The organism is Pseudomonas sp. MWU12-3103b, from assembly GCF_023100615.1.
Lineage (GTDB): Bacteria > Pseudomonadota > Gammaproteobacteria > Pseudomonadales > Pseudomonadaceae > Aquipseudomonas > Aquipseudomonas putida_A.
The window spans coordinates 168497-281996 of sequence record NZ_JALMEY010000005.1; the positions used below are offsets into that span (position 1 = coordinate 168497).

The window sequence follows — 113500 nt, forward strand, 5'->3', positions numbered from 1 at the left end:
GCCACGGGTGCGAGCATCGAGGAACAGAATCAGCGCGGCGGTGTACAGCGGATACACCAGCAGACCGACGACCACGCTGGCGGCGGAGAAACTGTCCGGGTCGGTGACGTGATCCACCACTTGTTGCAGCGCCGCCTCGAAGATCACCAGCGGCAGGCACAGCTGCACGATGCTGGCCAGATGGCGTTTGAAAAAATACAGAGAGTCGCGCAGTACATCGAAGGCATTCATCAGTCGGTATCGCAGGTCGAAAACAGTGGCTCACTTTAACCGATGATGGGCGGGCGGACACAAACGTAAACATTCGGTAAAGGTCGTTGAAACATCCTGTCACTGCCTCCATTACAGAGGTGCGCCATGTCCACCGTGGACACGGGCAACGTTATCCCCGGCAATCTACGAGGTCGCCATGAACAGCGAAGAGCAAACCCTGATCGATGGACTGTTTTCCCGGCTGCAACAGGCCGAAACGGAGGCAGCCCCGCGCGACGCCCAGGCCGAGGCGCGGATCAAGGAACACCTGACCCGCCAGCCGGCGGCAGGTTATTTCATGACCCAGGCGATTCTGGTGCAAGAGGCGGCCATCAAGAGCCTCGACGAACAGAACAAGCAGCTGACCCAGCAAGTCCAGCAATTGCAGGCTGAACTGCAAGCGGCCAAGTCCCAGAGCGCGGCCCCGGCGCCAAGCGGCGGCGGTGGTTTCCTGTCGAGCATCTTCGGCGGCAGCTCGCGTCCAGCGCCGACCCAGAGCGCTCCGGCTTCTACCGGCGGCTGGCGTGAGCCGGCACCGCAGCAGAACTACGCTGCGCCAGCGCCACAACAGAACTATGCCGCACCACCGCCCAACTACGCGCAGCAAGCAGCTCCGGCTGCGGGCAGCAGCTTCCTCGGCGGCGCCCTGAAAACCGCCGCTGGCGTGGCCGGTGGCGTGATGCTGGCGCAGGGCATCAGCAGCCTGTTCCATCACAACCAGCAGCCTGAAGAAATTGTTGAAGTGATCAAGGAAGAGCCGGCGCAAGTGGCTGACCAGAGCGGCAACGATTGGGGCAATGACCAGCGTGTGGCCGATAACGGTTTCTCTGGCAATGACCAGGGCGGATTCACTGATACTGATTACAGCGATGACAACTCGTCGTTCTTCGATGACGACGATTCGTTCGTCTGACGGATCAGTCGCCAGTATCAAATCTGTGGTGAGGGGATTTATCCCCGATGGAGTGCGCAGCAGTCCCATTTTCGGGGCCTCTGCGCTGCCCATCGGGGATAAATCCCCTCACCACAGTCCACCATCCGTCTGGAGTGGTGGGTTGATTATTCGCGCCACCTTCCTGTGGACTGGCATACTGAGCGCCTTTTTCGGGCCCGGCGCCTGATCCCGCTTCGTGCGCTATGCGCTCACAGGAATCCCGGTGAAAAAAATCGCAGTGTTCGCCGATGTGCAGAACCTCTACTACACCGTGCGTCAGGCCTATGGTTGCCATTTCAACTACGCCGCATTGTGGGCTGACATCAGCAAGGATGGGCAGATCGTCGAGGCCTATGCCTACGCAATCGACCGTGGCGACAGCAAGCAGCAGCAGTTCCAGCAGATACTGCGCAACCTCGGTTTCACCGTGAAGCTCAAACCCTATATCCAGCGCAGCGACGGCTCGGCCAAGGGCGACTGGGACGTGGGCATCACCCTCGACATCATGGACGCCGCCGACCACGTCGACGAAATCGTCCTGGCCTCCGGTGACGGTGACTTCGACATGCTGCTCGAACGCATCATCAGCAAGCACGGCGTACAGGCAGTGGCCTACGGCGTGCCGGGTTTGACCGCCAACTCGCTGATCCGCGCCGCCAGCCGTTATGTGCCGATCGAAGGCGCACTGCTGTTGAAAAACTGAGCGTTGCTCAAGAATTGATTTGAACGGAGTTGAACCCGGTTTGGAACGCATTGCAGTCATCGACTTTGAAACTACCGGCCTGTCGCCGAACAGCAGCTGTCGCGCCACGGAAATCGCCGTGGTCATGCTGGAAAACGGCCGTATCGTCGAGCGTTACCAGAGCCTGATGAACGCCGGCGTGCGCGTTCCCGCGTTCATCGAACAACTGACCGGCATCAGCAACGCCATGCTGCGCAGTGCACCGTCGGCCGAGCGGGTCATGGAAGAGGTCAACGAATTCGTCGGCTGCACGCCGCTGGTGGCGCACAACGCCTCGTTCGACCAGAAGTTCTGGGACTTCGAACTGGGGCGGATCAAACGCACCCGTCTGCAGAATTTCGCCTGCTCGCTGCTGCTGGCCCGGCGCCTGATGCCGGCGGCGCCGAATCACAAGCTCGGTACGCTCACCACCTTCGCCCGCCTGCCACACACCGGCCAGGCGCACAGGGCGATGGCGGATGCCGAGATGGCGGCCAACCTGATGGCGCATCTGGCTGAAGAACTGCGGCACAAGCATGGGGTGCGTGAGCTGAACCACGACCTGCTGTGCAAACTGCAGAAAGTCCCCGCCGCGAAAGTCAGCGAACACCTGCAGCGCTACCGCTGATCTTGAAGTCACCCAAAATCCCCTGTGGGAGCGGGCTTGCTCGCGAAAGCGGTGTGTCATTCGGCAACTATGTTGTCTGACACTCCCTCTTCGCGAGCAAGCCCGCTCCCACATTTGGATCTTCTGAGTTCCTGATTACTTACCGTTGCCTTCGATGTGGCTGAGCGGCACGCGCTTCTCGATCGCGCTCGACAACACAATCGAAGTCTTGCTGAAGCCGAACTTCGCCACGCGATTGATCAACTCTTCCAGCTCCGTCATCGAGCCCACCGCGCCTTTCATCATCACGCACGGATCGCCCGTCACCCGAAAGCATTCGGTCAGCTGCGGGATTTTCACCAGTTCGTCGTAGACCTTCTGGCTGCCGTTCTGGTGCAGGCGCAATTCGATCATGCACTGAATCGGCAAGCCGATTTTCGACAGGTCGATGTTCGCCTGATACCCGGTGATCACGCCGGCGGCTTCAAGCTTGGCCACGCGCTCGGCCACTGCCGGGGCGGACAGGTTCACTTTGCGCGCCAGATCGGCGTAGGACGCACGCCCGTTTTCCAACAGGGCGCTGAGCAGCATGCGGTCGTATTTGTCCAAGGCCGGACTCCTGAAATTGCCAGACTTTCGAAATCGTGGTTTATCCCGTCGATCTCCGTTGTTTCAAAAGTGTACCGGCGCGATAAACAGGTTTTGTAGCTTATTTTTGCTCGCGGGCCTTTCTAGAATAATTCACACCCTGCCTCTGACTGTCGAGCTGCCCATGCCTGCCTTGCGCCGTTTTTCTCTGCCGCTGATCGCCGCGTTTTTTGCGCTGTACGTGATTTGGGGATCGACCTATCTGGTGATCCGCCTCGGCGTCGAATACTGGCCGCCACTGATGCTCGGCGGGGTGCGCTTCGTGATTGCCGGCAGCCTGATGTACGCCTTCCTGCGCTGGCGCGGGGCACCGGCGCCGACCTGGGCGCAATGGAAAGCGGCGGGGATCATCGGGATTCTGCTGCTCAGTTTCGGTAACGGCGCGGTCAGTGTCGCCGAGCATACTGGCGTGGCTTCCGGTGTGGCGGCACTGGCGGTGGCGACGGTGCCGTTGTTCACCTTGCTCTTCGGCTATTTCTGGGGCGCGCGCAATACGCGCCTCGAATGGGCCGGGGTGGCGTTGGGAATTGTCGGCATCGCCATGCTCAACATGGGTTCCAACCTGCAATCGAGCCCGCTGGGCGCGGCGCTGCTGATTTTTGCGGCGGCGACCTGGGCGTTCGGCTCGGTGTGGAGCAAACACCTGCCGCTGCCGCAAGGGGCAATGGCCAGTGCCGTGGAGATGCTGGTGGGTGGCGTGGTGCTGTTGATCGGCAGCGCAGTGAGCGGCGAACACCTGCAAGCCTTGCCGCCGATGGAAGGCTGGCTGGCCTTGGGTTATCTGATCTTCTTCGGGTCGATCATCGCCTTCAATTCCTACATGTACCTGCTCAAACACGTACGTCCGGCGGCGGCCACCAGTTATGCCTACGTCAACCCGGCGGTGGCGGTGTTGCTGGGGATCGTGTTTGTCGGCGAGACCATCGGTATGGAAGAAGCGCTGGCGATGCTGGTGATCATCAGTGCCGTGGTGCTGATCGGTCTGCCGCAGTGGCGGCGGCCGGCGCAGCCGCTCGTCGCGGAGCCACCGAAGACCGCCGTTCCAGCAGAACAGCGTGTGAATTAGGGTAAACTGCGCGCCATTGCACACTCGTGTCGCACAATTGCGCTGAATTTTCCTACGGTATTCCCATGACTTTCGCCACCCTTGGCCTGATCGAACCCTTGCTGCGCTCCCTCGAGACGCTCGGCTACCAGACTCCAACGCCGGTCCAGGCGCAAGCCATTCCGGCCGTTCTGGCCGGTCGCGACCTGATGGCTGCGGCCCAGACCGGCACCGGCAAGACCGCCGGTTTCGCCTTGCCGCTGCTGCAGTTGCTGGCCATGGAAGGGCCGAAAGTGGCCGCCAATTCGGCGCGTGCACTGATTCTGGTGCCGACCCGCGAGCTGGCGGAGCAGGTTCATGAGTCGGTGCGCCAATACGCTGAAAACCTGCCATTGCGCACGTATGCGGTGTACGGCGGCGTCAGCATCAACCCGCAGATGATGAAGCTGCGCGGCGGCGTTGATGTGCTGGTCGCCACGCCTGGTCGCCTGATCGACCTGTTCCGCCAGAACGCGTTGAAACTCGATCAGTTGCAAACCCTGGTGCTCGACGAAGCCGACCGCATGCTCGACCTGGGCTTCTCCGAAGAACTGGCGAACATTTACCGCATGTTGCCGAAGAAGCGCCAGACGCTACTGTTCTCCGCGACCTTCTCCGATGACATCCGCCTGCTGGCCGGGCAGATGCTCAACGATCCGCTGAGCATCGAAGTCAGTCCGCGCAACGTGGCGGCCAACACCGTCAAACAGTGGGTGGTGACGGTGGACAAGAAGCGCAAGCCGGAACTTTTCGTGCACCTGATGCGCAAGAACAAGTGGAAGCAGGTGCTGGTGTTCGCCAAGACCCGCAATGGCGTCGATGCGCTGGTGGAAAAACTCCAGGGCCTAGGCATCAACGCCGACGGCATCCATGGCGACAAACCGCAGGCGACCCGTCAGCGTGCGCTGGATCGTTTCAAACTCAGCGAAGTGCAGATTCTGGTGGCGACTGACGTCGCCGCCCGTGGTCTGGATATCGAAGATTTGCCGCTGGTGGTCAACTTCGACCTGCCGATCGTCGCCGAGGATTACATCCACCGCATCGGTCGTACTGGCCGTGCGGGCGCGACGGGCGAGGCGATCTCGCTGGTGTGCGCGGATGAAGTGAACATGCTCTCGGCAATCGAGATGCTCACCCGCCAGACCTTGAAGCGTCAGAACGAGCCGGATTTCGAACCTGAGCACCGGGTGCCGGATACCGACGCCAGCGGTCAGGTGATCAAGAAGCCGAAGAAACCGAAAAAGCCGAAAGCATCCGGCGGCGGTGGCAAGCGCAATCTGGGCAAGTGGGTCGACAGTGGCGACACCCAGGCGCCGGAGCCGTCGATCAAGCCTGTGCGTAAAGTGCCGGTGTTCAATACCGGGCCGCGTAAGCGCAAGCCTTAAAGCCAAAAGCCCCTCACCCTAACCCTCTCCCGGAGGGAGAGGGGACTGATTGGAGGATGCTTGAATTCTACGCCGACCTGATTCTGCTGCTGTGAATCCACAATCGACTCGGTCTTTCAGGTCGATGTGTTACGCCAGACACCTCGGTCGGCTCCCTCTCCCTCGGGGAGAGGGTTGGGGTGAGGGTTCAGGCAGGCACCTCGGACTTGAGCCACTGCAACATTCCAATCCCCGCCGCCCGCCCGCTGGCAAAACACCCGGTCAGTAGATAGCCGCCCGTCGGCGCTTCCCAATCCAGCATCTCGCCCGCACAGAACACCCCCGGCAACGCCTTGAGCATCAAACGCTGATCCAGCGCTTCGAACATCACGCCACCGGCACTGCTGATCGCTTCATCCAGCGGCCGCGTTTTTACCAAAGTCAGCGGTAACGCCTTGATCGCCCGCGCCAACAGCGCCGGATCAGCAAACGTTGCTGCATCGCTCAGCTCTCGCAACAACGCCGCTTTCACCCCATCAATTCCGACCTGACTGTGCAGATGCTTGGCCATCGAACGCGAGCCGCGGGGTTTGCTCAACGCGGCCTGTAATTTATCCACAGGACGGCCGGGCAGCAGATCGATGTGCACCGTGGCTGAACCCTGCGTATTGATCGCCTCGCGAATCGGTGCCGACAGCGCATAGATCAGGCTGCCTTCAACCCCGGTTGCGGTAATCACGCATTCGCCCAAGCGCGGGATATCGTCGTTCAAACCGATGGCGACATTTTTCAGCGGTGCGCCGGCGAATTTGCTGACAAGGAACTCGCTCCAGGCCTGCACTTCGAAGCCACAATTGCTTGGTTGTAACGGCGCCAGCCCTACGCCTTTTTGTTCCAGAGGCAGCATCCACGCGCCATCCGAACCCAGGCGCGACCAACTGCCGCCGCCGAGGGCGAGCAGGGTGGCGTCGGGTTTGACGGTGATTTCGCCGTCGGGGCTGGCGATGCGCAGCGCATCGTGTTCATCCCAGCCGAGCCAGCGATGGCGGGTGTGGATAACCACGCCGCTGTCGCGCAGGCGTTTGAGCCAGGCGCGCAGCAGCGGCGCGGCTTTCATGTCGGTGGGGAACACCCGGCCGGAGCTGCCGATAAAGGTTTCGATGCCCAGTTCATGAATCCAGCGGCACAACGCGTCGGCGTCGAAACCGCGCAGTAACGGCGCGATCTGCGGCGCGCGTTCGGCGTAGCGCGCGAGGAACGCCGGGTAAGGCTCGGAGTGGGTGATGTTCATGCCGCCGACCCCGGCCAGCAGAAACTTGCGACCGACCGAGGGCATGCCGTCATACAGATCGACGCGCACGCCGGCCTGGCTCAGCACTTCGGCGGCCATCAGGCCGGCGGGGCCACCGCCGATGATGGCGACGTGAGCGGGGAGGGGGGCGGAGGTCTGGGTCATGGCGTGCGCTGCGGTATGGCGGAATAAGGCGCGCATTCTAACAGCGCAGACCAATGTGGGAGATCCCTGTGGGAGCGAGCTTGTTCGCGAAGACGTCGGTAGATTCAACATCTATTGACTGACCCACCGCTTTCGCGAGCAAGCTCGCTCCCACAGTGGATTTTTAGTGAATTCAATACCTGGTTAAAAATTAGTCAGTGTGCTGCAGGCCATGAGCGGTATGGGCTGTAGTCCCTTTCGCTCAGGTTATCCACAGGCCGTTCCACAGCGATTGTGGGTAACGCAGCACAGCTTAGTGACATCCGTGTGACGTCCAGACCCGTTGCGCGCTGTGATGCAGGATGCCGTGGCGGCGGGCGAGGGCGTGGCGATCCTTGCTGTAGCCACCGCCGATCACGCCAACCACCGGAATGTCGCGGCCCAGGCAATGGCGCATCACGCTTTCATCGCGGGCGGCCACGCCTTCGTCTGTCAGCTGCAGATAACCGAGGGCGTCGTCCTTGTGCACATCGACCCCGGCGTCGTACAGCACCAGATCCGGTTGATAAAGCGGCAGCAGGTAGTTGAGCGTGTCATCCACCACCTGCAGATAGTCGGCATCGCCCATGCCTTTGGGCAGTGGGATGTCCCAGTCGCTTTCGGCCTTGCGTGCAGGAAAATTCTTCTCGCAGTGCAGGGAAACGGTAATGGCCTCTGGGGTGTCATGCAGGATCCGCGCGGTGCCGTCGCCCTGATGCACGTCGCAATCGAAGATCAGCACACGGTTCACCCGACCGCTTTGCAGCAGGTAATGGCTGATGATTGCCAGGTCGTTGAAGATGCAGAAGCCGGCCGGGTAATCGTAGTGGGCGTGATGGGTGCCGCCGGCCAGGTGACAGGCCATGCCATGCTCCAGAGCTTTTTCTGCCGCGAGAATCGAGCCGCCGACCGCCCGCACCGTGCGCCGCGCCAAGGCTTCGTTCCACGGCAGGCCAAGGCGCCGCTGGTCTTCGCGAGACAACTCGCCGCTCATGTAGCGTTCGATATAGCGGCGGTCATGCGCCAGGGCGAGGATGTCGTTGGGGCAGATCTCGGGACGCAGCAGGTCGGCGTCGCGGGTCAGGCCGCTGTCGACCAGGTGGTCGCGCAGCAAGCGGAATTTGTCCATCGGAAAGCGGTGATCCGCCGGAAACTCGGGGCTGTAGTCTTCGTGGTAGATCAGCGGCAGTGGCATGGCAACTTCATGTCGGAACGATGGAAAGAGTGAACGATCCTACCAGCGATGTAGACTTGCGGCATGGAAATGGAGGGGCATGATGGAGCCGATTCAGCAACTCGAAAGCGCACGCCTGCTGATGCGTCAGTGGCGCGACGAGGATTTGCCGGAATTTGCGGCGATGTGCGCCGATCCTCAGGTGATGCGCTACTTTCCGGCCCCGCTCAGCCGTCTGGAAAGTGCGTCGATGATTGGCCGGGTGCGCGGGCATTTTGCCGAGCACGGTTTCGGACTGTGGGCGCTGGAGCGCAAGGACAGCGGTGAGTTCATCGGTTTCACTGGCCTGGGTGTGGTCGGTTTTGATGCGCCGTTCACCCCGGCGGTGGAAATCGGCTGGCGTCTGGCCCGCGAGCATTGGGGGCTGGGCTATGCCAGTGAGGCGGCGTGGACGGCATTGCGCGCAGGTTTTGATCGGCTGGGGCTGAAGGAAATCGTGTCTTTCACCGCCCAGAGCAATCTGCCGTCGGAGAAAGTCATGCAGGCGATTGGCATGCAGCACGATCCGGCCGATGATTTCGATCACCCCAAACTTGCCGTCGATCACCCGTTGCGCCGGCATTTGTTGTACCGAATTACCAGGGAGCAATGGCTGCAAACCCTGCATGGCTAAGCCGACACGGACGTTTACAATGGCGCGACAGTGGCTCGCGCCAGAACCTGAATGGGCCGCCGCAGCCAAGACTGCGCGGCATAGCGTTGTGTGAGGAGAGTCTGAATGAGCCAAGTGTTGGAAGATCTGGTCGACCTGCTGACCCTGGAACCGATCGAGGAAAACCTGTTCCGTGGCCGCAGCCAGGACTTGGGTTTCCGTCAGTTGTTCGGTGGCCAGGTACTCGGTCAGTCGCTGTCGGCGGCCAGTCAGACGGTTGAAGAGGCGCGTCACGTGCATTCGATGCACGGCTATTTTTTGCGCCCGGGCGACGCCAAGTTGCCGGTGGTGTATTCGGTGGATCGCGTGCGTGATGGCGGCAGCTTCAGCACCCGGCGGGTCACGGCCATCCAGAAGGGTCACCCGATTTTTACCTGCAGCGCGTCGTTCCAGTACGACGAGGCTGGCTTCGAGCATCAGAGCCAGATGCCAGTGGTGGTCGGCCCGGAAAACCTGCCGTCGGAGCTGGAACTGACCCAGCAACGCGCGCACCTGATCCCCGAGCACATGCGCGAAAAACTGCTGTGCCCGAAACCGATCGAAGTGCGCCCGGTCACTGAAAAAGATCCGTACAACCCGCAACCGGCCGATCCGGTGAAGTATGTGTGGTTCCGTGCCGACGGTGCACTGGCCGACATTCCGGCGCTGCACAAATACCTGCTGGCCTACGCCTCGGACTTCGGCCTGCTGACCACCTCGATGCTGCCGCACGGCAAGTCGGTCTGGCAGAAAGACATGCAGGTCGCCAGCCTCGATCACGCGCTGTGGTTCCACAACGATCTGCGCGCCGATGACTGGTTGCTCTACGCGATGGACAGCCCGTGGGCCGGCAATTCCCGTGGATTCTCCCGTGGCAGCGTGTACAACCGCGCCGGGCAACTGGTGGCGTCGGTGACCCAGGAAGGCCTGATTCGTCACCGCAAGGATTGGGCATGAGCCTGAGCGATGTGAAGCACTGGGTGTTCGACATGGACGGCACCCTGACGGTCGCCGTGCATGACTTTGCGGCGATTCGCGTGGCGCTGGCGATTCCGCCCGAGGACGACATTCTTACGCATCTCGCGGCACTTCCCGCCGAGGAAGCTGCGGCGAAACATGCCTGGTTGCTGGAGCATGAGCGCGATCTGGCGCTGGGTTCGAAACCGGCTGCCGGTGCGGTGGAGCTGGTGCGTGACCTGCACGGGCGCGGTTATCGCCTGGGCATTCTGACCCGTAATGCGCGGGAACTCGCGCATGTGACGCTCGACGCCATCGGTCTGGCTGACTGCTTTGCTGTGGAAGATGTGCTGGGCCGCGATGAAGCGCCACCGAAGCCGCATCCCGGCGGGTTGCTGAAACTGGCCGAGGCCTGGAGCGTGCCGGCCAGCGAAATGGTGATGGTCGGGGATTACCGCTTTGATCTGGATTGCGGGCGGGCGGCCGGGGCACGGACGGTGCTGGTGAATCTGCCGGACAACCCGTGGCCGGAGCTGACGGATTGGCATGCGCAGGATTGTGTCGAGTTGCGGCGGATGCTTTTGGCCTGAGATCTTCGGTGCCTGTCAGATTGCCTTCGCGAGCAAGCTCGCTCCCACAGGGGAATGCATTCCAACTGTGGGAGCGAGCTTGCTCGCGAAGAGGCCAGATCATCCACCGCACAACTTACTGCTCAAACAGCGCTTTCAGCCCCTCCGGCGACGTCAACATCCCATCGCCGTTATGCCCGACCCCGGGCACTTCAACCAGCCGCTGATTGACCCCTTCCGGATGCCGGCGCAGCAGGTAGCCGAAAAACAGCTTGCCGCGTTCCAGCCGATACGCGCCTTGTGCCTCGGCGGCGCAACTCTTGTCCAGCGCCGGATGTTGCGGGTCTATGTCCTGCTGCCCCAGCAGATAAATCACTTCGCGTTTGATGTAGCTGCTTTCAAGCTGCAACGGCGTTTGCCCACCGGCGTACACCGGCATGTCTGCCAGACCGTACTTCCAGCGATTGAAACCCGGGCACTGTGCGTGATCGAACGCTACCGGCCGCTGTTCGTTGAAATACGCGTACGACGACGGATTGGCCACCACATAGCGCAGGCGAATGCCATTGGCCTTCAGCGCCGGTTGATCCTTGGCCAGCAAGGCATAGCGCTGCACCACTTGACCGCCACCGGAATGGCCGAAAATCACGATCTGCTTCACGTCCGGAAACTGCTTGCGGTCGCTGACCCGGGCGACGATGGCGTCGAGTGCGGCGTAGGAACTCAGCGGCTTCGGCCCTGTGGATAACCCGCCGCCCATCCACTCGTTGCCTTTCCAGCGCAGCAATGTGTTGGGCAGGGAGTACAGCGCGACGTCGCTTTCGTTGAGAAACTGCGGCGCGATCACCAGTGTGTGCGCCGTTTGCCCGGCCAGTTCGGTGGCGCGCTCGGCACTCTTGCGATAGGTCTCGGCATTGCGCAGCCGTCCGTGAATGACGATCAGCACCCGTTCGATTTTCTCAGGTGCCGGGCTGATGCCGACGGCCATTTCGCCGGCCTCGAATTGCAGGCGTCCGGGGCTGATGGCATCGACGCCCGCCGCGTGGGCGTTGCCGCCGATGATCAGTAAAGCCAGAAGCCATTTGCGCATTTACAGGTTTTTCGCTGCGAAGGTATCGCACTGGCCGACCTGGCCTTGGGCGAAACCGGTTTTGAACCAGCGCACCCTTTGCGCCGACGTGCCATGGGTAAACGAGTCCGGCACCACACGGCCCTGACCCTGTTGTTGCAGGCGATCATCACCGATGGCGTTGGCCGCATTCAAGGCCTCTTCGACGTCACCCGGTTCCAGCCAGTTCAGGCGCTTCTGCGCATGGTAGGCCCAGACGCCGGCCAGGCAGTCGGCCTGCAATTCCTGACGCACCAGCAAACCGCCGTCGCCCTGCATCTGCCGGCCCTGCTGACGGGCCGTCTGAATTTTTGCCGAGACGCCGAGCAGCGTCTGCACATGGTGGCCGACTTCGTGCGCGATCACGTAGGCCTGGGCGAAGTCACCGGCGGCCTTGAAGCGCTGGGCCATTTCCTGGAAGAAGGCCATGTCCAGATAGACTTTCTGATCCGCCGGGCAGTAGAACGGGCCGGTCGCCGAAGTCGCCAGCCCGCAAGCGGAATTCACCCGGTTGCTGAACAGCACCAGGGTCGGGTCCTTATATTGGCGCCCGGCCTGCTGGAAGATGGCGCCCCAGGTGTCTTCGGTATCACCAAGGATCGAACGCACGAATTCGGCTTGCTGGTCGTTGGCCGGTGGCGCCTGGCGGGTTTGCGTCGAGGCCGGTGCCGATTGCTCGGTCATTTGCCCAGTGAGCTGGCCGAGGATCTGCAACGGATCCTGTCCGGTGATCCAGCCGATGCCGACGATCAGCAGGATCGCCCCCAGGCTCAGGCCTTTGCCGCCACCGAACCGCATGCCACCACCGCCGCCGCTATCATCGCCACGGGCATCGACGACGTTGTCACTGCGTCGGCCTTTTTTCCATAGCATGTGGGAATCCTCTTTCTGTACGTGGTGATGAGTGTTGCTGGTGTGAGAGTGTGGCGCCAGTCCGGTCGTCCGTCTATTGGCGTACACGCAAACAGGCCCGGCCTCGGGTGACGAGGGCGGGCCTGTTATTGACGAGCGTGTGGGCGACTAATTCAATCCGTTGGCGGATTTCTCCTTTCGCACTGTGCGTCAGCGATCGAAGGCGTCCCACACCGGGGCGAAATCCGGGCTGACCTGACGCTGATTCTTCGGCAGGGCGGCGATCAGTGCGCGGTCTCCAGCGTCCAGTTCAACCTGCAGCGAAGCCAGGTTCGCCAGTTGATTGGCGCGGCTGCTGGCTTTGGGAATCGCCGCGACGTTGGGCTGATCCAGCAGCCATTTCAACGCCACCTGAGTCGGCAGCACGCCGTGTTTTTCGGCAATCTGCTGAATCTGTGGAATCTCCGAGACCTTGTTACGCGCCAATGGCGTGTAGGCCGTCAGTGCCAGATCGTGTTGGCGGGCATAGTCGAGCAGGGCGTTTTGTCCGAGCAGGACGTGGTACTCGACCTGGATCACTGACAGAGGGATGCCGTATTCCTCGACGACAGTGCGCAGCAGCGGCAGCGGAAAATTCGCCACACCGATGTTGCGCGCCAGACCCTGTTCCTTGAACGAGGCCAGGGTGTCGAGAGTACGCGGCAGATCCCAATCGGTACTCGGCCAGTGGATCATGAACAGGTCGACGTACTCGCTGCGCAAAGCCTTGAGGCTTCGTTCCATCGAGTGGCGCATGGCGTCGGGTTGCAACTGATCCCACCAGACCTTGGTGGTGACATGAATCTGCTCGCGGGGTGTCGGTGTATTCGCCAATGCTTGTCCGACCGCGTCTTCGTTGTTGTAGGCCGCTGCCGTGTCGATGTGCCGGTAGCCGAGTTCCAGGGCCTGCTCGACGGCACGGGTGCATTCGGCGCCGAGCATCGGCCAGGTGCCGAGGCCGAGTTTCGGCATGTTCAAACCCTGGGCGTTAACGATGTGCTGCATGGTCGATCTCCTGTTCGAAAGCAGTGATGCCGGCGATATGCCGAGCGGCGATGTAACCGAAAGTCAGCGCCGGGCCGAGGTTGATCCCGCCTGCCGGATAGTGCCCGCCCATGATGCTGGCCATGTCGCCACCGGCGGCGTAGAGCCCGGCGATGGGGCGGGCATGGGCGTCGAGCACTTGCGCCTGCGGGTTGACCTTGAGCCCGGCAAAGGTGCCGAAGCAGCCCGGTTGGACTTTCACGGCATAGAAGGGGCCTGTCTCTATTGGGGCAACGCAAGGGTTGGGAAGGTTCGCCGGATCGCCCTGTTTGCGGTTATAGGGCGTTGCGCCGCGACCGAACGACGGGTCCTCGCCGTGGCGTGCATGGCGGTTGTAGTCCTCCACCGTGTGGCGCAACCCGATGGGGTCGATACCGCAGACGCTGGCCAATTCTTCAAGGGTGTTGCCGGTTTTCAGATAGCCGCTGCGGATAAATCCTGACACCGGTACGGGAAATGGCCGCGACATGCCCAAGCCATAACGCCGTTGAAAGGCGCGGGTGCAGATCAGCCAGGAGGCGACTTCTTCGCCTTCAGGCGTGGCGGCAACCATGGCGCTGACGTAGTCGTAGTAACCGTTGGCCTCGTTGACGAAGCGCTGGCCGTTGCGCAGTACGCCGATGATTCCCGGTTTGCCGCGTTCGATGATGTGTGGGAAATGGCCGATGCTGCCGTCAGCATGCGGCACTTGCGAGACCGGCGCCCAGGCCACGGGCGACGCCAGCTCGGTATTGACCGTGGCACCGACGCTTTCGCCCAGACGCAGGCCATCGCCATTCACCGCCAGCGGCGGCAGTGCCCAGTGTTCATGACCCGTGGGCGTGCGCGGAAACAAGGCCTTGCGCCGTTCGACGTCGTTGGCGAATCCGCCGGCGGCGAGCACCACGGCTTTGCGTGCATGAATGCGGATCGGGCCTTTGGCGCTGCTGACCACTGCGCCGCAAACCCCTGCTTCATCACGCAGCAGCTCGGTCACGGGTGCCGACTCCCATAACAAAACGCCAAGGTCCTCGGCGGACTTCGCCAGCCTTGCGACCAACGCCACCCCGTTGACCAATTGCATGGCCCGGCCGTGTACCGCGAGGTCAAGCAAGTGCCGGGTAAAACGCCGGGTTACGTGCCACGCGGCTTTCAGCGAACGGGTGAGATTGAGGAACGCCGAAAGGTCGGCGCCGGCCATGATCGGCATGCCCATGAAGGACGTTTCGCGCATTGTTGTACGCAGGCGCCTGAGCAGGCGTCCGACTGTTCGTCCGTCGTAAGGCGCCGCGATGACCGAGCGACCACCCGTGCCCGCGCCGGGCGTATCGCCATGAATGTCGGCAATGGCGTTGCCGTCGGCAAATTGCAGAGCAGTGTGCTGTTCGAAAAACGCGACCATGTGCGGCCCGGCGGTGAGGAAAGCGTCGACCATTGCCGGGTTGTAATGCTCGCCGAGTTCATGGCGCAGGTACGTGCGCGGCTGCTCGACGTCTTCGATAATGCCGGCGCGTCGGGCCAGCGGATTGCACGGCACCCATGCCCAGCCGCCGGACCACGCGGTGGCACCGCCGAACACCGGATCTTTTTCAACCACGATGACCTTCAGGCCGTGCCATGCGGCAGTGACCGCTGTGGATAAACCGGCGGCACCGGAGCCGACGACCAGAACGTCACAGTCGATTTCGGGAAGTTCGGCAGGCATCAGGCAAAGCTCCGCAGCTGGGTTTTATTGGAATCAGGTTCCGGAAATTAACCAATGATGTGCAGCTGCAACAAGGCATGGTTTAGTAAAGTGGGCGGTTATCGCACGCCAGTTCCGGATTTCGCTTTGTCTCGGATGTCTTCTAGAATCGGCAAAATTTCACTTGGACCTTCCCATGGCCGGCAGTCAGATCGAACGGGTTTTCAGCGTACTGGAAAGCCTCACCAGTGAGTCGCGCGGGCTGCCGATGCAGACGCTGGCCGAGCAACTGGACATCCCGAAAAGTGCCACGCACCGGATGCTCACGGAGCTGATTCGGCTGGGCTACGTGCGGCAGAATGCCGACACTCTGCGCTATCACCTGTCGACCAAACTGGTGGCGATGGGGTTTCAGTACCTGTCGAGCAGCGGTGCCGACATCGTGCAGCCGGTGCTGGATCGACTGGCGCAGGAAACCGGTGAACTGGTGCGTCTGGGGGTGATCGATGGCGAGCGCCAGACCTGGATCGCCAAGGCACAGGGCGCACGCACGGGCTTGCGTTATGACCCGGACATGGGTCGCGATGCGCCGCTGTTCTACACCGCTTCCGGGCACGCGTGGCTGGCCTGCATGAGCGATGCCGAAGCGTTATCGATGGTTGAGCGCCAAGGCGCGGAAGTTCCGGTGGGCGTCGGGCCGAATGCGCCGCGCTCCAATATCGAACTGCTGGAGCGCCTGCGCCTGGCGCGGGAACAGGGTTATGCCTGTGTCGAGGAAAGTTCGGCGGTGGGCACCTCGGCGATTGCCGCGGTGGTCAAGCATCCGGTTGACGGGCGAGTGATCGGCGTACTGAGCATTGCCGGGCCGAGCGCACGGATGCCCGGCGCGCGACTGCACGAATTGGCGCCGCTGCTGATGAAGTTCACGGAGGAATTGTCGGCGGCGAGCCTGGCGTCCGAATTGTTCGTCTGACTCGCACCGATCCCTGTAGGAGCTGCCGCAGGCTGCGATCTTTTGGTCTTGAAAATCAAAGTCAAAAGATCGCAGCCTTCGGCAGCTCTACAGGTTGAGCATCAAGTACGAAGTTGTGCGGTGTCCGCACGGTTTTCCCATCACTGGGTGTTTGATTGTGGAACGCGGTTCTAAATTGTTGCTGGAGTGACATTTCCAACAACAATCACAAGAGGATCGCCCCTTGACTTCGCCCCTTCGTATCGCCCTGATTGGCGCTGGCAACATGGGCCAGCAGCATTACCAGCACCTGCAAACCCTAGAAGAAGCCCGGTTGTGCGCAGTGGCCGATCCCGGTCCGCAGGCTCCCGCGCTGGCGGCGCAGTGGGGCGTGGCGTATTTCGCCGATCACCGGCAGATGCTGGAGCAGGTACGGCCCGATGCGGTGATCGTGGCCAATCCGAATAATCAGCACGCCAGCACGGCGCTGGATTGCCTCGCCGCCGGGGTTCCGGTGTTGCTGGAGAAACCGGTCGGCGTGCACCTGGATGAGGTGCGTGAGCTGGTGGCGGCGGTCAAACGCTGTGGCGTGCCGGTGCTGGTCGGCCATCATCGGCGGCACAATCCGTTGATCGTGCGTGCCCACCAATTGCTGCGCAGCGGCGCGCTCGGGCGGCTGACCACGGTTACTGCACTGTTCCAGTTACGCAAACCCGACCGATATTTCGAGGTTCCGTGGCGCCGTGAACCGGGGGCGGGCCTGTTGCTGACCAATCTGATTCACGACCTCGATCTGCTGCGTCACCTTTGCGGTGAAGTGCAGGCGGTGCAGGCCGTCACCGACAACGCGGTGCGGGGTTTTGCCAACGAAGACAGTGTCGCGGTGTTATTGCAATTTGCCGGCGGTGCACTGGGCACGCTGAGCGGTTCCGATGCGGTCGCCGCGCCGTGGAGCTGGGAGCTGAATTCCGGAGAGAACCCGGTCTATCCGCGTCAGGTCGATCAGCCGTGTTATCTGCTGGCGGGCACCGCCGGGGCGCTGAGCATTCCGCAACTCAAGCGTTGGCACTACGCTGCCGATCAAGTCGATGCCGGTTGGCACGAGCCTTTGCTCGCGGTGCAGGAACATTGCGCGGCCGGGGATGCTTTGCGTTTGCAGCTGCAGCATTTTGTGCAGGTCGCGCGGCGTGAAGTCGAACCCTTGGCCAGTGCCGCCGATGCCGCGCGAACATTGGCGCTGGTCGAGGCGATACGTGAGGCGGCGGCCAGCGGTCGTGCCTGTTCCCCGGCAGCGGTCGAGGCTTGAGCATGAACGAACGAATCCTGTCTCTGGCCAGTCTCACCGTGCTCGAGTTGTCACCGCCGCAAATGGTCGAAGTAGCGGCGCGTGCCGGTTACAGCCATGTCGGTCTGCGCCTGGAGCCGGCGACGCCGGAGGAATATCACTTTCCATTGGTGGCCGATGGCGGATTACGGCGTCAGACGTTGGCGCGTTTGCGCGACACTGGCATCGCTGTGCTCGATGTGGAAATTCTGCGTCTGAAACAGCTAACCGTGGTCGCCGATTTCGACAAGCTGCTGGCCGTCGGCGCGGAGTTCGGCGCCAGTGAATTACTGGTCGCCGGCAATGATCCTGACGAGCATCGGCTCACCGACAACTTTGCCGCCCTATGTGATCTGGCGGCGCCTTACGGTTTGCATCCGCATCTGGAGTTCATGCCCTGGACCGATGCGTGCAACCTCGAACAGGCGTTGCGCATCGTTGCCAATGCCGACCGGGAAAACGCCGCGGTGCTGGTCGATGCCTTTCATTTCGATCGCTCCGGCTCACGGCTGGAGGATCTGGTCAGCGTTGCGCCCGCGCGCCTGCGTTATGCGCAATTGTGTGATGTGGCGGGACCGAGACCGGCGGACATGGCCGAGATCTTGCGTCAGGCGCGCAATGAGCGGCGGTTTCCCGGCGAGGGCGATTGTGATTTGCACGGTTTGTTGCGCAGTCTGCCAGCTAATATTCCACTGAGCCTGGAGATCCCCACGGTAAAACTGCTGGAGCAGGGTGTAAGCGGATTGCAACGAGCACAGATGGCGCTCGACAGGACGCGGGAATTGTTGGCGCAGTTGTAAGTCAGTTTTGGTGGCGGGGCGCCAGCGTCCTCGCCACTGTTTATTTTTCCTTCAGAGATATCCAATGACCGTCAGCACCCCGCTCTCCGGTGTCAACCAACCCTTCAAGGGGATCTTGCTGATTGTCGTGGCGACTTTCCTGTTCTCCAGCCACGATGCGCTGTCGAAATACCTCTCGGGTTTCTACCCGATCGTCATGGTGGTCTGGGCGCGGTATCTGGTGCACACCTTGCTGATGGCGGGAATTTTCCTGCCGCAATCAGGGTTGCGTGTGCTGCGCACCAAACGGCCGTTATGGCAGTTGGCGCGGGCGCTGTGCCTGCTCGGCACCAGTCTGTTTTTCACCACTGCGCTGCTGTACATCCCGTTGGCCGAGGCCACGGCGGTCAACTTTCTCGCGCCGGTGCTGGTGACGGCGCTGTCGGTGCCGTTGCTCAAGGAACGGGTAACGCGCGGGCAGTGGATCGCGGTGATCTGCGGTTTTATCGGGGTGCTGATCATCGTCCATCCGGGAGGCGAGTTGTTCACCCCGGCGGTGCTGCTGCCGTTCTGCTCGGCGTTGTTTTTCTGCTTCTATCAACTACTGACGCGCAAGCTCAGTGAGGTCGACAGCCCGACCACCAGCAACTTCTTCGCTGGTCTGTGCAACACGCTGGTGATGAGTGCGTTGGTGCCGTTCTTCTGGCAGGTGCCGACCTTGTCGCACGCCGTGTTGATGCTGGCGCTGGGCAGTTGCGGGATGACCGCGCACCTGTTTCTGACCCAGGCGTTCCGCCATGCCGCGCCGGCATTGCTGGCGCCGTTCGGCTACTGCCAGATCGTGTTTGCCGGGCTGTTGGGGTGGGTGGTGTTCAACCACACGCCGAGTCTGTTGACGGTGATCGGCATTGCGGTGATCTGCTGCAGCGGCCTGGCGGCGGCTTGGCAGCAGAGCCGCAGATGAGAGAGATAAATAACCCTGTGGGAGCGGGCTTGCTCGCGAAGGCGGTGTTTCAGTCGACATCTTCAGTGACTGACTGGACGCTTTCGCGAGCAAGCCCGCTCCCACAGGGGGGAGGGGTGCAGGCCGGTTACTCGGTGACGTCTGGAATCTTGCGCGGGGCCATGAAGTACATCCAGGTCAGGGCAATGAAGTACATCGCCGGAATCAGCGTGAACAACACGGTGTAGTTGTTATGGGTGACGGTCAGGATGTGGCCGACGATCTGGGTCATGAACATCCCGCCGATCGCGGCGCACATGCCGCCGAAACCGAACACCGTGCTCATCATGTGCTTGGGCGTGTAGTCCATCACCAGGCTCCAGATGTTCGCAGTCCAGGCCTGATGCGCGCCGATGGCCAGGGAGATTGCCGCGACGGCGACCCACAGATTGCTTGAGCCGGCGGCCATGATCACGCCGATGATGCAGCAGGCGAACAGGAACATCGACAGCAGCCGCGCCTTGATCGAGTTCATGCCGCGACCGATCAGGAACGAAGACAGAATGCCGCCGCCGACACTGCCGAAGTCGGCCGTCACGTAGATGATGATCAGCGGAATACCCATCTGGGTGACGTTGATGCCCAGGTTGTATTGCTGATTGAGAAACGGCGGCAGCCAGTACAGGTAGAACCAGAACACCGGCGCAGTCAGCGAGTAGGCGAGGGCGAAGGCCCAGGTGCCGCGCATGCGCAGGATTCGCGAGAACGGTACGCGGGCCTGTTCCGGTTCGACTTCTTTCTGGATGTAGTCCAGCTCGGACTGTTTCACGCTCGGGTGATCTTCCGGGTTGAAGTATTTCAGGCCCCAGAACAGCAACCAGATCCCGCCCAGTGCGGACATGCACAGGAACGCCGCCTGCCAGCCCCATACGTGGAGAATCAGCGGCAGCAGCATCGGCGTGAACATGGCGCCGACGTTGGTCCCGGCGTTGAAGATGCCGGTGGCCACGGCGCGTTCACCGGCGGGGAACCACAGGCGCGTGGTTTTCACGCAGGCCGGGTAGTTGGCCGCTTCGGTCAGGCCTAGGATGAATCGGCAGACCATGAAGCCGACGGCCGAAGTCGCCAGACCGTGGGCGCCGGTGGCCAGGCTCCAGAGCAGCACTGCGCAGAAGAACACGCGTTTCACGCCGACCCGGTCGATCAGGCGTCCCTGCAGGACGAAGCCGATCGCGTAGCCGACCTGAAACCAGAAGTTGATGTTGGCGTAATCCATCGCCGTCCAGCTCATTTCCTTGGCGAGGATCGGCTGCATGACGCCGAGGGCGGCGCGGTCGATGTAGTTCAGGGTCGTGGCGAAAAACACCAGCGCCAGCATGCCCCAACGGGTCTTGCCGACAGCCATGGCGCCGCGGATCTTGTCGCCGATGCCACCCGTGGCAGTGCTCATGGCCGGGGCCATGCGGGAAGTCTGTGAAGGAATCATTGTTCCACCCGTTTTTGAATTTGTTATGTGGTGTTGTTTGCACGCACTGCGACCGAAGGTTCATTTCCGGACTCAATGTGAAGTCGATGGTGGGCAGTGGACGAAAAATCGTCAATTCGCCGAAACGCCATAGTGTTCGATAATCGCACGCAAAACTAACCGGCTGGTACACTTTAAATTGCTGCTGAAGACGATGCAGCCAATAATTTCCTCACGATAAAAAATGATCCCCTGTAAAAAAACTGCAGCGCAGTCCGGGAGTAGCAACATGCAGCGTTCCATTGCCACCGTTTCCCTGAGCGGCACCCTGCCGGAAAAGCTCGAAGCCATTGCCGCCGCCGGGTTCGACGGCGTCGAGATCTTCGAGAACGATCTTCTGTATTACGACGGCAGCCCGCGGGAAATCCGGCAGATGTGCGCTGACCTGGGGATCGCCATCACCCTGTTCCAGCCGTTCCGCGATTTTGAAGGCTGCCGCCGTGATCGGCTGGCGCGCAATCTGGAGCGGGCCGAGCGCAAATTCGACCTGATGCAGGAACTGGGTACCGATCTGGTGCTGGTCTGCAGCAACGCTTCGGCGGACAGCGTCGGCGACCGGCAGATTCTGGTCGATGACCTGCGGCTGCTGGCCGAACGTGCCGGCGCTCGCGGGTTGCGTATCGGCTATGAAGCGCTGGCCTGGGGCCGGCACGTCAATACTTATCAACAGGTCTGGGACATCGTCCGCCAGGCCGACCACCCGGCACTCGGCGTGCTGCTCGACAGTTTTCACACCTTGTCGTTAAAAGGTGATCCAAGCGCGATTGCCGACATTCCTGGCGACAAGATCTTCTTTGTGCAAATGGCCGACGCGCCGATCCTCGCCATGGACGTCCTGGAGTGGAGCCGGCATTTCCGTTGCTTCCCGGGGCAGGGCGAATTCGATCTGCCGGGGTTCCTCGCGCCAATCATCCAGAGCGGTTACACCGGGCCGTTGTCGCTGGAGATCTTCAACGATGGCTTCCGCGCCGCGCCACCACGGGCCAACGCCGCCGATGGTCTGCGTTCGCTGCTGTATCTGGAAGAGAAAACCCGTCAGCGCCTGGAACAGCAAGCAACGCCGGTGGTCAACCGCGACATCCTCTTCGAAACGCCGCAAGCCAGCGAGTACAACGGCATCGAGTTTCTTGAGTTCGCCGTCGACGAAAGCCTCGGCGCCAAACTGAGCAACTGGCTGGAGCGCCTGGGCTTCGTCAAGGCCGGGCAGCACCGCTCCAAGAGTGTGAGCCTGTTGCGCCAAGGCGATATCAACCTGATCCTCAACGCCGAGCCGTATTCGTTCGGCCACAGTTTTTTCGAGGCCCACGGCCCGTCGCTGTGTGCCACCGCTGTGCGGGTCAAGGACAGCGCCAGCGCCCTGGCCCGCGCCGTCGCCTACAAGGGCCAGCCCTATCGCGGCCTGGTCGGCCCCAACGAACTGGAACTGGCCGCGGTGCGTGCGCCGGACGGCAGCCTGATTTATCTGGTGGATGAGGCGGCGGACGTTTATGGCACCGACTTCAATCTGCTGCCGAACGCTCAGGCCCGTGGCGGCCTCAAGCGCATCGATCACATGGCCATGGCGCTGCCGGCCGACAGCCTCGACAGCTGGGTGCTGTTCTACAAGAGCCTGCTGGATTTCGAGGCCGACGATGAAGTGGTGCTGCCCGATCCGTACGGTCTGGTGAAAAGCCGGGCGTTGCGCAGCCGCGACAGCTCGATCCGTCTACCGCTGAACATCTCCGAGAATCGCAACACCGCGATCTCCCACGCGCTGTCGAGTTATCGCGGCTCCGGTGTGCATCACATCGCCTTCGATTGTGATGACATCTTCGCCGAAGTCAGCCGCGCCAAAGAAGCCGGTGTGCCGTTGCTGGATATCCCGCTCAACTATTACGACGACCTCGCCGCGCGCTTCGATTTCGACGACGAGTTCCTCAGCGAGCTGGCGTACTACAACGTGCTCTACGACCGCGACGCGCAGGGCGGCGAGTTGTTCCACGTGTACACCGAGCCGTTCGAGGGGCGCTTCTTCTTCGAGATCATCCAGCGTAAAAACGGCTATGCCGGTTATGGTGCGGCGAACGTCGCGGTACGTCTGGCGGCGATGGCCAAATCACGCAGCGGTGCGGTGCGTCAGGCGAAGTTGTAGGAATTTCGTAAACGCGGGATTAAACACGAGCCGCGTGGCTTCCTTCACTGTGCAGCGCGGCCCATAATCGCCAACCTGTGCAGTGATGGCCGTGAGCCCGCAATGACAATGACTTCAGAACTCCCCGCCGCTCCCGTCGAATCCGGTATCGAGCCGCGCAAGAGTCGCAAGAACAACCCGGAAAAAACCCGCGAGAACATCCTGCAGGAGGCGATCGTAGAGTTCGTCCAGCAGGGCTTGTCCGGCGCCCGCGTCGACGCGATCGCCGAGCGTATCCACACCTCCAAACGCATGATCTATTACTACTTCGGCAGTAAGGAGCAGTTGTACGTCGAGGTACTGGAGAAACTTTACGGCGACATCCGCAGCACCGAAAACCGCCTGCACCTGGCCGAGTTGCCGCCGGTGGTGGCGATCCGCCGACTGGTGGAGTTCACCTTTGATCACCACGACCGCAACGTCGATTTCGTGCGCATCGTCTGTATCGAAAATATCCACAACGCCGAGTTCGTGAAGCGTTCGGACACGATCAAGGCGATGAACAATACGATCCTCGATTCACTGGGCGAGATTTTGCGTCGCGGTGCCGAGGAGGGTGTCTTCCGCGCCGGGCTGGACGCGCTGGATGTGCACTTGCTGATCAGTTCGTTCTGTTTCTACCGCGTCTCGAACCGCCATACGTTCGGGGAGATTTTTCAGATCGATTTGCCGGACGAAAGCATCAAGCAGCGTCATCGCGAGATGATCTGCGAGTCGGTGTTGCGCTACTTGCAGCCGTGACACCTATCCAATGTGGGAGCGGGCTTGCTCGCGAAAGCGGCGTGTCAGCCTATACATCTGCTGCCTGACACACAGCCTTCGCGAGCAAGCCCGCTCCCACAGGATCGATGTTTATCTTCAGCCATTCATGCTTTGAAAATGCGCCAGCATCCGCTGTGCGTCCGGCACCACGCCGCTGAACAGTTCAAACGCCTTCACCGCTTGAAACACCGCCATGTTGCCGCCGTCCAGCGTGCGGCAACCCAGCCCGCGGGCGTTGCGCAGCAGTTCGGTTTCCAGCGGGAAGTAAACAATCTCCGCGACCCACAGTTCCTTGCGCAGCAACTCCACCGGCACCGGCATCCCCGGCAGTTTGGCCATGCCCATCGGCGTGGTATTCACCAGACCATCGGCCTGATTCAGCGTGCCCGGCAGATCTCGCCCGGCGACGGCGCGACCGACGCCGAAATGCTGGTTGAGGTTGTTCGCCAGACTCTCGGCGCGCTCGCGGTCGACGTCGAAAATGCTCAGTTGCTGTACGCCTTCGCTCAGCAGCGCGTGGGCCACCGCCGCCCCGGCACCACCGGCGCCCATCTGGACGACACGCTCACGCGCAGCGTCTTTCAGGCCCCGACGAAAACCTTCGGCAAAACCCAGGCAATCGGTGTTGTGGCCGATGCGCTTGCCATCCTTGAGCACCACGGTGTTGACCGCGCCGATGCCTCGGGCTTCCGGCGACAGTTCGTCGAGCAGCGGGATGATCGCCTGCTTGCACGGGAAAGTAATGTTCAGGCCGGTGTAGTTCATCCGCTCGGCCGCCTGCAGCAAGTCGGGCAGGGCGTTGCTGTCCAGATGCAACTGATCGAGATCAATCAGCCGATACAGGTAGCGCAAGCCTTGGGCGTCGCCCTCATGTTCATGCAGTGCTGGCGTGCGCGAGGCTTGAATACCCGCACCGATCAGGCCAGCCAGTATTACCGGTTTACGGGTCATGCTGCGCGCCCCTTCAGTCGCTGACTGAAATGCTCCAGGGCCAGGCGATAGCCATGGCTGCCGAAGCCGCACATCACCGCCGTGGCGATGGCCGAGACGAACGAGTGATGGCGGAACGGCTCACGCGCATGCACGTTGGACAGGTGCACTTCGATCACCGGCAACTCACTGGCCACCAGCGCGTCGCGGATCGCCACCGAGGTGTGCGTCCACGCCGCCGGGTTGATCACGATACCGGCGCAACGGCCGCGTGCCGCATGAATCCAGTCGAGCAATTCGCCTTCGTGATTGGTCTGGCGAAACTCCACGGCCAGGCCAAATTCTTCGGCAGCGCGGCCGCACAGAGCAGAAATATCAGCCAGGGTTTCGTGACCGTAGGTTGCCGGTTCACGAGTGCCGAGCAGGTTCAGGTTCGGGCCGTTGAGCACCAGAACGATAGGGGGCATGGGGGCAAACTCCACTTATTGTTTTTGGCTTGGGCCGAAGGTTTCAGCCTGTGGAGGTAAAATGTACCAGATGGTTACCATGGTCAATTGAACCGCGTTGCCTCCGACGTTTTATGTTCGGTGATCGCACAGATCAAGAAACTGCACCCACAAAAAAGCCGTCAATCAAGACGGCTTTCTCGTATCCGGCATTCGCCATCAACGCCGGGTCAGCAACACCCCGGACTCCATGTGATGTGTCCACGGGAACTGGTCGAACATCGCGCAGCGGGTGATGCGGTGCGTGTCGTGCAGTTGGGCGATGTTGGCCGCGAGGGTTTCCGGGTTGCAGGAGATGTACAGGATATTGTCGAAGCGCCGCGTCAGCTCGCAGGTGTCCGGGTCCATGCCGGCGCGCGGCGGGTCGACGAATACGCTGCCGAACTCGTAGCTTTTCAGGTCGATGCCTTGCAGGCGACGGAACGGGCGCACTTCGTTCAGCGCTTCGGTCAGCTCTTCGGCGGACAGGCGCACCAGCGTGACGTTATCCACAGCGTTTTCGCTGAGGTTGCTCAGTGCGGCGTTGACCGAGGTCTTGCTGATCTCGGTGGCCAGTACGTTGCGCACACGGGTGGCGAGCGGCAGGGTGAAGTTGCCGTTGCCGCAGTACAGCTCCAGCAGATCATCGCTGCGATCGCCCAGCGCTTCGAATGCCCAGTTCAGCATCTTCTGGTTCACCGTGCCGTTGGGCTGGGTGAACGCGCCTTCTGGCTGGCGGTAGCTGAAGGTGCGACCACCGACGTCGAGTTTCTCCACCACGTAATCGTGGCCGATGACTTCGCGTTTGCCCTTGGAACGGCCGATGACGCTGACGTTGAGATCAGCCGCCAACTTCGACGCGGCCGCATGCCAGTGCTCGTCCAGCGGACGGTGATAGCAAAGGGTAATCATCGCATCGCCGGCCAGGGTGGTCAGGAACTCCACCTGGAACAGCTTGTGGCTCAGCGCCGAACTGGCCTGCCATGCCGCCTTGAGCTGCGGCATCAACTGGTTGATGCGCAGGCTGGCAATCGGGAACTCTTCGATCAGGATCGGCGTGCGCTTGTCGTCCTGGGAGAACATCGCGTAGTGCCGCTCACCGGCCTCGCGCCACAGGCGAAATTCCGCGCGCAGGCGGAAGTTCTGCAGCGGCGAGTCGAACACGGTCGGCTCTGGTGCATCGAACGGGGCCAGCAGGTCACGCAAACGCGTGACCTTGTCTTCGAGCTGAGTGGCGTAGGCCTGGGAATCGAAAGTCATGCGTTGAACCAACCCAACTTGATCACAAACAGAATCGACAGAATCACCAGCGCCGGGTTCAGCTCACGGGCGCGGCCCGACAGCAACTTGATCACGGTCCAGGAGATGAAGCCGAAGGCGATGCCGTTGGCGATCGAGTAAGTGAACGGCATCGCCAGCGCGGTAACCACCACCGGTGCGGCCACGGTGATGTCTTCCCAGTCTATTTCCGCCAGACCCGACGTCATCAGCACGGCGACGAACAGCAGCGCCGGTGCGGTGGCGAAGGCTGGAACGCTGGCCGCCAGTGGCGAGAAGAACAGCGCCAGCAGGAACAGGATCGCCACGACGACCGCCGTCAGGCCGGTACGCCCGCCAGCGCTTACGCCAGCCGCGGATTCGATGTAGCTGGTGGTGGTCGAAGTACCCAGCAGCGAGCCGGCCATCGCCGCGGTGCTGTCGGCGATCAGTGCACGACCCATTTTCGGCATGTGGCCGTCCTTGCCCATCAGTCCGGCGCGTTTGGCGACGCCGATCAGGGTGCCGGAGTTGTCGAACAGGTCGACGAACAGGAAGGCGAAGATCACGCTGACCAGACCAATGTCCAGCGCGCCCTTGATGTCCAGTTGCATGAAGGTCGGGGCCAGCGAAGGTGGCATCGAGGTCACTCCGCCGAACGGGGTGAAGCCCATGGCGATGGAGATGATGGTCACTGCCAGAATGCCGATCAGCACTGCGCCGCGCACTTTCAGCGCTTCGAGGGCGACGATCAGGGCGAAGCCGAGGGTGGCGAGGATCGGCGCCGGGGCTTTCAGGTCACCGAGGCCGACCATGGTCGCCGGGTTGCTGACCACGATGCCCGCGTTGTGCAGGGCGATCAGCGCCAGGAACAGGCCGATACCGGCGGCAATCGCCGAGCGCAGCGGCAGCGGGATGCTGTTGATGATCCATTCGCGGATGCGGAAGATCGACAGCAGGAAGAAGCACACTGCCGAGATGAACACCGCGCCCAGCGCCACTTGCCAGGTGTGGCCCATGTGCAGGACCACGGTGTAAGTGAAGAAGGCGTTCAGGCCCATGCCCGGGGCGAGGGCGATCGGGTAGTTGGCGATCAGGCCCATGATGGTCGAGCCGATGGCGGCTGCGAGACAGGTGGCAACGAACACTGCGCCCTTGTCCATGCCGGTCTCGCCGAGGATGCTCGGGTTGACGAACAGAATGTAGGCCATGGCCAGGAAGGTCGTGACGCCCGCCAGAATCTCGGTACGCACGTTGGTGTTGTGTGCCTTGAGTTGAAACAGCCTTTCCAGCATGTCTGCTCCCCGTGGCGCGCGCGGCGCCGTGAATGTATCGACCTCAACAGCAAAGCACAGACCGTCGCAAGCGCCTGGGAATTTGTGGTGGGCCGGAAAAAGCCGCGCATCATACCAGCAGCGTGAGGAATATGGCGGTTGTTGGTGCCGAACGTCGTCGAAGTTTTGCCACAGGACTAACTGCGCCATACTGCGCGCTGAATTTTTCGGGGAAACGTGATCACATGGGCAAGCGCTGGATAAAGGCTTTCTGGGTAATGGCCGGGCTGATGACCGGGTCGACGGCGGCGCTGGCAGCCTCGGCGCCACCATTGACTGAAGTGAAGGTGATCAAGGTTCAGTCGCCGGCCTGTGGTCTGGAAGACATCGGCGATAACCAGCCGCAAACCCAATGCAATCACAGCGGCCCGAGTATCAAGGTGTATGTGCTGGAAGTCGGCTATGGCCAGAACCAGCCGCATGCCACGCTGGACGGTTTTGAAGTCAACGGCACCCGGGCGCCGGTGTGCGCCTTTGATAACGGCAACCTGACCGAGTGCAAGCCCGGCAGCAACACCGTCGGCTCACTGTATACCTTTGATCTGGCGGGCAAGCAGGAAGGCACCTTCATCTTCAGTAACACCTCGATCAACGCGCCACGCAACACCCTGTCGACCCAGCTTTACATCAAGTAACGGCTGTCATCGAACAGGCAGGGCAAAGCTGACTACGCTTTAAAGATCACCCAGCGGATAGCGCCCATGACCTTTAGAGCCCTGATTACCCTCGCCGAGGGCATCGATGATCTGCAAAGCGTGACCCTGGTCGACGTGCTGCGCCGCGCCGGCGTCGAAGTCGTGGCGGCCAGCATCGAAGGCCGGCGCATGCTGACCTGCGCGCGCGGTACGCGCCTGACGGCGGATGGCATGCTGGTCGATGTGCTGGCACAGACTTTTGACCTGATCGTCCTGCCCGGCGGGGTGGTCGGTTCACAACATCTGGCGGCACATCAGCCGCTGCAGCAATTGCTCAAGGATCAGGCCAGCGCCGGACGCCTGTTCGCCGCCATAGGCGAAGCCCCGGCCATCGCCCTGCAAGCCGCTGGTGTATTACGCCAACGGCGCATGACCTGCCTGCCGACTACCAGTCATCAACTGTCGGGTTGTACGTTTGTTGATCAACCGGTGGTGATCGACGGCAATTGCATCACCGCCCAAGGCTCTGGTGGCGCACTGGCGTTTGCCCTGACGCTGGTGGAGCAGCTTGGTGGCAAGGCGTTGCGGGCGAAAGTGGCGGGGGAGATGTTGGTTTGACGAGAGTCAGACCTTCGCCTCTTCCACCGGCACATGCATCCGGTCGCGTTTGGCCAGGGTCGGGAACAGTTTGATCCAGGTCCCGGTGACCACCAGCGTGCCGATCCCGCCCATCACCACCGCCGGGACGGTGCCGAACCAGTGCGCGGTGAGGCCGGATTCGAATTCGCCCAACTGGTTCGAGGCGCCGATGAACAGGCCGTTCACTGCGCTGACCCGGCCGCGCATTTCGTCCGGGGTTTCCAGTTGCACGAAGGAGGCGCGGATCACCATGCTGATCATGTCCGCCGCGCCGAGCACCACCAGCACCGCCAGCGAGAACCAGAACGAGGTCGACAGACCGAAGGCGATGGTTGCGACGCCGAACACGCCAACGGCGGTGAACATCACCCGGCCAACATTGCGCTCGACGGCAAATCGCGCCAGAAACAGTGACATCCCCAACGCACCAACCGCCGGCGCCGAGCGCAGCAGGCCCAGGCCCCACGGCCCGGTGAGCAAGATGTCCTTGGCGAACACCGGCAGCAACGCCGTAGCGCCACCGAGCAACACCGCGAACAGATCCAGCGAGATCGCCCCGAGAATGTCCGGGCGGCTGCGAATGAAGCGGATACCCGCCAGCAACGAGTCCAGCGTGGCTTTGCCTTTGTTCAGTGGCGTCTGTCGCGCGGGCAGGTTGAGCATCAAGGTGCAGGCGATGACATAGAGCAATACCGTCGGGCCGTAGACCCAGACACTGCCAAACGCGTAAAGCAAGCCACCGAGGGCCGGAGCGACAATGGTGGCTGACTGTTGAGCCGACTGCGCTGCGGCGACCGCCCGTGGAAACAGGGCGCTGGGCACGATGCTCGGCAGCAGCGCCTGGGTCGTCGGCATTTCGAAGGAGCGCGCCGCACCGAGCAGGAAGGCGAGGATAAAGATCATTTCCCGGGTGACGTGGTCGGTCGCACTGCCGATGGCCAGTGCCAGGGCAATCAACGCCTGCAACGACTGACAGATCGCCGCAACACGGCGCCGGTCATAGCGGTCGGCGACATGCCCGGTGTGCAGCATGAACAGCACCCGAGGCGCGAACTCGACCAGCCCGACCAGACCCAGGTCGAGCACGTTGCCGGTCAACTGATACAGATTCCAGCCGATCGCCACCGTGAGCATCTGAAAGCCACTGGCGGTGAAGATTCGGGCGAACCAGAACGCAAGAAAAGGACGATGGTGACGTAACAGCAGGGGCTCTTGGCTGGGCATCTGAAGGCAGGTCTGGCTCTTGGGGGAACCGCGAGGTTATCACCAGTCTGTAACAGGAAGTTGCTATGACAAAAAATTTAGTTAGCCAGACATCTATCGTTCCCTGGCACCTCTCACCCCAATGTGGTGAGGGGATTTATCCCCGATCGGCTGCGCAGCAGTCGTAAAAAATTGACGACGCAACGAAACATCTGGGGCTGCTTCGCCGCCCATCGGGGATGAATCCCCTCACTACAGGTCGTGCAGCTCTGAGGAGTGTCTTTCAGAACGTTGCCCAGGCAATGAGGCAACTTGTCACGCGGCAAACGACCACGCCGTTCTTCGTCGGAAATGGGACTACTCTTTTAACGTTGCTTGATCCAGATCAAGACCCTCCCGGGCCATGTTCTGGTGGCCCGTTGGCCAGACTCCCTGCGTTGCGATGGCTGTTAAAAAAGAACGAATCAGAATTCGCCGCACTCCATATCCGTGGGGGCAGTAGGCAGGGGCCACAAGCCCCAATGCCGGTATTACCTGACAGAGGAAGACTTATGTTCGGTTTAGAGGCACTCGATCTCGCCCGAATTCAGTTCGCGTTCACCATCTCGTTCCACATCCTGTTCCCGGCCATCACCATTGGTCTGGCGAGCTACCTGGCGGTGCTTGAAGGGTTGTGGTTGAAAACCCATAACGACACTTACCGGGATCTCTACCACTTCTGGTCGAAAATCTTTGCCGTCAACTTCGGCATGGGTGTGGTCTCCGGTCTGGTCATGGCTTACCAGTTCGGCACCAACTGGAGCCGTTTCTCGGACTTCGCCGGTTCCGTCACCGGACCGTTGCTGACCTACGAGGTGCTCACGGCGTTCTTCCTTGAGGCCGGTTTCCTCGGGGTGATGCTGTTTGGCTGGAACAAGGTCGGACGCAAACTGCACTTCTTCTCCACAGTGATGGTGGCGATCGGCACGCTGATCTCGACATTCTGGATTCTCGCTTCCAACAGCTGGATGCAGACGCCGCAAGGCTTCGAGATCGTCAACGGTCAGGTGATCCCGACCGACTGGCTGGCCATCGTGTTCAACCCATCGTTCCCGTATCGCCTGATGCACATGGCGACCGCTGCGTTCGTCGCCACGGCATTTTTCGTTGGCTCGTCGGCGGCCTGGCACCTGCTTCGCGGCAAGGACAACCCGGCGATCCGCACCATGCTGTCGATGGCGATGTGGATGGCGCTGATCGTCGCGCCGATCCAGGCGGTTATCGGTGACTTCCACGGCCTGAACACCCTTGAGCACCAGCCGGCGAAAATCGCTGCGATCGAAGGTCACTGGGAAAACAAAGGCAACGAAGCGACCCCGTTGATCCTGTTCGGCTGGCCGGACATGAAAGAAGAGAAAACCAAATTCGCCGTAGAGATCCCGTACCTCGGCAGCCTGATCCTGACCCACTCGCTGGACAAGCAGGTGCCGGCACTCAAGGAGTTCCCGCCTGAAGACCGGCCGAACTCGACCATTGTGTTCTGGTCGTTCCGGGTCATGGTCGGCCTCGGCTTCCTGATGATCTTCACCGGTCTGTGGAGCCTGTGGCTGCGCAAGCGCGACTCGCTCTACACCTCGCGCCCGTTCCTGTATCTGGCGTTGTGGATGGGGCCGTCCGGCCTGATCGCGATCCTCGCTGGCTGGTTCACCACTGAAATCGGTCGGCAGCCGTGGGTGGTCTACGGGCTGATGCGCACGGCGGATGCCTCGTCCAATCACAGTTTCATGCAGATGAGCATCACCCTGATCATGTTCGTCGTGGTGTATTTCGCGCTGTTCGGTGCGGGGCTTGGCTACATGATGCGCCTGGTGCGCAAAGGGCCGAAAACCGACGAAGGCAAGGAAACCAACGAAGGTGGTCCTGGCCAAAAACGCACTCCGGCTCGGCCGTTGTCCGCAGCCGATGATGAAGGTACCGACGCCGACTCGCAGCGTAGCCTGGAAAAGGAGATTTGACTCATGGGTATTGATCTTCCGCTGATCTGGGCCGTGATCATCATCTTCGGCATCATGATGTACGTGGTCATGGACGGCTTCGACCTGGGGATCGGGATTCTCTTCCCGTTCATCCCGGGCAAGACCGACCGTGATGTAATGATGAACACCGTCGCCCCGGTTTGGGACGGCAATGAAACCTGGTTGGTACTGGGCGGCGCGGCGTTGTTCGGCGCGTTCCCGCTGGCCTATTCGGTGGTGCTGTCGGCGCTGTACCTGCCGTTGATCTTCATGCTGATCGGCCTGATTTTTCGCGGTGTTGCGTTCGAGTTCCGCTTCAAGGCCAAGGACGACAAGCGCCACCTGTGGGACAAGGCGTTCATCGGCGGTTCGGTGGCGGCGACGTTCTTCCAGGGCGTGGCACTCGGGGCTTTCATCGACGGTTTGCCGGTGGTCAATCGGCAATACGCCGGCGGTTCACTGGACTGGCTGACACCATTCACCCTGTTCTGCGGCGCCGCGCTGGTGGTGGCCTATGCCTTGCTCGGTTGCACCTGGTTGATCATGAAGACCGAAGGCAAGTTGCAGGAGCAGATGCACAACCTCGCGCGGCCGCTGGCATTCGTGCTGTTGGCGGTGATCGGCATCGTCAGTCTGTGGACGCCGCTGGCTCACCCCGAGATCGCGACACGCTGGTTCAGCATGCCAAACCTGTTCTGGTTCATGCCGGTGCCGATTCTGGTGCTGGTGACGCTGTACGGGCTGATCCGCGCGGTGGCGCGCAATGCCAACTACATGCCGTTCCTGCTGACCCTGGTGCTGATATTCCTCGGCTACAGCGGTCTGGGCATCAGCCTGTGGCCGAACATCGTGCCGCCGTCGATCTCGATCTGGGACGCCGCCGCACCGCCGCAAAGCCAGGGCTTCATGCTGGTCGGTACGCTGTTCATCATCCCGTTCATCCTGGGTTACACCTTCTGGAGCTACTACGTGTTCCGCGGCAAGGTCACCCATGAAGACGGTTACCACTGATCTCTCGCTCTGCTCACCTTGTGAGAGCAAGCCGTCTCGCGGTGGCGTCCTCAGCGACGCCATCGCCCAAGAGGAACGATGCAATGAACAGCAAACATTCCCTGCACGAGATTGAAGAAGCCGAAAAAAAGCCGCTGTGGCAGCGGCTCGGCTGGTTGGCCCTGATCTGGATCGGTAGCGTCGGCGCGCTGTTCATTGCCGCCAGCCTGATGCGCCTGTTCATGAGCGCGGCCGGCCTGACCACACACTGAAACATCCCGTCCCGCTGCCCTTGGGCACGGTTTTATGACCCTCCGCATTGCGGAGGGTTTTTTTTGCCTGACGCTTTACTTGCGGGCTTTGAGAATCACGAATTTCGGTGTGGCAGCCACTTGCTCGACGCCACGGAACAGCCGCGCCAGTTTGCTGTGATAACCCAGGTGCCGGTTGCCGACGATGTACAACGCACCGCCCACCACCAGCGCCTCGCGGGCCTGCTGGAACATGCGCCAGGCGAGGAAGTCACCCACCACCTGTTGTTGATGGAACGGCGGATTGCACAGCACTACGTCCAGCGATTGCGGCTCCTGTCCGGCCAGACCATCGCCAGCGCGCACGAGCACTTCGCGCTCGCCCAGCGCGGCGCGCCAGTTCTCGGCGGCCGATTGCACGGCCATGAACGATTCGTCGACCAGCGTGTAGTGCGCGTCAGGGTTGTGCAGGGCGCTGGCGATGGCCAGGACGCCGTTACCGCAACCGAGGTCGGCGACGCGGGCGCTGCCGAGGTTCTTGGGCAGGTGCGGGAGAAAAGCTCGGGTGCCGATATCCAGGCCTTCACGGCAAAACACATTGGCGTGGTTGAGCAATTCGATGGCCGGCTCGTCGAGCTGATAGCGCGAAGGGTAGGGCGAGGTCGCCGGGGCTTTGGCTTCAGGCGTTGCGATCAACAGGCGAGCTTTCTTCACCGCCAGTGAAGCCTGTACCGGGCCAATGTAACGCTCCAGCAGATCACCGGCTGCGCGCGGCAAATGCTTGACCATGGCCGCTGCCACCACTTCAGCGCCGGGTGCCAGTTGCCCTTGCAGGCGGATCAGTTGCTCTTCCAGCAATGCCAGCGTCTTGGGCACGCGGATCAGCACTCGGTCGAACGGCCCGACCAACGGCTCACTGGCCGCAATTCCGCGCACGGCATCAAATGCCAGGCCGTTGCGTACCAGGTTCTTTTCCAGGCCCTGGAATGCGAGAAACGAGTCGCCACTGCTGCTGACCTGAACCTTGCCCGCCAGACTCGCCGCCAGCGCTCCGAAGCTGTCATTGAGTACCAATACCCGAGTGTCTGCCGTCGGTTGTTGCGCGGCCAGATGATTGAGCAGGTATTCGTCAGCCGCATCGAACGCTTGCAGCGGTTCATTCTGCTGCTCGGGCTGGCGTATCAGGTCGAGTTGGGCAAAGGGCGTTTCGAGCAAGGGCATGGTACGGGAACTCTGGTTATTCAACAGGTGGCCCGCAGCCCAGGGCATCGCGCAGCGGAACCGTCCGAGTGAAATACAACGTCAAGGTTCACGTCATCACTCAGGAAGGTCGCAGATGGTACGTTTTTTTCCGTTGAAATACTCGCAGCTTTTAGTGGGCAGGCATGTCGAGAAGGCCGCAACTCTTGGCAGCAATGACCGCAGAAATCTTGTTGCAGACGTTCAGTTTGAGAATCACGTTTTGCACGTGGTAATTCACCGTCCGCTCGCTCAGGCAGAGGATCCTGGCAATCTCATAGGCCGTCTTGCCGAGCGCCGATAGCTTGAGCACTTCCAGTTCTCGCGGTGAAAGGCGTGGGGGGGCGGGCTTTTTGACCGGTTTGGGCAAGGTTTTGGCGAACAGGTCACTCAGGTGGCTGGTCGCGTAAAACATATAGCCAAAATGCTCGTACAACTCGAGCGGACTTAATGGACCGTTTTTCCTGGCGAGGCTCAGGGTGCTGCACAGCCCGCTGTCTTCGTGGTGGAACGACTGGGACCAACCGTGTCGCAATCCATGTTTCTGTTGGGCGTCCCACAGCGACAAGGTTTGCGAAAACACGTCCTCGGTCCAGACAATCGGCAGCATTGAACGACTGCAGTGTGCTATTACCGGATCGATTTTCCGGTAGTTTTGTCTTTCATAAAGTTGGTTCCACTCTTTCGGATAGTTATTGATTTGCAAGGTCTTTAAGTCAGCGTTCCGATTGTTTGATGTCAATGAGATGGCACAAAAATTGAAGCCAATATTTTGAGCGAATCGCAGCAAGATCGGATAAGCGGTCTCTATTTCTCTTGCGAAAGTCAGTTGCTTTAATTGCGACTCCTTCCACATTTCCATCACTCACTCTCCATGAGTCGTTCGTAGGGTGCTTTTTATGGATCCAATCGGATCCCGCACGCAACCGAGTGTAGGACAGGTCTTACAAATGGCGTTGAATTTTTTTGCTCTTGGAGGGGGCGGTTAGTTGCTGGAAAGGTTATTAGTCATCAATAACGCGTTGGATTTAACCTGTCATTCAATCGGACTTTGAATACCGCTGTATTAACGGCATTTGGGTTTAATTCTCATTTTTTCGGGCGGTCTGAACGGTAAACCACTACAAAAGCAGTGGTGTTTATGCTCTGAGTTTGCGCGAGACTGTCAGGGTCTTTTCCGTGGAGTGCCCCCATGACTGTCAGCGCAGATAAATTTACTGCCCAGACCTTGCTCGACGTGCAGCCTTTGACCCCCAGTCTGTTTACCCTGCGCACCACGCGCGATACGGGCTTCAGGTTTCGCGCGGGACAATTCGCTCGCCTGGGGGTGACAAAGGCTGATGGCAGCACGGTCTGGCGTGCTTACTCGATGGTCTCTTCACCCTTCGACGAGTTTCTCGAGTTCTTCTCCATCGTGGTGCCAGGTGGCGAATTCACCAGTGAACTTAGTCGCTTGCAGGTCGGCGATACCCTGCTGGTGGAACGCCAGGCCTTTGGTTACCTGACGCTGGATCGGTTTGTCGACGGTCGGGATTTGTGGCTGTTATCCACCGGGACCGGGGTTGCGCCGTTTCTGTCGATTCTGCAGGACTTCGAAGTGTGGGAGCGATTCGAGCGGATCATTCTGGTGTACAGCGTGCGCGAAGCGCGGGAACTGGCCTATCAGTCGTTGATTGCAGAACTGTCCGAGCGTGATTACCTGGCAGAACACGCCCATAAACTGCAGTTCATTCCCACCGTTACCCGAGAAAAGGTTCCTGGTGCCTTGCATGGCCGTATTACCAGCCTGATTGAAAGCGGCGAGCTGGAGCGTGAAGCCGGCGTTGAACTGGCCCCCGAGCACTCGCGCGTCATGCTGTGCGGCAATCCGCAGATGATCGACGACACCCGGGCACTGCTGAAGAAACGCCACATGAGCCTGAGCCTGACGCGGCGGCCGGGACAGGTGGCGGTGGAAAACTACTGGTAAAAAAACGGCGCCATCAGGCGCCGTTCTTTATTCATCAAGCAGTCAAGGCCGGTTGTTCTGGGCCTTGAGCAGATCGCGGATCTCCCCGAGCAACTCTTCTTCCTTGGTCGGAACCGGTGGCAGGGAAGGGGCTACGGCTTCTTCGCGTTTAAGGCGGTTGATGGCTTTGACACCCATGAAGATCGCGAAGGCGACGATCACGAAGTCCAGAATGCTCTGGATGAATTTACCGTAAGCCATGACCACGGCAGGGGCGTTGCCCTCGGCGGCTTTAAGCGTGATGGCCAGATCACTGAAGTCCACCCCTCCGATCAACAGGCCGATTGGCGGCATGATCACGTCGCCGACAAACGACGAAACAATTTTGCCAAAGGCGGCACCGATGATGATACCGACGGCCATGTCGACCACATTGCCTTTGACCGCGAAGGCCTTGAACTCACTAAGCACGCCCATAGGTTATTTCCTTGTTACAGATGAGGTTGGTGTACGCAGTGTAAATCAGCAAACGCGTCCTGCGCGAAACACCTTCTTACAATGCCCGTTTTTATCGACCGATAAATCTGCAATTAGTTTGCAAAGTGCCACTAATCGCGCGCGAAATACGCCGTAACACGCTGATCGGGAAGCCAAAATTTTCAATCGTCGGGTTACGAACTTTCTATTTATGTTCGCGGACTTAGCCCTCTAGCCTCTGGTTGGCGCACCTGGATGCGCCCAAAAGAACCAGAGGAACCTGATATGAATTCCACCCTTGGACTGGGGGCTTTTCCCCATCGCCGTACGCTCGGCGTACTCACCGCCAGCCTGTTGACCTTCTCCGTGCACGCCGCGCCCCTGACCCGGGATAGTGGTGCAGCGGTGGGCGACAATCAGAACTCGCAAACCGCCGGCGCCAACGGCCCGGTGCTGCTGCAAGACGTGCAACTGATCCAGAAACTTCAGCGTTTCGACCGTGAGCGCATTCCCGAGCGTGTGGTGCATGCCCGCGGTACCGGTGCCCATGGCACGTTCACCGTGACCAACGACCTCAGCGACCTGAGCAAGGCCAAGGTATTTGCTGCCGGGCAGGTGACGCCAGTGTTCGTGCGCTTCTCCGCAGTGGTTCACGGTAACCACTCCCCGGAAACCCTGCGCGATCCACGGGGCTTTGCCACCAAGTTCTACACCGCTGATGGCAACTGGGACCTGGTCGGCAACAACTTCCCGACCTTCTTCATTCGCGACGCGATCAAGTTTCCGGACATGGTCCATGCGTTCAAACCCGATCCACGCACCAACCTTGACGATGACTCGCGTCGTTTCGACTTCTTCTCCCACGTGCCGGAAGCCACTCGCACGCTGACCGAGCTGTATTCCAATTCGGGTACTCCAGCCAGTTATCGGGAAATGGACGGTAATGGCGTGCATGCCTACAAGTTGGTTAACGCCAAAGGCGAAGTGCACTATGTGAAGTTCCACTGGAAAAGTTTGCAGGGCATCAAAAACCTGACACCTGAACAAGTCGAGAAAGTTCAGGGCAAAGATTACAGTCATATGACTAATGATCTGGTCAGTCATATCAACAAGGGTGATTTCCCGAAATGGGACTTGTACATCCAAGTGCTGAATCCACAAGATTTGTCCAAGTTTGATTTCGATCCATTGGACGCTACCAAGATCTGGCCGAATGTTCCTGAACGAAAAGTTGGACAAATGGTGTTGAACCGTAATCCGGCCAATGTATTCCAGGAAACCGAACAAGTTGCCATGGCCCCGGCCAATGTTGTGCCGGGTATCGAACCTTCAGAAGATCGTCTGTTGCAAGGTCGAGTGTTTTCTTATGCCGATACGCAGATGTATCGCCTGGGTGCAAACGGCCTGCAACTTCCGATCAATGCGCCAAAAGTTGCGGTCAACAATGGCAATCAGGACGGTGCGATGAACTTCGGTGCCACGGCGTCTGGCGTGAACTATCAGCCAAGCCGCCTGCAACCGCGTGAAGAGCCGCAGAGCGCGCGTTACAGCCAGCTGGCACTGTCGGGCAGCACCCAGCAGGCGAAGATTCAGCGTGAGCAGAACTTCAAACAGGCCGGGGATCTGTATCGCTCGTTCAGCCAGCAGGAGCGTCAGGACCTGATCGCCAGCTTCGGCGGTTCGCTGGCGACCACCGATGACGAGAGCAAGCACATCATCCTGTCCTTTCTTTATAAGGCAGATCCGGAATACGGCACCGGTGTGACCAAAGTGGCCAAGGGTGACCTGAGCCGGGTCAAGGCGCTGGCAGCGAAACTGGTCGACTGATCTCGACGCCATGCAACGCGGGGCCTGATTCAGGCCCCGTTCTGCTCAAGGAGAAGGCTGATGCGATTTTGTCTGTTATTGCTGCTCGGTTGCCTGTCATTTACAGCGCTGGCCGAACAGAACCCCGAGGCGATCAAGGCGCAGTTGCAGGATTACTATTTCGATGCCGCCCGGCGTGGTGATGTGCCGATGCTCGAGACCTTTATCGAGTCCGGTTATTCCCTCGATACCCGCGACAGCAAGGGCTACACCGCACTAATTCTGGCGGCGTATCACGGCCAGGGCGCGGCAGTTGACCGGTTACTGGCGGCAGGCGCTGATGCCTGCGCGCAGGACCAACGCGGCAATACGGCGCTGATGGGGGCGATTTTCAAAGGCGAGATGCAGATTGCTCGAAGGCTGATGGCCACCGATTGCAGCCCCGATCAGCGCAACGGCGCAGGCCAGACTGCGGCGATGTACGCCGGGTTGTTCAAGCGTGTCGAACTGCTCGATGCGCTCAAGGCCAAAGGCGCCGATCTCAATGCCGAAGACCCGCTGGGCAATAGCGCCGCGCGTCTGGCCAACGGCGAAATCCGTACCGCCGCGCCGCGCTGAGCGGTGGCTGCGTTATCATCGCGTTTTTTGCCGAGGGATCCAGATGGCCAAGGCCAAGCGCATGTACGGCTGCACCGAGTGCGGCGCAACCTTTCCCAAGTGGGCGGGCCAGTGCGGCGAGTGCGGCGCCTGGAACACCCTGACCGAAACCATGATCGAAAGCGGCGGGGCCACGGCGCCTACCGGGCGTACCGGCTGGGCCGGGCAGCAAGCACAGATCAAGACCCTGGCCGAAGTCAGCATCGAGGAGATTCCGCGCTTCTCCACCGCGTCCGGTGAGCTGGATCGAGTCTTGGGCGGCGGTCTGGTCGACGGTTCGGTGGTGTTGATCGGTGGTGACCCAGGCATCGGCAAGTCGACGATTCTGTTACAGACCCTGTGCAACCTCGCCAAGAGCATGCCGGCGCTGTACGTCACCGGCGAAGAATCCCAGCAGCAGGTGGCGATGCGCGCCCGGCGTCTGGGGCTGCCCCAGGATCAACTGCGGGTGATGACCGAAACCTGCATCGAAACCATCATTGCCACCGCCCGTCAGGAAAAACCCAAGGTGATGGTGATCGACTCGATCCAGACCATTTTCACCGAACAGCTGCAATCAGCGCCGGGTGGCGTCTCGCAGGTACGTGAGAGCGCGGCGCTGCTGGTGCGTTATGCCAAGCAGAGCGGCACGGCGATCTTCCTCGTCGGTCACGTCACCAAGGAAGGCGCGCTCGCCGGCCCGCGGGTGCTGGAGCACATGGTCGATACCGTGCTGTATTTCGAAGGCGAATCCGATGGCCGTCTGCGTTTGCTGCGGGCGGTGAAAAACCGTTTCGGTGCGGTCAATGAACTGGGCGTGTTCGGCATGACCGACAAGGGCCTGAAAGAAGTCTCCAACCCGTCGGCGATTTTTCTCACCCGTGCCCAGGAAGAAGTCCCGGGCAGTGTGGTGATGGCCACCTGGGAAGGCACCCGGCCGATGCTGGTGGAAGTGCAGGCGCTGGTCGATGACAGCCATCTGGCCAATCCACGGCGCGTGACGTTGGGCCTTGATCAGAACCGATTGGCGATGTTGTTGGCGGTATTGCACCGTCACGGTGGTATTCCGACTCACGACCAGGACGTGTTCCTCAACGTGGTCGGCGGGGTGAAGGTGTTGGAGACCGCATCGGATCTGGCGTTGATGGCGGCGGTGATGTCGAGCCTGCGCAACCGGCCCTTGCCGCATGATCTGCTGGTGTTTGGCGAAGTCGGTTTGTCTGGCGAGGTGCGTCCGGTGCCGAGTGGGCAGGAGCGTTTGAAGGAAGCGGCCAAGCATGGCTTCAAACGGGCGATCGTGCCCAAGGGCAATGCGCCGAAGGAGGCGCCGCCGGGCCTGCAGATCATTGCCGTGACCCGTTTGGAGCAGGCGCTCGACGCACTGTTCGAATAATCTTTCAGATACGCCGCATACCCTGTGGGAGCGGGCTTGCCCGCGAAAGCGGTGTATCAGTCGAAATGAATGTCGACTGACATGGCCTCTTCGCGGGCAAGCCCGCTCCCACAGGGATTTGTAGTGGTTTCTAGATTTCGATCAGGGCGCCCAGTTCGCGCTCCAACTTCTGCGGATCGCCCAGGTTGAACTCGATCAACCGTCGCAGGCGCTGGATCGACTCCAGGCTGATATGCCGGCAGACGAAGCCTAGTTGTCCGTGATCTTCGTGAGCCAGGTGTACATCCATCTCGATATCGACATCTTCGCTCAGATGAATGTCGACGAAAAAATCCTTTTCCCGATCGCCCAGCCAAGGCTCCGGCCGTTCGATCAACAGCCCCTTCAGCGACAGGTCGATCAGTTTCACCGGCCAGATATATTCACCTTGGCGCAACTCGGTTCTGGCATCGAACGCAATACGTTTGAAGCGACGACGGTTGGCTGGGTGCTCGCTCATGGCGCAATCCTCGGGAGAGTTCGCTGACTATAGACCCGACCATTGGGTGGCTGCCAATCAACAAGCTGTCTAGACCTATGTCGGGGTATGGTCTTTACCGCCAGTAGCGCTAAACTCGGGGTGGCTGTCTTTCTTGTCCACCCTGGCTGGAATAATAAAATGAAAAATAATAATAGCCTGCTACGCCACTTACCCTGGCTAGTGCTGGCAATCGTAGGAGCGTGCGCCCTGGGCGTAGTGGCATTGCGCCGAGGAGAGGCGATCAACGCCTTGTGGATCGTGGTCGCGGCAGTGGCCATCTATCTGGTTGCGTACCGTTACTACAGTCTGTTCATCGCCAACAATGTGATGCAACTGGATCCGCGTCGGGCCACCCCCGCCGTGCTCAACAACGACGGTCTGGACTACGTTCCAACCAACAAACACATTCTTTTCGGTCACCACTTCGCCGCGATCGCGGGCGCCGGACCTCTGGTCGGCCCGGTATTGGCGGCGCAGATGGGTTATCTGCCCGGCACGCTGTGGCTGATTGCCGGGGTGGTGCTGGCGGGCGCGGTGCAGGACTTCATGGTTCTGTTCATGTCGACCCGGCGCAACGGCCGTTCCCTGGGCGACATGGTGCGTGAAGAGATGGGCCGCATCCCCGGCACCATCGCCCTGTTCGGCTGCTTCCTGATCATGATCATCATCCTCGCGGTGCTGGCGCTGATCGTGGTCAAGGCACTGGCTGAGAGCCCGTGGGGCATCTTCACCGTGATGGCGACCATCCCGATCGCGATGTTCATGGGCATCTACATGCGCTACATCCGCCCGGGCCGCATCGGCGAGATCTCGGTCATCGGTGTGTTGCTGCTGCTCGGTTCGATCTGGCTCGGCGGGCAGATTGCCGCTGATCCGGTGTGGGCCAAGGCCTTCAGCTTCACCGGCGTGCAAATCACCTGGATGCTGATCGGTTATGGCTTCGTCGCCGCCGTGTTGCCGGTGTGGCTGATCCTCGCGCCACGCGACTACCTGTCGACGTTCCTCAAGATCGGCACCATCATCGCCCTGGCGATCGGCATTCTGGTAACCATGCCCGAGCTGAAAATGCCGGCGCTGACCCAGTTCGTCGACGGCACCGGCCCGGTGTGGAAGGGCGGTCTGTTCCCGTTCCTGTTCATCACCATCGCTTGCGGTGCGGTGTCCGGGTTCCACGCACTGATCTCTTCGGGCACCACGCCGAAGCTGCTGGATAACGAAACCAACGCGCGTTACATCGGTTACGGCGGCATGCTGATGGAATCGTTCGTGGCGATCATGGCCATGGTCGCCGCTTCGGTGATCGAGCCGGGCGTGTACTTCGCCATGAACAGCCCGGCCGCCGTGGTCGGCGGTGACGTCGCATCGGTGGCGCAGATGGTCAGCAGTTGGGGCTTCGCGATCACGCCGGAGGCGCTGCAAGCCGTGGCTCACGACATCGGCGAAACCACCATCCTCGCCCGTGCCGGCGGTGCGCCGACCCTGGCGGTCGGTATCGCGCAGATCCTGCACAGTGTCCTGCCGGGTGAAAACACCATGGCGTTCTGGTACCACTTCGCGATCCTGTTCGAAGCGCTGTTCATCCTGACCGCTGTGGACGCCGGCACCCGTGCCGGGCGCTTCATGCTGCAGGACCTGCTCGGCTCCTTCGTTCCGGCGCTCAAGCGCACCGAATCGTGGACTGCCAACCTGATCGCCACCGCCGGTTGTGTGGCGATGTGGGGCTGGTTGCTGTATCAGGGCGTGATCGATCCACTGGGCGGCATCAACACCCTGTGGCCACTGTTCGGTATCTCCAACCAGATGCTGGCCGGTATCGCGCTGATGCTCGGCACGGTTGTGCTGATCAAGATGAAGCGCCAGCGCTACATCTGGGTCACCCTGCTGCCAGCCGCCTGGCTGCTGATCTGCACCACCACCGCAGGCTTCATCAAGCTGTTCGACGCCAACCCGGCGATCGGCTTCCTGTCGCTGGCCAAGAAGTACAGCGATGCCCTGGCCGCCGGCCAGGTGATTGCCCCGGCCAAGAGTATCGAGCAGATGCAGCACGTGATCTTCAACGCCTACACCAATGCAACGCTAACTGCGCTGTTCCTGTTCGTGGTCTTCAGCATCCTGTTCTATGCGCTCAAGGTCGGCATCGCTGCCTGGGGCAAAAAAGAGCGTACGGATAAAGAATCGCCATTCCAGGCCCTGCCGGACGCGTAACCAGAGGATTGCACCATGTTCAATGACCTGAGTCGCCTCGGTAAATACCTCGGTCAGGCCGCACGCCTGATGGTCGGCATGCCCGACTACGACACCTACGTCGAGCATATGCAAACCAAACACCCGGACAAACCGGTGATGAGCTACGAGATGTTCTTCCGCGAACGTCAGGAAGCGCGTTACGGTGGCAAGGGTGGGCCGAAGTGCTGTTGAGCTGACAGCCTGCGGTTGAGGTAATTCCCCCGTGGGAGCGGGCTTGCTCGCGAATACGGAGTGTCAGTTGATACGTGTGGTGACTGACACACCGCTTTCGCGAGCAAGCCCGCTCCCACATTTGTTTTGTGTTTCTTTAAGGAGATCGTGTTTTGTCTTCTCCCATACCCGTAACGGTACTCAGCGGTTTCCTCGGTGCCGGCAAGACCACCTTGCTGCGCCATCTGCTCAAAGCCGAGCATGGCCTGAAGATCGCCGTGATCGAGAACGAATTCAGCGACGCCGGCATCGACACCCAGTTGCTCGGCGACGAACCGGTGCAAGTCATGACCCTGGCCAACGGCTGCGTCTGCTGCACCATCCACACCGATCTGACCAAGGCCCTGTACCTGCTGCTCGAACGCCTGGACAGCGGTGAAATCGCCTTCGACCGTCTGGTGATCGAGTGCACCGGTCTGGCCGATCCGGCCCCGGTGGCGCAGACCTTTTTCATCGATGAAGAACTGCGCGAACGCTATCTGCTCGACGGCATCATCACCCTGGTAGATGCCGCTCACGCCGACCAGCACCTGACCCAGACCATCGCCCAGGCGCAGATCGGTTTCGCCGACCGCCTGCTGGTGAGCAAGACCGATCTGGTGGATGAGGCCACGTTCACCGCGCTGAGCGAACGCCTGACGCGGATCAATCGTCGCGCGCCGATCCGCGTGGTCGAGCATGGCAACATCGATCTGGCCGAACTGCTCGACGTGCGTGGCTTCAATCTCAATGCCGACCTCGGCGGCGGGGTGAGCCTGCGTCCGGTGAGCAAGGCGCCGTCCATCGACCGTATCTCCAGCCTGGTGCTGCGCACTGACCAGCCGCTGGATATCGATCAACTCAGCGAATTCATGAATGAGCTGCTGGAAGAACATGGCAAGCAGTTGTTGCGCTACAAGGGCGTGTTGAACATCGCTGGCGAGGATCGGCGGCTGGTGTTTCAGGGCGTACTGAAACTTTACGGTTTCGACTGGGACACCGAGTGGGCCGAGGGTGAGGCGCGGGAAAGTGTGATTGTGTTTATTGCCGATGATTTGCCGGAAGAGAAGATTCGGGCGGGGTTTGCCAAAGTGACTTCCGCCTGATGATTCTTCGGCGCCAGGGCTGACGCCTTCGCGAGCAAGCCCGCTCCCACAGTAGGCCGCATTCTGTCAGGGGGAATGCAATTCACTGTGGGAGCGGGCTTGCTCGCGAAGGCGATCTAACCGGCGACACAATGCTCAAGGGCTGTACCCAGCAAGGTCTGCTCAAGATGATCCAGGTGTTGATTCATCAGTCGCTCAGACATGGACATATCCCCGGACGCGACCGCCTCGACAATCGCCAGATGCTCCTGCCACGCGCAGCAACCCGGCGTCGATCCATCACACCGCGCAATCGCCAGCGACGTCAACGGCACCAGACTGCCAAGAAAATGCGCCAACGGTGCATTCCCCGCCATTTGTGCCAACTGCAGATGAAACTCGCCGGACAAACGAATCGCCGCCGCACGGCGTTCCTGTGTCACGGCCAGACGTTCGCGTTCGACCAGCGTGCGCAAGCGTTTCAAACTCTCCGCTGAGGCATTCTGACAAGCCAGACGCACCAGCGTCGCTTCGGTCAGGCGCCGGGCGTGCAGGGTTTGCCGGGTCTGCTCGGCATCCGGTGTGGCGACCCGTGGCCGGTGGTTGGCACGCAGCACAATCACCTGCTCATGGGACAACTGCGTCAGCACCCGGCGCACATCGGCGCGGCTGACGCCAAACATCTGCTTGAGACTGTCTTCGGTGAAGCGGCTGGCCGGGTCGATTCGCCGGTCCAGAATCGCGTCGAACAGCCGCGGGTACAGATCGTCTGCCGACGCCTGCAGGCGGGAGAAGGGCAGGGGGGCCGACATCTGACGAGTGTGCGGCGACGTGGCAAGGCTGTTCATGGCCGGTCTCCAGTGTGAATCAATCAGTGGCTGAGGTTGTCATCCGGAATGTTCAGTTCAATGCCCATGCGCTGGCCTTCACGCAGAATGTGCCGACGCATTTCGGCGCTGGCCTGAGCGCTGTTCTTGCTGCGGATTGCGCGCACCACCGCTTCGTTTTCTTCCAGGCGTTCGGCCAGATGCTCAGGCGAATTGCGCAGCACTTCGGCGCTTTGCTTGAGGGCATTGCTGGTTTGCTGCACCACACTCTGGAAGATCGGGTTCGAGGTCAGGGTGAACAGCTCCTCGTGGAAGGCGATGTACGCGCTGACCCCGGCTTCACTGTCACCGGCTTCAAGGGCTTCGCGCATGTCCATCAGGGTCAGACGCAATTGCCCGACTTCTTTGCTGCTGATCGACTGCGCGACCAGACCGACGATGAACGGCTCTAGGGTGTAGCGCAGTTGCAGCACGTCTTCGAGGCTGGCGCCGGCCACCGCGCTGTCGTGGCTCTGGCTGTCACTGAGCTGGGCGTCGAGCACCACCACGCCTTTGCCCGGCATCGAACGCACCAGGCCAAGGGTTTCCAGGACGATCACCGCTTCGCGCAGGCTCGGACGGCTGATGCCCAGTTGTTCGGCCAGTTCACGCTGGCCCGGCAGCATGTCGCCGGAGCGCCACTGACCACGGGCGAGGGCGGCGCGCAGTTTTTCTACGACTGAGTTGACGACGGTTGATGTGGTGATCACTTGTCTTGCTCCGTGAGCCCGTTGGGGCTGCCGCAAACAGGATCAAAAGATCGCAGCCTGCGGCAGCTCCTGCAGGGTTGAAAATCAGAACTCTTGCTGGTGCGCCGGAGTTCCGGTTTTACGCGGTTGAAAGGTGTAGCCCTGCTGACCGCTGAGTACTTTGTTTGCGCGTTGCACATCGATGTCCTTTTCCCAACGGGCGATGGCCACGGTGGCGACGCAGTTGCCGATCAGGTTGGTCAGTGCCCGGCCGATGCCCATGAACCAGTCCACCGCCAGTACCAGCACCAGACCCACGACCGGAATCGCCGGGATCGCCGTCAGCGTCGCCGCCAGAATCACCAGCGCCGAGCCGGGAATGCCGTGGGCGCCCTTGGAAGTGATCAGCGACACCAGCAGAATCGTCAGCAGATCGGTCATCGCCAGTGGCGTGCCGGTGGCGTTGGCGATGAACACGATGGCCAGGGTCAGGTAGATCGAGAAACCGTCGAGGTTGAACGAATAGCCGGTGGGAATCACCAGCCCGACTGTCGAGCTGCCAATCCCCAGGTGTTCAAGTTTGCGCATGATCTGTGGCAGCACGGCGTCGGAAGAAGCGGTGCCCATGACGATCAGCAATTCTTCGCGCAGGTACTTGAGCAGGGGCCACAGACGCAGGCCCGAGGCGCGCATTACCACGCCGAGGATCACGCTGACGAACGCCATGCAGGTCAGGTAAAACAAGCCCACCAGACTGCCCAGGTGTTGCAGCGAATCGAGGCCGTACTTGCTGGTGGTGAAGGCGATGGCGCCGAACACGCCGATCGGCGCCAGGCGTACGATCATGCCCATGATCCGGAAGATCACATGGCTCAGCTCGTTGATCAGCCGCGAGATTCCGGAAGCCGCTTCGCCCACCAGATTCAGCGCGCTGCCGAACAGCACCGAGAACAGCAGTACCTGCAGGATGTTGTTGTCGGCGAAGGCTCCGAGCACCGAGGTCGGAATCAGGTCCATCAGGAACTGCGTGGTGGTATGCATGTGCTGGCCGCGTTCGGCGATGTCGCCCATGTCGGCGGCGGACAACTGCTCCAGATGGATATTCGCGCCGCTGCCGATGCCGGTGCTGAAGGCGAATACCAGACCGATCACCAGGGCGATGGTGGTCAGCACTTCAAAGTAGATCACCGACTTGAGGCCGATGCGCCCGACCTTCTTCAGATCACCTGCGCCGCTGATGCCGCTGACCACCACGCAGAACACGATCAGGCCGATGAGCATCTTGATCAGTTTGATGAAGCCGTCACCCAGCGGTTTGAGCTGAGCGGAATATTCGGGAAGGGTCAGCCCGCAGACGATGCCGAGCACCAGTCCGAGAACCACTTGGAGGAAGATTGAACGCGAGCACCATCTGAGCATGGGAGGAATCCTGGTCGGTGTCCTGGCTGCCGTGTGCGGAGCACATCAGATTCAGGACTTAATTATTGTGGTCTTACCGGTATGTCCAGTGCGGGTGCAGTCTAGGCGCTGGTTTTCCAGGATCGCAAGTGAAAAATGACCAAATGGCATGACCGGTCTGACCAGTTGTGCGGTGAGTCCCATTCTTGAGCGGTTCAGGCGTTTGAAAAAAATGCAGGCATAAAAAAACCGGCCAATCACTTGGCCGGTTTTTCATGCTGCGGATTTAACGTCGCATCAAGCGCCGTATACCGGCAGTTTCTTGCAGATGGCTTTGACTTTCTCACGAACGGCGTCGATCACCGCTTCGTTGTTCAGGTCAGCCAGGATGTCGCAGATCCAGCCGGCCAGCTCTTTGCACTCTGCTTCTTTGAAGCCGCGAGTGGTCACAGCCGGAGTACCGAAACGCAGACCGGAGGTCACGAATGGCGAGCGTGGGTCGTTAGGCACGGAGTTCTTGTTCACGGTGATGAACGCTTTGCCCAGCGCGGCGTCGGCGTCTTTACCGGAGATGTCCTGCTTGATCAGCGACAGCAGGAACAGGTGGTTCTTGGTACCGCCGGACACCACGTCGAAACCGCGCTCGATGAACACTTCGGCCATGGCCTGGGCGTTCTTCACCACTTGTTCCTGGTAAGCCTTGAACTCAGGCTGCAGCGCTTCCTTGAAGCAGATCGCTTTAGCGGCGATCACGTGCTCCAGCGGGCCGCCCTGGGCGCCCGGGAATACCGCGGAGTTCAGCTTCTTCTCGATTTCGGCGTTGGCGCGCGCCAGGATCAGACCGCCACGAGGACCGCGCAGGGTCTTGTGGGTGGTGGTGGTGACCACGTCAGCGAATGGCACCGGGTTCGGGTAGACGCCAGCGGCGACCAGACCGGCCACGTGAGCCATGTCGACGAACAGGTAGGCACCGACTTTGTCAGCGATGGCGCGGAAGCGTGGGAAGTCGAGGATCTGCGAGTAGGCAGAGAAACCGGCCACGATCATTTTCGGCTTGTGCTCAACCGCCAGACGCTCGACTTCGTCGTAGTCGATCAGGCCGTTGGCGTCGATGCCGTACTGCACGGCGTTGTACAGCTTGCCGGAGGAGGAAACGCTGGCACCGTGAGTCAGGTGACCACCGTGGGCCAGGCTCATGCCCAGGATGGTGTCGCCACCTTGCAGCAGGGCCAGGTAAACAGCGGCGTTGGCTTGGGAACCGGCGTGCGGCTGAACGTTGGCGTAATCGGCGCCGAACAGCTCTTTGGCGCGGTCGATGGCCAGCTGCTCAACAACGTCGACGTACTCGCAACCACCGTAGTAGCGCTTGCCCGGGTAGCCTTCGGCGTACTTGTTGGTCAATACCGAGCCTTGAGCTTCCATCACCGCAGGGCTGGTGTAGTTTTCCGAAGCGATCAGCTCAATGTGCTCTTCCTGGCGCTGAGCTTCTTGCTCCATGGCGGCAAAGAGATCGGCGTCGTACTTGGCAATAGTCAAATCACGGCTGAACATGGCGGTCCTCAAGGATCGGGGGCAGAAAAGGGGGGCATTCTAACCCAATGGGTTTTGGATGGCATATGAAACGACATCATGTCGCAGACAAGTGGCGTTCATGCCAGATGTGCGGTGCTTTTGCTGGCTCCACAATGGCCGCGTTTCAACCGGAGAATACTGATCCACGGCAAGTCCCTGTGGCAGCCAGCCTGCTGGGGATGGCTGCACCGCAGATTTTTCCGGCGTCTGTACCGACCCTTTCGCGAGCAAGCCCTTTCCCACAGTGGACCGCGTATATCCTGAAGAAACCGGGTCAAATGTGGGAGCGGGCTTGCTCGCGAAGGCGTCATTGGCGGTGCTGCAAAAAATCAGTCGAACATGAACAGCGCGTCATTGCTGAACTGCGCTTCAAACCGGCTCGCCGGCATTGGCCGTCCGAACAGATAGCCCTGAACCTCATCGCAGCCATGTTCGCGCAGGAAGTCCAGTTGCTCATGGGTTTCCACGCCTTCGGCGATCACCGCCAGATTGAGGCTGTGGGCCATGGCGATGATCGCCCGAGCGATCTGCGCGTCCTGCTCGCCGGACGGCAGGCCGTCGACGAAGGTACGGTCGATCTTCAGCACATCGATCGGAAATTGCTTGAGGTAGTTCAGCGACGAATAACCGGTGCCGAAATCGTCGACCGCAATGCTCAGGCCCAGGTTTTTCAGCCCGGCCAGAATCTGCATTGCTTCGCTGACTTCGCGCATCAGGATACTTTCGGTCAGTTCCAGCTCCAGACACGCCGGTGGCAGCCCGGTTTCGCGCAGGATCGTCGCGATGCGCGTACCGAGCTGGCCATCGGAGAACTGCCGCGCCGAAATGTTCACCGAGACCTTCGGCACGCGCACGCGGTTCTGGTGCCAGGTCTTGAGCTGGCGGCAGGCTTCGCTGATCACCCAGTCGCCAACGTCCACTACCAGACCGAGCTCTTCCAGCACCGGAATGAAATCCCCCGGCGGCACCAGCCCGCGACGCGGATGACGCCAACGCAGCAGCGCTTCGGCGCCAGTCAGGCGTTTGCCGTCGCCGCTGAATTGCGGCTGGTAGTACAGGACAAATTCGTTCTGCTCCAGCGCATGACGCAGGTCGCTTTCCAGCTCCAGACGTTCCAGCGCACTGGCGTTCATGTCGGCCTGATAGAACTGGAAGTTGTTCTTGCCGCGCTCCTTGGCGTGGTACATCGCGGTGTCGGCGTTCTTCATCAACTGGCTGAGTTCGTTGCCGTCCTGCGGGCTCAGGGCGATGCCGATACTGGCGGTGACGAAGAACTCGCGACCTTCCAGCACAAATGGACGCACCAGGCTGGCGAGAATCTGCTCGGCCACATGAATCGCTCGGTTCAGCGCCATTTCGCGGCTGGAGCGGTGTTGCAGGAGCAAGGTGAACTCGTCACCGCCCATGCGCGCCACGGTGTCGTCATCGTCGACGCAGGCCAGCAACCGCGTGGCCATGTCTTTCAACATGCGGTCGCCAGCCGCGTGGCCGAGGGAGTCGTTGATCGGTTTGAAGCGGTCGAGGTCGAGGAACATCAGCACCACCCACGACTTCTGCCGTTCGGCCGATTGCAGCGCGGTGTGCAGACGATCCTGGAACAGCGTGCGGTTCGGCAGGTGGGTCAGGGCGTCGTAGTAAGCGAGACGATGGATGCGTTGTTCGCTGGCCTTGCGCTCGCTGATGTCGCTGAAGAAGCACACGTAACTGGCCAGATCGCCTTCATCGTCGAGTACTGCTGTGATGCCGACCCACGCCGGGTAATGCTCGCCGTTACGGCGCTTGAGCCAGACTTCGCCTTCCCAGGTGCTGTGCTGATGCAATTGCTTGAGCACGTAGCGCAGGTGCGCGTCCTGTTGCTCGTCGACGGTGAGCATGTTCGGCAACTGATCGAGCACCTCCGACACCGCGTAACCGCTGACCCGGCTGAAGGCTTCGTTGGCCTGCACGATGTAACCGGCGGGGTCGGTGATCAGAATCGCCGAAGTCGAGTGCTCGAATACCGTGGCGGCCATGCGCAGGTCTTTCTCGGCGCGGCGCTGCTGGCTGATGTCGCGACCGACGCCGAGCACGCCTTCGAACGCGCCGTGTTCGTCCCACACCAGCACCAGCCGCAGCTCGATCGGGATCTTGCGGCCGTCGGCGCGCAGGCAGTCGAACAGGAACATCTGCGTCTGTACCTGGCTCCGCAGTTGCGCGAGTTGCTCAGGCTTGTCGAGCGCTTTGCTGACCCGATCCATCAAGGTGTAGATGCCGGATAGCTGCTGCGGGTTGGCAATGGTCGATTGCCAGCCATTCTGGAAGATCCACTCGGCGTCGTAACCCAGCACCGCCTGCACCGACGGGCTGACGTAGTTCAACGACAGCTTGCTGTCGGTGGAGAAAATCACATCGCTGATGCTTTCGGCGAGCATGCGGTAGCGCTGCTCGCTGTCGCGCAGCGATTCGCTGGCCTCGATCTGCTCGGTGATGTCCTTGGCCACGCCGATGATCCGCGTGACCTGATCATGTTTGTCACGGGCCAGCGCCTGCTCACGAATATCGAAGCGCCGCCATTTGCCGTCGCGATGGCGGAAGCGCAATTGGCACTGCAACAGCTGGCTGTACCCGGCGTGCCGCTGCATCTGCCGTGAGCGGTGGTAATAGTCGGCGTCTTCCGGATGCAGGAGGATTTCCCAGAAGTACTCGCCCATCTGGTGCAGCTCGGAGCGGTCGTAACCGAGGGTCTGGCCGAGGTGGTGGTTGCTGAAAATCATCCGCTGGCTGATCACGTCCTGCACATACAGATGATCCGGCACGGTGCGCACCACGTCCGACCAGAAACCTTCGCGCTCCAGCAGCGACAGTTCGATCAGCTTGCGGCTGGTGATGTCGTTGATGCTCAGAATCACCGCTTTATAGTCGTGCAGCTCCTCAGGCAGGCGCAGGACCATCCACAGGTGCTGATCGCGGCCGTTGATGTCCGGCAGTCTGATTTCCAGCTCCAGCTGTTTTTGCTGCTGCAGAACCGCGTCGAGCACCTGGTTGCCGATGGCACACTGGCTGTGCGGATGACCGTCGATCAGCAACTGCCAGGCGTGCTCGCAGGAATTGACATTGAGCAGTTGCAGCGCCACCTGATTGACCTCGGTGACGCGCAGTTCTTGCAGCAGTTGCTGGCGCTGGGCCGGTTGGTCGAGCCAGGCCTTGAGCTGGTCGCTGGTCTGGATCTGTGCTTTGTCGAATACCTGCTTGAGGCCGGACAGATCGAGCACGCACAACGCAACGCCAGTGCCTTCGAAGATGTCCTGATAGCGCCGGCGGCCTTCATGCAACTGGCGCTGGCGGCGACGCATGTTCAGCAGCGCGATCACCGGCAACATCGAGAACGCCAGGCCTAGAAGGCATTTGCCGATGAACGCTGGCAGCAGTTCTTCGAGCACCCGCTGACGATCGAACAGCCCGCGCAACTGCCAGTCGCTGCTGCTCAGTGGCACGGTCAGCACGGTGTTGGCCATGTCGTCCGGGCTCAGCACCCCGGGCCGGGCAGAAGACAGCGCTTCGTCGCGGCTGATGATCTGATGGTTGAGACGGTTTTCCACCAGCCACAACGGGCGGATGCCGGTTTCGCCCAGCTTGGTCAGCGAGTCGAAGAAGGTCGGGGTCAGGCGCAATACCCAGTAGCCGCGCGTGCTGCCGCTGGCCTGATGCAACAACAGATGCACCACCGAGCCGTCGTCGGCGTTACTGAAGTAATGCGCCTGGGCGCGGCTGCGGCGCACCAGTTCAGCGAGGTAATCGGCGTCGTGGCTGTCGCTGGCGCTGTCGTTGAGGATTTTCCCGGACGGGCTGAGCAGGGCCAGGCTGCGCAGGTCCGGCAGCGATTGCTGGAGCTTGCGCAGCAGCGCCTGCTGTTCGTCGGACGACTGCGGTTGTTCGACGATCGGTAGCAGGTTGAGGGCGATTTGCGCATTCAGCGACATGTTCAGGCTGACCTGCGAGGCGAGGTCGGCGGTGTAGTCGATGGTGTACTGGCGCTGATTTTTCTGGGTCTCGCGCAATTGATCGAGCAGTTGCCAGAACAGCAGGGCCAGCAGCAAAAGTACCAGCGTCGCCAATGCCCCCTTCAATGTTCCGCGCAGGGGCGAGCCGGTCCCCGGATTGGACGCGCTCACAGAAGCTGGCGGGGTAACGTTGGACAAGCTGAAATCCTGCGGTTTGGCTGGACTGGCGCGACGTGCACTATAAGCCGGACGCCCGAAGGGCGGCTAGCATGCCTTGAGTTGTGGCGAAGTGCCAGCCCCACTCGGCTGGACTGCCACCGGTCATTAAGGTAGCTTTGCCGGTTACGCGGGAGCGTTCCAGCTCCTAGAATCAGACTTTTTTCCGCGCGCACGCATTGATGACCATCAAGTGAACGACGCGCATCGGTCTGGCCGGGCATCGCCTGCGCTCCAATCATTCATCTGTCACTGACCCAAGGTTCTCCATGGCTCAATACGTCTTCACCATGCATCGGCTGGGCAAAGTTGTTCCGCCGAAGCGGGAAATCCTGAAAAACATTTCGCTGTCGTTCTTTCCCGGCGCCAAGATCGGCGTACTCGGCCTCAACGGTTCGGGTAAATCCACGCTGCTGAAAATCATGGCTGGCGTCGACACCGAGTTCGAGGGCGAAGCCCGTCCGATGCCGGACCTGAACATCGGTTATCTGCCGCAAGAGCCACAACTTGATCCGACCAAGACCGTGCGTGAAGTGGTCGAGGAAGCGGTCAGCGTGATCAAGGATGCGCAGGCGCGTCTGGACGAGGTCTACGCCGCTTACGCCGATCCGGATGCCGACTTCGACAAGCTGGCAGCCGAACAGGCCAAGCTCGAAGCGATCCTGCAGGCCAGCGATGGTCATAACCTGGAGCGTCAACTGGAAGTCGCTGCCGACGCCCTGCGTCTGCCGGCCTGGGACGCCAAGGTCGAACACCTGTCCGGTGGTGAAAAACGTCGTGTGGCCCTGTGCCGTCTGCTGCTGTCCGCTCCGGACATGCTGCTGCTCGACGAACCGACCAACCACTTGGACGCTGATTCGGTAGCGTGGCTGGAGCACTTCCTGCACGACTTCCCGGGCACCGTGGTCGCGATCACGCACGACCGTTACTTCCTCGACAACGTCGCTGGCTGGATTCTGGAACTCGACCGCGGCGCGGGCATTCCTTACGAGGGCAACTACTCGGGTTGGCTCGAAGCCAAGTCCGATCGTCTGGCGGCCGAATCCAAGCAGCAGTCGGCTCACGAAAAAGCCATGAAGGAAGAACTGGAGTGGGTGCGCAAAGGCGCGAAAGCCCGTCAGTCGAAATCCAAGGCACGTCTGCAACGCTTCGAAGAAATGCAATCGCAGGAATTCCAGAAGCGTTCGGAAACCAACGAGATCTACATCCCGGCCGGTCCGCGTCTGGGCGACAAGGTCATCGAGTTCAAGAACGTCACCAAGGGTTACGGCGATCGCGTGCTGATCGACAACCTGTCGTTTTCCATGCCGAAGGGCGCCATTGTCGGCGTGATCGGTGGTAACGGTGCCGGTAAGTCGACCCTGTTCCGCATGCTGATGGGCAAGGAAACTCCGGATTCCGGCACCATCGAAGTCGGCGAAACCGTGCAACTGGCCTGCGTGGATCAGAGCCGCGAAGACCTCGACGGCAGCAAGACCGTGTTCCAGCAGATCTCCGACGGTTCCGACCAGATCCGCATCGGCAACTACGAGATTCCGTCGCGCACTTACGTCGGTCGCTTCAACTTCAAGGGCGGCGACCAGCAGAAGTTCGTCAAGGACCTGTCCGGTGGTGAGCGCGGTCGTCTGCACCTGGCGCTGACCCTGAAGGAGGGCGGCAACGTCCTGCTGCTCGACGAACCGTCCAACGACCTCGACGTTGAAACCCTGCGTTCGCTGGAAGAAGCCCTGCTGGACTTCCCGGGCGCCGCCATTGTGATCTCTCACGATCGCTGGTTCCTGGACCGCGTCGCGACTCACATCCTGGCGTACGAAGACGACTCGCAAGCGGTGTTCTTCGAAGGCAACTACACCGAGTACGAAGCCGACCGCAAAAAGCGCCTCGGCGAAGCGGCGGCGCAGCCACACCGGGTACGCCACAAGAAACTGGCCTGATTCGGGTTGGTTGCATCAAAAGCGGAGCCTTCGGGCTCCGTTTTTTTTGCCTGGTTTTTCAGATGCAACCGAGTCGAACCCTTCGCGAGCAAGCTCGCTCCCACAGGGGAGCGCATTTCAAGTGTGGGAGCGAGCTTGCTCGCGAAGGCGGTATAACTGTTGGTGCATCACTTCAATTTGAACTCCCCATTCAGGTGCAATATCAGTCCAAAAAGCCCTCTGATTTATATCCTGTGCACCATTTAATTTCATAACTGCGACATTTTGCGCTGTTCCTGTGCGCAAATCGTTTGCTACAGTCCGGCTCAATCGCTTCCAACGACAATAAATTTGCCGAGACTTTTCCCATGATCGAATCCGTCGAATCCTTCCTCGCCCGCCTGAAAAAACGCGACCCGGATCAACCCGAATTCCACCAGGCTGTCGAAGAAGTCCTGCGCAGTCTGTGGCCGTTTCTCGAAGCCAATCCGCGTTACCTGACCTCGGGCATTCTGGAGCGCATCTGCGAGCCGGAGCGTGCGGTGGTGTTTCGCGTGTCGTGGGTCGACGATCAGGGCAAGGTCCAGGTCAATCGCGGTTTCCGCATCCAGATGAACAGCGCGATCGGCTCGTACAAGGGCGGCTTGCGCTTCCATCCTTCGGTGAACCTGGGCGTGCTGAAGTTTCTCGCCTTCGAACAGACCTTCAAGAACTCCCTGACCTCGTTGCCCATGGGCGGCGGCAAGGGCGGTTCGGACTTCGATCCTAAGGGCAAGAGCGACGCCGAAGTCATGCGTTTCTGCCAAGCGTTCATGAGCGAGCTGTACCGCCACATCGGCGCGGACGTTGACGTGCCGGCCGGCGATATCGGTGTCGGGGCGCGGGAGATCGGTTTCCTGTTTGGCCAGTACAAACGCCTGAGCAACCAGTTCACCAGCGTGTTGACCGGTAAAGGCATGACCTACGGCGGCAGCCTGATTCGCCCGGAAGCCACCGGTTTCGGTTGCGTGTACTTCGCCGAGGAGATGCTCAAGCGCCGCGGGCAGACTGTCGAAGGCAAGCGTGTGGCGATCTCCGGTTCCGGCAACGTCGCCCAATACGCGGCGCGCAAGGTCATGGACCTCGGCGGCAAGGTGATTTCGCTGTCCGACTCCGAAGGCACGCTGTACTGCGAATCGGGACTGAGCGAAGAACAGTGGCAGGCACTGCTGGAACTGAAAAACGTCAAACGCGGACGCATCAGCGAACTGGCCACGGCGTTCGGTCTGGAGTTCCGCGCCGGTCAGTTGCCCTGGTCGCTGCCGTGTGACATTGCGCTGCCATGCGCCACGCAGAACGAGCTCGACGCCGACGCCGCGCGTACGCTGCTGCGCAACGGCTGCGTATGCGTGGCCGAAGGCGCGAACATGCCGACCACGCTGGCGGCTGTGGATATCTTCATCGAGGCCGGCATTCTGTTCGCCCCGGGCAAGGCGTCGAACGCCGGCGGGGTCGCGGTCAGTGGGCTGGAGATGTCGCAGAACGCCATGCGCCTGCTGTGGACGGCGGGTGAGGTGGACAGCAAGCTGCACGCGATCATGCAGTCGATCCACCATGCCTGCGTGCATTACGGCGAAGAGAATGGACGGATCAACTACGTCAAAGGCGCGAACATCGCCGGCTTCGTCAAAGTCGCCGATGCGATGCTCGCGCAGGGTGTGGTTTAAGCCGGTTCGATGCGAATCACTTCAATCATCTGATCGCCGGCGGGGCGTTGCCACAGCACTTCGTCATTGAGCCGGGCACCGAGCAATGCCCGGCCCAGCGGCGAAGCCCAGTTGATCAGGCCCTGGCTGGCGTCGGCCTGATCTTCGCCGACCAGTTGCACCCGACTTTCGGTGTCGTGTTCGTCGGCGTAGGTCACCCAGCTGCCGATCTGCACTTTATCGGTCGAGATCGCCGGGGCCGCGACCTGTGCGCTGGCGAGGCGTTGGTTGAAGTAGCGCAAATCTCTTTCAAGATCGGCCTGGCGCTGCTTGTCGGCCTGTTCGCCCTTGGCCGATTGCTCGGCGTGCAGGGCTTGCAGTTCGGCGACCTTGGCCTGCAACTGCACCAATCCTTGGGGGGTGACGTAATTGGGCTGCGCACTGACCTGCCGTTCGACGGGCTGATCGGCTTGCGCAGCGGCGTTATCTTCGTTGACGAAAGCGCGGCTCATGCTGTCCTCCTCTGCAAAGAGTTTGGGCCATGGTCGCCGGCATTTGGTTTCACTGGATGTCTGGAAGCGACCTATTGCGAGCGATAAGCCCGCCCGGCGTCCTGATCTTTCTGCTGCTGCCAGGCGCGCTCGCGTTCGTCCCAGTGCTCGTTGCGATACTCTTCGCGATCCTTGTTTTCCAGCATTGCCTGGCACTGGCGGAAGCCGTCGGTCCAGCCTTCGGCGTATTGCTTGTCCTTGAGATAGCGCGGCACGTTCTTGCGAAACTCGCCACTGATCGAGCCGGCGGCTTGCCGGCCACTGACGCAGCCATCGTCAAAACCGTCGGCGAAGGCCGGTGGATAACCTTTGGCGATCAAGTCTTCGTGGGTGGTCTGGCAACCCCCGAGCAACAGCAAAACACCCAACAACCCCGCACACCGCCACATCGCACTCTCCCGCGCCGATTCTCGGCTGATAGGGAAAGTCTAGAAGCGGATTCGTCGGACGTAGGTGAAAGGCATGTGAGTAATTCGTTAAACACCGGAGGGCCCTGTGGGAGCGGGCTTGCTCGCGAAAGCGGTGGATCAGTCGAGATTTGAATCGCCTGACACGACGCCTTCGCGAGCAAGCCCGCTCCCACAGGGGTTATGGATTAGGCTTTAGATCAGTAGTGGTACCACTTCACCTCAAGCATCACTTCGGTTTCCGGTGTCGCCACATGACTGAACTCACGCTGTGCCGTCAGGCGCAAACCGAGGTTGCGCGACAATTCCCACTGCTGGTTCAGGCTCAGGCTGCGGCGTACTTCGCCGTTGGTGAAGTAGTCGCCCTTGGCCTCGACGCTGAGATTGCCCAACGGGTTTTTCCACAGCACGCCGGTGTTGAAGCCAGTTGCCGGCGTGACGAATCCGGCGAAGTCATTGTTGTGCTCGATGCGCACGGTGCCGAGGGCAAAACCCAATACGTCATCACCTAACGCCCAGGTGCCGCCGCCGCCACCGTTGACGTGGCTGACCAGCGTCTCGTCATCATGCTTGCCCGGCACCCGCTCAAGGCCACCGGTGACTTGCCACGACAGAGGCTGCAGCAGTTCATTGCGCGGGGTCAGCGAGCGGATGGTCGCCAGGTCCAGTTGCTGGAACTGCCACTGGTTGCCTTCGTATTGACGCAGCTTCATCTGCAGGATTTCGATCTGCGCGCCAAGGGGGAAGCTTTCGGCGTTGTCATTGAGATCGTGATAAGCCATGCGCAAACCGTACTCACCGAATGCCCGATCACCGCGGGTGCCGATGCCGGCCTGCCAGGTGCGCGATTCATGGCCGTCTTCGGGCAGGCCCGGTTGTGGAATCTGCAATTCCGGCGCCGGGTTCTTGTTGATCGCCCGCAGCAGTTCGAAGCTGCGCTGTGCACGTTGCGCATCACGTTCCTGCCCGTTGGCGCGGTAACGCTCCAGACGATAGGCGGCGTCGATGATCAGCGCCTGACGATCCCGGGGCAGGGCCTTGAAGGTCGGCTCCTGCAACACCTGTTGATCGGCGCTGACCTTCAGCACCCATTGCTGTTCTTCCTTGTTCAAAGGCTCGGCGCGGCTGAGCAGTTCACGCTCGCGGGACGGGCGATATTCGATGCTTTCCACCAGCCCGGCTTCTTTCACCGCTTTGACCGTATCGGTAGGGATGGCGGTCAGCGGGAATTGCTCGGTCAGGCGCAGGCTCGGACGTGCCACTTGCAGCAGTTCGAGCAGGCGATAGGAGCAGTTTTCGTCGAAGAAGAAATAGTCGAACTGGATCTGCTTCAGCTCCCACACATGCTCGACCATGCGTGCGGTTTCTTCTTGTGTCAGGTTCAGCCGGTATTCCCACAGGTCGCGGTTTTCCAGGCTGCGGTACTCGGAGAGTTTTTCCTGATACGGCACCAGCGCGAACAGCCCGGGATAGCCACCCATCAAGCCCTTCCAGGCGTAGAGAATGCTGTTGTCCGAGCCTTCGATGTAGGCGCCGAAATTGATCGCGTAACTCAGCAGCGAAGTCTTGTCGCTTTGCACGTCAGCCTGGTCGATGCGCAGCAGGGTGTGGCCGAACATCGACGACGGGCTGTTGAGGTAGGCCGCCGGGAAGATCATCACCGCGCTGTGCGGCGAGACGTCCTTGAACCACTTCTTGAATTCGGCGCAATCGGGGGCGGGCAGATCGCTGAGATTGAGCTGGGCTTTCAGCCAGCGCGTACGCGCCGGGTAGACGCACTGCGCATGCTGTTCGCCGAGACTGGCCGGGGCGTACAGCGCCTGCACGGTGGCGGCCAGCTCATGGTCGGGGTGTTCGTTGCCATCGGGCGCCAGAAAGAATTTCCTGTCGCTGACATAGCTGCGCCAGCCGCCAAGCTTGGCGGTTTCGTAATGACCGAGGGAAATCCAGAAGCGGTCGTTGGCCAGTTGCTGTAAACGTTGAGGGTCGACGTGAGGCGCGGCGGACAGCGGGGCGCAGACACAGAGCGCCAGCCAGGCAAGGCGTTTGAGCATAAGTGGCAACTTAAGTCGAAAGAAAATAAAACCCGGATCGGGCTGCGATCACTCCCCTGTGGCGAGGGGATTCATCCCCGATGGGCTGCGAAGCGGCCCTCATACCTGCAAAACTCGGTGTATCAGATACACCGAATTGAATGGTTTCACGACTGCTTCGCAGCCGATCGGGGATAAATCCCCTCACCACAGGTTCAGCGTCACATTCGAGTGATTGCACTCAAAACAAAACCCGCTTCCCGAAAGAAGCGGGTGGGGTCGAGCTTAAGCCTGAGTTGCGTACTTGGCCAGACGTGGGTCCGACTTCAGCACGGCCAGGGTGTTGGTATGCACGTCTTCTGCGGTCACGTCAGCCTTGCTGAAGATTTGCTGGAAGTGCTCGTGAGTGACAGCAGCGAAGTGCGCACGGTCTTCCGGCGCCACGCCCAGTACCACGGCGTAGGTCGTCAGCGCTTCGCCGTTGCCCTTGGCCATGTCTTCGGACAGCTCGTTCATCATGCCATTCATGGCGAACCAGGATTTACCGCCGTAGGTCAGCGACGCGTTGGTCGAGCAACCGTTGGTGCCGGAAGTCATACCGAACGTAGCGTTACCGGAGGTGCCGTTAGTGGTGGATGCCAGGAAGTGTGCCGGGGTGCCACGCTGACCTTCGAACAGCATGTTGCCCCAACCGCAATCCGGGCCACCCGGGGCTTGCGCCATGGCGTTGATGGAAACAGCGGTGAAGAGAGTACCGAGAAGAATCCGTTTCATAGCTTTGTTCTCTTTGTGTGCATACCAATGGACAGGGTTCTGGCCCCCAGGCTCCGTGATAACAGACCCTTGAAGCGCCAGTGGGCCGGTATTAGTTCCAGCCGCGCAGTTTGGAGTTTAGGCACGTTCCGGGGGTTCCGTGATTTTTTACAAAAGATTTGGCGATAACCCCGGATTCACGGGGGACGGGGCGGGGTGGCCCGGTTGACTATGCTTTGTCGTGTGGCGCGCCTTGCCAGTGGGGCACGGGCAGCGCCAGAATGCCGCTATCCGCCCCGCCTGATTGTTAAGGAAGCCCGATGCCTGATCCTGTTGCTGCCAGCCTGCGTATAGCGCCCGAAGCGCTGACTCGTCCGTTTTCCGCTGAACAGTTCAGCTTCACTACCACCAATGATCTGGAGCCCTTTCGCGGTGTGCTCGGCCAGGAACGTGCGGTCGAAGCCTTGCAGTTCGGTGTGGCGATGCCACGCCCCGGTTACAACGTCTTTGTCATGGGCGAGCCCGGCACTGGCCGCTTCTCGTTCGTCAAACGCTACCTGAAGGCCGAAGGCAAGCGCCTGCAGACCCCGGCGGACTGGGTCTACGTCAATAATTTCGATGAGCCGCGCGAGCCCCGCGCGCTGGAATTGCCTTCTGGCTCTGCGGCTTCGTTCATCGGTGACATCAACGGCCTGATCGATAACCTGCTGGCAACCTTTCCGGCAGTGTTCGAACACCCGTCCTACCAGCAGAAGAAAAGCGCCATCGACCGCGCCTTCAACCAGCGCTACGACAAGGCCCTCGATATCATCGAACGGCTGGCGCTGGAGAAGGACGTCGCCCTGTACCGCGACAGCAGCAATATCGCCTTCACGCCGATGCTTGAAGGCAAGGCGCTGGATGAAGCGGAATTCGCCCAATTGCCGGAAGCCGAGCGCGAACGGTTTCACGAAGACATCTCCGGCCTCGAAGAGCGTCTGAACGAAGAACTCGCCAGCCTGCCGCAGTGGAAGCGCGAGTCGAACAATCAGTTGCGTCAGCTCAACGAAGAAACCATCACCCTGGCCTTGCAGCCGTTGCTCTCGCCGTTGTCCGAGAAGTACGCGGAGAACGCTGCGGTCTGCGGTTACCTGCAAGCGATGCAGGTGTACTTGCTGAAAACCGTGGTCGAGCAACTGGTCGACGACAGCAAGACCGACGCCGTGGCGCGCAAGCTGCTGGAAGAGCAATACGCGCCGAGCCTGGTGGTCGGCCATCCGGCCAGCGGCGGGGCGCCGGTAGTGTTCGAGCCGCACCCGACTTACGAAAACCTGTTCGGGCGCATCGAGTACACCACCGATCAGGGCGCGCTGTACACCACTTACCGGCAGTTGCGTCCAGGTGCTTTGCATCGGGCCAATGGCGGTTTTTTGATTCTTGAAGCGGAAAAAATGCTCAGCGAGCCGTTCGTGTGGGACGCGCTGAAACGCGCCCTGCAATCGCGCAAGCTGAAAATGGAATCGCCGCTGGGCGAGATGGGCCGTTTCGCCACGGTGACCCTCAACCCGCAACACATTCCGTTGCAGGTCAAAGTCATCATCATCGGCGCGCGGCAGTTGTATTACACGCTGCAGGACCTGGATCCGGACTTCCAGGAGATGTTCCGCGTGCTGGTCGACTTCGACGAAGACATCCCGATGGTCGACGAAAGTCTGGAGCAATTTGCCCAGTTGCTGAAAACCCGTACTTCGGAGGAAGGCATGGCGCCGCTGACCGCCGATGCGGTGGCGCGTCTGGCGACCTACAGCGCACGGCTGGCCGAGCATCAGGGGCGTTTGTCGGCGCGGATCGGCGATCTGTTCCAACTGGTCAGCGAGGCGGACTTCATTCGTCATCTGGCCGGTGATGAAATGACCGATGCCGGGCATATCGAGCGCGCATTGAAAGCCAAGGCCACTCGCACCGGTCGGGTCTCGGCGCGGATTCTCGACGACATGCTCGCCGGGATCATCCTGATTGACACCGACGGCGCGGCGGTCGGCAAGTGCAACGGGCTGACTGTGCTCGAAGTGGGTGATTCGGCGTTCGGTGTGCCGGCGCGGATTTCCGCCACGGTGTACCCGGGCGGCAGCGGTATCGTCGACATCGAGCGCGAGGTCAACCTGGGTCAGCCGATCCACTCCAAAGGCGTGATGATCCTTACCGGGTACCTGGGCAGCCGTTACGCTCAGGAATTCCCGCTGGCGATCTCCGCGAGCATCGCGCTGGAGCAATCCTACGGTTACGTCGATGGCGACAGTGCGTCGCTGGGCGAGGCTTGCACGCTGATTTCGGCGCTGTCGAAAACTCCACTGAAGCAGTGTTTTGCGATCACCGGTTCGATCAACCAGTTCGGCGAAGTGCAGGCAGTCGGCGGGGTCAACGAGAAAATCGAGGGCTTCTTCCGTCTCTGCGAAGCACGTGGGTTGACCGGCGAGCAGGGCGCGATCATTCCGCAGGCCAACGTCGCCACGCTGATGCTCGACGAGAAGGTGCTGGCGGCGGTGCGTGCCGGGCAGTTCCACGTGTACGCGGTGCGTCAGGCCGATGAAGCGTTGAGCCTGTTGGTCGGCGAACCGGCCGGTGAGCCGGATGCTGACGGTCAGTTCCCCGAGGGCAGCGTCAATGCACGGGTAGTTGAGCGTCTGCGGGTGATTGCCGAGATGATCAGTGAAGACGACCTCAAAGAGGCGGAAAAGGAACTGGCGCAGGAGGCACTAGCCGAAGCCAAACCAGCCTGACCGCAAACGCGGTAAAAACTGTGGGAGGGGGCTTGCTCCCGAAGGCGGCGTACCAATCGACACATTAGTTGATTGAGACACCGCCTTCGGGAGCAAGCCCCCTCCCACAGTTGTTTTTCCAGATTGATTTTTGTGGTGATCTTCGGGAAAAGTGCCACTACTCTGGCGTCAGAATTCACACAATGACCATTCGGCGCCTTCTGGTTCTATCCAGCTTGCGCGGCGGACTTTTCTTCTATTCTCTGCTCAAGGACATCGACAGTATCACTGGATCGAAACAGCCTTCGCGTGAAGGCTGAATACAGGCTTTACCGAGGGTCGCCGCCATGTCGCGCAACCTCTGCCTCACCCGTCAGTGCCTGGGTCTTGTGACCCGCATCGAATGCGCCATCAAACCGTTGGCCGGCGATAACGGCATGTGGACCTTGCTCTTCGCTGCCGGCATGGCCGGCGAACAACCCTCCGCCATCAAGGCCCAGGGCCCGTTTCACGGGCCGGTCGCCGCCGAGTCGATTCTCGACACTATTGTGGAAAGCCTGACGATGCACGGCTACGAGCTGGCCGACGATCCGCAGATCTGGAGCCTGCACCTGCAGGCACAGCTGCGCCAGATCAATGGTGGACGTGGGCGTACGGTCGGCGTGTTCGACCACTAGGCGCAATCATGGCGCGGTGTCGGACTGCTGCGCCTTGTCGAGTTTGACCTCAAAGCCGTATTGCACGGTATTGAGCTCGGTCCGCTGATAGGTCTCCACGTGCGTTGGACGACCATAGAAGTAATGCACGCCGAACAGCGCCGGGCCATCCGCACTCGCGTCATGACTGACCGAGAGAATCTGTTTCAGGTAGTTGCCGCTGTCGTCCTTGACGAAGAATCGCCAGGCGTTGGCCGGAAACAGTTTCAGGTCCACCACCAAGGTGTTGTTCTTGATCTCCAGGCCTTTGGGCAGGGATTTGGCGTCGTAGGCTTTTTTCTCCACGCTGGCGAGAAACAGCGGCATCGACCCCACGGCAATCGCCGGGGTTTCCGGAAACAGGTTCAAATCGTAAGTGATGGTCGCCTGCAGTGGATCGACCTGATACGCCTCGGGCGGCAGTTCGATCGGCTCATCGAGTTTGCCGCTGCGTTTCTCGGTGAAGAACGTCACGGGACTCTCGCCGGGGCTGAAATCATCACCGAGCAATTCATCGTTGAAAGTTCGCCGGTGAGAGAACTCGATGCGTGCAGCGCTCGGATCCTCCACGGACTGATGGATGCGGATGCCGGCCTTCAACGCTTCCTCGGTGAGGCTCGCGCCCTTGAGCCAGTTCGGCGCCAGATCGTCATAGACGACCACCGCCGGGTCCAGCGGTTGGATGGCTTTTTCGGTGGTGTGCTGGCTGAAAGTGCGCACTGGCAGATCCAGTGTTTTGCGGGTCACGGTTGCCGATGAGAAATCCAGCACGCTGACTTCGAGGGTGTCGATGGGGCCGTTGAAGTAGACCTTGTTGTAGCGGCGCGGATGCTGCTGCTCGAAGGTCTGCTGTTCGTCTTCGAGCTGTTTTTCCAACGCCTCGCTCCAGGTTTTCTGCTGTTGCAGATACGCCAGTTGTTTCTCGTAGAAGGCGACTTGTGCCGGGCTCTCATTGATTGAGCCTGCGCGCACCAGGTATTGCCCGCTGGTGTCACGGGCCTGAACGATGACTGGATTGAGCTGCGCACCCTCGACCTCAGGGGCCAGTGGCAGGCTGTTGCTGAATTCGACTTCGGCGTAGTTCTTTTCAAGCTTCAGCAGGGTGACGCTGAGGTTGTCATCGGTGCGGGTCTGGCCGACGTCCTTCTGGCTCAGGTTGAAGCTGAACAGGCGGCGCGGCGCGATGACTTCGACTTTGCCTTGCAGGCTCACCGGTTGTGGCTGGCTCTTCTTGTCCACGTCCAGCCCTTCGATGAACGGGTAGGTCACGGTCAGGTCATCGGGGTTGTTGACGTTGGAGCTGGACGGGCTCAACTGAATGCCGGGATCGGTTTCCGACCACTCCGGCTGATAGGCGATCACGCGCTTGTTGCTCAGGGTCACCGACTGCCATTCCACCCCGTGGGGAAACAGGAAGCCGCCGGGAATGTTGAGATTGAAGGGGAACACCGGTTGCAGGTCGGTGAGGTAGTCGGAGCTGGCGTCCTTGTGCAGCACGAACAGTCCGTTGATAAAGGTATCGACCAGCGCCTGCGGCGAAGGGTAGTGCTTGAGGATGCCGAGGGTGTCTTCGCCGTAGACGGTTTTCAGCGGGGTGCTGTCGAGTTTGAGTTGCGCGCGTTCGAGCAGCAGCAGCGAACCACCGAGTTCGGTCACGGCGTCCTTGAGTTTCGGGTCGGTAATGGCGTCCAGTGAGTGTTCGAAGGTTGCCGTCTTCGCGTCGAGGCTGACCGAGGGCTTTTTCTCATCGCCGGGTGAGCAGCCACCCAGCAGCAGAACGAGGCAAATTCCGGCAGTCGTCAACGGTAATCGCACATGCATTTCCAGTCGTCCTGTCCACTTTCGCTAGGCGGTCAATGGTTTGGACAGTAGCAGAAAAAAATTCACACACACATGCAGGTTGCGGTGATGGGAGGTGCGAGCCGGGCGGTTTCTGGCGGTCACGGGCGGCTGGTATACTCGCCGCCGATTTCAATCCTTATTGTGTGAGAGTCAATGGAACGCTTTATCGAAAATGCAATGTACGCCACGCGCTGGCTGCTGGCGCCGATCTATATCGGGCTGTCCCTCGGGCTGCTGGCGCTGGCATTGAAATTCTTCCAGGAAGTGTTTCATGTCATTCCCAACGTGTTTTCCATGGCCGAATCGGATCTGATTCTGGTGCTGCTGTCGCTGATCGACATGGCGCTGGTGGGCGGCCTGTTGGTGATGGTGATGATTTCCGGCTACGAAAACTTCGTGTCCGAGCTGAACATCGACGAAGGCAAAGAGAAACTCAGCTGGCTGGGCACCATGGACTCCTCGTCGCTGAAGATGAAAGTGGCGGCGTCGATCGTGGCGATTTCCTCGATCCACCTGCTGCGGATCTTCATGGATGCCAAGAACGTCGATCCCGAGCACCTGATGTGGTACGTGATCATCCACATGACCTTCGTGATTTCGGCGTTCGCGATGGGTTATCTGGACAAGCTCACCAAGCACTGATCATTGTTTGATCGCTGCAAAAACACCGCCCGTCTGTTGCGAAACAGACGGGCGGTGTCGTTTGTGGCTTGTGCTTTGGTGCGCGCGGGCATATCCCTGTAAGGGTCTTCGCTCGCCACCGCGTGAGGTGCGTTCATGAACCTGCAAGAATTGAATGCGTTTGCCATTGCCAGGAAGGTCGATGAGCTGAACCTGATCTCCATGGAGGGCGGGATTTATCTGCTCGAAGCGCGGATGCACGGGGCGGCGTATCCGCTGAGTGATCTCAAGGGCGAAATGCTGCAGCTGCGCTCGGTGGAGCATGCGCGGGATTTGCTGCATAACTTTCCGGTGCTGCCGTTCAACCTTGTACACACCTCGGTGCACGACGAAATGTGCGGCCTGGGCGTCAGTGACGAGGAAAGCCTGAAAGTGCCGCTGGCCTGGCGCTCGGCCCTGTAGGCGTTGCGCCCCATCGCCGGGCATCTGTGCTAGTCTGCTCGCCCTTTTGGTTCCGGGCGCGCCGGGACGCGCTGTGCACGCACGGCAAGTCTGATGGCCGTCCGCACAGCGGAGCAGTGTCATGTCCGAAGTAAATCTGTCCACCGACGAAACCCGCGTCAGCTACGGTATTGGCCGTCAGCTGGGTGACCAGCTGCGCGACAACCCGCCACCGGGTGTCAGCCTGGACGCCATCCTGGCCGGTCTGACCGACGCATTCGCCGGCAAGCCAAGCCGTGTCGATCAGGAAGCCATGTCCGCCAGCTTCAAAGTGATCCGCGAGATCATGCAAGCCGAAGCCGCTGCCAAGGCTGAAGCGGCTGCCGGTGAAGGCCGTGCTTTCCTGGCTGAAAACGCCAAGAAAGAAGGCATCACTACTCTGGCTTCCGGTCTGCAATTCGAAGTGCTGACCCAGGGCGAAGGCGCCAAGCCATCCCGTGAAGACACCGTGCGTACTCACTACCACGGCATGCTGATCGACGGTACCGTGTTTGACAGCTCCTACGATCGTGGCCAGCCAGCAGAATTCCCGGTTGGTGGCGTGATCGCTGGCTGGACCGAAGCTCTGCAACTGATGAATGCCGGCAGCAAATGGCGCCTGTACGTGCCGAGCGAACTGGCTTACGGCGCTCAAGGCGTTGGCAGCATCCCGCCGCACAGCGTTCTGGTATTCGACGTCGAGCTGCTGGACGTTCTGTAATACTTGGCCTGTCCCGGTGACAGGTCAATAATGTGGGAGCGGGCTTGCTCGCGAAGGCGTCCTTTCAGGCAATCATCCGTTGCCTGACACAGCGCTTTCGCCAGCAGGCTGGCTCCCACAGTTTTTTCCGCGCTACTCATATTTCGATCTTGTGATGCAGCTCATTGGTCGGGCGCAAGGCCCGGGCATAGCAGAACAGGAACAGATTGCGCACCAGCTCCTTGAGCACCAGCGGTTCGCTGGAATTCAGGCTGCTGACGTCCAGATCACCCTGATCCTGCAGCTCATGCAGGGCTTCTTCTTCCAGTACCGCACAGACTTCGCCGGTTTCCCGATGCAGGATCCTGAGGTACGGGTGTGGGCGATCCAGCCAGGCGTCGATCAAATAAGTCATGGGTCTCATCTCCTTGAAAGGTTTCAATGAGAATAATTCTTATTCGTCAAATAGCAAGTGCCTATTGGCGGAATGCGATTTTTTCCGGGTAAAGATTGCGTAAGGTCAAAACGGCTGGCGTCTGGCTATTACGCGAGAATGCGGGGGCTGGCGGGGAGGGTGACGCACCATCCCGCGGCGGGCACGGGATGGCTGACAGCAGGATCAGACCTTTCTGACGAACTCGGACTTGAGCTTCATCGGGCCGATGCCATCGATCTTGCAGTCGATGTCGTGGTCGCCATCGCACAGGCGGATGTTCTTGACCTTGGTGCCGACCTTGACCACCAGCGAAGTGCCCTTGACTTTCAGGTCCTTGATCACGGTGATGGTGTCGCCGTCCTGCAGCACGTTGCCGACTGAATCTTTCTTCACGGCATCATCGGATGCCACTTCGGCTTCGCCGTTGGCCGACCACTCGTGGGCGCACTCAGGGCAGATCAGTTGGGCACCGTCTTCGTAGGTGTATTCGGAATTGCATTTCGGGCAGGGTGGCAACGTGCTCACTAAGGCTCCTTGGGATGTGGATCGCTAAAAGTCGCACATTGTATAAGGTTTTACGCGCAGGAGGGCATAGAGCAGAAACAACTGTGGGAGCGGGCTTGCTCGCGAATGCGGTGTGTCATTGAACATTAATGTTGAATGACAGGTTGCTTTCGCGAGCAAGCCCGCTCCCACAGAAGGCAGATCAGTGCGTGCGGGCGACCGCAAATTCGCTCAGTTCCACCAGTGCATCGCGGTATTCGCTGGCCGGCAGCGCGTCGAGGCACTTGATCGCACGGGCCACGTAGTCGCGGGCCAGTTGCGCGGTGTACTCCAGCGAACCCGAGGCTTCCACGGCGATGCGGATGCTTTCGAGGTCTTCGATCCCGCCTTTCTGGATCGCCTGACGTACCAGAGCAGCTTGCTCCGGCGTACCTTCGCGCATGGTGTAGATCAGCGGCAGGGTCGGCTTGCCTTCGGCCAGATCGTCACCGACGTTCTTGCCCAGAGTCTCGGCATCACCCTTGTAGTCCAGCAGGTCGTCGACCAGCTGGAACGCCACGCCGAGGTGATCACCGAAGGTGCGCAGGGCTTCGCTCTGCTCGGCGGTGGCACCGGCCAGTGCGGCGGCGCTGTGGGTCGAGGCTTCGAAAAGCATCGCGGTCTTGCCGCGGATGACTTCCATGTAGGTTTCTTCGGTGGTGCTGGCGTCGCGTACCTTGGACAGCTGCAACACTTCGCCTTCGGCGATGATGCGCGTGGCCTGGGACAGGATCTTCATTACCGGCATCGAACCCAGTTCGACCATCATTTCGAACGAGCGCGAGTACAGGAAGTCGCCGACCAATACGCTCGGGGCGTTGCCCCACATGGCGTTGGCGGTCGAGCGGCCACGGCGCATGCCGGACATGTCGACCACGTCGTCATGCAGCAGGGTCGCGGTGTGCAGGAATTCGATGGTGGCGGCCAGCAGGCGCATGTCGTCGCCTTCGCGACCCAGGGCCTTGCCGCACAGCAGCACCAATAAAGGACGCAGGCGTTTGCCGCCGGCCGAGGTGATGTAATCGCCGATTTTCGATACCAGCGGCACTCGGGAAGTCAGCTGCTTCTTGATGATGCCGTCGACGGCGTTAAAATCGTCCGCCACCGCGCGGTAGAAAGCTTGGGGTTGCATCAGCGACAGTTGCTCCAGAAGGGTTGCGCGGCATGCTAGGACCCACACCGGGGCCTGTCAAGGCGCGATGGACGGCCACTTGCGTGACTCTCGCGGCTTGCGTACAATCGCGCACCCTGAACTTCCTGGGCAGCACCTGCCTTACGCAATTGCACTTGGGCCGTTCCAGCCCCATGCAGCCATGCCAGCCAATACCTCTTCTTATAAAGAGCTGGGTGAGCAGGATTATCGGAGAAATACCATGTACGCAGTAATCGTTACCGGCGGTAAGCAATACAAGGTCGCTGAAGGTGAATACCTGAAGATCGAAAAACTGGAAGTCGCTACTGGCGAATCCGTGACTTTTGACCGCGTTCTGCTGGTCGCCAATGGCGACGACGTGAACATCGGCGCACCTGTTGTTGCTGGCGCAACCGTCAAGGCTGAAGTGATCTCCCAAGGTCGTCACGATAAAGTCCGCATCATCAAGTTCCGTCGCCGTAAGCACCACATGAAGCGTATGGGCCACCGCCAGTGGTTCACCGAGATCAAAATCACCGGTATTCAGGCTTAATTACAGCCTAATTCCTCACTAGGAGAATTGAACTCATGGCACACAAAAAAGCTGGTGGTAGTACCCGTAACGGTCGCGACTCAGAAGCCAAACGCCTTGGCGTGAAGATGTATGGCGGCCAGGTCATCAAGGCCGGCAACATCATCGTGCGTCAGCGCGGCACCCAATTCCACGCTGGCTACGGCGTTGGCATGGGTAAGGATCACACCCTCTTCGCGAAAATCGAAGGCGTGATCAAGTTCGAAGTAAAAGGCGCCTTCGGTCGTCGTTACGTGAGCGTTGTCGCGGCTTAATCGCGAGATCGCTGGAAGAGCCCTGTCTTGCGACGGGGCTTTTTCGTTTGTGGGGTGAGTCTCTTGCAAAACTGTTTGTATGGGCTGTCGGCGTGCGATGCAGGTCGTGTTTTGGGGTCGCTGCGCTCATTTTTGCAAGAGTCTTATGTCTTGATTGTTTTTCGGCTCGTCCGTATGGCGAGAGGCGTTGAGTTATGAAGTTTGTAGACGAAGTATCGATCCGCGTAAAAGCTGGCGACGGCGGCAATGGCTGCATGAGTTTCCGTCGGGAAAAATTCATTGAAAACGGCGGCCCGAACGGCGGTGATGGCGGTGACGGCGGTTCCATCTACATGATGGCCGACGAAAACCTCAACACCCTGGTCGACTACCGTTACACCCGGCACTTCGATGCCGAGCGTGGCTCCAACGGCGGCAGCACCGATTGCACCGGCAAGAAAGGTGAAGACCTGATCCTGCGCGTGCCGGTCGGTACCACCGTGATCGACTCGGCCACCCAGGAAGTGATTGGCGACCTGACCAAGGCCGGCCAGAAACTGATGGTGGTGCAGGGCGGTTGGCACGGTCTGGGTAATACCCGTTTCAAATCCAGTACCAACCGTGCGCCGCGCCAGACCACTCCGGGTAAGCCGGGTGAGCAGCGCGACCTGAAACTGGAAATGAAAGTGCTGGCTGACGTCGGTCTGCTGGGCTTGCCGAACGCCGGTAAAAGTACCTTTATCCGTTCGGTGTCGGCGGCCAAGCCGAAAGTCGCCGACTACCCGTTCACCACGCTGGTGCCGAACCTGGGTGTGGTCAGCGTTGACCGCTGGAAAAGCTTCGTCATCGCCGACATTCCGGGTCTGATCGAGGGCGCTTCCGACGGTGCCGGCCTGGGTATTCGCTTCCTCAAGCACCTGGCGCGTACGCGTCTGTTGCTGCACCTCGTCGACATGGCGCCGCTGGATGACACCAGTGCACCGGACGCGGCTGAAGTGATCGTCAACGAGCTGGTGAAATTCAGTCCGTCGCTGGCCGAGCGTGATCGCTGGCTGGTGCTGAACAAGTGCGACCAGATTCTCGAGGAAGAGCACGAAGAGCGCGTCAAGGAAATCGTTGATCGCCTGCAGTGGGAAGGTCCGGTCTACGTGATCTCGGCCATCGCCAAAGAAGGCACCGAGCGCCTGACCCGCGACATCATGCGTTATCTGGAAGATCGTGCCGATCGCCTGGCCAACGATCCTGCGTACAAGGAAGAACTGGCCGATCTCGATCAGCGCATCGAAGATGAAGCCCGTGCACAGTTGCAGGCGCTGGATGACAAGCGTGCCCTGCGTCGCAGCGGCGTGAAGTCGGTCCACGACATCGGCGACGATGACTGGGACGAAGAAGATGTGGATGATGAAGACGGTCCGGAAATCATTTACGTGCGTGACTGATTCGTTGCAGTAAACTTAAGCGCCGCTCAATCGAGCGGCGTTTTAGTATCTGGAAATCGATCGTTGGTCACCAATAGCCACGATTAACGTCACGGGCAGCGCTGGGTCGCGCTGTCCTCAAGCTAAGGTTGAAGATGATGCGGAGCAAAGTGACAGGTGCGCAGCGTTGGGTCGTGAAGATCGGCAGCGCTTTGCTGACAGCTGATGGCAAAGGGCTGGATCGTGCGGCAATGAGTGTCTGGGTCGAGCAAATGGTCGCCCTGCATGAGGCAGGTGTCGAGTTGGTGCTGGTGTCCTCCGGGGCGGTGGCTGCCGGCATGAGCCGTCTGGGCTGGACCGCACGACCCAGTGCGATGCACGAGCTCCAGGCTGCCGCGGCAATCGGTCAGATGGGCTTGGTGCAGGCCTGGGAATCGAGCTTTGCCGAGCATGGCCGGCACACCGCGCAGATTCTCCTGACTCACGATGACCTGTCCGACCGCAAGCGCTACCTCAACGCCCGCAGCACCCTGCGTGCGCTGGTCGAGCTGAAAGTCATTCCGGTGATCAATGAAAACGACACAGTTGTCACCGACGAAATCCGTTTCGGCGACAATGATACGCTGGCGGCGCTGGTGGCCAATCTGGTCGAGGCCGATCTGCTGGTGATCCTCACCGATCGCGACGGCATGTTCGACGCCGACCCGCGCAATAACCCTGATGCGCAACTGATTTACGAAGCGCGCGCCGATGATCCGAAGCTTGATGCGGTGGCGGGCGGTACTGGTGGCGCGCTGGGGCGTGGCGGCATGCAGACCAAGCTGCGTGCGGCGCGGCTGGCGGCGCGGTCTGGAGCGCATACGATCATCGTCGGTGGTCGCCTGGAGCGAGTGCTTGATCGTCTCAAGGCTGGCGAGCGCATTGGCACGCTGCTTTCGCCTGAGCGCGGCATGCTGGCGGCGCGCAAGCAGTGGCTGGCCGGGCATCTGCAGACTCGCGGCACGCTGGTGCTGGACGAAGGCGCGGTGTCGGCGTTGTCGCAAGGCAACAAGAGCCTGTTACCGGTCGGCGTCAAATTGGTCCAGGGCAGCTTCCGTCGCGGCGAGATGGTGGTCTGCGTGGCACCGGACGGTCGCGAGATTGCCCGTGGCCTGGCCAACTACAGTGCGCTTGAAGCGCAAAAAATCATTGGTCAGTCGTCGGATGCAATTGTCGGCGTGCTGGGCTACATGGCTGAGCCGGAACTGGTTCATCGTGACAACCTGATTCTGGTCTAAGGAAAAACGCGATGCGCATGGCAAAAGGATTGATGGGTCTGCTGATGGCGCTGCCATTGTTGGCCTCGGCCGAGGAAATCGGTCAGGTGTCGACGGTGTTCAAGTTCGTCGGCCCGAATGACCGGATCGTGGTCGAGGCTTTCGATGATCCGAAGGTCGACGGTGTGACCTGCTACCTGTCTCGCGCCAAGACGGGAGGGGTGAAGGGTGGTCTGGGTCTGGCCGAGGATCGCGCCGAGGCGTCGATCGCCTGTCGTCAGGTCGGTCCGATCAAGTTCAAGGGCGAACTGAAGGATGGTGATGAGGTGTTCAAGGAGCGCACATCGCTGGTGTTCAAGACCATGCAGGTGGTGCGTTTCCTCGACAAGAAGCGCAATACGCTGGTGTACCTGGTTTACAGCGATCGCGTGATCGAGGGTAGCCCGCAGAATGCGGTGACCGCGATCCCGATCGTGCCGTGGGTTCCGGTCCAGCAATAACACTGCAAATCCAGAATGTGGGAGCGGGCTTGCTCGCGAAGAGGTCGTGTCAGTCGCTAGAGATGTCGGCTGACAGATTGCATTCGCGAGTAAGCCCGCTCCCACTTTTTTCATGTGCTGGATTTACTAAATCGCAGGCAATAAAAAACCGACCCTAAGGTCGGTTTTTAATGACTACGTCGATTAAGCAGCTTCTTTCAGTGCTTTGACGTGGCCATTCAGACGGCTCTTATGACGAGCAGCCTTGTTCTTGTGGATGATGCCTTTATCGGCCATACGGTCGATAACTGGCACAGCCAGAACGTATGCAGCTTGAGCTTTTTCAGCGTCTTTTGCGTCGATGGCCTTAACTACATTCTTGATGTAGGTACGAACCATGGAACGCAGGCTGGCGTTGTGGCTGCGACGCTTCTCAGCCTGTTTTGCACGTTTTTTGGCGGAAGGTGAGTTGGCCACCGTCGAGCTCCTCGAAAGACTTTTTAGGAAATAGCAAACAAAATAGGCCGCGAATCATGCCGATGAAGAGAAGTCTTGTCAAGGGCGCTTGAAACGTTCCGCTAAGTGGTAGGTGTAAAGAGGCGGGATATTTATTTCCGGCGCTTGACCTGTAAACTCGCGAGCTTTGGCTCTGTGCTGTTGCGGCGCAGAGTATCGCACAAGTAGGCGCATTGTTCGCCTGCTGTTTATCGACAGGCACACATTCCCTCAATGAATCTGCTCAAATCGTTGGCCGCCGTCAGCTCTATCACCATGCTTTCCCGGGTTCTCGGGTTCGTCCGTGACACGCTCATCGCTCGCACGTTCGGCGCCGGAATGGCCACGGACGCCTTCTTCATTGCCTTCAAATTGCCCAACCTGCTGCGGCGAATCTTCGCCGAGGGCGCGTTCTCGCAGGCCTTCGTACCGATTCTGGCGGAATACAAAAGCCAGCAGGGTGAAGAGGCGACCCGTACTTTTATTGCTTATGTATCGGGCCTGCTGACGCTGGTGCTGGCATTGGTCACCGCGCTGGGCATGATCGCCGCGCCGTGGGTGATCTGGGCCACGGCGCCGGGTTTTGCCGACACGCCGGAAAAATTCCAGCTCACCTCCGACCTGCTGCGGGTGACGTTCCCTTATATATTGCTGATCTCCCTGTCCTCGCTGGCCGGGGCGATCCTCAATACCTGGAACCGCTTTTCGGTGCCGGCCTTCGTGCCGACCCTGCTCAACGTCAGCATGATTGTGTTCTCGCTGTTCCTCACGCCGTATTTCGATCCGCCGGTGATGGCCCTCGGCTGGGCGGTACTGGTCGGTGGTCTGGCGCAGTTGCTCTATCAACTGCCGCACCTGAAAAAGATCGGCATGCTGGTGCTGCCGCGCTTGAATCTGCGCGATAGCGGCGTCTGGCGAGTGATGAAGCAAATGCTGCCGGCGATCATCGGCGTTTCGGTCAGCCAGATTTCGCTGATCATCAACACCATTTTTGCCTCGTTTCTGGTCGCCGGCTCGGTGTCGTGGATGTATTACGCCGACCGTTTGATGGAATTGCCGTCCGGTGTGCTCGGCGTAGCGTTGGGCACCATTTTGCTGCCTACGCTGGCCAAGACTTATGCGAGCAAGGATCGCCACGAATATTCGCGGATCCTCGACTGGGGGCTGCGCCTGTGCTTCGTGCTGGTGTTGCCGTGTGCACTGGCTCTGGGAATTCTCGCCGAGCCACTGACCGTCTCATTGTTCCAGTACGGTCAATTCAGCGCGTTTGATGCGTCCATGACCCAGCGTGCGCTGATTGCCTATTCTGTCGGTCTGCTCGGAATTATCGTGATCAAGGTGCTGGCGCCGGGCTTTTATGCGCAACAGAACATCCGCACCCCGGTAAAAATCGCAATCTTCACACTGATCGTCACTCAACTGTTCAACCTGGTGTTGATCGGGCCGCTGGCTCATGCCGGTCTGGCGCTGGCGATCAGTGCCGGTGCCTGTCTGAATGCCGGGCTGTTGTTCTATCAACTGCGCAAGCAAAAGATGTATCAGCCGCAACCAGGCTGGTACACATTTGGCTTCAAACTGGTGGTGGCAGTGGCGGTGATGTCGGCGGTATTGCTGCTGGGCATGCATTTCATGCCGGCCTGGGATCAGGGGCACATGCTGGAGCGCTTTCTGCGTCTGGGGGCGCTGGTGGTTGCTGGTGTGGTGGCGTATTTCGGTATGTTGCTGCTGCTCGGTTTCCGTCTGCGCGACTTCAATCGCAAGGCTTTGAGCTGAGGTTTCAGCCTTTATAACCGGGCACGGGCCGGCAGTTTTGTCGGCTCGATCACTTTGCGTTACGGTGTTGCCTGTCGTCGACCGTCGGGTGTGGTTATAATCGACCACTTTATGAGCAAGAAGCGCGTTATGCAGCTGGTTCGAGGCCTCCACAACTTGCGCCCCCAGCATCGGGGCTGCGTCGCCACTATTGGCAACTTTGACGGTGTTCACCGTGGTCACCAGGCTATCCTGGCCCGTCTGCGTGAGCGTGCGCTGGAGTTGGGCGTACCCAGCTGCGTGGTGATTTTCGAGCCGCAGCCACGGGAATTCTTTGCCCCGGAGACCGCGCCGGCGCGTCTGGCCCGCTTGCGTGACAAGCTGCAGCTGCTGGCCGCCGAAGGCGTCGACCGGGTGTTGTGCCTGGCTTTCAATCAGCGCCTGAGCAAGCTCAGCGCCAGTGAATTCGTCGATACCATCCTCGTGGACGGTCTCGGCGTGCAGCATCTGGAGGTCGGTGACGATTTCCGCTTCGGCTGCGATCGCCTCGGCGATTTCGATTTTCTGCTGCAGGCCGGGCAGGTCCACGGGTTTACCGTGGAAGCCGCGCAAACCGTCGAGCTGGACGGCATTCGCGTCAGCAGCACTCAGGTGCGCAACGCGTTGGCCGCGGCCGATTTTGCCTTGGCCGAACGCTTGCTCGGCCGCCCGTACCGGATCGCCGGTCGCGTGCTGCACGGTCAGAAACTGGCCCGGCAACTGGGTACGCCCACTGCCAACATTCAACTCAAGCGCCGTCGCGTACCGTTCACCGGGGTTTACCTGGTGGATGTGGACATCGACGGCAAGACCTGGCCCGGCGTCGCCAATATTGGCGTGCGGCCTACGGTCCAAGGTGATGGCAAAGCCCACCTTGAAGTTCATCTACTGGATTTTGCCGGCGATCTGTATGACCGGCGTCTGACGGTGGTTTTCCACCAAAAGCTGCGTGAAGAGCAGCGTTTCGCCTCCCTGGAGGCACTGAAAACGGCGATCAACGCGGATGTCGCCGCCGCCCGTGCACTAGCCGCACCTAGCGCCCATCGCTAATGAAGAGCCTTAAATGACCGACTATAAAGCCACGCTAAACCTTCCGGACACCGCCTTCCCAATGAAGGCCGGCCTGCCACAGCGCGAACCGCAGATCCTGCAGCGCTGGGACAGTATTGGCCTGTACGGAAAGTTGCGCGAGATTGGCAAGGATCGTCCGAAGTTCGTCCTGCACGACGGCCCTCCGTATGCCAACGGCACGATCCACATCGGTCACGCACTGAACAAGATCCTCAAGGACATGATCATCCGCTCGAAGACCCTGTCGGGCTTCGACGCGCCGTATGTTCCGGGTTGGGACTGCCACGGCCTGCCGATCGAGCACAAGGTTGAAGTGACCCACGGCAAGAACCTGGGCGCGGACAAGACCCGCGAGCTGTGCCGTGCCTATGCCACCGAGCAGATCGAAGGGCAGAAGAGCGAATTCATCCGTCTCGGCGTGCTGGGCGACTTCGCCAACCCGTACAAGACCATGGACTTCAAGAACGAGGCCGGTGAAATCCGCGCCCTCGCCGAAATCGTCAAGGGCGGTTTCGTGTTCAAGGGCCTCAAGCCGGTGAACTGGTGCTTCGATTGCGGTTCGGCGCTGGCCGAAGCCGAAGTCGAGTACGAGAACAAGAAGTCCTCGACCATCGACGTGGCGTTCCCGATCGCCGACGAAGCCAAACTGGCCGCCGCGTTCGGTCTGCCGTCGCTGAGCAAACCCGCTTCGATCGTGATCTGGACCACCACCCCGTGGACCATCCCGGCCAACCAGGCATTGAACGTTCACCCTGAGTTCAATTACGCGCTGGTTGATATCGGCGACAAGCTGCTGGTGCTGGCTGAGGAGCTGGTTGAATCCTGCCTGTCGCGTTACGGCGTTGAAGGTTCGGTCATTGCGACCACCACCGGTAAAGAGCTGGAACTGATCAACTTCCGTCACCCGTTCTACGACCGCCTGTCGCCGGTGTACCTGGCTGACTACGTCGAACTGGGCGCTGGCACCGGCGTGGTTCACTCCGCCCCGGCCTACGGTGTGGACGACTTCGTGACCTGCAAGAAGTACGGCATGGTCAACGATGACATCCTCAATCCGGTACAAAGCAACGGCGTGTACGTGCCGTCGCTGGAGTTCTTTGGCGGCCAGTTCATCTGGAAGGCCAACCCGGCCATCGTCGAAAAACTGACCGAAGTCGGTGCGCTGCTGCACACCACCGTCATCGAACACAGCTACATGCACTGCTGGCGCCACAAGACCCCGCTGATCTACCGCGCCACCGCGCAGTGGTTCATCGGCATGGACAAAGAGCCGGTCAGCGGCGACACCCTGCGCGTGCGCTCGCTCAAAGCCATCGAAGACACCAAGTTCGTTCCGGCCTGGGGCCAGGCGCGCCTGCACTCGATGATCGCCAACCGTCCGGACTGGTGCATCTCCCGTCAGCGTAACTGGGGCGTGCCGATCCCGTTCTTCCTGAACAAGGAAAGCGGCGAACTGCACCCACGCACCGTCGAGCTGATGGAAGAAGTCGCCAAGCGCGTTGAAGTCGAAGGCATCGAAGCCTGGTTCAAACTCGACGCCGCTGAACTGCTGGGCGACGAAGCGCCGCTGTACGACAAGATCAGCGATACCCTCGACGTGTGGTTCGACTCGGGCACCACCCACTGGCACGTGCTGCGCGGTTCGCACCCGATGGGTCACGAAACCGGCCCGCGCGCCGACCTGTACCTGGAAGGTTCCGACCAGCACCGCGGCTGGTTCCACTCGTCGCTGTTGACCGGTTGCGCCATCGACAACCACGCGCCGTACCGCGAGCTGCTGACCCACGGCTTCACCGTCGATGAGTCCGGCCGCAAGATGTCCAAATCGCTGGGCAACGTGATTGCGCCGCAGAAAGTCAACGACACCCTGGGCGCCGACATCATGCGTCTGTGGGTCGCGTCGACCGACTACTCTGGCGAAATGGCCGTGTCCGAGCAGATCCTGCAGCGCAGCGCGGACGCCTATCGTCGCATCCGTAACACCGCGCGCTTCCTGCTTTCCAACCTGACCGGTTTCAACCCGGCCACCGACCTGCTGCCGGCTGAAGACATGCTCGCACTGGATCGCTGGGCGGTGGATCGCACGCTGCTGCTGCAACGCGAATTGCAAGAGCACTACGGCGAATACCGTTTCTGGAACGTTTACTCGAAGATCCACAACTTCTGCGTGCAGGAGCTGGGTGGTTTCTATCTCGACATCATCAAGGATCGCCAGTACACCACCGGCGCCGACAGCAAGGCACGTCGCTCGTGCCAGACCGCGCTGTTCCACATCTCCGAAGCGCTGGTGCGCTGGATCGCGCCGATCCTGGCGTTCACCGCCGACGAGCTGTGGCAGTACCTGCCGGGCGAGCGCAACGAATCGGTGATGCTCAACACCTGGTACGAAGGGCTGACCGAGTTGCCGGAAGGCTTTGAGCTGGGTCGCGCGTACTGGGATCGCATCATGGAAGTGAAGGTAGCGGTCAACAAAGAGATGGAAATCCAGCGTGCGGCCAAAGCCGTCGGTGGCAACCTGCAGGCCGAAGTGACGCTGTTCGCCGAAGAGGCGCTGAGCGCCGACCTGGCCAAGCTGAGCAACGAGCTGCGCTTTGTATTGATCACCTCGACTGCCAGCGTGGCACCTTTCGTTCAGGCACCTGCGGACGCGGTAGTCACCGAAGTCAGCGGCCTGAAACTGAAGATCGTAAAATCGGCCTTCCCGAAATGCGCGCGTTGCTGGCATTGCCGCGAAGACGTCGGCGTGAACCCGGAGCATCCGGAAATCTGCGGCCGTTGCGTCGACAACATCAGCGGCGCCGGCGAGGTTCGTCACTATGCCTAACGCCGTTGGCCGTTTCGGACGGTTGAGCTGGCTCTGGTTGAGTTTGCTGGTTCTGGTCATCGACCAGGCCAGCAAGTTCTACTTCGAAGGCAAGCTCGAAATGTTCCAGCAGATCGTGATCATTCCCGATTACTTCAGCTGGACCCTGGCCTACAACACCGGCGCGGCGTTCAGCTTCCTGGCCGACAGCTCCGGCTGGCAGCGCTGGCTGTTCGCCCTGATCGCGATTGTGGTCAGTGCGGTGCTGGTGGTCTGGCTCAAGCGTCTGGGGCGCAACGATACCTGGCTGGCTGTCGCTTTGGCGCTGGTGCTGGGCGGCGCGCTGGGCAATCTGTATGACCGCATTGCCCTGGGCCATGTGATCGACTTCATTCTGGTGCACTGGCAGAACCGCTGGTACTTCCCGGCGTTCAACTTCGCCGACAGCGCCATCACCGTCGGTGCGGTGATGCTGGCACTGGACATGTTCAAAAGTAAGAAAACCGGAGAAGCCGTTCATGACTGAACAGGTATTGGCTGAGCAACGCATCGGCCAGAACACGGAAGTCACTTTGCACTTTGCATTGCGCCTGGAGAACGGCGACACGGTCGACAGCACGTTCGACAAGGCTCCGGCGACCTTCAAGGTCGGCGACGGCAACCTGCTGCCGGGTTTCGAAGCAGCATTGTTCGGCTTCAAGGCCGGCGACAAGCGTACGCTGACCGTCGAGCCGGAAAACGCTTTCGGCCAGCCGAACCCGCAAAACGTGCAGATCATCCCGCGTTCGCAGTTCGTTGACATGGAGTTGTCGCCGGGTTTGCTGGTGATCTTCAATGATGCGGCCAATACTGAGCTGCCGGGTGTGGTGAAAGAGTTCGATGACGCGCAAGTGACCATCGACTTCAACCACCCGCTGGCCGGCAAGACACTGACCTTTGACGTCGAGATCATCAACGTCAAAGCGATCTGAGTACATCGCAGAACAATGGTGGGAGCGGGCTTGCTCGCGAATGCTGACTGACATTCAACATAGACGTTGTCTGACACACTGCTTTCGCGAGCAAGCCCGCTCCCACATTGGATTTTTGCTGTATTTGAGCAATGTGCTCGATCAGCAGGACGTAAATTTATTTCGCGCGCAAGACACGAGGCACAGCATGCAAATCAAACTCGCCAACCCCCGTGGCTTCTGCGCCGGTGTGGACCGGGCGATCGAAATCGTCAACCGCGCCCTGGAAGTCTTCGGGCCGCCGATCTACGTGCGTCATGAAGTGGTGCACAACAAATTTGTCGTCGAAGACCTGCGCAGCCGTGGCGCGATCTTCGTCGAGGAGCTGGATCAGGTGCCGGACGATGTCATCGTGATCTTCAGTGCCCACGGCGTTTCTCAAGCCGTACGCAGCGAAGCCGCCGGCCGTGGCCTGAAGGTATTCGACGCCACTTGCCCGCTGGTGACCAAGGTGCACATCGAAGTCGCGAAATACAGCCGCGACGGCCGTGAGTGCATCCTGATCGGCCACGCCGGTCACCCGGAAGTCGAAGGCACCATGGGCCAGTACGACGCCAGCAATGGCGGCGCGATCTACCTCGTCGAAGACGAGAAAGACGTCGCCGAACTGCAAGTGCGTGACCCGGAAAAACTGGCGTTCGTGACCCAGACCACCCTGTCGATGGACGACACCAGTCGCGTGATCGATGCCCTGCGCACACGTTTCCCGGCCATCGGTGGTCCGCGCAAGGACGACATCTGCTACGCCACGCAAAACCGTCAGGACGCGGTCAAGCAACTGGCCGACGAATGCGATGTGGTGTTGGTGGTGGGCAGTCCGAACAGCTCCAACTCCAACCGTCTGCGTGAACTGGCCGAACGCATGGCCACGCCGGCCTACCTGATCGACGGCGCCGAAGACCTGCAGAAGAGCTGGTTCGAGGGTGTCGAGCGCATCGGCATCACCGCTGGTGCCTCCGCACCGGAAGTGCTGGTTCGCGGCGTGATCCAGCAGTTGCAAGCCTGGGGTGCGACCGGTGCCGATGAACTGGCCGGTCGCGAAGAGAACATCACCTTCTCGATGCCGAAAGAGCTGCGCGTCCGTTCGATCTGACGCTCTTCGCCTTCAGGCACAGCGCCTGCTCAGCCTTTGCGCTGGTCAGGCGCACCCGACCGGTTGCCGCCAGCACCACCTGGCGCTGGCTGACCGGCTCGCGTGCCGAACAGATATGTAATGTCCCTGCCTGAAACGCCCGCCCGGGCATCAGCGGTTGTCCCAGACTGCTGAAGCGCACGTAACGACTGACCGCCCAATTACCGACAATCGGTGTCCGCCCGTCACTCGTATGCTCCACCAGCAGCGGGTTGCTGCTGTCCAGCGACCCCTTGCCGCTGATATCCAGAATGATCCGCCAGCCCTGACTCCAGTCGCCATTGATGCCATGGATAACCACGCTCTGATTGCGCGTGATGGCCAGGGTGCGGGCGTTGCGAATGCCTTCAACCAGTGACCGCGCCGCCTGGTCGCGCTGAGTCGACTCGGTGAAGGCGGCGAACGCCGCACTGACCAGCGCCAGAACAATTGCGCCAATTGCCAGTCCCATAAGCAATTCGAGCAGGCTGAAACCCTGTTGCGGCATGACGACTCCCTCCGTGGAGCATGAAGCCCGGGGCGATCCTTTTCGCCGGGCAGGGCAAATCAACCGACGCAGGCCGGTTGAATGTTCTAGTTTGTAGAAGCAGGTATAGCCGACGGCAACGGAGGGCATCGATGGATCTTCGTACAAAAGGTTTCACGCTACCCGAGTTGTTGGCTGCGGTAGCGGTGATGGTGATCCTCATCACCCTGGCGGTGCCGGGTTTTACCCGCTCGATCCAGAGCAGCAAGGCCGACACGGAAATGGGCGACCTGCAGCGCGCCATCAACTATGCCCGGCTGGAGGCGATTGATCGCGGCGTGACCACGCGCTTGCGCCCGAGCGCCGGCGGCAGCGTGTGGACCGGCGAATTGTCGGTCTACGACAGTACTGGAACACCGGCCAATGTATTGCGGGTTGTTCCAGCGATGAGCAGCGGCGCGACTCTGACGCTACCCTCAGGAGTGACCGCACTGGATTTCAATAATCTGGGTGGCCTGGCGGCGCCGTCGACAGCGGTGGTCATCAGTTACGTACTGGGAACGCAAAGCAGGACGCTGAACGTGTGTCTGAATGGACGAATTCAATCGGGTGGAAGTTGCGGATGAGGGCAGGGAGTACACAGGCACAGGAGGGCATGTCGCTGATCGAAGTGCTGGTCGCGTTGCTGATTCTGACGGTCGGGATATTGGGCGCGGCAGCCGTTCAAGTGAATGCGCTGAAGTACACTGACAGTTCGCGAATGACCAGTCAGGCCAGCTTCATCGCCTACGACATGATGGACCGCATCCGTGCCAACTCCGCCGCTGATTACACCGTCACGCCGCCTACCTCGGGCAACCTCAGCGTGGCGCGCGATCAGGATCTCTACGATTTCACCACTAACATCGTCAATTTCGGCGGGCCGACCGCCACCGGTACGATCACCCTCAATCAGCGGGTGTACACCATCACCATCAACTGGAATGACTCACGGGCCGCGAATGCCACCGGTACCACCCGCAGCTTCGTTCTGACCAGTCGCGCCACGGTCGATCCGGTGGCCACGCCATGAAGCATGATCAGCGGGGGTTCGGCCTGATCGAAATGCTCATCGCGCTAGCGCTTGGGCTGATCATCGTACTGGGGGTGGTGCAGACGTTCCTTGCAGCCAAAAACACTTACGTCAGCCAGAACACCGCCGCTGCGATGCAGGAAGACGCACGTTTTGTCCTGAGCAAGATGATTCAGGAACTGCGCATGGTTGGCATGTTCGGCTGTCTGGGCACGATTACTGACGCGAGCTCGGCGGGGGATTTCAACGCGGCGCAGATCATCCCGATCAGTTGGGACAACAGCAACCTCAAGCTGACCCTGGTCACTGCCGATGTCGGTGGCAATGGTGGTACGCCAACCTGGACGGTGGTCTCCGATTGCCGCAACAGCGCCACGGCCTATACCGGGTTGCGGGCGGCAGCGAGCGGGCAGATCGCTTTTCCGATCCGCCGCTTGATCTACAGCTTCAGCAACAACCAGATTCTCATGGGCACCGGCAGCGGTACCCCGACCCAACAGGTGCTGGTGAACAATGTCAGCGCCTTCACTGTGATGTTCGGTCTGGCGACGTCCGCCACCGATGTCGCGGCGTCCTCCTACAGTGCCAACCCTAGCGATCCGGCGCGCATCCGCAGTGTGCGACTGAGCCTGACCCTCACTGACCCGAACAACCGGGTGGCCAATCAAACCTTCAACGTGGTTGCCGCTTTGCGCAACCGCTTGCAGTGAGGCCGGAATGATGAGGATCACGTTCAACCAGAGGCAAACCCAGCGCGGAATGGTGTTGCTGGTCAGTCTGGTGTTTCTGTTGCTGCTGACCTTGATCGGGCTGTCCTCGATGCAGAGCGCCAACCTGCAGGAAAAAATGGCCGGCAGCGTCAGCCTGCGCAATCAGTCGTTCCAGACCGCCGAGGCAGCGTTGCGCATCGGCGAGAGTGCGGTGCAACTCGACAGTTATTCGCTGGCGGTGTGCGCCAGCACTACACAGTGTGCACCGCCGGCAGAGTCTTCGGTGGTCAGTGCGGCGGGGCTCAATTCGACTTCCGGGGTCACATGGATCGCTGCCGGTAATGGCTTTTATGGGGTGCAGAACATTGGCACCACCCTGACGGCGGTCAACGTGCCGAGCAACACGTCGGCGACCCTGTACCGAGTGACCGCTGTCGGCATTGCTGGTACTTCGCGCAGTGTGGTGGAGAGTGTCTATGCGAAGTATTGAGCGCTGCCGGACGTTGTTGGCGGGGATGCTGCTGAGCTTGTATCTGGCGGCGCCGGCGTATGCGTTCACGCCGTCCGATTCGCCACTGTTGAGTGCTGCGGCGGTGCCGCCCAACGTGATGTTGCTGATCGATGATTCGGGCAGCATGAACAGCATCATTTACGCGGCAGGATTCGACCCCGACGTCACGCGTACACCGGCCCGGCAATGTAATGCGTTGCTCGGGCTGTGCCTGAGTTCAACGGCGATCACTGGCGATCCGGTGTTTCTCTCGAACCTGCCGACCTCCGGTTGCTCCGGCGGCGCCTTCGCCTTCTACAACAACAGCGTCGCGCCGTTGTGCCTGAAACTGCCGGATCCGGTGGGTGGCGGCAACACCCGCTACACCGGGGATTACATCGCCTATGTGGTCGGGCTGGCGATCAACAACGGCACTCGCGACTTCACCACCGGGGCGATTCCCAACGACTATCGGATCAACGTCGCGCGCAACGTGTCCACGGCACTGGTCACCAGCAACCGTAACTTGCGCATGGGCCTGTCGACCTTCAACCCGGTGACCAGCAACAACCCCGGGAACGGTGGATACATCGCTCGTTCCATCAGTGATCTGTCGCCGGTCTCCGGCAGCGTGACCCAGGCGCAGGCCGACGCCAACTACAATGCGTTGATTTCGGCGATCGGTGGTTTGGGGGCCGTGGCCAACACGCCGCTGGCAGAAACCTATTACGAAATCACCCGGTACATGCGCGGCATGACGCCGTACTACAACAGCACACCCACCACTTACACCAGTCCGATCCAGTACCGCTGCCAAAAGAACTACGGCGTAGTGATCACTGACGGTTTGCCGACCTACGATCGTACCTTCCCAACCAACGATCCGTTGGGTGGCAGTCGTCTGCCGAACTGGGATGGCATCAATAATGATGGCAACAATCTCAATGGCGATAACGAGGGTGACACGCTGTATCTGGATGACATTGCCAAGTTTGCGTTCGACATCGACATGCGGTCGACAGGTACCGATCTCGCGGGCAAGAGCTGGGGCTCGGCGGATTTTCCCAAGCAGAACATGAACACCTACACCGTCGGCTTTACTGCCGACAACGACATGCTTTCCGACGCCGCTGCCTATGGGCAAGGCAAGTATTACCAGGCCACCGACAGCACCGGCCTCAACACCGCGCTGTCCTCGGCCTTGAGCGACATCACCTCCAAGGCCGGGTCCGGGGGCAGCGGCGTCACCAGCGGCACTACGCTGGCCAGTGGCACCAGTTATTTCCAGACCAGCTACGACCCCAAGGACTGGCGCGGCACGATCAAATCCTTCGGCTTCACCTCGGCCGGCGCGGTGAATACTTCGACAGCCCTGTGGACCACCGATACCACGATCGTGCCGGGCGCGACCGCTCCAACCTATCAATCGTGGAACACCTCCAGTAACGCCGCCGTTACCCTGGCCTATGGCAACTTTTCCGCAGCCCAACAGACGACGCTCAGCCAGAGCCTGCCCACCGGTATCAGCGGCAGCGACCTGGTGGAGTGGAGCAAGGGCACCAACAAGACCGGGCTGAAGGTGCGCAGCGTATTGCTCGGCGACATCATCAACTCGCCGCTGGTGCTGGCCTCGCCCAGCGATAAAACCGCCTCCGACCTCTCGGGTGACACCACCTACACCACGTATCTGACCACCAAATCGGCGAACATGAATTCAAGTCTGGTGGTGAATGCCAACGACGGTTTCGTCAATGTGATCAACTCGGCCAACGGCACCCGGCGTTATGCCTACATGCCGTCCAGCGTGTTGCCGTCGCTGCGGCTGATTGCCGACCCGGCGTACATCAATGGCGTCAGCCACAAGTTTCTGGTGGACGGTCAGGTCGGTGTGTACGACGCGCAAATCAACAGCGCCTGGAAAACCCTGGCCATCGGCGGTACCGGTGCTGGCGGCAAGACTTTCTATGCGCTGCAACTGTTCGACGCGTCGGCGGGCAATGTGCTCAATGCCCTGTGGGAAGTCAGTGCACCTGCCACGGCGAACACCGCCAACGCTTTCAATGATCTGGGTTATGCCTATGCCCGGCCGGAAGTGGCACGCTTGGCCGATGGTCGTTGGGCGGCATTCATTGCCAATGGTTATGGCAGCAACTCCGGGGTGGCGGCGTTGTATGTGCTGGATGTGCGTGACGGTTCGTTGATCAAGAAAATCGTGATCGACAGCACCGAAACCACCAATGGCCTGTCGTCGGTGAAGCTCAAGGTCAATTCTTCCAACGTGGTGCAGGCCGCTTACGGCGGTGACCTGAAAGGGCGATTGTGGAAGTTCGATCTGAGCGCGACGTCGACCGACAGCTGGGGCGTGGCGTTTTCCGGTAAACCGTTGTTCACCACGGCGGGCGGGGCGACCCAGCCGATCACCGCGCAGCCGCTGCTGGCGGATAATTCGCTGGGGGGCAAACAGATCTTTGTCGGCACCGGCAAATTCAACGAGACCGCCGACAAGACCAACAAGGATTTGCAGGCGTTCTACTCAGTGTGGGACGCCGATGGTGGTTCCGGCCAGTTGACCGTCAGCAGCTTGCAGGCGCAAGCAGTGACCGGGGTGTTCTCCGGCAGCGCCGGACAGTTCATCACCACCAGCCAGAATGACACGACCTATCCGGGGGAGAAGGGCTGGTACCTGCCGTTGGTGTACAACAACGTGCTGACCGGCGAGCGGGTGATCAATCAGGCCAGTCTGGTGCTCGGACGCATCGTGTTTACCACCGCCAGTGTCGATACCACCGACCCGTGTGCCAGTTTCGGTACCGGTAAACTGGTCGAACTGGATGCGTTCAGCGGTAAGATGCTCAACTACGCTGTGCTCGATACCAACGCCGATGGCGTGGTCGACAGCAACGACACGATTTCCAGCGGCGTGGTGTTCACCGGCGGGATCCCCACCCTGAACGCCATCGTCAACGGCGCGACGCGCAAGATCGTCAACGATTCCAGTGGCACCGTCACCACTCTGGTGGAAAAATCCGGCGGCGGCAGCCGTCGTATCATGTGGCGACAAATACAGTAAGTGAGAGTTTGAGGCATGCGCAGATTCAACCGAGGCTTCACCCTGATCGAAATCATGATCGTGATTGCGATCATCGGGATCATCATCACCATCGCCGCACCGAGCTACACCGAATACCTGAAAAAAGGCCGCCGCGCCGAAGTGGTGTCGCTGCTCTCGGAACAGGCGCAAATCCTCGAGCGCTTCTACACCAAGAACAATGTTTATACCGGCATCACCGGTCTGAGCACGGGCAATGATTTCTACACCATCACCCCGACGATCGCTGACCAGACCTTCCTGCTGACGGCCACCCGCAAGGCTGGCACGACCATGGCCACCGACAAGTGCGGGGACTTCACCCTGACCAACACCGGCGTCAGAAGTATGAACAACGCAACCACCGGGCTGACCACCAAGGATTGCTGGGGCCGCTGAGGTACCTTCTTAAGGGCGCCTTTTGCGCCCACTGTCTTTTTTACGGTTGGATCAAACATGACCAGGCAACAGCAAGTGGTGATTGTCGGTGGCGGGGTGATTGGCCTGCTGACCGCCTACAACCTCGCCTCCGAAGTGCGCAGCGTGGTGCTGCTGGATCGCTCGAACGTCGGCCAGGAATCGTCCTGGGCCGGCGGCGGTATCGTTTCACCGCTGTACCCGTGGCGCTACAGCCCGGCAGTCACCGCGCTGGCGCATTGGTCGCAGGATTTTTATCCACAGCTGGGCGAGCGGCTGTTTGCCGATACCGGGGTTGATCCTGAAGTGCACACCACCGGCCTGTATTGGCTGGATCTGGAGGATGAAGCCGAGGCGCTGGCCTGGGCCGAGCGGGAAAACCGTCCGCTGCGGGCTGTGGATATCTCGGCGGCGCACGACGCAGTGCCGGTGTTGGGCGGCGGGTTCTCCCGGGCGATCTACATGGCCGATGTGGCCAATGTGCGTAACCCGCGTCTGGTCAAATCATTGAAAGCCGCTTTGCTGGCGCTGCCGAACGTGACGATTCACGAGCAATGCGAAGTCAGCGGGTTTGTTCGCGAAGGCGAGCGGGTGGTTGGCGTCGAGACGTCCAAAGGCGTGATCAGTGGCGATCAGGTGGTGCTGACGGCCGGGGCATGGAGCGGTGATCTGCTCAAGACGCTGAACCTGACGCTGCCGGTGGAGCCGGTCAAGGGCCAGATGATTCTCTACAAATGCGCAGCGGATTTCCTGCCGAGCATGGTGCTGGCCAAGGGGCGTTATGCGATTCCGCGTCGCGACGGGCACATTCTGATCGGCAGTACGCTGGAGCACGAAGGCTACGACAAGACGCCGACCGATGTCGCGTTGCAGAGCCTCAAGGCTTCGGCGGTCGAGCTGCTGCCGGCGCTGGCGGAGGCCGAAGTGGTGGGGCACTGGGCCGGTTTGCGCCCGGGCTCGCCTGAGGGAATCCCGTATATCGGCCGCGTGCCGGGGTTTGAGGGGTTGTGGCTTAACTGCGGGCATTACCGCAATGGCCTGGTGCTGGCGCCGGCGTCGTGTCAGTTGTTTGCCGATGTGATGCTGGGGCGTGCGCCGATTATTGATCCGGCGCCGTATGCGCCTGAAGGTCGCATTTAGTCAGATATTTCTATGGTGGCTGGCAGAGCGCTTTCGCGAGCAAGCCCGCTCCCACATTGGATCTGCGGTGAACACAAATTGTGTGAACAACCGAGATCTACTGTGGGAGCGGGCTTGCTCGCGAAGGGGCCTCAATCCAGACCGAGTTTCTTCAGCCTGTAGCGCATCGAGCGAAACGACAGACTCAACCGCTGCGCTGCCGCCGTACGATTCCAGCGCGTTTCCTCCAGCGCCTGCAGGATCAGCTTGCGCTCGACGTTCTCCAGATAATCCTCAAGGTTGTCGATCTGCGTCAGGTCGGCAATGCCATCCTCGACTGCGCAATTGCCTTCGCTCAAGCGCAAATCCGCAGCCTCGATCACCTGGTTTTCGCACAGCGTGTGCGCGCGTTCGAGGACATTCTCCAGTTCTCGCACATTTCCGGGAAAACGATAACGCTTCAGTGCTTCAAGCGCTTGCGGGTGCAATTGGGCTGCCGGCTGGCCACTGTTGCTGGCCAGACGCTGGAGCATGTGCGTGGCCAGCACTTCGATGTCGTCGCGCCGTTCGCGCAGGGATGGCACGCGCAGTTCGATCACATTCAAGCGGTAATAGAGGTCCTGGCGAAAGCGCCCGGCGGCGACTTCCGCTTCCAGGTCTTTGTGTGTGGCGCACAGAATGCGCACATCGACCACGGTTTCTTGCTGGCCGCCGACGCTGCGCACGGCTTTTTCCTGAATCGCCCGCAGCAGCTTGACTTGCATCGACAGCGGCAGATCCGCCACTTCATCGAGAAACAGGGTACCGCCGTGCGCGGCCTGAAACAGCCCGGGTTTATCCTCGACCGCGCCAGTGAAGCTGCCCTTGCGGTGGCCGAAAAACTCGCTTTCCATCAGTTCGGACGGAATTGCCCCGCAATTGACCGGCACGAACGGCTTGCTGGCGCGCGGCCCTTGTTCGTGGATCAACCGCGCGACCAGCTCTTTGCCGCTGCCCGATTCGCCGCTGATGTAGACCGGGGCCTGACTGCGCGCCAATTTGTCGATCTGTTTGCGAAGGTCGCGCATGGGCTGCGAGTCGCCGAGCAGGCGCCGATCTATCGACGATGCGACGCCACCCGCCACTGGCATGCGCAATGCGGTGCTGACCAGTTCGCGCAGGCGCGTGAGATCAACCGGCTTGGTGAGGAAGTCGAAGGCGCCGGCCTTCAGCGCATTGATCGCGGTTTCCAGGCTGCCATAGGCGGTGATCATCGCCACCGGCAGTTGTGGATGACGTTGCTGGATGTGCTGCACCAGGTCCAGCCCCGTGCCGTCGGGCAGGCGCATGTCGGTCAGGCACAGGTCGAACGCATTGCGTTGCAACAGCGCCTGGGCTTCGCCGAGGTTGCGAGCACTGAAGGTGTCGAGTTTCATCCGTCCCAGGGTGATTTCCAGGAGTTCGCGGATATCCGGTTCGTCGTCGACGATGAGGATTTTTTGCCGTGGGCTCGTGTTCAACTTTGTTTCCGTCCGTGAGCAAAGGTGATGCGAAAGCAGCCGCCGCCTTGGCGTGGTTTGAAGTCTAGGCGCGCCTGGTTGCTTTCGCACAGCTCACGGGACAGATAAAGCCCAAGGCCGGTGCCTTGGCTGCTGGTGGTGAAGAACGGTTCGAACAGATGCGCCTGCTGATCGGACGGGACACCGGGGCCGTTGTCCTGTACTTCGAGCACCGCCAGCTGGCTGTCGGGGTCGACGAACAGCGCCAGCCAGACCTCGGCCTGCTCGTGCAGCAGGGCACTGTGCCGCCAGCCGTTGCGTAACAGATTGTCGAGAATCTGCATGAGCTGGTCGGGATCCATCAACGTGATGAAGTCCCCGGAATTGATCCGCAAATGAATCGACTGGCGCTCGCTCGCCTGCTCGCGGCTCTCGGCAACAAAGTGTTCCAGCCACGGTTTGAGATCCAGCCGTTGCGGAGCGCTTTGCTGGCGGCGCGACAGTTGCAGGACGTTTTCGATGACTCGGTTCATGCGCTGGGAGTGGTCTTGAATGATCTGCGTCAGACGCCGATCGGCGCTATCGAGTTCCTCGGACTCCGCCAATAGCTGCGCGGCATGACTGATGGCGCCCAGTGGATTGCGGATTTCATGGGAGATGCCGGCAGTCAGACGCCCCAGTGCGGCGAGTTTGAGCTGCTGGGCTTGCTGAGCGATTTGCGCCAGATCTTCGAGGAACACCAGGGTTTGCTGGTTGGGACTCTGGTCGAGGGCGATGAAGCTGGGTTGCAGTTCCAGGCCGTTGCCGGGGATCTTCAGGCTCTGCGGGCGCAGGGTCGGGTTGCTCAGCCACAGCTGCAGACGCTCGACTAATGCCGGCGAGTAGTCGCTGATCAAATGCCCTTCAAGATGCGACTGGGCCAACAGATTTTTCGCGCTGTGATTGGCCAGCTGTACCCGGCGCTGTTCGTCGAGCACCAGAATGCCGGTGCGCATGCGTTGCAGAATCAGGGCGTTGAGGGCTTCAAGACTGGTGACTTCGCTGGCACGCTGTTCGGCGAGATTTTCGCTGACTTCCAGACGCCGGATCAGGCCCTGGACCAGCAACGATGCGGCAAAACACAAAGCGCCGAGGGTCCCGGCTTGCAGATAGTCATTGGCACTCAGGGGGTGACTGAAGCCCAGCAGAAAGCTGGAGCCGACTATGCCGAGTGCGCCGATGGCGGCAATCAGCAGGCCGATGCGCCGGCGCAGCAGGGTGTTGGCGATCGCCACCGAGACAATCAACAGGTTGCCGATGGCGCTGGCCACGCCGCCCGCCGCGTAGAACAGGCCGCACAGCAACAGCACATCGACCAAGGCCAGGGTGAACAACTGCGCCGGGCGGCGGGTGTTCTCCAGGAACACCACCAGCAGAATGTTCAGCACCAGATACAACCAACTGCCGCTGCGCAGCAGATCGTCGTCGGCTGACGTCAGCAGGCGGTTGTCCATGTTGCTGGAGATCAGCAGCACCAGGGTGATGCCGACGCTCAAACGGTAGAGATGATACAGGCGCAGCAGGCGCTGTGCCTGTTTACGGTCGGCGTTGGCGACCTCAGCGATCACTGGCACCCGGGCCTTGCTCAAGGTGAGCCTGGCTGCAATACCATTGTTGCTGAAGGTTCAACGCGCGGTCGCGGGGCAGGTGCACGCCGCAGTGAGCGCAGCGCACCATCGGCGCGGCGTCTTGCTCGCGGGGCGATTGGGCAGACGAGGCGGGCGCCTTGAATTTGCGCCACAGCCATACCGCAGCGAAAATCAGGACAATCCAGAACAGTAAACGAAGCATGATGGGCGGCTTTTCGGCTAATGATTCGGCAGTTTAGCCAAGGCGCCGGCAAGCGCACAGACTATTAATGCGCAGCCATGAAAAAGGGAGATCCGCAGATCTCCCTTTTTTGTAACGCCCGGTGTGATCAGTCGAACACGCCGAAGGTCATGTAGCTGAACCACGAACGGTCATCGTTGTTGCCTGCGGCTTCGTGATGTTCTTCTTCGATCACGTCACCGTTTTCGTCTTTAGGCTTGAGCTCGTTCGGAATCGCGTCTTTCGCGTCCTGGAACTGCTTCTGCACGTCCTGGTTGGCGCGGGTTTCTCCCGGCGGCAGCGGTGGACGCGATTCGATCAGACCCAGAGTCGCCTTGCTCAGGAACGAGCGGTTGTCGGCTTCGGCGACCGATGGCACGAACTGACCGTCCTGCAGGCTTGGGTGGTTCGGGTAGTTGAGCTTCAGGGTTTCCAGACTGGTGGCGGCCAGATCGTCCAGGTGCAGACGCTGGTAAGCCTCGGTCATCACCGCCAGGCCGTCGCCGACCGATGGGGTTTCCTGGAAGTTTTCCACTACATAACGGCCACGGTTGGCGGCGGCGACGTAGGCCTGACGAGTCAGGTAGTAGTCGGCTACGTGGATTTCGTACGCGGCCAGCAGGTTGCGCAGGTAGATCATGCGCTGCTTGGCGTCCGGCGCGTAGCGGCTGTTCGGGTAGCGGCTGGTCAGCTGTGCGAACTCGTTGTACGAGTCGCGGGCTGCGCCCGGGTCACGCTTGGTCATGTCCAGCGGCAGGAAACGCGCCAGCAGGCCGACGTCCTGGTCGAAAGAGGTCAGACCTTTCAAGTAGTACGCGTAATCCACGTTCGGATGCTGCGGATGCAAACGAATGAAACGCTCGGCGGCGGACTTTGCAGCTTCCGGTTCGGCGTTCTTGTAGTTGGCGTAGATCAACTCCAGCTGTGCCTGATCGGCGTAGCGACCGAACGGATAACGCGACTCCAGGGCCTTCAGCTTGGCTGTGGCGCTGGTGTAGCTGTTGTTGTCCAGGTCAGTCTGAGCCTGCTGATACAGCTCGGCTTCGCTGAGGTTTTCGTCTACGACTTCCTTCGATGAGCAAGCAGCGGTCAATGCGAGGATGGCGATCAGCAGCAGGTGTTTCACTTGCATGGCGGCTTGCGTCCCTATGACGGCCGCTGTCTTGGGCGGGGCCGTCCTGTTATGATGAGCGCCCCGTTGAAAAGCCTCGGGGCAAAAGACGCCGTATTTAACCACAAGCGCGCAGCCGAAACCAAAGGCTGTGCCGACGCCCAGTCAGAGCATGTCCGATAAAATTGAACTTCGCGCAGAGGTGCCGTCCGATTTGGGCGGCCAACGCCTCGATCAAGTCGCCGCCCAACTCTTCGCTGAGCACTCACGCTCGCGCCTTTCCGCCTGGATCAAAGAAGGTCGCCTGACTGTGGACGGGGCGGTCATCCGCCCGCGCGACATCGTGCATGGCGGTGCCATTCTTGAGCTGACTGCCGAGCAGGAAGCCCAGGGCGAGTGGATCGCCCAGGACATAGAGCTCGACATCGTCTATGAAGACGACGACATCCTGGTGATCAACAAGCCTGCGGGCCTGGTGGTGCACCCGGCTGCCGGCCACGCCGATGGCACCTTGCTCAATGCCTTGCTGCACCATGTGCCGGACATCATCAATGTCCCGCGCGCCGGTATCGTGCATCGCCTGGACAAGGACACCACCGGTCTGATGGTGGTGGCCAAGACCATTCAGGCGCAGACCAAGCTCGTTGCCCAGTTGCAAAGCCGCAGCGTCAGCCGGATCTACGAGTGCATCGTGATCGGTGTCGTGACCGCCGGGGGCAAGATCAACGCCCCGATCGGCCGTCATGGTCAGCAGCGCCAGCGCATGGCAGTGATGGAAGGCGGCAAGCCGGCCGTCAGTCACTACCGCGTGCTGGAGCGTTTCCGGTCCCACACGCATGTGCGGGTCAAACTGGAAACCGGCCGCACCCACCAGATCCGTGTACATATGTCGCACATCAACTTCCCGTTGGTCGGCGACCCGGCGTACGGCGGTCGTTTCCGCATTCCGCCAGCCGCGAACCCGACCATGGTCGAGTCGCTCAAGCACTTCCCGCGTCAGGCTCTGCACGCACGCTTCCTCGAGCTGGATCATCCGACCACCGGTGAGCGCATGAGCTGGGAATCGCCGCTGCCGGAAGACTTCGTCTGGCTGCTGACCCTGCTCAAGCAGGATCGCGAGGCATTCGTCGGATGAACTGGCTGACGCCGGACTGGCCTGCGCCGGCCAGCGTCAGGGCCTGTGTCACCACCCGCGAGGGGGGTGTCAGCGAGGCGCCGTTCGACAGCCTCAATCTGGGTGATCATGTCGATGATCGCCCGGAAGCAGTCGCCGAGAATCGTCGGCGTCTGACCGAACACTTCTTGATAAAGCCTGCCTGGTTGCAGCAAGTACACGGGACTGCCGTGGCCCATGCTGATTCGGGCGTGGTTGCCACCGCCGATGCCAGTTGGACGGCGACTCCCGGGATTGCCTGCACGGCGATGACCGCAGATTGTCTGCCGGCATTGTTCTGCAACCGTGCCGGTACTCGCGTCGCGGCGGCTCACGCTGGTTGGCGCGGTTTGGCGGCGGGCGTACTGGAAGCCACTCTCGATCATCTCGACACCGCTGCGGCGGACGTACTGGTCTGGCTCGGCCCGGCCATTGGCCCGAAAGCCTTCGAAGTCGGCCCGGAAGTCCGCGAAGTCTTCGTCAATCAATTGCCGGAAGCGGCATCCGCCTTCGCCCCCAGCCACAATGCTGGCAAGTTCATGGCTGACATCTATCTGCTGGCGCGCCTGCGTCTGGCTGAACGGGGTGTCACTGCGGTTTATGGCGGCGGTTTCTGCACTGTGACCGATCCACGCTTCTTTTCTTACCGCCGTGCGTCGCGCACTGGCCGTTTCGCCTCCCTTGTCTGGCTTACCCGCTAGACTTGCCTGACCTGAATCAACTCGCTGACGCTTGAATCTCCCAGAATCGACCGCATCTACAGTGGTATCTGGCAGGTTTCTTTATTCAGGATGGTTTTTAGGTCCGGCCTGCTCAAAAGGAAGGTGACCCATGCGTATAGACCGTTTAACCAGCAAATTACAGTTGGCGTTGTCCGACGCCCAATCCCTGGCCGTTGGCCACGATCATCCGGCCATCGAGCCGGCGCATTTGATGCAAGCCATGCTTGAACAGCAGGGTGGTTCGATCAAACCCCTGTTGATGCAAGTCGGCTTCGACGTCAACAGCTTGCGCAAAGAGCTGACCAAAGAGCTCGACCAATTACCGAAAATCCAGAACCCGACCGGCGACGTCAACATGTCGCAGGATCTGGCGCGTCTGCTCAATCAGGCTGATCGCCTGGCTCAGCAGAAGGGCGACCAGTTCATTTCCAGCGAGCTGGTGCTGCTCGCCGCGATGGACGAGAACAGCAAGCTCGGCAAACTGCTGCTCGGTCAGGGCGTGAGCAAGAAAGCCTTGGAAAACGCGATCAACAATCTGCGCGGTGGTGAGGCGGTAAATGACGCCAACCACGAAGAGTCGCGTCAGGCGCTGGATAAATACACTGTCGACCTGACCAAGCGTGCCGAAGAAGGCAAGCTCGATCCGGTGATCGGCCGTGACGACGAAATTCGCCGCACCATTCAGGTTCTGCAGCGTCGCACCAAGAACAACCCGGTGCTGATCGGTGAACCTGGCGTGGGTAAAACCGCGATTGCCGAAGGTCTGGCCCAGCGCATCATCAACGGCGAAGTGCCGGACGGCCTCAAGGGCAAACGTCTGCTGTCGCTGGACATGGGCGCGCTGATTGCCGGTGCCAAGTATCGCGGTGAGTTCGAGGAACGCCTGAAAGCGCTGCTCAACGAGCTGTCGAAGCAGGAAGGGCAGATCATTCTGTTCATCGACGAATTGCACACCATGGTCGGCGCCGGTAAGGGCGAAGGCTCGATGGATGCTGGCAACATGCTCAAACCGGCACTGGCGCGCGGTGAGCTGCACTGCGTCGGCGCAACCACGCTCAACGAGTACCGCCAATATATAGAGAAGGATGCGGCGCTTGAGCGACGCTTCCAGAAAGTCCTGGTGGATGAGCCGAGCGAGGAAGACACCATTGCCATTCTGCGTGGCCTCAAGGAGCGTTACGAGGTTCACCATAAAGTGGCGATCACCGACGGCGCGATTATCGCCGCGGCCAAGCTCAGCCATCGCTATATCACTGACCGGCAGTTGCCGGACAAGGCCATCGACCTGATCGATGAGGCTGCCAGCCGTATCCGCATGGAGATCGACTCCAAGCCGGAAGTGCTGGATCGTCTGGAGCGTCGCCTGATTCAGCTCAAGGTTGAATCCCAGGCACTGAAGAAAGAAAGCGATGAAGCGGCGATGAAACGCCTGGAAAAACTCCAGGAAGAAATCGTCCGTCTCGAGCGTGAGTACTCGGATCTGGAAGAAATCTGGAACTCGGAAAAAGCCGAGGTACAGGGTTCGGCGCAGATTCAGCAAAAGATCGAGCAGTCGCGTCAGGAGCTGGAAGCGGCGCGCCGTAAAGGCGACCTCAACCGCATGGCCGAATTGCAGTACGGGGTGATCCCGGATCTGGAGCGCAGCCTGCAAATGGTCGACCAGCACGGCAAGAGCGAAAACCAGTTGCTGCGCAGCAAGGTGACCGAAGAGGAAATCGCCGAAGTCGTTTCGAAGTGGACCGGTATTCCGGTCTCGAAAATGCTCGAAGGCGAGCGCGACAAGCTGATGAAGATGGAAAGCCTGTTGCATCAGCGTGTGATTGGTCAGGACGAGGCGGTGGTCGCGGTCGCCAACGCGGTACGGCGCTCGCGTGCCGGACTGGCGGATCCGAATCGTCCGAGCGGCTCGTTCATGTTCCTCGGCCCGACCGGTGTCGGTAAAACCGAGCTGTGCAAGGCGCTGGCCGAATTCCTCTTTGATACCGAAGAGGCGATGGTGCGGATCGACATGTCCGAGTTCATGGAGAAACATTCCGTGGCGCGGCTGATCGGTGCGCCACCAGGCTATGTTGGCTACGAGGAGGGCGGTTACCTGACCGAAGCGGTGCGCCGCAAGCCTTACTCGGTGATCCTGCTGGACGAGGTCGAGAAAGCGCATCCGGATGTGTTCAACATCCTGCTGCAAGTGCTGGAGGATGGACGGCTGACCGACAGCCACGGACGCACGGTGGATTTCCGCAATACCGTGATCGTCATGACCTCGAACCTCGGTTCGTCGCAGATCCAGGAACTGGTCGGTGATCGTGAGGCCCAGCGTGCAGCGGTGATGGACGCGCTGACGTCGCACTTCCGTCCCGAGTTCATCAACCGGGTCGACGAAGTAGTGATCTTCGAGCCATTGGCGCGGGATCAGATCGCGGGCATTACCGAGATCCAGTTGGGCCGTCTGCGCAGTCGTCTGGCCGAGCGCGAGCTGAAGCTGGAACTGAGCCCGGAAGCGATGGACAAGCTGATTGCCGTTGGTTACGACCCGGTTTATGGCGCACGTCCACTCAAACGTGCGATCCAGCGCTGGATCGAAAACCCGTTGGCGCAGTTGATCCTGTCGGGGCATTTCCTGCCGGGCGATACAGCAACCGGCAAGGTCGTGAACGACGAAATCGTTTTCGACTGAGCGGCAACGCCAATGAAATAAGGAAGGCCTCGCTTTGCGAGGCCTTTTTTTCGTTAGGCTGTTGAAGTCTAAGGAAAAGGCTTGTAAAGTGCGCCCCGCAGTCAGTCACCCGCAGCATCTCAGCTCACTGAGCTGAAATCTGAAATAAGTTGCAAATCATTAACTTGAAAGCGATTTAGGGGGTTGACAGAGGTGTTCTAGGTTGTAGAATAGCGCGCCTCAGACACACGAACGCAGCGATGCGAACGGAAGTCTAAGAGCTGTAAGTTTCACCGTTGTAAATTGAAATATGTAGTTCCGTGATAGCTCAGTCGGTAGAGCAAATGACTGTTAATCATTGGGTCCCAGGTTCGAGTCCTGGTCACGGAGCCAATTTCAAACCGGGGTATAGCGCAGTCCGGTAGCGCGCCTGCTTTGGGAGCAGGATGTCAGGAGTTCGAATCCCCTTACCCCGACCATTTTTGGGTCGTTAGCTCAGTTGGTAGAGCAGTTGGCTTTTAACCAATTGGTCGTAGGTTCGAATCCCACACGACCCACCATTTTTGAAACCAGGTAACACTGGGATCGAATCTTAAGATCAGAGGCCAAAAGCGCTGATCGAAGAAGGCGATCTTTGATAGGTCGCCTTTTTTTTACCGGGGTATAGCGCAGTCCGGTAGCGCGCCTGCTTTGGGAGCAGGATGTCAGGAGTTCGAATCCCCTTACCCCGACCATACTAAAAATCCTCGTATCGAAAGATACGGGGATTTTTTTTGTCCTCGCGAAAGACAATTCCCTTCAAGTCATCGTACAACTTGCCGATAGCCCGCTAACGAGAGGGGACTGCCGCTGTTCGCCCCTTCAATCTGGCCAATACAAGAATAAGGGCGTTCGTCATGTTGCTTCGTCAGTTGAATATTGCTCCACGTGCCGCACTGGGTTTCGCCCTGATCGCGGTCCTGGTGGCGTTGCTCGGCGTATTCGCCTTGGGGCAGATGTCGAGCATCCGTGACAGTGAGGTCGCGGTCGAGAGCCAGTGGTTGCCGAGCATTCGCGGCGGTGACGAGATTCGCGAGCTGATGTTGCGGATCCGCACGATTTCCCTGCGCATGGCGCTTGATCAGGATCCGAAGAACGTCGCGACTTACCGCAGCCAGATGGATACCCGCGACAAGGAGCTGAGCGAGAAGATCGCCGCCTACGACAAACTGGTCACCACGGCGGAAGGCCAGCAGCTCTATGACCAGTTCAAAAAAACCTTTGCCGCATATCGCACCGGCATCGCGCAATCCTTCACCCTGGCCGATCAAGGCCAGCGTGATGAACTGACCAAATTGTTGCTGGTTGATATGAAGACCGTGGTCGACGGCTCCGGCAAGCAGCTCAATGACCTGGCGGATCTGTTCGCCAAACAGGTTGCTGCGGAGAGCCAGAAATCCGCTGACCACTATCAGACCTCACGCACCATCGTCAGTCTGTTCATCGCGCTGGCGGCGCTGGCCACGGTGGCGCTGGCCATGTTGCTCACCCGCAGCATCATTCGTCCGTTGAGCACGGCCGTCAGCGCTGCCGAAAGTGTGGCCCAAGGCGACCTGACCCGACCGATCGAAACCCACGGTAACGATGAAGTCAGCCGTTTGCTCAAGGCGCTGGCAACCATGCAGCAGAACCTGCGGGAAACGCTGCAAGGCATCAGCGGTTCGGCCACGCAATTGGCCACCGCTGCCGATGAGCTCAACGCGGTGACGCTCGACAGCACACAAGGCCTGCAGCAGCAGAACAACGAAATCGAACAGGCCGCCACGGCGGTCAATGAAATGACCACGGCCGTTGAAGAAGTCGCGCGCAATGCGGTGTCGACGTCCGATGCCACCCGCCAATCCAGTGAGTCGGCGCAACTGGGGCAGGCGCGGGTCAGTGACACCGCATCGGCGATCAATGCGCTGGCCAGCGATGTGCAGCACACCGGCGAATTGGTGCAATCGCTGGCCAACCAGTCGCAAGACATCGGCAAAGTGCTGGATGTGATCCGTGCGATTGCCGAGCAGACTAATCTGCTTGCGCTCAACGCTGCCATCGAGGCGGCCCGCGCAGGGGAGAGCGGACGCGGTTTTGCGGTGGTTGCCGATGAGGTGCGGGCGCTGGCCTATCGCACTCAGCAATCGACGCAGGAGATCGAGCAGATGGTGCAGGGCATGCGCACCGGTTCAAGCCTGGCGCTGGATTCGATGCAGGCCAGCGCTGCACGGGCCACGACCACGCTGGCGTTGGCCGAGCGCGCCGGGGAGGCGCTGGAAACCATCACCGCGTCAGTGCATGAGATTCATGAGCGCAATCTGGTGATCGCCAGTGCCGCCGAAGAGCAGGCGCAAGTCGCGCGGGAAGTGGATCGTAATCTGGTGAATATTCGCGACCTGTCAGTCCGTTCGGCAGCGGGAGCCGATCAGACCAGCGCGTCGAGTCACCAACTGTCGCAACTGGCCAACGCGCTGCAAGGCATGGTACGGCGCTTCCAGCTCTGATGTGCAGAGATCGATTGCTGGATTTTTGAGCTGCGCAAAACAGTGTGGGAGCGGGCTTGCTCGCGAAAGCGGTGTATCAGTCGACATGAATGTTGAATGACACAACCTCTTCGCGAGCAAGCCCGCTCCCACAGTTTTAGATCAATGCAGCTTCAAGCGTGGCTCGGTGCCGCGGCCGATCTTGCTGCCCAGCATCAGCATCGCCGTGCGGAACGGTCCGTACAGCGCCATCTGGTGCATGCGGTACAGCGACACGTAAAACATCCGCGCCAGCCAGCCCTCCAGCATCACACTGCCGGTCAGGTTACCCATCAAGTTACCCACAGCCGAAAAACGCGACAGCGAAATCAGCGAGCCGTAGTCGGTGTACTTGTACTCCGGCAGGGTTTTGCCTTCGATACGCAGCTTCAGCGACTTGGCCAGCAACGACGCCTGTTGGTGCGCGGCTTGCGCACGCGGCGGCACGTTGCGATCCGAACCCGGCTGCGGGCAGGCGGCGCAGTCACCGAAGGCGAAAATGTTTTCGTCGCGGGTGGTCTGCAACGTCGGCAGCACTTGCAGCTGATTGATGCGGTTGGTTTCCAGACCGTCGATATCTTTGAGGAAACCCGGTGCGCGAATCCCGGCGGCCCAGACTTTCAGGCTGGCCTTGATCACGTTGCCATCGGCGGTGATCAGGCTGTCGGCGGTCACTTCGCTGACCGCCGCATTGGTCATGACATTGACCCCGAGTTTCTCCAGGGTCTTGTGCACCGGGCCGCTGATGCGTTCCGGCAGGGCTGGCAGCACTCGCGGGCCGGCTTCGATCAGGGTGATGTGCATGTTCTCCGGTTTGATCCGGTCCAGACCATAAGCCGCCAGTTCATGCGCCGCGTTGTGCAGTTCTGCCGCCAGCTCGACACCCGTGGCGCCGGCACCGACGATGGCCACGCTGATCTGCTCGACCACATCGGTCTGTCCGGCGTGCGCGCGCAGATAGTGGTTGAGCAACTGCTGGTGGAAACGCTCGGCCTGTTTGCGGGTGTCGAGGAACAGGCAGTGCTGCGCCGCGCCCTGGGTGCCGAAATCGTTGGTGGTGCTGCCGACGCTGATCACCAGCGAGTCGTAAGGCACTTCACGCGCCGGTACCAGTTCCACGCCGTTCTCGTCGTAGGTGGCGGCCAGCTGGATTTTCTTCTGCGCGCGATCGAGCCCGCTCATGCGCCCGAGCTGGAACTCGAAGTGGTTCCATTTCGCCTGGGCAACATAATTGAGTTCATCCTCGGAAGAGTTCAGCGATCCGGCGGCCACTTCGTGCAGCAGGGGCTTCCAGATGTGCGTCAGGTTCGCGTCGACCAGCATCACACTGGCCGTGCCGCGCTTGCCCAGAGTCTTACCCAGACGGGTAGCCAACTCCAGACCGCCGGCGCCGCCGCCGACAATAACAATACGATGGGACATAGGGATCACTCGCAAGGTTTTTAAAGGAAATCGGTGCAATCACCTTCGCGAGCGCAATGCTGCTCATAGCGTCAGGTAACTGATAAGTCGGCTCAGCAGGCCCAGACCAATGGTCACTGCCAGCACCAGCACCAGGAGCATCCACGGCCGAAAAGGCCGGCGCTCGACACGGTGTTGGGACAGTTGCAGGTACTCTTCGACATGCTTTTGGTCTTCGGGGTTCAGGCGGCTGGTCATAAAGGCCTCGTCAGGTAGACGTTGCTGAATGTGCAGAAGCTACAGCGGTTTTCAACCGGGGTTGAACGCAGCATAGCCGCTGTCCGGAACCGGTTCGACAGACACACCGTCGTCGAGGCGAATGATCCCGCTTTGTAACACCCGCGCGGTAATTCCGCCATGCCCGCGCACCGCTTGAAAGGTGCCGGGACCGAGGTTGTTTTGCAGGCGCGCGCAGGGCTGGCACCAACCGGTGGTCTCGAATATTGCCTGACCGATGCGAAAGCGCCGACCCTTGAGACTAAACAGATTGATACCGCTGATCACCAGATTGCGCCGCAGGTCTTCAGCCCGCACGGGTTGATCTTCAGGTCGGCCCATGAGCGCGCTGATCACGGCCAAGTGTTCGAACTGAATCAACGTCACTTGCCGCGCATTGCGCACGCCGGGGCGGGCGTGGTCACCGGTCAATCCGGCTTCGAGCCGTGCCTCGACCGCGTCTAGCTCGATCATCGGGCCGCGAGACTCGGGGCGCACGCCGATCCAGCGTACGCGGCCAGTCTGCGGGACGTCGGCAATCAACTGCTGCAGCGGCGTCACAGGCTGATCCCGACATCGAAGACGATACTGCGACCGAGGTTGCTGCGCAGAAAGTCCGGCGCATCGGGATGGGCGAACAGCACCCGGGCGAAGGTCGGGCCGACCAGCGACAGCGAGCGCCAACCCTGACGCAGATACTCGGTCGGCGGTGGAAAATGGCTGTTGAGGTCCAGCACCTCGCGCTTGAGGCTGGCGAAGGCGATGATGTCCAGTTCGCCCAGATCCATGCCGCGTTCCTTGTAGTTGTGCGCTTTTTTGCGCAAGGTCGGCGCCAGTCGCAGTAAGAATTCATTGGCCGGGATCCGCCGTGGCTTGGCTTCACGACGCACCAACTGGCTGAGGGAAAACGCACTGCGGCGGCGTTGCAGTTCATCGCGCCATTCGTCGTTGAGCCGGCGCCCTTCATCGAGAACGAAGAACACTTCGAAATTGGCATCGCGAAACAGCACGTCCGGCGGCTCGCCGGCGGGGGCGAACTCATCGGCACGGTAGGGAATGTTCAAGCCTTGCAGCAGGCGCTGGCAGACCCAACGCTCACGCTCCCATTTGCGGGCATTGGACAGGAACGCGTTGGCTTGCTCGGCCGCAATGGTCAGCAGGCGTAAGTAATCTGAGTCATCCATAGGCCAAGCTTAGCGTTCAAATGCGACAAGCAGAAAGCTTTGCATCGGCTGATGCCCGGAAGAGGGCGGTGTAGACTCCGATGAAGGAATCAAACCCATGGAGAAGGTAAGGGATTCATGATCGGTGCAGAACTGCTGTCCTCGACGAGCCTGACACTCGGCTGGCTGATTTACCTGCCGGTGCTGTTGTGGGCGATCTGTCGTGCGCCGTGGGTCGAGTTGTTCACTGACAGTCGCCGCCAGCATCTGCTGTTCGGCACCGTGTTCGCGTTGTTTCTGCTGTGGATGGTACGCAGGGATTTCGACACCGGGGTTTCTTATCACTTCATTGGCATGACCGCCGTGACGCTACTGCTTGACTGGCCGCTGGCAATCATCGGCGGGCTGGTGGCGCAGCTCGGGCTGGTGTTGCTCGGACGTCAGGATCTGGCGGCGGTCGGGGTCAACGGTACGTTGCTGATCCTGTTGCCGGTGTTGATCACCGAGTGCGTGGCGATCCTCGTCGAGCGTGCCCAGCCGCGAAATCCGTTTGTGTACATCTTCTGTTCCGGGTTCTTTGCGGCGGCGTTGTCCGCATTGCTGTGTCTGACGCTGAGTCTGGGCCTGCTCTGGTACGACGGTCTGTTCGCCATGCCGGAATGGCTGGAAGACTTCATCGGCTACCTGTGGCTGCTGATCTTTCCCGAAGCGTTCATCAACGGCATGGTGATCAGCGCGCTGGTGGTGTTCAGCCCCGAGTGGCTGGAAACCTTCAACCGCACCCGCTACCTTTCGGCGCCCTGGAATGACGACGATCCCAAGTCTTGATCCACATCAAATCCGTCATCCACGCGGCATTTCATGCTCGGCCAAATTCCTTCAGGAGCAGCGGCATGAGTGTTTACGAGTGGGCGAGGCAGGAGACGCGGCAGAGTCTGGACATGGCGCTGGAGGTGGGCTTCGATCCGGGCCTGAGTCTGCGCGCCTTGCTCAGCGCGGTGGTGCAGCAGAGCAAGACGGTGCGCAACGCCGAAGACCTGGCCGACGAGTTGCGCTTTCTCGCGGAAAACCTCGACGACGATCAGGACTACGGCTTCATGCGGCCTTGATCGCGATCAGTGACGCGGGTCGAAATCGCCGGAGAACATTTCGTCTTCGGCATCCGGGGCGACCGGAATCTTGTGCTCTTCGGACGCCCAGGCGCCGAGGTCGATCAGCTTGCAGCGATCGGAGCAGAACGGGCGGAATTTGTTCTCGGGGGTAAATTCCACGGGGGCGCCGCAGGTTGGGCATTCGACGGTTGTAGGGCTCATGACTGGCCTCCGGATAAAGTCAGGTAAAAGTGATGCAGGCGCTCGACTTCGCTGTGCAACGAGGCGAGGTCGCGGTCGTTGACGACCACATCATCGGCACGGCTCACGCGGTCTTCACGGCTGGACTGGGCCTTGAGGATCGCCTGGACCTGCTGTTCGCTGGTCTGGTCACGCTGCAAGGTGCGTTCGATCTGCAGTTGTTGCGGGGCATCGATCACCAGAATTCTTTGAGTCATCGCGTACTGCCCGGATTCGATCAGCAACGGTGAAACCAGAATCGCGTAAGGCGATGTTGCCAGCCCCAGATGGTGCGCGATTTCCTCGGCGATCAACGGATGCAGCAGGGCTTCGAGCCAGCGGCGTTCTTCAGGCACTTCAAAGATCAACTTGCGCAGGGCCGCACGGTCCAGCGTGCCATCGGCTTGCAGGACACCGGAACCGAAGTGTTCAGCAATCTTCGCCAGAGCCGGGCGCCCCGGCTCGACCACCCAGCGCGCCGCATGGTCAGCGTCGACCACATGGATTCCGAGATCGATGAAGTGCTGGGCCGCGGCGCTTTTACCGCTGCCGATGCCGCCGGTCAGGCCGAGAATCCAGGGTTTTTCCACAGGGGTATTCATTTCAAACCGACAAACTGCCAATAGAAGTCGGTTATTTGACCACCCCAGAGCAAGGCAATCCAGCCGGCAATTGCCAGATACGGGCCGAAGGGCATCGGCGTCGAGGTTTTCTGCTCGCGCAGACGCAACAGAATCACCCCGACAATCGCCCCCACCAGCGATGACAGCAGGATCGTCAGCGGCAGAATCTGCCAGCCACCCCAGGCCCCGAGCAGCGCCAGCAGCTTGAAATCGCCGTGGCCGATGCCGTCCTTGCCGGTCAGCAGCTTGAACAGCCAGAACACCGACCACAGCGCCATGTAACCGGCCACCGCGCCCCACAGCGCCGCGTGCAGCGAGACAAACAGCCCGAAGCTGTTGACGATCAGCCCCAGCCACAACAACGGCAACACCAGCACATCGGGCAGCAGCTGATGTTCGGTGTCGATCAGGCTCATCGCCAGCAGCCCCCAGGTAAGGACGATCAACAGACCGGCGGGCCAGCCGAAACCCAAATGCCAGGCGACGAATGCCGAAAGCAGGCCGCAGGCCAGTTCGGTCAGGGGATAACGTTTGCTGATGGGCGCGGCACACGCCGAACAGCGTCCGCGCAGCACCAGGTAGCTGAGCAGTGGAATGTTCTCCCACGCCCGAATCCGGTGGCCGCAGTGCGGGCACTGGGAGTGCGGCAGCATCAGGTTGTAGGTCGGCAGTGGTGTTTCGCTTGGCAGACCGAGGACATCCTGCGCCTGCTGGCGCCAATCGCGCTCGAGCATTTTCGGCAGGCGCCAGACCAGTACATTGAGAAAACTGCCGACCACCAGACCCAGCAGCAGGGCGGTGCACACAAAGGCCAGCGGATACAGACTGAAGAGTTCGTCGATAGGCATGTCAGATCGCTGAGCCAAGCTGGAAGATCGGCAGGTACATGGCCACGACCAGCCCGCCGACGATGACCCCGAGCACCACCATGACGAACGGCTCCATCAGGCTGGTGAGGTTGTCGACCATGTTATCCACTTCCTCTTCATAAAAACCGGCGACCTTGTCGAGCATGTCATCCAGCGCGCCCGATTCCTCACCGATGGCGGTCATCTGCACCGCCATGTTGGGGAAGACGCCGGTGCTGCGCATCGAGAAATTCAGCTGCATGCCGGTGGCGACGTCCTGACGGATGCGCAGCACCGCGCGTTTGAACACCACGTTACCGGTGGCACCCGCCACCGAATCCAGTGCCTCCACCAGCGGTACGCCAGCGGCAAAGGTAGTCGACAGGGTGCGGGCGAATCGCGCCACCGCCGATTTGTACATCAGCGTGCCCACCAGCGGCAGCTTCAGCAGCCAGGTGTCTTTGCGGTCGCGCAAGGCCTGGGATTTCTTCAGCGCATGACGGATGCCGAACACCGCCGCAATCAGGGCGCCGAGCACTATCCACCACCATTGCTGCATGAACTCCGAAATGCTGATCACCATCAGGGTAAAGGCCGGCAGTTCAGCACCGAAACCGGAGAATACCGCCTGGAATTGCGGCACCACTTTCACCAGCAAAATCCCCGTGACCACCATCGCGACCAGTACCACGGCGCTGGGGTAGGTCAGGGCTTTCTTGATCTTGGCCTTGAGCGCTTCGCTTTTTTCCTTATAGGTCGCGACCCGCTCAAGCAACGTATCGAGGGCGCCGGATTGCTCGCCGGCATCCACCAGGTTGCAATACAGCTCATCGAAATACTGCGGTTTCTTGCGCAGTGCGGCGGCGAAGCTGTTGCCGGCGGCCACTTCCTGCTTCACCTCGTCTACCAGTTTGCGCATCGCCGGGTTGTCGAAGCCTTCGCCAATGATGTCGAACGACTGCAACAGCGGTACGCCGGCCTTCATCATGGTTGCCATCTGCCGGGTGAACAGGGCGATGTCCTGGGCCTTGATGCGTTTGCCGAGGCTGAGCAGGGAGGTGGATTTCTTGCGTACCTTGCCCGGATTGATTCCTTGCTTGCGCAGTTGGGCCTTGATCAGCGCGGGGTTCTGCCCGCTCAACTCGCCCGTGACTTTGCTGCCTTTGCGATCCGTGCCTTCCCAGGCGTAGATGCTGATTTTCGCTGCCTTGACCGCCATGTTCAGTCCTTGGTGACCCGGTTGATTTCTTCCAGGCTGGTGATGCCTTGCATGGCCTTGTGCAGGCCGGAGGTGCGCAGGTCGTCGAAGCCGTCGCGACGCATCTGGCTGTCGATTTCCAGCGAATTGCCTTCGGCCATGATCAGCCGTTGCAGGTCAGGAGTGTTTTTCACCACTTCGTAAATCCCCACGCGTCCCTTGTAGCCGCCGTTGCAGAGGTCGCAACCGACCGGCTCATAGATCGTGAAACTGCCGATCTGTTCCGGCGGGAAACCTTCCTTGATCAGTGTTTCGCGGGGGATCTCGATCGGTTTCTTGCAGTGGCTGCACAGCTTGCGCGCCAGGCGCTGGGCGATGATCAGGCTGACCGAGGTGGCGATGTTGAACCCGGGAATGCCCATGTTGTGCAGACGGGTCAGGGTTTCGGCGGCGCTGTTGGTGTGCAGCGTGGACAGCACCAGGTGGCCGGTCTGCGCGGCCTTGATCGCGATTTCGGCGGTTTCCAGGTCGCGGATTTCCCCGACCATGATCACGTCCGGATCCTGCCGCAGAAACGAACGCAGGGCCTGAGCAAAATCCAGCCCCTGTTTCGGATTGACGTTGACCTGGTTGATGCCTTCCATGTTGATTTCCACCGGGTCTTCGGCGGTGGAAATGTTGATGTCGACGGTGTTGAGGATATTGAGGCCGGTGTACAGCGATACGGTTTTCCCCGACCCGGTAGGTCCGGTTACCAGAATCATCCCTTGGGGCTGCTTGAGCGCGGCCATGTACAGGTCTTTCTGCGCCGGTTCGTAACCCAATGCATCGATGCCGATCTGCGCGCTGGACGGGTCGAGAATCCGGATCACCACTTTTTCGCCCCATAGGGTCGGTAAAGTGTTGACCCGGAAGTCGATGGACTTGGTCTTCGACAGGCGCATCTTGATCCGCCCGTCCTGGGGTTTGCGCCGTTCCGAGATATCCAGGCTGGCCATGACTTTCAGGCGTGCGGCGATTCGCCCGGCCAACTGGATCGGCGGTTTGGCCACCTCGCGCAGGATGCCATCGGTGCGCACCCGCACCCGGAAGGTCTTTTCGTAAGGTTCGAAGTGCAGGTCAGAGGAGCCACTCTTGATCGCGTCGAGCAGCATCTTGTGCACGAAACGCACGACCGGCGCGTCATCGGCGTCGAGTCCGCCGATGGCGTCCTGGCGGCTGTCGTCGACGGACTCGACATCCACGCCGTCGAGATCGACGTCGGCCATTTCTTCGAGGCCGCTGGCGTGGGTGTCGAAGAATTTCTCGATGGCCTCGGTGAGCTTGTCGTCCTCCACCAGAATGGCTTCGGTGCTCAGCCCGGTGCTGAACTGAATGTCATTGATCGCCTGATGATTGCTCGGGTCGGAAATGCCCACGAACAGCTTGTTGCCACGGCGCCACAAGGGCAGGGCGTGATGCTGGCGCACCAGTTTTTCACTGACCAGGCCTTTGGGCTGGGTTTCCTTGTCCAGGCAATTGAGGTCCATGAAGGCCATACCGAAATGCTCGGAAGCGATCTCGGCCACCTGTGAGCTCTTCACCAGTTTGTTCTGCACCAGGTAGCTGACCAGCGACAGCCGATTGCGCTGCGCCTGTTGCCAGGCCTGCTGGGCGCTTTTTTCCGTAAGCAGTTCGGCCTGCACCAATTGCTTGGCCAGACCGCTCAGAGCGATGTCATTCATGGGGATTCCGGATGCTGACAGTTCATGACTTATAGCCTAGTCAAGTGACAGCGCCAAACACGCCCGGTACAGGTGACAAAAAGTGTCAGATAGTGCGGTTGCAGGTTGTAGGAAAGCGCGACACGGCGCCTTTATGCCGAGCGCATGGGGTCTGCAAGCGGTTGGCACGGCCTATGCTGAGCCCTTTGCAGATCATGAGATTCCGACTCATGCATGGAGAGCCTGTCTATGAACAACCAAAAGGGTTTCACTCTGATCGAGCTGCTGATCGTGGTGGCGATCATCGGGATTTTGGCGACGATTGCCCTGCCGCAATACACCAAGTATCAGGCACGCTCGAAAGTCACTGCCGGGCTGGCGGAAATCAGCGCGCTAAAAGTGCCTTTCGAGGACACCATTAATCAAGGTACGGACCCGACGCTGACGCTGGTGGCAGGTAGCGCGTCGTTTACTACCACCAATTGCGGCACCGTGACCGCGTCCGGCACGGCGTCGACTGGCGCGGGGACCATCGTCTGCACCTTGGCCAACGCCCCGGCTCCAGTGCTGGGCAAAACCATCACGCTGACTCGTTCTTCGGGGACCGGCTCGGCGGCGGGTGTCTGGAGCTGCGCTTCGACGGTGAACGCCGACTACGCGCCTAAGGGTTGCCCTGGCAGCGGTGCCTGATTGACTCGACAAGCGTCACCGGATGCCCCGCTTTGCGGGGCATTTTTTTGTCTTTTGACGCTGGAAAAAAGCTTCAAGAATTTCAGCGTGTTAGGAACTTTCCGAAAAGCCGCAACTTGCATGTCGATAATGCACTTGTCATGCAAATTGCATGATTCCGAAAATTTGCTTAATTCGTAAATCATTGATTTAAAAGGATTTATTGTCTTTCGAAAAGTTGGCACAGCCTTCGCAATATACCCAGTAACCCTGCTGACAAGACAACCAGCAGACTTTCCAGAAAAACAGGAGTTACTCGTATGAAGAAGTTCGCTATCACTGCCGCTGCTGCTACCGCGCTGACCCTGACCATGGCTTCCGGTGCCTTTGCACAATCCACCCAGGCTACTCAGGCTCCAATGACTCTGGCTGCTGGTGAAATGACCAAGGCTAAAGAAGCTACTTCCGATACCTGGATCACTACCAAAGTCAAAAGCGACCTGGTAACCGAAAAAGGCATCCCAGGTACCGATATCAAAGTTGAAACCAACAAAGGCGTTGTATCCCTGTCCTCCACTGTTGCAGTGACCGAGGCTCAGAAAACCACCGCCGTGGCTATCGCCAAGAAAATCAAAGGCGTCAAAGCGGTCTCCGCTGACGGCCTGAAAGCCGAGTAAGGCATGACTTCTCGCCTGGACCGGGAGAAGGCGCGACAGACGGGCCGAGCAATACGTCTGCCGCAACTTTAGAGTTCATGCGAACGGTCACACGGACGTGACCATTACGGGCCCCGGCACTTGTGTCGGGGCCTGTTCTATTTTCAGGTGATAGAAAACGAAATGTGGGAGCGGGCTTGCTCGCGAATGCGGTGTGTCAGCAGGCATATTCATTAACTGACCCACCGTATTCGCGAGCAAGCCCGCTCCCACAGGGATATAGGTTTTGGTTCAGTTACCGCGCTTGCTGTTGATCTGCCGCAGGCGATTGCCTTCAAAGCGCAGGTACTGGTACATGCCGTTGCTCGGGCCGTAGGTCCATTCCTCGACCTGAAATTCTTCGCGGCGGTTGGCGCTGCGCTTGTAGCCAAGGACATCGCGGCTGACCGGTTCGCCACACTTCTGCAGCACTTCGCTGGCGCGGTCGCCGAGACTGACCAACTGGCTGCCACAACGCAGCGTGTCAGAGGCCAGAGCCGGGCTGGCGGCGAGCACCAGCATCAGCGCAAGCAGCCACTTGTGGTTCATCATTCGGCGTCCAGGTGCATTTGCGTCACCACTCGGCCATCGCTCTCGGCTTCGCCCAGATTGGCATCGATGAAGTACACCCGATCATCGGCCAGTTGACCTTTGTCGACCAGATAGTCCTTGATGCTGCTGGCGCGTTCCTGACCCAGCTGCCGCAGCAGTACATCGCTGGAACTCCAGAACTTGATCACACCATCACGCATTTTCGCCGTGCGTTCTTCTTTGCCCAGATCCTTCCATTCGGCCGGTGGCTGGGTTTTCAGACGGGTACGGTAGATGCCTTCGAGCAGCGGGCCTTTCTCGCTGTCCGGCACTTGCAGCAGGGAAGCCTGAGCCGGGACCTTGTCGCCACGACGCTGGAGCATTTTGTAGTAGTTGTACTGGTATTCACGTTCCAGACGCTGCTCGGCGATCAACGGACCGTCGCTGCTCTGCGCGGCGGTGCCTTCGATTTCCAGGCGCAGGGCCGGACGTTCCTTGAGGGCTTGGGACAGTTTATCCAGCGCTGCTTCGGCATCCTTGCTCAAATCGCTTGAGCCCGCAGCAAAGGACACGGTACCGAGGTCTTCGGAGCCGCCACCGTTGATCAGCCCGCCAATCATCTTGAACGGTGCGGCGGCGGCCTTGACGATCAGGTTGCGCAGGGTCTGCCAGACAATCGGCATCACGCTGAACTGCGGGTTGTTCAGGTCGCCGGTCACTGGCAGTTCGATGGAGATCTTGCCGTCTACGTCCTTGAGCAGGGCAATCGCCAGTTTCAGCGGCAGGCTCACGGCATCCGGGCTGTCGACTTTCTCGCCGAGTTGCAACTGCTCGACCACCACTTTGTTTTCAGCCTTCAACTGGCCCTTGGTGATCAGGTAATGCAGGTCGAGGTTGAGCCGGCCCTTGCGGATGCGGTAACCGGCGAACTTGCCGGAATACGGGGTCAGGGTAGTCAGCTCGACGCGTTTGAAACTGGTGGCGATGTCGAGGCTGGCCATCGGGTCGAATGGATTGACCGCGCCTTTGATGGTCACCGGGGCATAGCGGTCGACCTTGCCCTTGATGTCGACGCTGGCCGGTTTCGCCTGACGACTGTCGATGGTGCCGATCTGGCCGTTGAGCTGTTGGACCGCCGTAGCGAAATTCGGCGTCAGGCTGAAGTCGGCGAAGTTGGCCGACCCGTCGTTGATCGCAATCGCGCCGATGTGAATGCCCAGTGGTTTGTCTTTACTGGCCGGTTTCGCCGCTGCGGTTTTCGCACCATTGTCGGCGGGCTGCGGGATCAGCAGATCGTCGATGTTGGTGGTGCGGTCGTCGTTGATCATGAACCGCGCGTACGGCTGGAACAGGTTGACCTTGTCGATCGACAGGCTGTCACCGTGTTGATAGTTGATGCCTTCAACCACCACTTGCTGCCACTTGAGGAAGTCGCGGGTTTTCAGGGTGTCGAGGGTGTGCAATTGATCGATCTGCGCACGCCCGGTCACGCCGAGTGCCAGCGGGGCGGTGCTCTTGAGGTTGACCTTGAGGTCGCTGCCAAGCATGCCGCTGCGCAGTTCCAGGCGAATGAACGGATTGATGTAGGACTGTGCAACGCGCAGGTCGATGTCCTGGGTTTTCACATTGAGCTGGGCGGTGACCGGCGCGAGGTTGACCACCCCGTCGGCGTTGATCTTGCCTTGCTTGCCCAGGCCGCTGTCGAGCCTGACCTTGAAGGGCGAACCGTTGAGGCTGTCGAAATCCTGCAGATCAATGTTCAGCGGCGTCA

Annotated in this window: 107 protein-coding genes and 4 tRNA genes (2 of these 111 cut by a window edge); 63 read left to right on the plus strand and 48 right to left on the minus strand. The window is 60.4% G+C overall.

The window, feature by feature from the left end; translation table 11 throughout:
• A protein-coding gene (locus M0808_RS10875; RefSeq protein ID WP_139054430.1) for a YciC family protein crosses the window boundary here: on the minus strand, positions 1-231 show its start. It extends 444 nt beyond the left edge of the window; 231 of the gene's 675 nt are visible here — the first part of the coding sequence; it begins with the start codon at positions 229-231; its stop codon lies beyond the left edge, outside the window.
• A gap of 178 nt (positions 232-409) precedes the next feature.
• Between M0808_RS10875 and M0808_RS10880 the strand changes: the two genes are divergently transcribed.
• The 3 genes from M0808_RS10880 to M0808_RS10890 all read left to right on the plus strand — a co-directional run bounded on the left by M0808_RS10880 (position 410) and on the right by M0808_RS10890 (position 2535).
• Positions 410-1165, plus strand: a complete 756-nt coding sequence (locus tag M0808_RS10880; protein WP_247841038.1) for a DUF2076 domain-containing protein — start codon at positions 410-412, stop codon at positions 1163-1165.
• A gap of 244 nt (positions 1166-1409) precedes the next feature.
• Positions 1410-1889 carry an NYN domain-containing protein gene (locus M0808_RS10885; protein ID WP_007949802.1) on the plus strand — a complete coding sequence of 160 codons (480 nt, stop codon included), beginning with the start codon at positions 1410-1412 and terminating at the stop codon, positions 1887-1889.
• Positions 1890-1929: 40 nt separating this feature from the next.
• Positions 1930-2535, plus strand: a complete 606-nt coding sequence (locus M0808_RS10890; RefSeq protein WP_027612872.1) for a 3'-5' exonuclease — start codon at positions 1930-1932, stop codon at positions 2533-2535.
• Between the two features lie 135 nt (positions 2536-2670).
• Here M0808_RS10890 and M0808_RS10895 read toward each other — a convergent pair whose 3' ends face one another.
• Positions 2671-3123 carry an Lrp/AsnC family transcriptional regulator gene (locus M0808_RS10895; protein ID WP_095139246.1) on the minus strand — a complete coding sequence of 151 codons (453 nt, stop codon included), beginning with the start codon at positions 3121-3123 and terminating at the stop codon, positions 2671-2673.
• 163 nt (positions 3124-3286) lie between these two features.
• Here M0808_RS10895 and yedA point away from each other — a divergent pair, with 163 nt between their 5' ends.
• Both yedA and M0808_RS10905 read left to right on the plus strand, forming a co-directional pair.
• Complete coding sequence (yedA, locus tag M0808_RS10900) at positions 3287-4228, plus strand: drug/metabolite exporter YedA (RefSeq protein ID WP_247841040.1); 942 nt, start codon at positions 3287-3289, stop codon at positions 4226-4228.
• A 65-nt stretch (positions 4229-4293) separates the two neighbouring features.
• Positions 4294-5631 (plus strand): DEAD/DEAH box helicase, encoded by a 1338-nt coding sequence (locus tag M0808_RS10905; RefSeq protein WP_115988836.1) that lies wholly within the window; start codon positions 4294-4296, stop codon positions 5629-5631.
• Between the two features lie 187 nt (positions 5632-5818).
• Here the strand turns inward: M0808_RS10905 and M0808_RS10910 are convergent, their stop codons facing one another.
• Together M0808_RS10910 and M0808_RS10915 are read right to left on the minus strand one after the other, a co-directional pair.
• Positions 5819-7066, minus strand: a complete 1248-nt coding sequence (locus M0808_RS10910) for a TIGR03862 family flavoprotein (RefSeq protein WP_247841042.1) — start codon at positions 7064-7066, stop codon at positions 5819-5821.
• 292 nt (positions 7067-7358) lie between these two features.
• Positions 7359-8279 carry a histone deacetylase gene (locus tag M0808_RS10915; RefSeq protein ID WP_247841044.1) on the minus strand — a complete coding sequence of 307 codons (921 nt, stop codon included), beginning with the start codon at positions 8277-8279 and terminating at the stop codon, positions 7359-7361.
• Between the two features lie 82 nt (positions 8280-8361).
• Between M0808_RS10915 and M0808_RS10920 the strand changes: the two genes are divergently transcribed.
• The 3 genes from M0808_RS10920 to M0808_RS10930 all read left to right on the plus strand — a co-directional run bounded on the left by M0808_RS10920 (position 8362) and on the right by M0808_RS10930 (position 10496).
• Entirely contained in the window at positions 8362-8931 is a 570-nt protein-coding gene (locus M0808_RS10920; RefSeq protein ID WP_027612866.1) for a GNAT family N-acetyltransferase, read from the plus strand.
• Between the two features lie 105 nt (positions 8932-9036).
• A complete protein-coding gene (gene tesB / locus M0808_RS10925; RefSeq protein ID WP_003228466.1) occupies positions 9037-9906 on the plus strand; it encodes an acyl-CoA thioesterase II in 870 nt (289 codons plus the stop codon).
• On the plus strand, positions 9903-10496 hold the full coding sequence (locus M0808_RS10930; RefSeq protein ID WP_247841046.1) for an HAD family hydrolase: 594 nt from the start codon (positions 9903-9905) through the stop codon (positions 10494-10496). The genes tesB and M0808_RS10930 overlap by 4 nt, the downstream gene beginning before the upstream one ends.
• 115 nt (positions 10497-10611) lie before the next feature.
• Here M0808_RS10930 and M0808_RS10935 read toward each other — a convergent pair whose 3' ends face one another.
• From M0808_RS10935 to M0808_RS10950, 4 genes are all read right to left on the minus strand, one after another.
• Positions 10612-11565, minus strand: coding sequence for an alpha/beta hydrolase (locus tag M0808_RS10935; protein WP_247841048.1), 954 nt, complete (start codon positions 11563-11565; stop codon positions 10612-10614).
• Positions 11566-12456 carry a neutral zinc metallopeptidase gene (locus M0808_RS10940; protein ID WP_027612863.1) on the minus strand — a complete coding sequence of 297 codons (891 nt, stop codon included), beginning with the start codon at positions 12454-12456 and terminating at the stop codon, positions 11566-11568.
• A 189-nt stretch (positions 12457-12645) separates the two neighbouring features.
• A complete protein-coding gene (locus M0808_RS10945; RefSeq protein WP_247841050.1) occupies positions 12646-13479 on the minus strand; it encodes an aldo/keto reductase in 834 nt (277 codons plus the stop codon).
• Positions 13463-15202 (minus strand): FAD-dependent oxidoreductase, encoded by a 1740-nt coding sequence (locus tag M0808_RS10950; protein WP_247841052.1) that lies wholly within the window; start codon positions 15200-15202, stop codon positions 13463-13465. Before M0808_RS10950 ends, M0808_RS10945 begins: the two co-directional genes overlap by 17 nt.
• 175 nt (positions 15203-15377) lie before the next feature.
• Between M0808_RS10950 and M0808_RS10955 the strand changes: the two genes are divergently transcribed.
• The 4 genes from M0808_RS10955 to M0808_RS10970 all read left to right on the plus strand — a co-directional run bounded on the left by M0808_RS10955 (position 15378) and on the right by M0808_RS10970 (position 19200).
• Complete coding sequence (locus tag M0808_RS10955; protein ID WP_247841054.1) at positions 15378-16154, plus strand: IclR family transcriptional regulator; 777 nt, start codon at positions 15378-15380, stop codon at positions 16152-16154.
• A 223-nt stretch (positions 16155-16377) separates the two neighbouring features.
• Positions 16378-17439 (plus strand): Gfo/Idh/MocA family oxidoreductase, encoded by a 1062-nt coding sequence (locus tag M0808_RS10960; protein WP_247841056.1) that lies wholly within the window; start codon positions 16378-16380, stop codon positions 17437-17439.
• Between the two features lie 2 nt (positions 17440-17441).
• Positions 17442-18257 carry a sugar phosphate isomerase/epimerase gene (locus M0808_RS10965; RefSeq protein WP_247841058.1) on the plus strand — a complete coding sequence of 272 codons (816 nt, stop codon included), beginning with the start codon at positions 17442-17444 and terminating at the stop codon, positions 18255-18257.
• Positions 18258-18321: 64 nt separating this feature from the next.
• The gene (locus M0808_RS10970; protein ID WP_007963736.1) at positions 18322-19200 is read left to right on the plus strand and encodes a DMT family transporter; all 879 of its coding nucleotides are present in this window, start codon (positions 18322-18324) and stop codon (positions 19198-19200) included.
• A 127-nt stretch (positions 19201-19327) separates the two neighbouring features.
• On the opposite strand, the gene M0808_RS10975 is transcribed toward M0808_RS10970, so the two are convergent.
• Entirely contained in the window at positions 19328-20665 is a 1338-nt protein-coding gene (locus M0808_RS10975) for an MFS transporter (RefSeq protein ID WP_247841060.1), read from the minus strand.
• A 268-nt stretch (positions 20666-20933) separates the two neighbouring features.
• Between M0808_RS10975 and quiC the strand changes: the two genes are divergently transcribed.
• On the plus strand, positions 20934-22835 hold the full coding sequence (gene quiC / locus M0808_RS10980; protein WP_247841062.1) for a 3-dehydroshikimate dehydratase QuiC: 1902 nt from the start codon (positions 20934-20936) through the stop codon (positions 22833-22835).
• Between the two features lie 102 nt (positions 22836-22937).
• Positions 22938-23615 (plus strand): TetR family transcriptional regulator, encoded by a 678-nt coding sequence (locus tag M0808_RS10985; protein WP_027612854.1) that lies wholly within the window; start codon positions 22938-22940, stop codon positions 23613-23615.
• A 117-nt stretch (positions 23616-23732) separates the two neighbouring features.
• Here the strand turns inward: M0808_RS10985 and M0808_RS10990 are convergent, their stop codons facing one another.
• The 4 genes from M0808_RS10990 to M0808_RS11005 all read right to left on the minus strand — a co-directional run bounded on the left by M0808_RS10990 (position 23733) and on the right by M0808_RS11005 (position 27603).
• The gene (locus tag M0808_RS10990; RefSeq protein WP_247841064.1) at positions 23733-24587 is read right to left on the minus strand and encodes a shikimate dehydrogenase; all 855 of its coding nucleotides are present in this window, start codon (positions 24585-24587) and stop codon (positions 23733-23735) included.
• A complete protein-coding gene (gene aroQ / locus M0808_RS10995; RefSeq protein WP_025108744.1) occupies positions 24584-25033 on the minus strand; it encodes a type II 3-dehydroquinate dehydratase in 450 nt (149 codons plus the stop codon). The genes M0808_RS10990 and aroQ overlap by 4 nt, the downstream gene beginning before the upstream one ends.
• A gap of 198 nt (positions 25034-25231) precedes the next feature.
• Positions 25232-26311 carry a tRNA (uridine(54)-C5)-methyltransferase TrmA gene (trmA, locus tag M0808_RS11000; RefSeq protein ID WP_247841065.1) on the minus strand — a complete coding sequence of 360 codons (1080 nt, stop codon included), beginning with the start codon at positions 26309-26311 and terminating at the stop codon, positions 25232-25234.
• The gene (locus tag M0808_RS11005; protein WP_003228434.1) at positions 26308-27603 is read right to left on the minus strand and encodes an NCS2 family permease; all 1296 of its coding nucleotides are present in this window, start codon (positions 27601-27603) and stop codon (positions 26308-26310) included. Before M0808_RS11005 ends, trmA begins: the two co-directional genes overlap by 4 nt.
• 224 nt (positions 27604-27827) lie before the next feature.
• Between M0808_RS11005 and M0808_RS11010 the strand changes: the two genes are divergently transcribed.
• Together M0808_RS11010 and M0808_RS11015 are read left to right on the plus strand one after the other, a co-directional pair.
• Positions 27828-28277: a DUF4879 domain-containing protein gene (locus M0808_RS11010; RefSeq protein ID WP_247841067.1), complete on the plus strand. Its 450-nt coding sequence runs from the start codon at positions 27828-27830 to the stop codon at positions 28275-28277.
• 66 nt (positions 28278-28343) lie between these two features.
• Entirely contained in the window at positions 28344-28895 is a 552-nt protein-coding gene (locus tag M0808_RS11015) for a DJ-1 family glyoxalase III (RefSeq protein WP_247841069.1), read from the plus strand.
• 6 nt (positions 28896-28901) lie between these two features.
• Here M0808_RS11015 and M0808_RS11020 read toward each other — a convergent pair whose 3' ends face one another.
• Positions 28902-30140 carry an MFS transporter gene (locus M0808_RS11020; RefSeq protein ID WP_222018277.1) on the minus strand — a complete coding sequence of 413 codons (1239 nt, stop codon included), beginning with the start codon at positions 30138-30140 and terminating at the stop codon, positions 28902-28904.
• A 530-nt stretch (positions 30141-30670) separates the two neighbouring features.
• Here M0808_RS11020 and M0808_RS11025 point away from each other — a divergent pair.
• From M0808_RS11025 to M0808_RS11035, 3 genes are all read left to right on the plus strand, one after another.
• Positions 30671-32113: a cytochrome ubiquinol oxidase subunit I gene (locus M0808_RS11025; RefSeq protein ID WP_027612845.1), complete on the plus strand. Its 1443-nt coding sequence runs from the start codon at positions 30671-30673 to the stop codon at positions 32111-32113.
• A gap of 3 nt (positions 32114-32116) precedes the next feature.
• A complete protein-coding gene (gene cydB, locus M0808_RS11030; protein ID WP_007963753.1) occupies positions 32117-33124 on the plus strand; it encodes a cytochrome d ubiquinol oxidase subunit II in 1008 nt (335 codons plus the stop codon).
• A gap of 83 nt (positions 33125-33207) precedes the next feature.
• Positions 33208-33375 (plus strand): DUF2474 domain-containing protein, encoded by a 168-nt coding sequence (locus tag M0808_RS11035; RefSeq protein WP_135296609.1) that lies wholly within the window; start codon positions 33208-33210, stop codon positions 33373-33375.
• Between the two features lie 75 nt (positions 33376-33450).
• Here the strand turns inward: M0808_RS11035 and M0808_RS11040 are convergent, their stop codons facing one another.
• Entirely contained in the window at positions 33451-34575 is a 1125-nt protein-coding gene (locus M0808_RS11040; RefSeq protein WP_247841071.1) for a class I SAM-dependent methyltransferase, read from the minus strand.
• 151 nt (positions 34576-34726) lie between these two features.
• Positions 34727-35455, minus strand: coding sequence for an autoinducer binding domain-containing protein (locus M0808_RS11045; RefSeq protein WP_098965721.1), 729 nt, complete (start codon positions 35453-35455; stop codon positions 34727-34729).
• A 330-nt stretch (positions 35456-35785) separates the two neighbouring features.
• Between M0808_RS11045 and M0808_RS11050 the strand changes: the two genes are divergently transcribed.
• Positions 35786-36562 (plus strand): ferredoxin--NADP reductase, encoded by a 777-nt coding sequence (locus tag M0808_RS11050; RefSeq protein ID WP_027612842.1) that lies wholly within the window; start codon positions 35786-35788, stop codon positions 36560-36562.
• Between the two features lie 42 nt (positions 36563-36604).
• Here M0808_RS11050 and mscL read toward each other — a convergent pair whose 3' ends face one another.
• On the minus strand, positions 36605-37018 hold the full coding sequence (gene mscL / locus M0808_RS11055; protein ID WP_027612841.1) for a large-conductance mechanosensitive channel protein MscL: 414 nt from the start codon (positions 37016-37018) through the stop codon (positions 36605-36607).
• 285 nt (positions 37019-37303) lie between these two features.
• Here mscL and katB point away from each other — a divergent pair, with 285 nt between their 5' ends.
• Genes katB through radA form a run of 3 tightly spaced genes read left to right on the plus strand, consistent with a single transcriptional unit; the run spans position 37304 to position 40853 of the window.
• A complete protein-coding gene (gene katB, locus M0808_RS11060; RefSeq protein ID WP_183784160.1) occupies positions 37304-38845 on the plus strand; it encodes a catalase KatB in 1542 nt (513 codons plus the stop codon).
• A 60-nt stretch (positions 38846-38905) separates the two neighbouring features.
• Positions 38906-39442, plus strand: coding sequence for an ankyrin repeat domain-containing protein (locus tag M0808_RS11065; RefSeq protein ID WP_247841073.1), 537 nt, complete (start codon positions 38906-38908; stop codon positions 39440-39442).
• Positions 39443-39485: 43 nt separating this feature from the next.
• A complete protein-coding gene (gene radA, locus M0808_RS11070; protein WP_007963764.1) occupies positions 39486-40853 on the plus strand; it encodes a DNA repair protein RadA in 1368 nt (455 codons plus the stop codon).
• A gap of 130 nt (positions 40854-40983) precedes the next feature.
• On the opposite strand, the gene M0808_RS11075 is transcribed toward radA, so the two are convergent.
• On the minus strand, positions 40984-41352 hold the full coding sequence (locus M0808_RS11075; RefSeq protein ID WP_247841075.1) for a PilZ domain-containing protein: 369 nt from the start codon (positions 41350-41352) through the stop codon (positions 40984-40986).
• Positions 41353-41511: 159 nt separating this feature from the next.
• On the opposite strand from M0808_RS11075, the gene M0808_RS11080 reads away from it, so the two are divergent.
• The 3 genes from M0808_RS11080 (at position 41512) to yjiA (ending at position 44915) form a co-directional block, all read left to right on the plus strand.
• Positions 41512-43578, plus strand: a complete 2067-nt coding sequence (locus M0808_RS11080) for a carbon starvation CstA family protein (RefSeq protein WP_007963766.1) — start codon at positions 41512-41514, stop codon at positions 43576-43578.
• A 15-nt stretch (positions 43579-43593) separates the two neighbouring features.
• Positions 43594-43791 (plus strand): YbdD/YjiX family protein, encoded by a 198-nt coding sequence (locus M0808_RS11085; RefSeq protein ID WP_003228401.1) that lies wholly within the window; start codon positions 43594-43596, stop codon positions 43789-43791.
• A gap of 152 nt (positions 43792-43943) precedes the next feature.
• Positions 43944-44915, plus strand: a complete 972-nt coding sequence (yjiA, locus tag M0808_RS11090) for a GTPase (RefSeq protein ID WP_247841077.1) — start codon at positions 43944-43946, stop codon at positions 44913-44915.
• Between the two features lie 116 nt (positions 44916-45031).
• On the opposite strand, the gene M0808_RS11095 is transcribed toward yjiA, so the two are convergent.
• The 5 genes from M0808_RS11095 to M0808_RS11115 all read right to left on the minus strand — a co-directional run bounded on the left by M0808_RS11095 (position 45032) and on the right by M0808_RS11115 (position 53597).
• Positions 45032-45742 carry a GntR family transcriptional regulator gene (locus M0808_RS11095; RefSeq protein WP_247841079.1) on the minus strand — a complete coding sequence of 237 codons (711 nt, stop codon included), beginning with the start codon at positions 45740-45742 and terminating at the stop codon, positions 45032-45034.
• 23 nt (positions 45743-45765) lie between these two features.
• Positions 45766-46470: a FadR/GntR family transcriptional regulator gene (locus tag M0808_RS11100; protein WP_008078581.1), complete on the minus strand. Its 705-nt coding sequence runs from the start codon at positions 46468-46470 to the stop codon at positions 45766-45768.
• Positions 46471-46554: 84 nt separating this feature from the next.
• Positions 46555-47868: a C4-dicarboxylate transporter DctA gene (locus M0808_RS11105; RefSeq protein ID WP_007963773.1), complete on the minus strand. Its 1314-nt coding sequence runs from the start codon at positions 47866-47868 to the stop codon at positions 46555-46557.
• 276 nt (positions 47869-48144) lie between these two features.
• Positions 48145-49398 (minus strand): serine hydroxymethyltransferase, encoded by a 1254-nt coding sequence (glyA, locus tag M0808_RS11110; protein WP_003228394.1) that lies wholly within the window; start codon positions 49396-49398, stop codon positions 48145-48147.
• A 350-nt stretch (positions 49399-49748) separates the two neighbouring features.
• Positions 49749-53597: a bifunctional diguanylate cyclase/phosphodiesterase gene (locus tag M0808_RS11115; protein ID WP_247841081.1), complete on the minus strand. Its 3849-nt coding sequence runs from the start codon at positions 53595-53597 to the stop codon at positions 49749-49751.
• 287 nt (positions 53598-53884) lie between these two features.
• On the opposite strand from M0808_RS11115, the gene ettA reads away from it, so the two are divergent.
• Both ettA and gdhA read left to right on the plus strand, forming a co-directional pair.
• Positions 53885-55549: an energy-dependent translational throttle protein EttA gene (gene ettA / locus M0808_RS11120; protein WP_003228391.1), complete on the plus strand. Its 1665-nt coding sequence runs from the start codon at positions 53885-53887 to the stop codon at positions 55547-55549.
• Between the two features lie 347 nt (positions 55550-55896).
• Positions 55897-57234: an NADP-specific glutamate dehydrogenase gene (gdhA, locus tag M0808_RS11125; RefSeq protein ID WP_247841083.1), complete on the plus strand. Its 1338-nt coding sequence runs from the start codon at positions 55897-55899 to the stop codon at positions 57232-57234.
• Here gdhA and M0808_RS11130 read toward each other — a convergent pair.
• The 4 genes from M0808_RS11130 to M0808_RS11145 all read right to left on the minus strand — a co-directional run bounded on the left by M0808_RS11130 (position 57231) and on the right by M0808_RS11145 (position 60978).
• Entirely contained in the window at positions 57231-57725 is a 495-nt protein-coding gene (locus tag M0808_RS11130) for a GreA/GreB family elongation factor (protein ID WP_247841085.1), read from the minus strand. The two genes, gdhA and M0808_RS11130, sit on opposite strands and share 4 nt — an antisense overlap.
• Positions 57726-57796: 71 nt before the next feature.
• Complete coding sequence (locus M0808_RS11135) at positions 57797-58153, minus strand: hypothetical protein (protein ID WP_007963787.1); 357 nt, start codon at positions 58151-58153, stop codon at positions 57797-57799.
• 218 nt (positions 58154-58371) lie between these two features.
• Positions 58372-60225 (minus strand): DUF4105 domain-containing protein, encoded by a 1854-nt coding sequence (locus M0808_RS11140; protein WP_247841088.1) that lies wholly within the window; start codon positions 60223-60225, stop codon positions 58372-58374.
• A 264-nt stretch (positions 60226-60489) separates the two neighbouring features.
• Entirely contained in the window at positions 60490-60978 is a 489-nt protein-coding gene (locus M0808_RS11145; protein ID WP_007909797.1) for a DUF3015 domain-containing protein, read from the minus strand.
• Positions 60979-61277: 299 nt separating this feature from the next.
• Between M0808_RS11145 and M0808_RS11150 the strand changes: the two genes are divergently transcribed.
• Both M0808_RS11150 and M0808_RS11155 read left to right on the plus strand, forming a co-directional pair.
• Entirely contained in the window at positions 61278-63716 is a 2439-nt protein-coding gene (locus tag M0808_RS11150; protein WP_247841090.1) for an ATP-binding protein, read from the plus strand.
• Between the two features lie 326 nt (positions 63717-64042).
• Positions 64043-64372: a hypothetical protein gene (locus M0808_RS11155; protein WP_007963794.1), complete on the plus strand. Its 330-nt coding sequence runs from the start codon at positions 64043-64045 to the stop codon at positions 64370-64372.
• 6 nt (positions 64373-64378) lie between these two features.
• Here the strand turns inward: M0808_RS11155 and M0808_RS11160 are convergent, their stop codons facing one another.
• The gene (locus tag M0808_RS11160; RefSeq protein ID WP_098965701.1) at positions 64379-66211 is read right to left on the minus strand and encodes a hypothetical protein; all 1833 of its coding nucleotides are present in this window, start codon (positions 66209-66211) and stop codon (positions 64379-64381) included.
• Positions 66212-66385: 174 nt separating this feature from the next.
• On the opposite strand from M0808_RS11160, the gene M0808_RS11165 reads away from it, so the two are divergent.
• From M0808_RS11165 to M0808_RS11175, 3 genes are all read left to right on the plus strand, one after another.
• Complete coding sequence (locus tag M0808_RS11165; protein WP_007963798.1) at positions 66386-66874, plus strand: TIGR00645 family protein; 489 nt, start codon at positions 66386-66388, stop codon at positions 66872-66874.
• A 135-nt stretch (positions 66875-67009) separates the two neighbouring features.
• Positions 67010-67315, plus strand: a complete 306-nt coding sequence (locus M0808_RS11170; protein ID WP_096795239.1) for a DUF6482 family protein — start codon at positions 67010-67012, stop codon at positions 67313-67315.
• A gap of 121 nt (positions 67316-67436) precedes the next feature.
• A complete protein-coding gene (locus M0808_RS11175; RefSeq protein ID WP_003228367.1) occupies positions 67437-68054 on the plus strand; it encodes an FKBP-type peptidyl-prolyl cis-trans isomerase in 618 nt (205 codons plus the stop codon).
• A gap of 136 nt (positions 68055-68190) precedes the next feature.
• On the opposite strand, the gene M0808_RS11180 is transcribed toward M0808_RS11175, so the two are convergent.
• The 3 genes from M0808_RS11180 to M0808_RS11190 form a co-directional block, all read right to left on the minus strand.
• Entirely contained in the window at positions 68191-68448 is a 258-nt protein-coding gene (locus M0808_RS11180) for a hypothetical protein (RefSeq protein ID WP_003228365.1), read from the minus strand.
• A gap of 204 nt (positions 68449-68652) precedes the next feature.
• Positions 68653-68994 carry a zinc ribbon domain-containing protein YjdM gene (locus M0808_RS11185; protein WP_003228364.1) on the minus strand — a complete coding sequence of 114 codons (342 nt, stop codon included), beginning with the start codon at positions 68992-68994 and terminating at the stop codon, positions 68653-68655.
• A gap of 181 nt (positions 68995-69175) precedes the next feature.
• On the minus strand, positions 69176-70144 hold the full coding sequence (locus tag M0808_RS11190) for a polyprenyl synthetase family protein (RefSeq protein WP_003228362.1): 969 nt from the start codon (positions 70142-70144) through the stop codon (positions 69176-69178).
• 241 nt (positions 70145-70385) lie between these two features.
• On the opposite strand from M0808_RS11190, the gene rplU reads away from it, so the two are divergent.
• The 5 genes from rplU to M0808_RS11215 all read left to right on the plus strand — a co-directional run bounded on the left by rplU (position 70386) and on the right by M0808_RS11215 (position 74143).
• A complete protein-coding gene (gene rplU / locus M0808_RS11195; RefSeq protein WP_003228361.1) occupies positions 70386-70697 on the plus strand; it encodes a 50S ribosomal protein L21 in 312 nt (103 codons plus the stop codon).
• 35 nt (positions 70698-70732) lie between these two features.
• A complete protein-coding gene (gene rpmA / locus M0808_RS11200) occupies positions 70733-70990 on the plus strand; it encodes a 50S ribosomal protein L27 (RefSeq protein ID WP_003228360.1) in 258 nt (85 codons plus the stop codon).
• A gap of 194 nt (positions 70991-71184) precedes the next feature.
• The gene (cgtA, locus tag M0808_RS11205) at positions 71185-72408 is read left to right on the plus strand and encodes an Obg family GTPase CgtA (RefSeq protein ID WP_003228358.1); all 1224 of its coding nucleotides are present in this window, start codon (positions 71185-71187) and stop codon (positions 72406-72408) included.
• A 137-nt stretch (positions 72409-72545) separates the two neighbouring features.
• The gene (gene proB / locus M0808_RS11210) at positions 72546-73664 is read left to right on the plus strand and encodes a glutamate 5-kinase (RefSeq protein ID WP_247841092.1); all 1119 of its coding nucleotides are present in this window, start codon (positions 72546-72548) and stop codon (positions 73662-73664) included.
• 11 nt (positions 73665-73675) lie between these two features.
• The gene (locus M0808_RS11215; protein ID WP_247841094.1) at positions 73676-74143 is read left to right on the plus strand and encodes a CreA family protein; all 468 of its coding nucleotides are present in this window, start codon (positions 73676-73678) and stop codon (positions 74141-74143) included.
• A 183-nt stretch (positions 74144-74326) separates the two neighbouring features.
• On the opposite strand, the gene rpsT is transcribed toward M0808_RS11215, so the two are convergent.
• Positions 74327-74599 carry a 30S ribosomal protein S20 gene (gene rpsT, locus M0808_RS11220; RefSeq protein WP_003228351.1) on the minus strand — a complete coding sequence of 91 codons (273 nt, stop codon included), beginning with the start codon at positions 74597-74599 and terminating at the stop codon, positions 74327-74329.
• 252 nt (positions 74600-74851) lie between these two features.
• On the opposite strand from rpsT, the gene murJ reads away from it, so the two are divergent.
• From murJ to ispH, 6 genes are all read left to right on the plus strand, one after another.
• Entirely contained in the window at positions 74852-76390 is a 1539-nt protein-coding gene (murJ, locus tag M0808_RS11225; RefSeq protein WP_247841096.1) for a murein biosynthesis integral membrane protein MurJ, read from the plus strand.
• Between the two features lie 129 nt (positions 76391-76519).
• The gene (gene ribF, locus M0808_RS11230; RefSeq protein ID WP_003228347.1) at positions 76520-77458 is read left to right on the plus strand and encodes a bifunctional riboflavin kinase/FAD synthetase; all 939 of its coding nucleotides are present in this window, start codon (positions 76520-76522) and stop codon (positions 77456-77458) included.
• A gap of 13 nt (positions 77459-77471) precedes the next feature.
• Positions 77472-80303, plus strand: a complete 2832-nt coding sequence (gene ileS / locus M0808_RS11235; RefSeq protein WP_247841098.1) for an isoleucine--tRNA ligase — start codon at positions 77472-77474, stop codon at positions 80301-80303.
• Positions 80296-80808, plus strand: coding sequence for a signal peptidase II (gene lspA / locus M0808_RS11240; RefSeq protein WP_007963824.1), 513 nt, complete (start codon positions 80296-80298; stop codon positions 80806-80808). The genes ileS and lspA overlap by 8 nt, the downstream gene beginning before the upstream one ends.
• Before the next feature lie 7 nt (positions 80809-80815).
• Positions 80816-81253 (plus strand): FKBP-type peptidyl-prolyl cis-trans isomerase, encoded by a 438-nt coding sequence (gene fkpB, locus M0808_RS11245; RefSeq protein ID WP_177325639.1) that lies wholly within the window; start codon positions 80816-80818, stop codon positions 81251-81253.
• Between the two features lie 187 nt (positions 81254-81440).
• Positions 81441-82385, plus strand: a complete 945-nt coding sequence (gene ispH / locus M0808_RS11250) for a 4-hydroxy-3-methylbut-2-enyl diphosphate reductase (protein WP_027612821.1) — start codon at positions 81441-81443, stop codon at positions 82383-82385.
• Here the strand turns inward: ispH and M0808_RS11255 are convergent.
• Positions 82342-82911 carry a GspH/FimT family pseudopilin gene (locus M0808_RS11255; RefSeq protein ID WP_247841100.1) on the minus strand — a complete coding sequence of 190 codons (570 nt, stop codon included), beginning with the start codon at positions 82909-82911 and terminating at the stop codon, positions 82342-82344. The genes ispH and M0808_RS11255 overlap by 44 nt on opposite strands.
• Positions 82912-83042: 131 nt before the next feature.
• Here M0808_RS11255 and M0808_RS11260 point away from each other — a divergent pair, with 131 nt between their 5' ends.
• Genes M0808_RS11260 through thiO form a run of 7 tightly spaced genes read left to right on the plus strand, consistent with a single transcriptional unit; the run spans position 83043 to position 89807 of the window.
• Positions 83043-83516 (plus strand): GspH/FimT family pseudopilin, encoded by a 474-nt coding sequence (locus M0808_RS11260; protein ID WP_247841102.1) that lies wholly within the window; start codon positions 83043-83045, stop codon positions 83514-83516.
• Positions 83513-83962, plus strand: coding sequence for a type IV pilus modification protein PilV (gene pilV, locus M0808_RS11265; protein WP_098965687.1), 450 nt, complete (start codon positions 83513-83515; stop codon positions 83960-83962). The genes M0808_RS11260 and pilV overlap by 4 nt, the downstream gene beginning before the upstream one ends.
• On the plus strand, positions 83959-84672 hold the full coding sequence (locus M0808_RS11270) for a prepilin-type N-terminal cleavage/methylation domain-containing protein (RefSeq protein WP_247841104.1): 714 nt from the start codon (positions 83959-83961) through the stop codon (positions 84670-84672). The genes pilV and M0808_RS11270 overlap by 4 nt, the downstream gene beginning before the upstream one ends.
• A 10-nt stretch (positions 84673-84682) precedes the next feature.
• Positions 84683-85162, plus strand: coding sequence for a PilX N-terminal domain-containing pilus assembly protein (locus tag M0808_RS11275; RefSeq protein WP_226501130.1), 480 nt, complete (start codon positions 84683-84685; stop codon positions 85160-85162).
• Entirely contained in the window at positions 85149-88232 is a 3084-nt protein-coding gene (locus M0808_RS11280) for a PilC/PilY family type IV pilus protein (RefSeq protein ID WP_247841106.1), read from the plus strand. Before M0808_RS11275 ends, M0808_RS11280 begins: the two co-directional genes overlap by 14 nt.
• A gap of 15 nt (positions 88233-88247) precedes the next feature.
• Positions 88248-88649 (plus strand): type IV pilin protein, encoded by a 402-nt coding sequence (locus tag M0808_RS11285; RefSeq protein WP_041065326.1) that lies wholly within the window; start codon positions 88248-88250, stop codon positions 88647-88649.
• 57 nt (positions 88650-88706) lie between these two features.
• Positions 88707-89807, plus strand: coding sequence for a glycine oxidase ThiO (thiO, locus tag M0808_RS11290; RefSeq protein ID WP_247841108.1), 1101 nt, complete (start codon positions 88707-88709; stop codon positions 89805-89807).
• Between the two features lie 131 nt (positions 89808-89938).
• Here the strand turns inward: thiO and M0808_RS11295 are convergent, their stop codons facing one another.
• The 4 genes from M0808_RS11295 to M0808_RS11310 all read right to left on the minus strand — a co-directional run bounded on the left by M0808_RS11295 (position 89939) and on the right by M0808_RS11310 (position 94244).
• The gene (locus tag M0808_RS11295; protein ID WP_247841110.1) at positions 89939-91285 is read right to left on the minus strand and encodes a sigma-54 dependent transcriptional regulator; all 1347 of its coding nucleotides are present in this window, start codon (positions 91283-91285) and stop codon (positions 89939-89941) included.
• Positions 91282-92871 carry an ATP-binding protein gene (locus M0808_RS11300; protein ID WP_247841150.1) on the minus strand — a complete coding sequence of 530 codons (1590 nt, stop codon included), beginning with the start codon at positions 92869-92871 and terminating at the stop codon, positions 91282-91284. The genes M0808_RS11295 and M0808_RS11300 overlap by 4 nt, the downstream gene beginning before the upstream one ends.
• Complete coding sequence (locus M0808_RS11305) at positions 92861-93094, minus strand: PP0621 family protein (RefSeq protein ID WP_027612810.1); 234 nt, start codon at positions 93092-93094, stop codon at positions 92861-92863. Before M0808_RS11305 ends, M0808_RS11300 begins: the two co-directional genes overlap by 11 nt.
• Positions 93095-93221: 127 nt before the next feature.
• Positions 93222-94244 carry an outer membrane protein assembly factor BamD gene (locus M0808_RS11310; protein ID WP_247841112.1) on the minus strand — a complete coding sequence of 341 codons (1023 nt, stop codon included), beginning with the start codon at positions 94242-94244 and terminating at the stop codon, positions 93222-93224.
• A gap of 151 nt (positions 94245-94395) precedes the next feature.
• On the opposite strand from M0808_RS11310, the gene rluD reads away from it, so the two are divergent.
• The 8 genes from rluD (at position 94396) to M0808_RS11350 (ending at position 101273) form a co-directional block, all read left to right on the plus strand.
• Positions 94396-95358 (plus strand): 23S rRNA pseudouridine(1911/1915/1917) synthase RluD, encoded by a 963-nt coding sequence (gene rluD, locus M0808_RS11315; RefSeq protein ID WP_007963852.1) that lies wholly within the window; start codon positions 94396-94398, stop codon positions 95356-95358.
• Positions 95355-96077: a peptidoglycan editing factor PgeF gene (gene pgeF, locus M0808_RS11320; protein WP_247841114.1), complete on the plus strand. Its 723-nt coding sequence runs from the start codon at positions 95355-95357 to the stop codon at positions 96075-96077. Before rluD ends, pgeF begins: the two co-directional genes overlap by 4 nt.
• A 130-nt stretch (positions 96078-96207) precedes the next feature.
• The gene (gene clpB / locus M0808_RS11325) at positions 96208-98772 is read left to right on the plus strand and encodes an ATP-dependent chaperone ClpB (protein ID WP_027612807.1); all 2565 of its coding nucleotides are present in this window, start codon (positions 96208-96210) and stop codon (positions 98770-98772) included.
• A gap of 296 nt (positions 98773-99068) precedes the next feature.
• A tRNA-Asn gene (locus M0808_RS11330) sits at positions 99069-99144 on the plus strand.
• 9 nt (positions 99145-99153) lie between these two features.
• Positions 99154-99230: transfer RNA gene (locus M0808_RS11335), tRNA-Pro, on the plus strand.
• A 5-nt stretch (positions 99231-99235) separates the two neighbouring features.
• A tRNA-Lys gene (locus tag M0808_RS11340) sits at positions 99236-99311 on the plus strand.
• Between the two features lie 97 nt (positions 99312-99408).
• Positions 99409-99485, plus strand: a tRNA-Pro gene (locus tag M0808_RS11345).
• A 162-nt stretch (positions 99486-99647) separates the two neighbouring features.
• Positions 99648-101273 carry a methyl-accepting chemotaxis protein gene (locus M0808_RS11350; protein WP_247841116.1) on the plus strand — a complete coding sequence of 542 codons (1626 nt, stop codon included), beginning with the start codon at positions 99648-99650 and terminating at the stop codon, positions 101271-101273.
• Positions 101274-101414: 141 nt separating this feature from the next.
• On the opposite strand, the gene M0808_RS11355 is transcribed toward M0808_RS11350, so the two are convergent.
• The 4 genes from M0808_RS11355 to M0808_RS11370 all read right to left on the minus strand — a co-directional run bounded on the left by M0808_RS11355 (position 101415) and on the right by M0808_RS11370 (position 104152).
• Positions 101415-102713 carry an NAD(P)/FAD-dependent oxidoreductase gene (locus M0808_RS11355; protein WP_047296626.1) on the minus strand — a complete coding sequence of 433 codons (1299 nt, stop codon included), beginning with the start codon at positions 102711-102713 and terminating at the stop codon, positions 101415-101417.
• Between the two features lie 63 nt (positions 102714-102776).
• The gene (locus M0808_RS11360) at positions 102777-102950 is read right to left on the minus strand and encodes a DUF3094 family protein (RefSeq protein ID WP_003228304.1); all 174 of its coding nucleotides are present in this window, start codon (positions 102948-102950) and stop codon (positions 102777-102779) included.
• Positions 102951-103001: 51 nt separating this feature from the next.
• Entirely contained in the window at positions 103002-103529 is a 528-nt protein-coding gene (locus M0808_RS11365; protein ID WP_202370522.1) for an MOSC domain-containing protein, read from the minus strand.
• On the minus strand, positions 103526-104152 hold the full coding sequence (locus M0808_RS11370; RefSeq protein WP_003228301.1) for a DUF1780 domain-containing protein: 627 nt from the start codon (positions 104150-104152) through the stop codon (positions 103526-103528). Before M0808_RS11370 ends, M0808_RS11365 begins: the two co-directional genes overlap by 4 nt.
• A gap of 117 nt (positions 104153-104269) precedes the next feature.
• On the opposite strand from M0808_RS11370, the gene M0808_RS11375 reads away from it, so the two are divergent.
• Together M0808_RS11375 and M0808_RS11380 are read left to right on the plus strand one after the other, a co-directional pair.
• Complete coding sequence (locus M0808_RS11375; protein ID WP_098965669.1) at positions 104270-104959, plus strand: energy-coupling factor ABC transporter permease; 690 nt, start codon at positions 104270-104272, stop codon at positions 104957-104959.
• Positions 104960-105024: 65 nt separating this feature from the next.
• The gene (locus M0808_RS11380) at positions 105025-105240 is read left to right on the plus strand and encodes a hypothetical protein (RefSeq protein ID WP_003228298.1); all 216 of its coding nucleotides are present in this window, start codon (positions 105025-105027) and stop codon (positions 105238-105240) included.
• A 6-nt stretch (positions 105241-105246) separates the two neighbouring features.
• Here M0808_RS11380 and yacG read toward each other — a convergent pair whose 3' ends face one another.
• Genes yacG through pilB form a run of 5 tightly spaced genes read right to left on the minus strand, consistent with a single transcriptional unit; the run spans position 105247 to position 109855 of the window.
• Positions 105247-105444, minus strand: coding sequence for a DNA gyrase inhibitor YacG (gene yacG, locus M0808_RS11385; protein WP_003228296.1), 198 nt, complete (start codon positions 105442-105444; stop codon positions 105247-105249).
• Positions 105441-106064: a dephospho-CoA kinase gene (coaE, locus tag M0808_RS11390; RefSeq protein WP_247841118.1), complete on the minus strand. Its 624-nt coding sequence runs from the start codon at positions 106062-106064 to the stop codon at positions 105441-105443. The genes yacG and coaE overlap by 4 nt, the downstream gene beginning before the upstream one ends.
• A complete protein-coding gene (locus M0808_RS11395) occupies positions 106061-106933 on the minus strand; it encodes an A24 family peptidase (RefSeq protein ID WP_098965665.1) in 873 nt (290 codons plus the stop codon). The genes coaE and M0808_RS11395 overlap by 4 nt, the downstream gene beginning before the upstream one ends.
• Position 106934: 1 nt before the next feature.
• Positions 106935-108152: a type II secretion system F family protein gene (locus M0808_RS11400; protein ID WP_247841120.1), complete on the minus strand. Its 1218-nt coding sequence runs from the start codon at positions 108150-108152 to the stop codon at positions 106935-106937.
• Positions 108153-108154: 2 nt separating this feature from the next.
• Positions 108155-109855, minus strand: a complete 1701-nt coding sequence (gene pilB / locus M0808_RS11405; RefSeq protein WP_098965662.1) for a type IV-A pilus assembly ATPase PilB — start codon at positions 109853-109855, stop codon at positions 108155-108157.
• A 228-nt stretch (positions 109856-110083) separates the two neighbouring features.
• Between pilB and M0808_RS11410 the strand changes: the two genes are divergently transcribed.
• Together M0808_RS11410 and M0808_RS11415 are read left to right on the plus strand one after the other, a co-directional pair.
• Positions 110084-110524 (plus strand): pilin, encoded by a 441-nt coding sequence (locus M0808_RS11410; protein ID WP_098965660.1) that lies wholly within the window; start codon positions 110084-110086, stop codon positions 110522-110524.
• 299 nt (positions 110525-110823) lie between these two features.
• Positions 110824-111180: a BON domain-containing protein gene (locus tag M0808_RS11415; RefSeq protein WP_025108814.1), complete on the plus strand. Its 357-nt coding sequence runs from the start codon at positions 110824-110826 to the stop codon at positions 111178-111180.
• 270 nt (positions 111181-111450) lie between these two features.
• On the opposite strand, the gene M0808_RS11420 is transcribed toward M0808_RS11415, so the two are convergent.
• Positions 111451-111747, minus strand: coding sequence for a DUF2845 domain-containing protein (locus M0808_RS11420; protein WP_027614107.1), 297 nt, complete (start codon positions 111745-111747; stop codon positions 111451-111453).
• Positions 111747-113500 carry the 3' portion of a DUF748 domain-containing protein gene (locus M0808_RS11425; protein ID WP_247841122.1) on the minus strand. It continues 1195 nt past the right edge of the window, so 1754 of the gene's 2949 nt are visible here — the last part of the coding sequence; its start codon lies beyond the right edge, outside the window; the stop codon is at positions 111747-111749. The genes M0808_RS11420 and M0808_RS11425 overlap by 1 nt, the downstream gene beginning before the upstream one ends.

Coding starts and splice junctions, on each gene's coding strand:
- clpB (WP_027612807.1), top strand. CDS start 96,208: ATGCGTATAGACCGTTTAACCAGCAAATTACAGTTGGCGTTGTCCGAC.
- M0808_RS11180 (WP_003228365.1), bottom strand. CDS start 68,448: ATGACTTATTTGATCGACGCCTGGCTGGATCGCCCACACCCGTACCTC.
- M0808_RS11040 (WP_247841071.1), bottom strand. CDS start 34,575: ATGCCCTTGCTCGAAACGCCCTTTGCCCAACTCGACCTGATACGCCAG.
- M0808_RS11075 (WP_247841075.1), bottom strand. CDS start 41,352: ATGAGCGAGCACCCAGCCAACCGTCGTCGCTTCAAACGTATTGCGTTC.
- proB (WP_247841092.1), top strand. CDS start 72,546: ATGCGGAGCAAAGTGACAGGTGCGCAGCGTTGGGTCGTGAAGATCGGC.
- M0808_RS11045 (WP_098965721.1), bottom strand. CDS start 35,455: ATGGAAATGTGGAAGGAGTCGCAATTAAAGCAACTGACTTTCGCAAGA.
- tesB (WP_003228466.1), top strand. CDS start 9,037: ATGAGCCAAGTGTTGGAAGATCTGGTCGACCTGCTGACCCTGGAACCG.
- M0808_RS11025 (WP_027612845.1), top strand. CDS start 30,671: ATGTTCGGTTTAGAGGCACTCGATCTCGCCCGAATTCAGTTCGCGTTC.
- glyA (WP_003228394.1), bottom strand. CDS start 49,398: ATGTTCAGCCGTGATTTGACTATTGCCAAGTACGACGCCGATCTCTTT.
- M0808_RS11175 (WP_003228367.1), top strand. CDS start 67,437: ATGTCCGAAGTAAATCTGTCCACCGACGAAACCCGCGTCAGCTACGGT.
- M0808_RS11280 (WP_247841106.1), top strand. CDS start 85,149: ATGCGAAGTATTGAGCGCTGCCGGACGTTGTTGGCGGGGATGCTGCTG.
- trmA (WP_247841065.1), bottom strand. CDS start 26,311: ATGACTTTCGATTCCCAGGCCTACGCCACTCAGCTCGAAGACAAGGTC.
- M0808_RS11275 (WP_226501130.1), top strand. CDS start 84,683: ATGAGGATCACGTTCAACCAGAGGCAAACCCAGCGCGGAATGGTGTTG.
- M0808_RS11095 (WP_247841079.1), bottom strand. CDS start 45,742: ATGAACAGCCTTGCCACGTCGCCGCACACTCGTCAGATGTCGGCCCCC.
- pilB (WP_098965662.1), bottom strand. CDS start 109,855: ATGAATGACATCGCTCTGAGCGGTCTGGCCAAGCAATTGGTGCAGGCC.
- M0808_RS11255 (WP_247841100.1), bottom strand. CDS start 82,911: ATGCCGCAACAGGGTTTCAGCCTGCTCGAATTGCTTATGGGACTGGCA.
- M0808_RS11370 (WP_003228301.1), bottom strand. CDS start 104,152: ATGGATGACTCAGATTACTTACGCCTGCTGACCATTGCGGCCGAGCAA.
- M0808_RS11270 (WP_247841104.1), top strand. CDS start 83,959: ATGAAGCATGATCAGCGGGGGTTCGGCCTGATCGAAATGCTCATCGCG.
- M0808_RS11350 (WP_247841116.1), top strand. CDS start 99,648: ATGTTGCTTCGTCAGTTGAATATTGCTCCACGTGCCGCACTGGGTTTC.
- gdhA (WP_247841083.1), top strand. CDS start 55,897: ATGATCGAATCCGTCGAATCCTTCCTCGCCCGCCTGAAAAAACGCGAC.
- M0808_RS11415 (WP_025108814.1), top strand. CDS start 110,824: ATGAAGAAGTTCGCTATCACTGCCGCTGCTGCTACCGCGCTGACCCTG.
- M0808_RS11420 (WP_027614107.1), bottom strand. CDS start 111,747: ATGAACCACAAGTGGCTGCTTGCGCTGATGCTGGTGCTCGCCGCCAGC.
- M0808_RS11395 (WP_098965665.1), bottom strand. CDS start 106,933: ATGCCTATCGACGAACTCTTCAGTCTGTATCCGCTGGCCTTTGTGTGC.
- M0808_RS11380 (WP_003228298.1), top strand. CDS start 105,025: ATGAGTGTTTACGAGTGGGCGAGGCAGGAGACGCGGCAGAGTCTGGAC.
- M0808_RS11080 (WP_007963766.1), top strand. CDS start 41,512: ATGAAAAATAATAATAGCCTGCTACGCCACTTACCCTGGCTAGTGCTG.
- M0808_RS10940 (WP_027612863.1), bottom strand. CDS start 12,456: ATGCTATGGAAAAAAGGCCGACGCAGTGACAACGTCGTCGATGCCCGT.
- M0808_RS10985 (WP_027612854.1), top strand. CDS start 22,938: ATGACAATGACTTCAGAACTCCCCGCCGCTCCCGTCGAATCCGGTATC.
- M0808_RS11050 (WP_027612842.1), top strand. CDS start 35,786: ATGACTGTCAGCGCAGATAAATTTACTGCCCAGACCTTGCTCGACGTG.
- M0808_RS11410 (WP_098965660.1), top strand. CDS start 110,084: ATGAACAACCAAAAGGGTTTCACTCTGATCGAGCTGCTGATCGTGGTG.
- M0808_RS11190 (WP_003228362.1), bottom strand. CDS start 70,144: ATGCAACCCCAAGCTTTCTACCGCGCGGTGGCGGACGATTTTAACGCC.
- M0808_RS10910 (WP_247841042.1), bottom strand. CDS start 7,066: ATGACCCAGACCTCCGCCCCCCTCCCCGCTCACGTCGCCATCATCGGC.
- ileS (WP_247841098.1), top strand. CDS start 77,472: ATGACCGACTATAAAGCCACGCTAAACCTTCCGGACACCGCCTTCCCA.
- ettA (WP_003228391.1), top strand. CDS start 53,885: ATGGCTCAATACGTCTTCACCATGCATCGGCTGGGCAAAGTTGTTCCG.
- M0808_RS11015 (WP_247841069.1), top strand. CDS start 28,344: ATGACCTTTAGAGCCCTGATTACCCTCGCCGAGGGCATCGATGATCTG.
- coaE (WP_247841118.1), bottom strand. CDS start 106,064: ATGAATACCCCTGTGGAAAAACCCTGGATTCTCGGCCTGACCGGCGGC.
- M0808_RS10920 (WP_027612866.1), top strand. CDS start 8,362: ATGGAGCCGATTCAGCAACTCGAAAGCGCACGCCTGCTGATGCGTCAG.
- M0808_RS11035 (WP_135296609.1), top strand. CDS start 33,208: ATGAACAGCAAACATTCCCTGCACGAGATTGAAGAAGCCGAAAAAAAG.
- ispH (WP_027612821.1), top strand. CDS start 81,441: ATGCAAATCAAACTCGCCAACCCCCGTGGCTTCTGCGCCGGTGTGGAC.
- cydB (WP_007963753.1), top strand. CDS start 32,117: ATGGGTATTGATCTTCCGCTGATCTGGGCCGTGATCATCATCTTCGGC.
- M0808_RS11170 (WP_096795239.1), top strand. CDS start 67,010: ATGAACCTGCAAGAATTGAATGCGTTTGCCATTGCCAGGAAGGTCGAT.
- M0808_RS11355 (WP_047296626.1), bottom strand. CDS start 102,713: ATGTCCCATCGTATTGTTATTGTCGGCGGCGGCGCCGGCGGTCTGGAG.
- pilV (WP_098965687.1), top strand. CDS start 83,513: ATGAGGGCAGGGAGTACACAGGCACAGGAGGGCATGTCGCTGATCGAA.
- M0808_RS11065 (WP_247841073.1), top strand. CDS start 38,906: ATGCGATTTTGTCTGTTATTGCTGCTCGGTTGCCTGTCATTTACAGCG.
- M0808_RS11160 (WP_098965701.1), bottom strand. CDS start 66,211: ATGCATGTGCGATTACCGTTGACGACTGCCGGAATTTGCCTCGTTCTG.
- murJ (WP_247841096.1), top strand. CDS start 74,852: ATGAATCTGCTCAAATCGTTGGCCGCCGTCAGCTCTATCACCATGCTT.
- yacG (WP_003228296.1), bottom strand. CDS start 105,444: ATGAGCCCTACAACCGTCGAATGCCCAACCTGCGGCGCCCCCGTGGAA.
- mscL (WP_027612841.1), bottom strand. CDS start 37,018: ATGGGCGTGCTTAGTGAGTTCAAGGCCTTCGCGGTCAAAGGCAATGTG.
- aroQ (WP_025108744.1), bottom strand. CDS start 25,033: ATGCCCCCTATCGTTCTGGTGCTCAACGGCCCGAACCTGAACCTGCTC.
- M0808_RS11085 (WP_003228401.1), top strand. CDS start 43,594: ATGTTCAATGACCTGAGTCGCCTCGGTAAATACCTCGGTCAGGCCGCA.
- rplU (WP_003228361.1), top strand. CDS start 70,386: ATGTACGCAGTAATCGTTACCGGCGGTAAGCAATACAAGGTCGCTGAA.
- M0808_RS11155 (WP_007963794.1), top strand. CDS start 64,043: ATGTCGCGCAACCTCTGCCTCACCCGTCAGTGCCTGGGTCTTGTGACC.
- lspA (WP_007963824.1), top strand. CDS start 80,296: ATGCCTAACGCCGTTGGCCGTTTCGGACGGTTGAGCTGGCTCTGGTTG.
- M0808_RS11010 (WP_247841067.1), top strand. CDS start 27,828: ATGGGCAAGCGCTGGATAAAGGCTTTCTGGGTAATGGCCGGGCTGATG.
- quiC (WP_247841062.1), top strand. CDS start 20,934: ATGCAGCGTTCCATTGCCACCGTTTCCCTGAGCGGCACCCTGCCGGAA.
- M0808_RS11165 (WP_007963798.1), top strand. CDS start 66,386: ATGGAACGCTTTATCGAAAATGCAATGTACGCCACGCGCTGGCTGCTG.
- M0808_RS11020 (WP_222018277.1), bottom strand. CDS start 30,140: ATGCCCAGCCAAGAGCCCCTGCTGTTACGTCACCATCGTCCTTTTCTT.
- radA (WP_007963764.1), top strand. CDS start 39,486: ATGGCCAAGGCCAAGCGCATGTACGGCTGCACCGAGTGCGGCGCAACC.
- M0808_RS11285 (WP_041065326.1), top strand. CDS start 88,248: ATGCGCAGATTCAACCGAGGCTTCACCCTGATCGAAATCATGATCGTG.
- cgtA (WP_003228358.1), top strand. CDS start 71,185: ATGAAGTTTGTAGACGAAGTATCGATCCGCGTAAAAGCTGGCGACGGC.
- M0808_RS11005 (WP_003228434.1), bottom strand. CDS start 27,603: ATGCTGGAAAGGCTGTTTCAACTCAAGGCACACAACACCAACGTGCGT.
- M0808_RS10990 (WP_247841064.1), bottom strand. CDS start 24,587: ATGACCCGTAAACCGGTAATACTGGCTGGCCTGATCGGTGCGGGTATT.
- M0808_RS11145 (WP_007909797.1), bottom strand. CDS start 60,978: ATGAAACGGATTCTTCTCGGTACTCTCTTCACCGCTGTTTCCATCAAC.
- M0808_RS10905 (WP_115988836.1), top strand. CDS start 4,294: ATGACTTTCGCCACCCTTGGCCTGATCGAACCCTTGCTGCGCTCCCTC.
- M0808_RS10975 (WP_247841060.1), bottom strand. CDS start 20,665: ATGATTCCTTCACAGACTTCCCGCATGGCCCCGGCCATGAGCACTGCC.
- M0808_RS10955 (WP_247841054.1), top strand. CDS start 15,378: ATGGCCGGCAGTCAGATCGAACGGGTTTTCAGCGTACTGGAAAGCCTC.
- thiO (WP_247841108.1), top strand. CDS start 88,707: ATGACCAGGCAACAGCAAGTGGTGATTGTCGGTGGCGGGGTGATTGGC.
- M0808_RS10950 (WP_247841052.1), bottom strand. CDS start 15,202: ATGCCTGCCGAACTTCCCGAAATCGACTGTGACGTTCTGGTCGTCGGC.
- M0808_RS11305 (WP_027612810.1), bottom strand. CDS start 93,094: ATGCTTCGTTTACTGTTCTGGATTGTCCTGATTTTCGCTGCGGTATGG.
- M0808_RS11150 (WP_247841090.1), top strand. CDS start 61,278: ATGCCTGATCCTGTTGCTGCCAGCCTGCGTATAGCGCCCGAAGCGCTG.
- M0808_RS10930 (WP_247841046.1), top strand. CDS start 9,903: ATGAGCCTGAGCGATGTGAAGCACTGGGTGTTCGACATGGACGGCACC.
- M0808_RS11135 (WP_007963787.1), bottom strand. CDS start 58,153: ATGTGGCGGTGTGCGGGGTTGTTGGGTGTTTTGCTGTTGCTCGGGGGT.
- M0808_RS11360 (WP_003228304.1), bottom strand. CDS start 102,950: ATGACCAGCCGCCTGAACCCCGAAGACCAAAAGCATGTCGAAGAGTAC.
- M0808_RS11130 (WP_247841085.1), bottom strand. CDS start 57,725: ATGAGCCGCGCTTTCGTCAACGAAGATAACGCCGCTGCGCAAGCCGAT.
- yedA (WP_247841040.1), top strand. CDS start 3,287: ATGCCTGCCTTGCGCCGTTTTTCTCTGCCGCTGATCGCCGCGTTTTTT.
- M0808_RS10970 (WP_007963736.1), top strand. CDS start 18,322: ATGACCGTCAGCACCCCGCTCTCCGGTGTCAACCAACCCTTCAAGGGG.
- M0808_RS11310 (WP_247841112.1), bottom strand. CDS start 94,244: ATGCAAGTGAAACACCTGCTGCTGATCGCCATCCTCGCATTGACCGCT.
- M0808_RS10945 (WP_247841050.1), bottom strand. CDS start 13,479: ATGCAGCACATCGTTAACGCCCAGGGTTTGAACATGCCGAAACTCGGC.
- rpmA (WP_003228360.1), top strand. CDS start 70,733: ATGGCACACAAAAAAGCTGGTGGTAGTACCCGTAACGGTCGCGACTCA.
- M0808_RS10965 (WP_247841058.1), top strand. CDS start 17,442: ATGAACGAACGAATCCTGTCTCTGGCCAGTCTCACCGTGCTCGAGTTG.
- M0808_RS10915 (WP_247841044.1), bottom strand. CDS start 8,279: ATGCCACTGCCGCTGATCTACCACGAAGACTACAGCCCCGAGTTTCCG.
- katB (WP_183784160.1), top strand. CDS start 37,304: ATGAATTCCACCCTTGGACTGGGGGCTTTTCCCCATCGCCGTACGCTC.
- M0808_RS10935 (WP_247841048.1), bottom strand. CDS start 11,565: ATGCGCAAATGGCTTCTGGCTTTACTGATCATCGGCGGCAACGCCCAC.
- pgeF (WP_247841114.1), top strand. CDS start 95,355: ATGAACTGGCTGACGCCGGACTGGCCTGCGCCGGCCAGCGTCAGGGCC.
- M0808_RS11375 (WP_098965669.1), top strand. CDS start 104,270: ATGATCGGTGCAGAACTGCTGTCCTCGACGAGCCTGACACTCGGCTGG.
- M0808_RS11215 (WP_247841094.1), top strand. CDS start 73,676: ATGCGCATGGCAAAAGGATTGATGGGTCTGCTGATGGCGCTGCCATTG.
- M0808_RS11140 (WP_247841088.1), bottom strand. CDS start 60,225: ATGCTCAAACGCCTTGCCTGGCTGGCGCTCTGTGTCTGCGCCCCGCTG.
- M0808_RS10880 (WP_247841038.1), top strand. CDS start 410: ATGAACAGCGAAGAGCAAACCCTGATCGATGGACTGTTTTCCCGGCTG.
- rluD (WP_007963852.1), top strand. CDS start 94,396: ATGTCCGATAAAATTGAACTTCGCGCAGAGGTGCCGTCCGATTTGGGC.
- ribF (WP_003228347.1), top strand. CDS start 76,520: ATGCAGCTGGTTCGAGGCCTCCACAACTTGCGCCCCCAGCATCGGGGC.
- M0808_RS11105 (WP_007963773.1), bottom strand. CDS start 47,868: ATGCTCAGATGGTGCTCGCGTTCAATCTTCCTCCAAGTGGTTCTCGGA.
- M0808_RS11260 (WP_247841102.1), top strand. CDS start 83,043: ATGGATCTTCGTACAAAAGGTTTCACGCTACCCGAGTTGTTGGCTGCG.
- M0808_RS11400 (WP_247841120.1), bottom strand. CDS start 108,152: ATGGCGGTCAAGGCAGCGAAAATCAGCATCTACGCCTGGGAAGGCACG.